We start from the raw sequence: 113,707 nt of genomic DNA on the forward strand, positions 1-113,707 counted from the left end.
AACTGCTGCTGAATGCGCTGCTATTGTGAGGATCTGTTGCAATCCCCTTGCCGCTTCGCGGCCTTCGGAAAGTGCTCCGCTTCTCGGGACCCCCTTCCCGGGGATTCCTGGATGGCTCTTCGCCGATTCCGAGAGGGTCACCGCCGCGCGGGAATCGGGTGCCGCCCCTGCCACCACCACCACCACCACCACCACCACCACCACCACCACCACCACCACCACCACCACCACCACCACCACCACCACCACCACCACCACCACCACCACCACCACCACCACCACCACCACCACCACCACCACCACCACCACCACCACCACCACCACCACCACCACCACCACCACCACCACCACCACCACCACCACCACCACCACCACCACCACCACCACCACCACCACCACCACCACCACCACCACCACCACCACCACCACCACCACCACCACCACCACCACCACCACCACCACCACCACCACCACCACCACCACCACCACCACCACCACCACCACCACCACCACCACCACCACCACCACCACCACCACCACCACCACCACCACAAAAAAAAAAAAAAAAAAAAAAAAAAAAAAAAAAAAAAAAAAAAAAAAAAAAAAAAAAAAAAAAAAAAAAAAAAAAAAAAAAAAAAAAAAAAAAAAAAAAAAAAAAAAAGGATTTCAGGCGCGCGCGCGCGCGCGCGCGCGCCCAGCCGAGAGAGAGAGAGAGCGCGCGCGCGCGCGCGCGCGCGCGCGCGCGCGCGCGCGCGCGCGCGCGCGCGCGCGCCCGGGAGGGCGCGCGCTGCCCGCCACCGGCTGCGCCGGGCGGCAGCGGTGGGGGGTGGCCGGGGTTTCCCTTTACCACCCCAGGAAGGGGGTGCGGGAGCAGGGGAAGCGAGGAGCCCGACGGCGGCCATCCGGCCCGCACCCCGGCGGGGACCAGGACGAAGGCCGACCCCGCCCGAGAAGGAACCGAACACTACCCGGGAAACGGGCCGGAGAATGCATCGCGAGCGTGCCTGTGTAGCGCCTGGGAAACCCTTCCAGTACCGGGGCGGGCCATCCGGTCAGGCGGTACGGGAATGCTTCAAAAAGCGGGGGTGGCTGAACTCTGGAACCAGCCTGCATCACCCCTGCATCAAACTGATGCAGCATGTAGCAGTGGCGGAAATGGGTGAGTCCCGCTCCTGCACACTGGACGGACCACGCGGCACCGGTCCGGAACGGGTGTTGCCCTGGTGCCGGACCGACCGCCACCAGGTCAGAACCACCACACGACACGGAGCCGGACAACCCGTCAGGAACCCCCGGGGAACGCCCCGGAGACGCCCGGAAACGGGCTCAGGAGCGGCCGTGCAAATGCTGCGCCCCGTACTCCGAGGCGGAAGCGGGGAGAGGGTTGCGCGTGCGGTCCGGGTGCCCGCGTGCGGGCGGCCCGGCGGGCGCTGGAGCCGAGGGGTCAGGTCTCGGCGGGGACGTGCAGGCCGAGCTGGACGGCCGCCAGGGCGACCGCGTCACAGGCGCTCAACGCCGCCCTGTCGCGGCCGGCCTCCGCACACAGGAGTTCGGCGCGCACCGCCAGGACCGGACCGCGCTACATGGGCGCCATCCGGCTTACCCGGGAAACGACACCGCCCTTCACCACTTGCGCGACACCGGCTCCGAAGAACACCCAGACCAGACGACACCACACCAGTGAAAACAGGTGACGCCCAGCAGTGAAGAACGCACGGCGCCCACCACCAGGACGGCGGAGGCGGGGCGGGGTTGCGCATACATGCGTGGCTCGGGCCGCCCGCGTGAGAGCGGCCCGGTGGGCGGGCGTGCGGGCGCTGGAGCCGGGGTCAGGCCTCGGCCGGGGCGTGCAGGCCGAGCTGGACCGCGGCCAGGGCGATCGCATCGCGGATGCCCAGGTACTCGCCGTCCCGGCCGGCCTCGGCACGCAGGAGTTCGGCACGCACCGTCAGCCGGTCGGCCAGCTCACGCTGAACGTCGGTCAGGTTCCGGCAACCCCGCCGCCGGCCCGCATAGTGATCCACACCCGCACCGTAAAGCCCTGTACGGCCCCGGCAGAGGCGAATACGCCCAGATGGGCGCCACCGACCCGCGAGATCATGTAATGTCCATCGTTCTCTTGGAAGGAATCCACTGGTGATGCGTAAATCTCCGGCCCCCAGACTGGCGCCGGGCCCTGAGCGTGACCGGGTCGCGGCAGAGCTGAAGGCGAGATACGAGGCGGGCGCCACGATCCGGGCACTGGCGAAGGAAACCGACCGGTCCTACGCCGGAGTACACCGCCTCCTAGGGCCTGTTGTGAAAGTGCTGGTCACAGCCATTCGTTGATGGCTGCGATCAGCACTGTCGCTTCGTAACGGACGGCGAGTTTGTCGTACCGGGTGGCGACGGCCCGGTGGCGCTTGAGCCGGTTGATCCCGCACTCGACCGCGTGCCGCTGCTTGTAGTCGTCCTTGTCGAACTTTGGCGGGCGCCCGCCGCGCGATCCGCGCTTGAGGCGATTGCGGACCCGGTCCGCCGGAACCGGGATGGTGGCTTTGATTCCGCGTCTGCGCAGGTAGGAGCGGTTGCTGCGGGAGTCGTAGGCCTTGTCTGCCCGGACCCGGTCTGGCCGCTTGCGCGGCCTGCCGAGCCCGAGCCGGGGCACCCGGATCGCCTCCAGGACCGGCTCGAACTGCGGGGAATCACCCCGCTGCCCAGCCGTGATCACCACCGACAGAGGCTTCTGCCCCTGCTCGACCGCGAGGTGGATCTTGCTGGTCAGTCCGCCACGGGAGCGTCCGAGACCGTGGTCGGCCGGCTCGACGAACACTCCGCCGGGCGGCTCCTTCTGGAGGTCCCCCTTTCTGCCGCCCCGGCGGCGTGCTGATGGGCCCGGCAGACGGTGGAGTCGACATTCACGTCCCAGGTGATCAGGCCCTTCGCATCAGCCTCGGCCTGGAGCCGCGTGAGGATCCGGGCCCACGTGCCGTCCCGCTGCCAGCGCCGGAACAGGTCATAGACCCGGTCCCACGGCCCATAGCGTTCGGGCACGTCCCGCCAGGGAGCGCCGGTTCGGGTCCGCCACCGTATGCCGTCTATCAGCTGCCGCCGTGTCCATACCTGCGGACGGCCCGGCTTGATGCCCGTCGGCAGCAACGGCTCAAGCCGGGCCCACTGGCCGTTCGTCAGATCTCCACGTCCCACGACAGGTGATCATCAACGAACAAGATCCACTTTCGCAACAGGCCCTAGCCGACGCCGGAACGCACTTCCGCCCACGCGGCGGCGTAATGCGCAGAGGACCGTTAACGGCTTCGCCGGACTCCGGGAAGGGAACCCCGGCAGCGCGGGAGCACTGACCTGGTGAAGTGACGGCTGATGGGCCGGTGCCGGGCACCGCGCTCGCACTACCCTCTGCCAGTGCTGGCCCTTGCGAACACGGGTTCGCAAGGCAGCCAGCGCGACGGACAGGCCCGCACCTCCGCCCCGGTCACGCAGGCAGCCCGACTCCACTACTGACTCCCCGTGCTTCACAGCACCGGCCCCTGTGACCGGCCCTGCCGGGCTTACCACCGGGCACGGGACAAAGGGGGTGCGCGGCGCGGTCCGGTTCGGTCTGCAGGGCGGGCCGGGGGCCTGGGATATACCCGGCCGGGATTGCAGGTGGAGTAGTGATCACTCGCCCGGAAGCCGGGATTCCATGATCACCTTGGGTCAACACAACAGGTTCCCCCTGCGGTGTCACGCGGGCCTGTCCCGGCTTCCTCGCTGGGGCCGCGACAGGCCCGCGCTCAACGGCAGCGCAAACCGGCCCCGGAACGGTTCACCGGCCACGAGTCTCATGAGCCGTCCCAGTGAGCACAGTGCTGTGGGTCTGTATACGCAGCCGGGCGCGCACCCTGCCCCTCAAGCCTGTTGTCCGTTTTCTTCATTTTTGGGTATTGCTTGCTCGGGGTTTTTGTGCTGCGGGGGCGTGTGATGGAAGCAGCAGACAAAGACGCAAGACTTCCGGCCCCACTGGACAGGCAGTGATCCCGATGACGACCACCACTATCTCCTCCACCAGCCCCCAGCCTCCCGTGCCGCGGGCCGCCGGGACCGGTGAGCGTGTCTTCGGCCTGCCGCTCGAGCACAGCCCGCTGGCCCCGGCCACCGCCCGCCACGCCGCCCAGGCCATCCTGGAATCCTGGGGCTTGGATGAGGAGCAGGTCTACGATCTGCTGCTGGTCATCTCCGAACTGGTCACCAACGCCGTCATCCACGCCCTGCCCCCCGTCGTCCTGCACCTGTACGCCGCCGCCGACACCACCGGCCACGTACAGGTCCACGTCAGCGACGGCGGACCCCAACCCACCACCACCGCAGCCGACTGCTGGGCCGCCGACCGGCCCGACGACGAACACGGCCGCGGTGGGAGCATCGTCACCACGCTCGCCGACTGCACCGGTGTAGAGACCGGCTGTGACACCGACGGCCTGATCGACCACTGGGCCACCCTCGACGCCGCATAACACCCACCTGCCATCCTGGACACACACCCCACCCCTGAACCACCCGGACTACCGGAAACACAGGGAAAACAGGGGCAAAAAGATCCGGGCCCGGTCATACGGGGAAAGCGGAGGCGGCCATGCGAGCAGAAGACCTGCTCCAAACCCACACCCTCTGGCACCGCGACACCGTCCACCTACGCCTGGCCGGCGAACTCGACCTCGCCACCGTCCCCCTCCTTGAAGCGGCCGCCGCCACCGCGATGAGCACCCACCCCCGGCGTCTCCACCTCGACCTCACCGACCTCACCTTCTGCGACACCACCGGTCTACGCGCGTTACACCAGCTCACCCACCAAGCCCACACCGCCCACATCCACCTCCACCTCACCGGCACCCACCCACGCCTGCACCGCACCCTCACCCAGCAGCACACACCCCCCACCCCACACACCCCCACCACCCAGCGCTACTGACACACCACACCAACACCAGCCGCCGCCCGTTATGTTTTTCGCGGTCCTGCAATGGGGCCGCTGGCCTCCGGGCCCGGTATGACTGTGTCCCTAAGAATGTTGGGCGGTCCGGGAGGACCGGGTGTGGCTGATGACTGTGTGCCGTTGATGGCTCGAGGGGAATGGCCGCCCGGTCCTCCGGGATGCTCCGACCACTGATTGAGAACTGCGGTCATCGCTGGTTAGGGACCTGTCGGCGGAGTGTTCTTCGGACCACGAATGTGCTGGTCACGGCGGAACGGAGCTTCGAGGGTGAGCGCGCGGCAGGCACGGATATGGGTCGGCATCGACGCCGGCAAGGGGCACCACTGGGCGGTCGCCATCGACGCCGACGGCGAGACGGTGTTCTCGACGAAGGTGATCAACGACGAGGCCCAGATCCTCACGCTGATCGAGACCGCCAGAGAACAGGCTGATGAGGTGCGGTGGGCGGTGGACATCTCGGGCCGAGCCTCGACCCTGCTGCTGGCGCTGCTCATTGCGCATGATCAGCGGGTGGTCTACGTACCGGGCACGCACGGTCAACCGGATGTCCGGCGTCTACCGGGGCGAGGGCAAGACCGATGCACGCGACGCCCGGGTCATCGCCGATCAGGCCCGCATGCGCCCCAAAGACTTCGCCCAGCTGGACATTCCGCAGGAGACCGTCTCCACGCTCCGGCTCCTGACGCACTACCGGGCCGATCTCATCGCCGACCGCGTGCGGCTGATCAACCGTCTCCGTGACCTGCTCGTCGGCATCTGCCCGTCCCTGGAACGGGCCTTCGACTACTCTGCGGCCAAGGGCCCTGTAATCATGCTGACCGAGTACCAGACCCCGGCTGCCCTGCGCCGGATCGGTGTGAAGCGGCTGACGATGTGGCTCGAACGCCGAAAGGTCCGTGGAGCCAACACCACTGTGGCCAAGGCCGTCGAGGCCGCGCAGTCCCAGCAGATCGCGCTGCCCGCTGAGAAGCAGGCCGCTAGGTTTGTCTGCGACCTCGCCCACCAGCTGGTGGCCCTGGACGAGAGGATCAAAGACAACGACGGGAGATCCGTGAGACCTTCCGTTCGGACGAGCGGGCCGAGATCATCGAGTCCATGCCCGGCATGGCCCGATCCTCGGGGCCGAGTTCGTCGCCATCGTCGGTGACCTGTCCGGCTACAAAGACGCCGGACGCCTGGCATCCCATGCCGGCCTGGCGCCGGTCGCCCGGGACTCCGGGCGCCGCACCGGCAACTACCACCGCCCCAGGCACTACAACCGGCGTCTGCGCTGGCTGTTCTACATGTCCGCCCAGGCCTCGATGATGCGGCCCGGCCTCTCCAGGGACTACTACCTCAGAAAACGGGCCGAAGGATTGCTGCACACCCAGGCTCTGCTGTCCCTCGCCCGGCGCCGGGTCGATGTCCTGTGGGCGATGCTCCGTGACGGAAGGCTGTTCACCTCCGCCCCACCCGTCACGCAGGCGGCTTGACTTCATCATTGAGATTCCCCTCTGTCGAACGGATGACCTGGGGGGTGGTGTCGCCGGGTCCGTGGGGTGCCGTCGGAGAAGCTGATGAGAGACCCGGCCACCGCCCGGCCCGGCGCAATGCCAGGCAGCTTGCGGGCGGCAGGTCTGCATAACGTGGATGCGCGAGCACGGTGCCACTGCCGAGGCCGGCACGGTCAACACCTGCGGAAGGGTGCGATGTTAGACACCGAAGGCATAGGCGTCTTCCTCGGGATAGACGTCGGCAAGACCGCTCACCACGGCCACGGGCTGACCCCGGCCGGGAAGAAGGTCTTCGACAAGCCGATGCCCAACAGCGAACCGAAACTGCGGGCCGTCTTCGACAAGCTCAAGGCCAAGTTCGGCACCCTCCTGGTCATCGTGGACCAGCCCGCATCCATCGGGGCCCTGCCGCTGACAGTCGCCCGCGATGCCGGCTGCGAGGTCGCCTACCTGCCCGGACTCGCAATGCGGCGGATCGCCGACCTCTACCCCGGCGAGGCAAAAACCGACGCGAAGGACGCGGCAGTGATCGCGGACGCCGCCCGGACGATGCCCCACACGCTGCGCTCGCTAGAACTGACCGACGAGATCACCGCCGAGCTCACGGTGATGACCGGCTTCGACCAGGACCTCGCGGCCGAGGCCACCCGCACCAGCAACCGGATACGCGGCCTCCTCACCCAGTTCCACCCGTCGCTGGAACGCGTACTCGGTCCGCGACTGGACCACCCGGCCGTCCCCTGGCTTCTGGAACGCTACGGATCCCCGGCCGCACTGCGCAAGGCCGGCCGCCGCAGGCTCGTCGAGCTGGTCCGCCCCAAGGCCCCGCGCATGGCCGCCCGGCTGATCGACGAGGTCTTCGACGCCCTCGACGAACAGACCGTCGTGGTCCCGGGCACCGGCACCCTCGACGTGGTCATCCCGTCGCTGGCCCGTTCCCTCGCCGCGGTCCACGACCAGCGCCGGGCCCTGGAAGCCCAGATCAGCACCCTTTTGGAGGCCCACCCTCTTCACCCGGTCCTGACCTCGATGCCGGGAGTCGGGGTCAGGACCGCAGCCGTCCTGTTGGTCACCGTCGGCGACGGGAGCGGCTTTCCCAGTGCCGCCCACCTCGCCTCTTACGCCGGCCTCGCCCCGACGACGAAGTCGTCGGGGACCTCGATCCACGGCGAACACGCACCACAAGGCGGAAACCGCCAGCTCAAACGCGCGATGTTCCTCTCCGCCTTCGCCTGCATGAACGCCGACCCGGCCTCCCGCACCTACTACGACCGGCAACGAGCCCGCGGCAAGACGCACACCCAGGCCCTCCTACGACTCGCTCGCCAGCGCATCAGCGTCCTGTTCGCCATGCTCCGAGACGGCACCTTCTACGAGTCCAGAACCCCCACCGTCACCCTCGCCGCATGACCACCCCAAAAACCCGCACACCAGGCACCACGCCCTTGACGAAGGACATAGAGACACCCCCCCCCAGACAGGCCCCGGAGCGCAGCAGACAACCGGCCCTGCACGGACACGCAGCGCGAACAATCCCGCGCGGGCGGCCGGGCTGGTAAGCGGGCGTGCGGACGCCGAGCCGGGTCACGCACCGGCCGGGACCTGCAGGCCGGGCCGAACAGCAACCAGGGCGACCGCATCACGGACGCTCAAGGCCTCACCGCCCCGGCCAGCCCCGGCGTCCAGGAGCCCGGCGCGCACGGCCAGACAGTCAGCCAGCTCGCGCCGAAGGCCGGTCAGGTCCGGCAGCCACGCCAGCCGACCCGCGCAATGCTCCACACCGGCACCGTAAAGCCGCGTGCGACACCGCACGGCCCTGACGGAGGCGGATACGCCCGGGATCTGGGCGCCAGCGAGGCGGGAGGGCGCCACAAAGGCGCGCAGGCGGCCTCTCGGGGAGGTGTCCGAAGGCTCACGTATACGCCCGGCGTCCCAAGCGCGCCGGGGCGCTGGTCAGTCTTCCGGTTGGGCGTGGTGCGTGGTGCGGAGGGGTCGACGGTGCAGCCGGGGCCGGGGAAGACTTCGGTTTCGTGTCCGTCGTCGTAGCGCACCCGGTACGGCGGCTCACCGGCCGGCCCGAGAACCTCCACCACCCTTACCCGGTGCCCGGCCGAGCCAACTTTCCGGCCCGGAAACCGCAGCACATCACCCTCGCTCACCCGCATCCCGGCACCCCTTCTTCCCTGCTGTCCCGGGCAGCGGGACAGGACGTGTCCGATGCCCTCAAGTGTGCGCCCGGTGCCCCAGGCCCGCACCAGGGAAAGACCGCCGCCGGAATCCGGTCTGCCGGCCTGGCCGGCTTCCTCGCTTCCGGCTCCCCGTTCGAACGAAACACCGGAGCCACAGTTCCCCGGGCCGGGCTGCCCGCTGTCACCACCTGCCCGGCATACGGTCCTGCCTTACCTCTCTTGACCGTGAATCCCAGGAGTCTCAATGAACCACCCCCTGCTCGACCTGACAGCTCTCTCTCCGGCCTGGGATCTGGAGGTTCTCCAGGCGGTCCGGTCCTGCGCGGCACCCTTGTACGCGGTGGCCTACCCCACCGGGCGAGACGGCTGGCAGGTGTCCCTGCTGGAACGACCCGACGCCGCCGTACGGGACCGCTTCCAGGCAGGCGGCACCTGGCCCCGCGCGATCGACCAGCAGCTCACCGACCGCGGCTACGTCGCCCTCGCCTCCCTGCTCTGCATGACCTGGACCCCCCTGCCCCGGGGCGGGCGGGGCTCCGAAGTCTTCCGCGATCACTACGACGGCCACACGGAAAGCTGGTAAACCCCGCCTCCTTCCCCACACAGAACCTTCGCGGCCGGATACCAGCGGCCTTTCGCCTTTCACACTCCTGCGCAGCTTCCCGGCCAGATCTTCCTCTTTCCTGGCTCTGCGCTGTCTGGAATCACGAGCCCGCGACGGGGCAGCATGACGTTACCGTCAGTGAGCGAATGTAAACATACGCATGCCAGGAGGAAGAGAAGATGGCACGAAGGCTGGAACGGGACGAGGCGCGCGGTGAGCGGGAGCGGGTGGTCGGCGCGTGGGCACGGCGGCTGGATGTGTGGGTGCTGCACTGCCGGGAGCTGCAGCACGCCTGGCAGCCCGCGCACGCGCAGCTGTGTGTGGACGGGGGCTGGGAGCGGGTGCTGGCCTGCTCCCGGTGCGGGAGCCGGAAGCGGCAGATGCTGGATGCGGCAGGCCGGCTGGTGGGCTCGCCCCGCTACGAGTACGCCGAAGGCTACCTGCCCGACCGCGAAGAAGCCCTCGGCCGCCTCGACTCCGAGGACCGCGCCGCCCTGCGCCTGGCCGTCATCCAGCGCCAAAACGCCCGCGTGTCAGCCGCCCCGGCACTCTGACCCCGGGCACTATCGTCAGGTGTGCCGCCTCAACGGCAGCCGGGCCGCGAACCGGACTCTTCCTCCCCTGTTCGCGGCCCGCCTGCCGCCATTTCCCGCTCCGCGAAGCGCACAGGCCCTGCGGCCAAGCAGCAGCCGGTGAGCGCCGGCACGGCCCACTGGGCCCAGGTCAGCCGCCTGCCGGCCTTGCCGAGATTAATGGGGTGCTTGCCGGTGTCCTCGGCGTCCTGCAGGTCGGTGGAAGAGGACAGCTTGGCCTTCCTGCCCAGGAGACGGGCGTAGACGGTGACGGCCGGGGCCACGGCGGTGACGATCGTCTTGGCCATGGCGGGAAGCAGCCATGCCCTGAAGTACTGGCTACTCATCCCCTCAGCCCCCTGAGCAGGGTCTCCTTGCCAGGAGAGCTGCCCAGCAGGGGCAGGGCCTGGGGAGATCCAACTCCTGCGAAGCAGCCGATGAGGACAGTCGCATTCCCCCTTGCGGCCCCACGTGTTACCTGACCACGTGCCTCATCCTCGGTGCGCCGGCACGGACAGCAGCCTCCTGGCCGCTGGCGCACCGAGCCTCCTTTTGGCCAGTTCGGCGGACACTCCAGCCCGCAGCACAACAGCTGCCAAACGGTGCTCCCGGCAGGACTCGAACCTGCGGCCAGACGCTTAGAAGGCGTCCGCTCTATCCACCTGAGCTACGAGAGCCAACCAGCAATGACCCGTGCTCCTGCGCTGCCCTCAACCCGCCGGCCAGCAGCACACGACATGCCCACTCCTCCAGGGTCCGGCAAATCTGCGCTACAAGACAACCGGACCACACACAGAGCTCACCCCGAAGAGCACGTGCCGACAGACCACGCACCCCTCAGCAGGTCTTGCCCAAAGACGCGGGCTGCCCCTCCGAGGGGCAGGGGCAGCCCACAGCGGCACCTCAGGGGTGTTCAGTGCCGCCTTCTCACCTTCATATTCATACGATCATGGAACCCCGACCGGTTCACGAGTGATCACTACTCACCCGCAGGGCCCAGCCATTCAGACGTCATGTGCAGACCGTCACGCCACTGGCTCACTGCTCTTGCAGCCAAACCGTTCTACGCGCGTTGTAGCAGGACACCAGCAAGGCCAGCGGCAGCGGCTTTCTCCACGCTGAACAGCACGGTCCGAGGCGCACGCGCAGGAATACGAGCAGACCCCACAGAGGCAGCCCGAGACGGAAGCGTGAAGGTATCGAAAAACGATGCAGACACCGAGATCAATGGAGCCGCCAGGACGAGAGGAATATGTGCAGCTCATGCGATGCAGCATGATCACGCATATGGTCTGATCGGGAGCAAAAAAAAGGGGGGGCGGTAGCTCAGTTGGTCAGAGCTGCGGACTTTTAATCCGTAGGTCGTGGGTTCGAGCCCCACCCGCCCCACAAAGCCTCTTCATCCCGGCTCCCAAGGGTGAAGCCTGAGCAGATCAGCGCAGGCCGCAGCCGCATGAAGGATCAGGCAGAGCCGGGGACAGAAGAGGCTTACTGGCCTGGAACCGGCAGAGCGCACCAAGGGCCCGGGACGGACAGCGGTCCCGGGTTTGGGGTCAGGCGTCACGTCACATTGCGGCTGCCGTCATCGCGCGACACATCTGCGCGCAGTGGCGACATGCCTCGGCGCAGCGCATCATCACCGGATCGTCCGGCATGGCCATACAGGCCTGTGCGCACATGTCGCAGATCTTGGCGCAGAGTTCGGCGATGCCGGCGGTCATGGGTGAGCGGCGGGTCATCATGTCCGCGCACATTCGGGTCATCTCCGAGCAGTCCATCACCGCCCGCATCACCTGCATCGACGGCGCGCTGGCCATCTGCATGCAGGCACTCATCGTCTCCTCACACACGCCGTGGCAGGCCATGCACGCCTCGATGCACTCCTGCATCTCCCGGCTCATCTCAGGCACCGCCCCAGCAGCAGACCGCTCCATGACTCCTCCTCGCACCACAGCACCCGAAATGGGCCCTTTGCCCTCTTATTCCACTTCTTCGCTCGCTTCCCCGCCACAGCAGACACAGGCACCCGGTACTCAAAGGGCGCATGAAGGCATCCAGTCGCCTGGCCGGTGAGCAGGGGGCCGTCTAGGGTCGCGGCATGCTGCGGTGGCGATGGCGGCGGAAGGGGGAACGGGAGGCTGCCCGCAGGGGAGCCGAACACGACCGCCGGTGCGTGCTGGTCGCGGCCGACCAGGTAATCACCCGTGCAGCCCGCGCAGCGGGGCAGGGCCCCGTCCTGCCGGCCGCGGAGGAGGTGCGGGCATGGGCGGCGGAGAACTTCCTCCTGGACGTCCCCCTCGGCATCGCGGCGCAGGCACTGAAAAAACGCCTGCGTCAACGCGGATACCAGTGAGTCGATGGCGCCTGTAGCCCGGAGATGACCAGGGTTGCGAGGACTGTGGGGGCGGCGGGAAGAAGCGGGAAGCCATGGGGGTGCGGCCCCGGTGCCGAGCGCGGGACCGGGGCCGCACAGTGGTGCGAGTCCGGTCGTGGGGCGGCCGGGCCGGTGCACGCGTCACACGGAACAACGCCCGGTGGTACGGAAAGGGCACGTACTGCATCCGCATGAAAGCCGCTCTCCGCGCGGCCGGAGAAGGGGGCCGGAGGCGGTTACTGCCGACTTGCAGCGCGCCGGGCCGGTGGCGGGCAGAGAAGACGGCGAAGAGTTGCTAGGGTTTTCTTGATCGCCTCATCAGTCAGGGGGCCATGTGCCGGGCTCTTCCGTCTCTGTCGTCTTGCACATGGCCCCCTGGGCGTCCACACCACGCACACCGGCCCGGGCCGCTCCGCGCAGGCAGGCAGGCAGGCAGGCAGGCAGGCAGGCAGGCAGGCAGGCAGGACAGACGAGACCGGGCCCGCGCAGTACGCCACCCTGCGGTTCCTGCTTTACCTGCCCCGCTACGACACCGAATCCTTCCCGGGCTTCCCGGCCGACAGTTTCCCTCCGTGCCCTGGACGGCAAGGCTCAAGGACTGCGTCCGACCCCGAGCCCAGGCCGCACCGGCCGGGAATAAAAACCATGGCCGATTTGTTTGCTTTGGCGTGATTCGCATACCCGCGCAGCGCTCTGGTCGGCCACCGGTCTACCAGGTGTTCCGCTGTACGCGCTGCCGCGACTGGGGCACCCTCGTCGCTCCCGACGGCCACGGCCTCATCCCCTGCCCCCGCTGCCGACCCGCCTCTCCTCCCGCGCCCGGAAACGGCCCCCGCCCGACCAGTCCCCGGGACTAAAGCGCACGCCGTACCGCTACTGGGATAGACAGCGCGCCGGGCAAAAGGGGTGGGACGGCCCGGCGGTACTGCGTCCCAGAGCACCTCGAGCCGCCGGGCCTAGCCTGCGCACGCCCTGCCGGCACAGGCTGAACGGACTCTAACCCGGTCCTTCACTTCCGGCCGCAGACGGGGTGCCGGACCGGGAGTGCCCAAACTGGTGTGCCAGAGCGTCCGCGGCATCATCCGCCCGGCTCTTCACCGTCGCGGCCTCCGCTCGCAGGACCAGACGCGCCGGTGCGGGACTCCCCAGCACTCCCCTGGCCCGAAGGTCCGCGAGACCGGGAAGACGCAGATTCGGCAGGACGTCGATCAGGTCGGCCTGGGCGGCACGGACGGCATACATAGCGCGCGGACCAGTACCAAGAGAGCGGCGGGCTGTCACCCCGGCATCGTAGAAGGTGTCCTCGCGGCCACGAGAAAAGCCTGCTGTGCGGCGGCGTGATCCGTGGCTGCCGGCCCGGGGTTCATCGCCAAGATTGTCATCACTCTGGCCTTCTGGAAGAAAAGGCTGATGAAGCCTCGTGGACAGGCTTCCTGCGGCCGCAGCGACAGAGTTGTTCATGCAGCACGGCCGGCGAGGACGGCCCGGTGCTCATCGCGGTGAGCGTTCTGTGCGGCCTCAGCGAGCGAACGCCGGCTCTGGGCATCATTCACGGCACCGTGCTCGCTGCACCTGACCTGGTAGCGGACACGGCCGGTACAGCCCGTCGCGGGATCACGAGGCTTACCGGAAGCAGTGATGGCATGCGAGCAGATACTGCCATCGCGGTGCTGCGGCTCAACCCAGATACGGATACAGGCCACGGAAGACCCCCTGCTCAGCCGAAAGAAAGCCATACCTCAAGAAAACTGACCATAAAGGAGACCATCGAACAGATCAAGACAGAGACTGCTGGCCAGAAACTCCTGGGCAGCACCGGCTGGACAGCACCTCCGTTCATAGTTCCGGAGAGCTCATACTGGCTCTGTCGATGACGAAGAGCAGCGCTTCTCGGGCGGTGCGGGAGGCGCTGCCCGCGCCGGATATCGATGGCTTCGGACAGCAGCCCGGTGCCGACTGGCAAGACGCCATGTACCGCTCGTCCGGGGCCCGGCACAAAAGCGCTGGCTACAGGCGTAGGTGACGACCCTCGTCCCGCCCTTGCCGAGTGTCGGCGGGTGCCTCCCGCTGTCGTCAGCATCGAGATCCAGGCGCGGGTGAGTGCCTCCCGAGGGTGTCGACAACCGCTGTCGTGTGGCGTCGACAAAGCCAGGCCCCGGACAAAAACCTGCTGGACGGCTGTACGAACATGGCTGCCGAACAGGACCTTCCGTACGGTCCGTGTCCGCGCATCGCGGCCCGGACACGGACCGCGTCTACCGCGACCGGCCGGTATCCCGCCGTGGCGTAGCGGGGGGAGGGACGGCCAGGGTATTGAGGATCATGGTCGGATGCAGGCCGGTCCGCTGGGCAATGTCCCGGACCGGCTCCCCGCACCGGCGAGCCTCGCGGATCGCCGCCGACAGCTCCCGGCGGGCCGCCTCCAGCGCCCGCCGCGCCGCGGCGACAGCAGCCGCAGCCGTCTCCAGATCGGATACGGCCTCTGCGAAGGAGCGGGAGGAAGGCGGTATGCCGGGCATCAGAACGGCGGTCCCTGCGCCGGGGCCTCTGGCCCGCCGTCCGGCGCGGCAGGCGGGGTGGGTCGGGTGGGGATGGCGGTGGCCCAGGGATCATCCGGCGCCGTCTCCCGCGACGGGGCGGGGCGGGTGGTACGGGTGATGGTGACCGTAGCGAACGTCAAAGCGGCACCGACCTCATCGGCCTCCAAAACGATCCGGGAGCGCTTCTCCCCCTCGGGGGTCTCCCACCGGTCGGTGCGCAGCCGGCCCGCCACCACCACCCGCGACCCTTTCGCCAACGACTCGGCCGTGTTCTCCGCCAGCTGCCGCCAGCAGCTGCAGTCCAGAAACGTCGGCTCACCATCCCGCCACGCGTTCGTCTCCCGGTCGAAGACCCGGGGGGGGGTGGAGGCCACCGTGAACCGGGCCACCGGCACCCCAGTAGAGGTGAACCGCAACTCCGGGTCATCCACCAGATTCCCCACCACCGTCAAAGGAAGCCCATTCCGCATACCGGTAAGCCTCCCACGGCCCACTGACACCCCGGCAGCCCGCCCGCAGCACCTGTCTTGTACTGCCGAGAAAACCAGCCGCCCCCTTCCCGCCAGGCCACACAGCCAGCAGGACCGGCACCAGCCAGCCACACCCGAGAACCACCCCTTTCACACTGCTGATGCGCAGGAAGCGGAGTGCGGGGGTCTTCAGGAGGCGGCGGGCTGAAGCGGGTCAGCTGCTGCGCGGTGCGCGCCGTTCAAGGAGGCGCTGCCGCTGGTGGGGGCCTAACCCCCGCACGCGGCGGCTGGGGGCTATCTGCAGCTCCTCCAGGAGTTGTCGGGCCCGGATCTTGCCGATGCCGGGGAGTGCTTCCAGCAGGAGGCGGACCGGCATCTTGCCGACCGCTTCGGAGTTACTGTCCAGCACCTCACGCAGCGAGATCCGGCCCTGCTTGAGAGCCTGCCTGACCTCAGCGCGTTCCTTGCGTCCGGCAACAGCCTTGGCCCAAGCGGCCCGGCGCTGCTCATTGTCCACCTGCGGCACAGCACCCATAAAGGACACCCCATTCTTTATCCAGCGGAAAGGGAAACGGGCCCATCATGACTCCTCCGCCACCGCTTTGACCAGCACGTTCACCAGCCCCCACAATGCCAGCGGCCAGAAGAAGCCCGTGCGGCCATGACGCCGCCCCGTTCCTGCCGCCCGGCTTACGCCAACGATCCGCCCACTCCCCCCGGACCACGGCGGACCAGGCTGCCCGCTGCCCGGTATGCGGCGCTACCACGCGCAGGCCGACAGGGCACGCAAGAGTGGCCCGCCGACCATCCGACGCCGGCCGGTATCACGAGCGAGAGCGCAGCAGGCGCGGTGAGCCGGTAGACAGATGCCCATCTGAGGCGACCGTGAACGCGGCCAGGGCGCCGGCCACATCGTCGGACAACTCCATTTACAGGTCACCGCCCTGGCAACGACACTGAGCCTTCGCGTCGGCCCACAGGGTTAGAACGCCTGGGAAAACCACCCTTGCGCAGATACGCGGGGTGCTTGTGATGGCCTGTCTGCGGGTATGAAGAACGCCCGGCTTCCGAGGGGCGATTGGGGTGGGGCGAAAGGCTCGCAGGCCAGGCAGAGGGCACACGCGATGCAGAGCGGGAGAGTGAGAGTTGGGGCGGCCCGGCGGTACTGCGTCCCAGAACAGCGTCCGGGCGCCGGGCCTGGCCCGTGCACGCCATATCGGCACGGGCTGGTACAGACCTTATCCGCCCCCGGCCTGGACCATGGCGCCGGGGCTCGCGGTAAGTCCCTCACAGCCATACAGATGCGCGTTCACCTGGGAAAACGACTTGTGAGCCTCATAGGTGGTACTCACCAAGGGTCCTGGTGGTATTGAGGCGGAACTCTAGGGTTGCCTGTCTCGTTGGTGGGGTGTGGCTGAGTCTGGGGATCTACGGCGGGTGGCGCCGGCGGGGCGGGAAGTGGTGCGGTTGCGGGTTGTGGCCGCGCTGGAGTCGGGGCAGGTGAAGGGGTACCGGCAGGCGGCAGAGGTGTTCCGGGTCGCCGAGCGGTCGGTGGGCACCTGGTGGCGTGCGTACCGGGCAGGTGGCCGGGAGGCCCTGGCCGTGCGGCGGACGGGGCGCCCTGGGCCGGACGAGCGGATCAGCATGGAGGAACGGGCCGTGCTGTTCCAGGCGATGGCCGACTACACCCCTGAGGAACTTCTGATCGGCGGCCCGCTGTGGACCCGTCCGCTGGTTGCCGAGCTGGTCCGGATGGTCACCGGGAAGGCGATGACCGAGCGCGGGGTCGGCAAGTGGCTGCGCCGGCACGGTTTCTCCCCTCAACGCCCGGACCGGCGCTCGTACCGGCAGGACCAGACGAAGGTGACCGCCTGGCTGACGGAGGAGTACCCGGCGATCGCCGCCCAGGTGAAGGAGGAGGACGCGGTCGTGGCCTGGGTCGACCAGTGCGGGCTGCGTTCGGACACCGCTCCGCCCGGGACCTCCTGGGCTCCGAAGGGACAGACCCCGGTCGTGAAGGTCTCCGGTCGGCGGTTCAGGGTCAACATCATGTCCGCGATCACCGCGCGCGGCACCGTGTACTTCACCGTGTTCACCGAGAGGTTCACCGCGAAGGTGTTCACCGGCTTCCTGGACCGCCTCGCCCGCCAGGCCGGGCGCAAGGTCCACGTGATCGCCGACCGCCACCCCGTCCACCGCTCCAAGGCCGTGACCGCGTGGCTGGAGACCAACCGCGACCGCGCCGAACTGCACCTGATGCCCGGATACAGCCCCGAACTCAACCCCGACGAACTGCTGAACGCGGACATCAAACGCCACGTCCACGCCGCCCGCGCCCGCTCAGCTGACGACCTCGCCCACGAGACCCGCCGCTTCCTCCACCGCCGACAGCAACAGCCCCACCACATCCGCGGCTACTTCCACGCCCGCCACGTCCGCTACACCACCGAATAGGCAACTGAACAGTTCCGCCTCAATAAGTCAGGTCGACTCCGGTTCACCACAGGGGCAGAGCCGGTTCAGGTGCGGCGGCGTCCGAACAGGCCGCCGCGGACCGGCTGCTGTTCGGGGACGGTTTCGGCGGCGGCGCGGCGGCGGTCGTTGAGGCAGGGTCGGCACTCGCCGCCGGGCGTCAGGCCGTCGTCCAGGTACACCGAGCGCTCGCAAGTCGGGCAGGTCCACTTCGCGGCCTCCAGGGCGCGGCGCCTGGCCTCGTACTCACGGTTCTTGCGGTCCTGTTCGGCCTGGCGGGCCTGGCGGCGCGCCTGGTCGCGGACCGAGTAGGCGCGGTAGTCGTCGGGGTTGTCCAGGGCGTCGGTGAGGGACTGCAAGACGGGGTGGCCGTAGCGCCACCACACCGGTCCGTGCGGGCCGTGGATGACGAGCTGGCGCAGGGTGGTGGCCAGGAGCGGGATGGTGCCGGTGTAGTCGCGGTAGCCGTCCGGCTTCTCGCCCTCGGGGGTGTAGCCGTCGGCTATCCACTCGCCGCGCCAGTGTTCGCGGGCGAGGGAGCCGATCTCGCGCATCCTCGCCCGCATGGCTTCCTTGCCCATGTCCTTGGTGAAGACCAGGGCGACGGGCGGATAACCGTCGCGGGGGCTGTCGGGCCACACGGTCCGCCACAGCGGCACCTCGAGGCCGGTGCCGGTGCTGGCGGGGACGCGGCGGGCGAAGAACCGGCGGTAGCGGGCGACCTTGTCCGCGACGATTCCCGGCCCTTCGGTGCCGTTGTCGACCTCCACGAACAGCAGCGGCACGTCGTGGCCGGGGGGCGAAGACCATGTCGGCGCACAGGCTGCCCCGGGCCGGGGAGAGGAACGTGCCGCCGACCGGCAGCGCTATCTCCGCGGACCAGGCGACCAGCGGTCCCAGTCCTTCCGGCCGGGCGGTCGGCTGATCGGCCGGCTATTCGGCGGGCGGTGCGGGGGCGAACTGGTTCTTGCGGACGGGCGGCTGTGTCGGCTCGGGCGGCGTCTGGAGGAAGGCGGCCAGGACGTCGGTGACGGCGCGGACGTGTTTGGCGCCGGAGGCCGCCGCGGCTTTCGCCGTGCCGCCCATCTCGCGGGCCGGGCGGTCCAGGATCACGGCTGCCGCGTCCAGTCCGGCCTGGGTGAGCGTCCAGAGCTTCTCCGTGGCCCGGACGCCCGCCTCGTTGACGCGTACGGCGCTGCCCGGGGAGATGACGAGCTTCTCGGCCTCGAGGTCTTTCAGGCCGCCGCGCACGGTCGCTGCGTCCTTCGTTCCCGGACACATCAGCCGCCGGATCTGATCGGGTGTGGCGACCTTCACCGCGCCGAGTGCTTCCAGGCACATCGTGCGCGTGCGGCCCGTCGACCCGTACCGGCGCACTTTCGAACCGCCCACCCCGATCGCCTCCCCGTTCCCGGCCCCCGCGTCCATACGGGCGGCCCCTCTGTCCTGACTGATCATGCAATACAGAGGGGTGTCGAGGCGCACCCGGGTGGGGAGAACGGGCGCTGAACTGGGCAAACGTGTGCCGGGCAAGCCACAGGCACCGCAGGGGGAACGCAGGGAAGACCACAGGGGAGCAGGAGGCTTGCCCAAGACCCCTTGACCGCCCCGGCCCGGCAACGCCGGAGGAGTGGACCGACGCCCGAACAAAGCCGGGCCGGGGCGATCGGCATGCACAACGCCGCCAGCGCCGAATGGTCACCGCCCCCGGGCCGGACCGGTGTCGCGCCGGCTGTCCGGGCCGGGCCGCAGCAGGCAGCATCCGGGCAGCACCGGAGGTGACATCGAGGCAGCACCCGTCAGCACCGGACCGTCATCGAATGCTGAGCGGTGCTACCCCTGTGCTACCCGTGATGCGGGTCCTGATCAGGGAAAACACCGAGAACCGGGAGGCGGAGAAATCCCTCGGTAGCCAGGCCGGACAAGGGGGCCCTCGCCTTCGATCCCAAGGGCCGGGCAGTCACACCAGCGCGGTAACACAAGGCGCAGGCGGGGGTTGTGGGGATCGGCGCACGTCAGCCGTGTGACTAGCAGGTGGTGTGAACCGCTGTGTGACAACCGGCGGGGCGTTTCAGCCGGTGCCCGGGTCGGCCGGGCCGGGACCGAGACGGCGCCGGACGGGCCGGAGTTCCAGGAGCCCGCCGACCTCGAGGACGGGGCCCGGGGCCGGGGTCGGGTGCGGCGGTCCACTTCCCGGCGGCGGCCCGCTCCGTCGCGCTCCTCGCCCTCGGATCACGGGCGGGCAGGACGGGCGGGTCGGCGCGGCCGGTGCCGAGAGGCCGGCGGGGTGCGGTACTCACCGCACCAGTCTCCCGCCACCATGACCGCAGCGGTGACGAGCGGCTGTGACGGTGGGAGCCGGGGCGCCCCGTACGGGCATGCGCAGGCACGCTCGTACGCGTACGTACGCGTGTAGGACGGCTCTTCGTTCACCCGGCCCGGGGCGGGTGAACGAGTGAACGGATGACGCCCACCGGGGCGCGGACCGGGGCCGGGGTGCCGGCCGACGAGGTCGCGTCCTGGATCGCGCCCTCGGTCGCATCCTGGGTGCCGCCCCGGGTCGCGCCTTGGATGCCGCCTCGGGTCCCGTCGCCTTCAGGGCGGCGTGGCGCCGGAAGGCGCGGTGACCTGCTGTGCAACCGGCGATCCGGGCGGCACGCCGCGCCGACTACTTGTCCCTGGGGCTCTTGACGACGCCCCGGCCCGCAATCCAGGCGACGGGCGGCGGGCCGCTGGGACCCGTCGTGGTGTCCGTCGTGCAGTCCGTCAGCGGCCCATCGTGGCGTGGATCCACGATGAGCCCACGACGGATCTTTGACAGACGCCTATGACGGACCTGACCGGGCACTACACCGAAAACCCGGGCGAGAGGGAAAACGGCCCGCTCCCGAGCGGGGGCGGGCCGGTGGTCAGAGCTTCAGCGCGGCGGCCACCGCGGCGACGAACAGGGCGCCGAAGGCCACGGAGAGGCCCGGCGGGGCGGCGAGGCGGGGGTGGAGCCAGACCAGGTAGACCGGCGCCGACAGCACCGCGAAGCCGGTGATGAATAGGAGCAGCAGGACCAAGGCGGTGGTCGTGGACATGAAAGGTCCCCCTCGAAGTGGGTGTGGGATGCCGGCCGGTTCAACGCGGCGGTCCGCACCCTGACCCGGCGGGAAGCTAGCCACGCAACCCCGGCAGACTCACCGACCCCGGGCGCCCATTCAATAGATGACGGAAGACCCGAGAACATGGCGAACGGCTCGCACCACCACCCAGTTGGTGCAAGCCGTTCGCGAACCCGAGAGCCGGCCGGAGCGGGGGGAACCGGCCGGCTCTTCCTTCACAGGGGGTCCTGTGGACTCCACACCCGCACACCCCCGAACCCCGCACCCATCCCCCCCAACTTTCCGGGGAAGGGCCGACCGGGGCGCCCCGGGGCGCAGAGCATCGGCGTGCTCCCGGCCGGGCGCGGCGGAGGAAAGGGCAAGAGGGTGGGGCGGCCCGGCGGTACTGCCCCCTGAGAGCAAGCCCCCTGGGCGCCGGGCCTCACCCTCGCACGCCATATTGGCACGGGCTGCACCGGACCCTAGCGGCCGGGCCCGCTGCGGTCACATCCTGGGTCCCGCCCTGAGTCGCATCCTGGGTGCTGCCCCGGGTCACACCCTGGGTTGCGTCCTGGGTCGTGCCGCTTTTTCCGCGGTGGAGCCCGGATTGGCGGTCTGACCTGGTGTGCAGTCGTGGTTTCCGGTCAGGCGGCACGCTGACTACTTGTTCCTGCCGCCCTCCGGCACGGACAGCTCGTCGGCAGCAGGGCAGGTCGGGCTGGGACCGAGACGTCGCCGCGCGGGCCGCTCCCCGAACGTCGGCTCGCCACCGGGCGCGGGATCGGGCTCAGCGGTCCACTCCCCGGCAGCGCGTTCGGCGGCGCTCCTCGCCCTCGGATCGCGGGCGTTCAGGGCGGGCGGGTCGGCGCGGCCGGGGCCGAGAGGCCGTCGTGGTGCGGTACTCACCACCCCGGTCTCCCGCCCCGCTGCCGGGCGCCTGGCAGCGGGGCGAACGGACGCTCAGGCGGTGCCCGGGGTGAGGGCGGGAGTCACTGGACACAGTCGCGGCCGCAGCCGGGCGGGCACGTCTCGCCGGTGCCGTACCGGTCCAGTGCGCGTTCGGCGTTCACCCGCACACGGCCCTCCTCGGTGAGGACGCTGACGAACCTCTCGTACAGCTTCGCGCGCCGCAGGGGTCTGTGCCGAAAGGCGGGGTTACGAGGGAAGGACGTGCGGCATGAGTACGAGTCGTCCGCTACTGACCCAGCGCGAGGCCGCGTCGGCGTGCGGGTCGGATCCACTACATACCGGGTCCCGCAGGCCGCTGATGCCGGTCGCCCAGGGTCTCCGCGCAGGTCTTGTGGGAGGGCAATCCTTGTTCGTCGCGCAGGTTCGTGGTCACCGAGCAGTACCGGCACGGCCGTGACTTGGGCGACCAGTGGATGCTTGAGCGCCAGTCCAGGAGGCGTTCTTCGGGCCGGTCGTCCGGTCCCGGCTGCCGGGGGACAGCAGGAGAGACGGCCACTGGTACGGGCGCCGGCGGTGCTGGCCGGGGCGGCAGAGACGGCCAGGCGCCGATGGGGCGGGCCGGTACCGAGGGCTGGGCGGGGATCGACGGCATGACGACGTCGGCCCCGGCGAGAGGGGTGGTCGGGGCGGGGGGCCGGCATGTCGGTGCACGGTGGCTGGCGCCCGTGGGCAGGTCCCGTTCCTCTTCAGGGTCGGCCGAAGGCGGGACCGGCAGACCGCTGTGATGGTCGGCAAGCCGCTGGTGGTCCTCGTCCGTCACCCAGAACCGGTGTGTCCTCGAGCCGGTGCGGTGCTCGATGGGGACGATCAGCCCGGCTGCTGTCTTGCGTACCAGGTCGTCGAAGAACACGTCCCGGGGCTTGGGGGTGACGTGCGTGTGTCCGCAGCGGCGCTGGGTGTGCGGGCACCGGTACAGGGCGCGGTCGTCGCAGCGCCAGAACTCCAGCGCCCGGTATCCCGAGACCACGCGCAGGTCGCCCGACTTCGCGATCACTTCCGCGGGCAGGCGGTCGCTGCGGGTCCAGTGGGTGTCGGTGCGGGTGGCGTAGTCCGAGCGGTCGGTGTGCCAGGCCGGGGTGATCCCGTGCTTGGCGGCCTTCGCCGCGCGTGCTTTCACGCTCCGCGGTCCCTCGGCGCCGGCGGAGGAGAGCTGGACCTCCCAGCCGATGCGGATCCCGCCCTCGCCCTGGACCAGGGTGTCGGTCTGGATCCACGAACGCGGGCCGATGCTGGTGCGGACCTCGCTGTCGGCGCGGAATCCCTCGCTCTGGGCGGTGCGCACGATCCGGTCCTGGTAGGCCTTGTGCTCGTCCGACAGCGGTGCGCGGTGGCGTTCTTCGTCCTCGGACCGTTCGTGCACCGCCTCCCGGCGACCGCCCCGCTCGCGCAGATACATCCACGCCTGCACACCTGCCTTGCGGCACACCCCGCCGCACAACAGGCCCCGCCTGGCTACCGGCACGCCTCTGAGCGCGTCGATCCGGTCGCTCTGATACAGCAGGTCCCACAGTCCCGGCAGACTCTCGTGCCCTAGATCGTCCCGGGTCAGGTCCAGCTCGATTCCCCACTTCTCGTGCCAGACGATGTTCGCCAACTCGACCCGCCTTCCGTCCTTGGAGAGACCGTTTCCGTGAAGGTAGAACCAGGCACTGACAATCCCGCAGATATGGGATCGTTCATACGAATCTGGATAAAACGTTCGCATCGACTGGAACGCCAGCGAAGAACAGCGGCGAACGCCGCAGGGCCTCCCCTCAGCACCGGCAGAAGCCAGGCCTGCAAAGCCGGCGCCGGCCTTCAGGCGGCGCGAGCGGTCGGCGCGTTGAAGACATCGTCGAAGGCGTGGGCCTGATGGGTGGAGACCATGAGCCAGGCTCCGCTCGCGTGCTGGCGCGCGCGGGCGGTGTAGTGCTGGACTTCGGAAGGGGTGAGGACTTTGAGGTCGCCGAAGACGTAGTACAGCGGAGTGGGGGCGTGGACCGCGGTGAAGAGCAGGCCGGCTTTCAAGGTGGCGTTGCTGATGGCGTAGCGGTCGGTGTGGGTGCTGGGCATGCGGTCTTTGGCGTCGATGGTGACGAGCCGGCCGTCGCGGGCGGCGATCAGGTCGGGAAAGTAACGCAGAGCGGAGTCGGTACGGGCCAGGGCCTCACGGATGGCGGGCGCGTAGGTACCCTGCCCGCAGCGCTGGACCGTCCAGCCCAGGTTCTGCAGGGCGAGCATGACGCGCCGTTCGTGCATGTCGCCCACGTGCTTGCGGTCCTGCCACCTCGTCACCATGCCCACCCTTCCTACAGTGATACGAACCAGCTCCTTTTCGTGCTACTGCCGTATGGCTATGATGCCCCGCATGGCTGCATACGTAGACCCACGGTTTCGTCCCACGCTCTGGCCCGGAACCCCGGTGCCCGCACCGGAGTTGAGGTCGCTGCGCGGTGCGCGGGCCGAGGGCGAGTGGATCGTGTGGGCGCCCCAGTTGGGTAGTGAGGGCGAGCCCGTCGCGCTGCCGGAGGACTTCTACCTGCGCGAGCTCATGGACCTCGATCCCGCCGACCTCGACGCGATCGCGGACATGATGCGCACCTACGGACACTTCGGCGGCAGCATCGCTTCCGGAAGCTGGGAGAACGACGAATACGACCGGCTCACGGAGCTCGCAGACAGCCTCCATCCCGTACACGGACCGTTCGCCGTGCACGGTGAGCTCATCGGTGTCTTCATCACCCAGGCCCAGGAAGCCATCACCACCTGGACGGCACTGCACCGGGAAGGGGGACTAGACGCACTCGTCGAGCCGGAAGTCACACGCGATGCACTGGCCCAGATCCACAAGGACAACGACCACCAGGACGAACCCTGGCCCAAGGATCTGGAAGAGCTGCGCCAGGTACTGCTGGGCCTGCGCATCACCAACCTCACCGGGATGCTGAACTCCTCACTCAAGCCCTTCAGCATCGGCGTCGGCAGTCTGTCCGACCGCCACCCCACCATCCTGTCGGTCGCCTTCCTCCAGCTCTACAACCACCTCGCCGAGAACGCCACCATCCGCACCTGCGCCAACGAAACCTGCGGGCGGGACTTCGTCCGCCAGCGCGGCCGCGCCGAATACGGCCAGAACCGCACCAGCGGCATCAAGTACTGCACCCGCGAATGCGCCCGCGCCCAGGCCCAACGCGAACACCGACGCCGCAAGGCCGCCACGGTCCGGCAGGCCTCCGCCACCGCGAAAGCCTCACCGGCCCAGCACGGAGAGGAGCGGCTCGGATGATCCACCTTCGCGAGCACCAGGTCACCGCAGTCGCCGCGATCCGCGCCTGGGCCGGCCGCCCCGAGCGCACCCCCATTTCTCCCCGGGGCGCCCGCGGCACCCTCGTCTCGGCAACCGGGTCGGGCAAGACCATCACCGTCGCCTGGGCAGCGCGCGACTGCTTCCCCGGCAGCCGGATCCTCGTCACGGCCCCGACCCTGGACCTGCTGGTGCAGACCGCCCAGGCGTGGCGCGCGGTGGGTCACCAGGTCCCGATGGTCGCGGTGTGCTCGCTGGAGAACGACCCCGTGCTGAACTCGCTGGGAGTGCGCACCACCACGAACCCGATCCAGCTCGCCCTGTGGGCCGGGCACGGGCCGGTCGTCGTGTTCGCCACGTACGCCTCTCTCGTGGACCGTGAGGACGTGGACGCTCCCGAGGGGCAGCGGAAGGTTCGCGGGCCGCTGGAGGCCGCGCTGGCGGGCGGGGAGCGGCTCTACGGCCAGCGCATGGACGGCTTCGACCTCGCGATCGTGGACGAGGCCCACGGAACCGCTGGTGATCTTGGCCGTCCGTGGGCGGCGATCCACGACAACGCCCGAATCCCGGCGGACTTCCGGCTCTACCTCACCGCAACCCCGCGCATCCTCGCCGCCCCCCGGCCGCAGAAGGGCGCGGACGGCCAGGAGGGGGAGCTGGCGACCATGGCCGACGACCCCGGGGGCACGTACGGTGCGTGGATCGCGGAGCTCGGGCTCTCGGAGGCGATCGAGCGCGAAATCCTTGCGGGCTTTGAGATCGACGTGCTGGAGATCCGCGACCCCTCCCCCGTTCTCGGGGAGTCGGAGGAGGCGCGGCGGGGCCGGCGCCTGGCGCTCTTGCAGACGGCGCTCCTGGAGCACGCGGCGGCGTACAACCTGCGTACGGTCATGACGTTCCACCAGAAGGTGGAGGAGGCCGCCGCGTTCGCGGAGAAGCTGCCCGAGACGGCGGCCGAGCTCTACATGACCGACGCCTCCGACGAGGATCTGGCCGCCGCAGGCCGGCTGCCCGCGTCGTCGATCGACGCGGAGTTCTACGAGCTGGAGGCCGGCCGCCACGTCCCGCCGGACCGCGTGTGGTCGGCGTGGCTGTGCGGCGACCACCTCGTCTCCGAGCGGCGCGAAGTGCTGCGGCAGTTCGCCAACGGCATCGACGCGGCCGGGCGCCGGGTGCACCGCGCCTTCCTCGCCAGCGTGCGCGTGCTCGGCGAGGGCGTGGACATTACCGGCGAGCGGGGAGTCGACTCGATCTGCTTCGCGGACACCCGCGGCTCCCAGGTCGAGATCGTCCAGAACATCGGCCGGGCGCTCCGCCTCAACCGCGATGGCTCCACCAAGGTGGCCAGGATCATCGTGCCGGTGTTCCTGGAGCCGAACGAGGACCCGACCGACATGGTCGCCAGCGCCAGCTTCAAGCCGCTCGTAGCCGTGCTCCAGGGCCTGCGCTCGCATGACGAGCGCCTGGTCGAGCAGCTCGCTTCCCGGGCGCTCACGAGCGGCAAGCGCAAGGTCCACGTGCAGCGGGACGAGGAGGGGCGGATCATCGGCGCCGGCGGCACCGGCGACGGCGAGGACCAGGAGCACGACGAGGACACCGACGCCGCTGCCGAGTCGGCCCTGCTGCACTTCTCCAGTCCGCGCGACGCCGCGACGATCGCGGCGTTCCTGCGGACGCGGGTGTATCGGCCGGAGTCCCTGGTGTGGCTGGAGGGCTACCAGGCCCTGCTGCGGTGGCGGGCGGAGAACGAGATCACCGGCGTCTACGCCGTCCCGTACGACGTCGAGATCGAGGTCGGGGCGACGAAGTCGTTTCCGCTTGGGCGGTGGGTGCATCAGCAGAGGAAGGCGCTGCGGGCCGGGGAGCTGGAGGACCGGCGCAAGACCCTCCTCGACGCCCCGGAGGCCGGGATGGTGTGGGAACCGGGCGAGGAGGCGTGGGAGAACAAGCTCGCCGCGCTCCGCTCCTACCGGCGGGCCATGGGGCACCTCGCGCCCCGGCAGGACGCGGTGTGGGGCGAAGGCGAGGCGATGGTGCCCATCGGGCAGTACATGGCGAACCTGCGCCGCAAGGGTGGTCTGGGTAAGGACGCGGAGCGGGCCGCCGTACGCGCGCAGCAGCTGTCCGCAGTCGATGAGGACTGGGACTGCCTGTGGCCGCTGGACTGGCAGCGCCACTACCGCGTCCTGGCGGACCTGGTCGACGCCGACGGCATCCTGCCGGCCATCGAACCGGGAGTGCTGTTCGAGGGCGATGACATCGGACGGTGGCTGCAACGGCAGAAGAACCCGGGCACCTGGGCACAGCTCCTCCCCGAGCAGCAGGAACGGCTGTCGAAGCTGGGCGTGCAGCCCGACCAGGCCCCGGCACCCGCCCCGGCAGCCACGCGCGCGACGAAGGGCCCGAACAAGGCACAGGCCGCGTTCCAGCGGGGCCTGGCGGCACTCACACAGTGGGTGGAGCGGGAAGGCGCGGACCGGCCGGTACCACGCGGCCACAGCGAAAAGATCACGGTCGACGGCGAGACAGAGCCGGTGACCGTCAAGCTCGGCGTATGGGTCTCCAACACCAAGGCCCGGCGGAACAAGCTCGCCCAGGAACAGCTGGACGCACTGGGGAAGCTGGGCATTGAGTGGGCATAACAGTCCGGCGCTGAGCCGGAGTGTGCGAGACCCCGGGGCCGCGATGGCCCCGGGCTGCCGTCGCGCCCGGGGCCGGTGCTGTCGGCAGGGTCAGGCCGTGAGCTTCTTGAAGACCGACTCGAAGCGGTCGAGAGTGTCGTCGTCGACCTGTGCGAAGAAGGCCTCCTTGTCCCGGGTGAGCTGGTGCGCGGGGCCGACGTGGTCGAAGTCCCGGGGCTTGCGCTGCTTCTCCCGGGCAATCCCGATGCGCTGGAGGATCGGGAGGGGCTTGTCGGGGTTGATCAGGTCTTCCTCGTTGACGGTGACCTCGGTGGCCCGGTTGTGGAGCCAGAGGTAGTCCTTAGTGGAGAACAGGTCCTCGATGTCGGCCGTCTCCGGGAGGCCATCGAGCTGACCGATGACGGTGATGTGGGACGTGTCGACGTCAGCGGCCTCGGCGGCGCTGAGGACCTTAGCAGTCACCTTGGTGGTCTCGGCTCCGTCGATGAGCGCACGGACGGACAGCCGGCGTCCCATGACGGCGATGAAGGCCGGCATGTTGCCGATGCCACCGACCGGAATGATGGCCAGCCGGGGGTCGAGGCCGGTGCGACCCTGGCTGACCAGGTAGTCGGACATGCGCATGAGGAAGACGAAGTCGCTGCTGCCCTCCACGGCCAGGAGCGGGCCGGCTCCGAGGAACAGGTGCTGCGCCACGGAGTATCCGAGCGCCGCTTCCACCGGCAGGATCGTCTTGGGGTCTGCGGACAGGCTGACCGAGGTAATGACCACGCCCAGGTTCGGGTCGGTGCGGATCGCCTGGTCCTGGATGGCGCGCATCGTCTCGTACCGCGTGGGGTCGATCATGTGCTGGGAATGGGTGGTGTAGAGGACCTGCTGTCTGGGTCCGAGCTCGCCGTAGACGTAGCGGAGGAAGTCGCCCTGGGCCTCGCCGTGCAGGCTGGTGCCCGGTTCGTTGAGCAGGACGACGACGCGCTCGTCGGTGTCGCGGTAGGCACTGAATGCGGCGAGGAAGGAGAAGAACCACTGGAATCCGGTGGAGCGGGTGGAGAAGTTGGTCTCCACGCCGCCGTGCCGGTCGTCGCGCAGCTCGATCTTGAGCAGTCGGTGGTGGGGCTGCGGCTGGCCGTTGGCGTCCGGGGGCGTGGGGATCAGGTCGGTGTCGAAGACGACGGTGAGGTCCTCGTTCTGCTTCCAGTACTCGAAGACCTGGGCGCTCAGGTCCAGGCTGGCGGCCTGGAGCTCGGCCTTGCGGCTGGCGTAGTCCTCGTCCAGGAAGTCCTCTGGCCCTTCGCCGGCGAGACGGAGCAGGGACATCATGGTCTCGTCGCCGCGCTCCCACTGCTTGGTCTTCGCGCGGTCGGCGAGCGCGTGGAGGTCGCAGTCGCCCGGGAGCATCTCGTAGGTGGAGAAGTAGAAGAACTTCGGGAGCAGCTCGATCAGCTGCTCCTGCTCCTCCTCGTCAAGGCCCTCTTCGACGTACTTCTTGTACCGGTCCAGTTCGGCCGGGATCTTCTCGATCACCTTGACCCGGGCCGTCTTCCTGCCGTCACCGACTTCCCGGGCTCGGGCCTTCGCCGCGGCGCTCACAGCCTCGATGGTCGTGTGGTCTCCGGTGATCGCCTTCCGGTCCCCCTCGTCGTCGACGCCCGCCTCTTCGAAAACGTCCGCCAGGACGTCCTCGAGGGCGCAGTACACATCGGCTTGGAGGCTGCCGTCGTAGAGACGGGACGCCGTGACGTACGCCTTCGCCGGCGGCCGCACGCCGATCAGTTCCTCGATCGCGTCGAAATCGGCGTCCTCCAGCTCGAAGACGGCCGTCACGGGGGCGGCCGTGTCGAGGTCCTTCGTGCGCCGGTCCCTGGCCAGGTTCCGCCGCGGGTAGTCGGTGGTGACGTGGAAGTCGTCGGCGTTGTTGGCCGGGTTCAGCCGGTGCAGGGCCTTCAGGACCGTCGTCTTGCCCGACTCGTTCTTGCCGATCAGGCACGTGACCTCAGGGTCGACCACCATGGTCTGCTTGTTCGTGATGTTGCGGAACGTCTCGATCTCCACGGACGTCACCAGCATGGCACTCCCCTCCAAGGGCCACGTTGCCCTTGTGTGATCCGCGCAGCGTGGGGCCTGTGCCAGACGGGACAGGTGTGACCGCGCGGTGTGGCTAATCAGCCAGTATGAATCCCGCCTCCGACAATCACGGCCGGTTTCTGCCCGCCGGGCCTGTGCTGCCCACGGGATAGCGATGGATGTGCTGGGCTCAGGCCCCGTCCCGGGACCGGGACGGGGCCTGACGCAGTGCGCCGGGCCGGATCTTCAAGAAGGACCGTGCCGAAGGCACCGGAACGAAGCCGCTCCACCCGGGCAGGAGTAGGTCTCGCCCGGCTCGACGTCGCTGAGCAGGTGGGCGGTTGTGCTACGCGACTGCCGCGGCGAACTTCACCGACGGGATGCCGGAGCCCTCGGGGATCTCGGCGAGGGGACGGCGGGGGAGGCCGGAGACGATCCACAGCCGCATGATGTCGTGGGTGACCAGCTGGCCGGAGCCCGTCCCGTCCTCGTTGAGGATGTCCACCTTCAGCAGCACCCGTTCCCCGGACTCCCCCAGCATCCAGAGGTCCAGGAAGTACGGGCGTCGGCACGTACGGAGGTTGCGGCGCTGGTTCTTCCACCGGAAGCTCACGATGCCGTCGGCGAAGGCGGTCAGCGAGAGGGCTCCGGAGGCATAGGCGGCACGGCCGTCCCAGATCCACACCATGTGGCCGTGGTCCAGTTCGCGTCCCATGATCTTCGTCGGGGACATGCTCGCGTGCTGGATCTCCACCACACATCCGTCGGCCGCGATCAGGTCGGCGATGTGGTTTCCGCGCCGCTGTTCGCGTTGGGACGCCGGCACCATGAGCTTCCAGTAGTCGTGCCACTGGGTCGAGGAGTAGATGAGGGGGAGGCTCATACCGCTCCCGCCAGGGTCTGAACCGTTCTGACTTCTCTGCCGCTCCGTTGTGAGCCATCAGAGAGGATGGGACACGTGCCCAAGAAGATTGACCCCGCGCTTCGGAGCCAGGCTGTGCGTCTGGTGACGCAGCACCGCTCGGAGTACTCCACCGAGCGTGCTGTCCATGTCCAGGTCGCCGAATCGCTCGGCGTCTCCCGGGAGTCCGTACGGCGCTGGGTGGCCCAGCACGAGATCGACACCGGTGTCGCCGCAGGTGTGACCAGTGACGAACGTGAGGAATTGCGGAGGCTGCGGGCGGAGAACAAGCGGCTGCGTGAGGTCAACGAGGTGCTGAAATCGGCGACGATTTTCTTCGCGGGGGAACTCGACCCCCGAAACCGCTGATCGTGGCCTTCGTCGACCAGATGAAGGCGGTCGGTCACGCCGTCGAGTCGATCCTCATCGCCCTGAACACCGCGGGACTGAAGATCGCGGCACGAACCTTGCGAGCCTGGTGCGCCCCAGCAGGGCCGGCGAACGGGCACGCGGCCCGGACCATCAGTGACGCGCTGGTCGAGGACACCATCCGCCAGCTGGCCTTCACCACCAACGCCGCTGGGAAGCGTGTGCTGGCTCCCGAAGGTCTCTATGGCCGGCGCAAGATGCTGGCTCTCATCCGCCGCACCCGTTTTCCCGAGGCCGGGTTCGGGGCTGTGGACCGGGCCATGCGCTCACTCGGCCTGGCCGGCGTCGTGCGGGGGAAAAGACCCAGAACGACCGTCCCCAACCCGGCCGACAGCCGGGCGGCGGACCTGCTGAACAGGGACTTCACCGCTCCGGCTCCCGATGAGAAGTGGATCACCGACTTCACGTATGTCCGCACGTACCAGTCGTTCACCTACGTGGCGTTCATCGTGGACTGCTTCTCCCAGAAGATCGTGGGCTGGCACGCGTCGGTGAAGCGGGATGTGGAGCTGGTCGATGTGCCCCTGCGGATGGCCCTGTGGCGCCGCGGCCAGGAAGGAACCCCGGTCGGGCGGGACCAGCTCATATGCCACTCGGACGCCGGGTCGCAATATACGAGTGTGCGCTTCACCGAACATCTCCGGCTCGAGGGCATCCGTCCCTCGGTCGGGAGCGTCGGTGACGCCTACGACAACGCCCTGATGGAGACCATCAACGGTCTCTACAAGTCCGAGTGCATCCGCACCAGCGTCTTCCACGACGGTCCCTGGAAGACGATCGCTGAGGTCGAGTACGCCACCGCCTGCTGGGTGGAGTGGTACAACAACCGGCGCCTGCACTCAAGTCTGGGCATGATCAGCCCCACCGAGTTCGAGGCAGCCCACTACGCTGACACCCAAGCTGTGGCCGACTGATCACTGGCCAGCAAAACACCGGCAGGAAAGTCGGAACGGTTCAAAGAGCCACGTCAGCATGTACAAATCGGCAGCCGAGACTGCCTCCCAGGCGGAGCTTGGGCCCGCGGCAGCCGTACTGCGGGGTGGCGCTGCTGCCACCGTTTTGTCGCAGCAGCGCCACCAAACAGCCCCGTAGGTCAGCATGTTCTGACGTCGGCGCTGTATGCAGCAGCCGTGCATAGATCTCGTCCGAACATCGCAGATCTGCGATGTTATGCAGCCGCGTGACGGGCCGTGGTGCCGCTGCTCGTCCCTGGAGCAGCAGGTGCCGGCGGGTAGCAGCACGGCCCGATCCGCGGGTAGCAGCTGGCCGTGCTGCTACCCGCCGGGCCAGCCTGCTACCCGAGCAGCACCCTTGTCCCGCCTGGCCCAGGCAAATGCTGCGCTGCACCCCCGACACCACCGTGCTGCACCTCGACCACCACCGCCAGGACCGCGAGCAGCCCCCCCACCGAGGGCGGGCTACGAGCCGCCGCTGCTCATCGAGCAGCAGCCTGCTGCACCACGGCGGGCAGCACGGCCAGGAGCAGCAGCTACCCCGTTGCCGCGGGACCTCGTCTCACATCTCACACGCTCACAGCAGGCTCGTTCACCTGGGGATACGGACTGTGTGCCACACAGGGGCAGCCGGGAGCGGCGGGTTACAGCACGATCCCGTGGAGGGCGCGGCGGTCGCCGGTCAGGGCGTAGCGGCGGGCGGCGAGACCGTGTTCGAGGGGTTCGCCGATCTGGTCGCACAGCAGCGCCAGGACGTCGGCGGCCTCGGTGTCGGAGAGGTAGGCCGGCGCGACTTCGAGCATCAGTTCCCCGATCGCGTGGGTGCTGGCGGCGAGCTCGTCGACGACGCGGCGCAGCGCGGCGACGGCCGGATCCGCCGGCGGTTCGGCGGTCTGCGGGGGCGGTGCGGTGCGGATGTCGCGGACTGCCTGGCGGACCACGGCGCGCACCGTGGGCTCATCGAGGGCCTGGAGGCCGCTGTGGGCGAGCGTGGCGAGGCGGCGGATGATCAGCTCCGCGACGTCGCCGCTGCGGCTGGAGACGTTGATCAGGGCGCGCTGGGAGAGGCCGTAGTCGAGCGCGGCGGCCGGGCCGGTGTCTCGCGTGCGAGACGTCTCGGTGCCGGCCGCGACGGCGCCGTGGATCGCGGTCAGGGCGCGGGCGACATCGAGGAGCCGGTACGCCTGGGCGCGGCTGATGCCGAACTCCGCGGCGCAGTACGACTCCCAGCTGCCGTGCCCGAGCGGCACCCAGACACGGGCGGCGTGGGCGTCGCGGACCCGGGAGGCGAGGACGGCGACGGAGCGCCGGACGTCGTCCATCGCTTCGCGCAGCCCGGCCGTCATCTCCCGGGCGCGGGCCGCGGTGAGCGGCGGCCGGGCCGGTTCGACGCCGTGCTCCTGGTCCTCGTCGTGCTCGCCCATGGCTCCATCGTCCTCCGGGCCGGCGGGCGGCACCAGGGCGTGCGGAAGCGCGCTGCGGGAGCTCCCGCCTCACAGCCTCACACCGCCCGGTGTGCCTTGTCTACCTGGGGAAACGGGCTGTGAGGCTCATAGCCGACGCGTCTCAGGGGAGGTCTGGGCGCGGTGGGCGGGGCCCTGGGATCAGGGGGCGTGGGCCGCCAGGCATTAGTCCGCGGTTGCGTAGGACTTGGGCTCGTTCGCGGCATCGGGTGGTGCAGAACTTCCGGGGGTGGCGGGTGGCCTCGGGCAGGGGCTGGAGGCAGGTCGGGCAGCAGCCGGGAGCGGCGACTGGGGCCAGACGTTTGAGCAGCCGGCGGACGTGGTCGACCTCTTCTTGGGTGGTGAAGTAGGGGGCATCGGCGTGGCCGTGGCAGCCGGTGAGGAGCTCGCGGAAGACGGCGCGCAGTTCGGTGAGGTCGCGGCGGCAGGCGCCGAGCAGGTCGAGGAAGTCTTCGACGGGCCAGGAGGTGAGGACGCCGGTGCGGGTGAGGTAGAGGCCGACGGTGTCGATCCGGTAGGCGTCGGCGGCGTCGAGGAGGAGGTAGCCGGTGAGCTGCCAGGCGGTGCGCTGGGACATCTCCTTGAGCGGGTGGCGGGTGCTTTTGAAGTCGAGGAGCAGGCCGTCGGCGGTGAGGTCGGCATCGGCCGTGATGCGGGCGCCGGCGAACGTGGGGCCGCCGTGGCAGTCCTCGGGCCGGGTGCGGGCACGGAGGTCCTGCAGGGGGCTGTGGGCGGCCTTGTGGAGCTGGTCGACGACGTCGTCGACCATGTCGGGGTGCGGGAGGTCCAGCAGGCGCGTGAGGCGACGTTGCTGGCCTCGGTGCCGACGCCGGGCGGCGGGAGAAGGACGTGGTCGGTGCGGTGCTGGGCGCGGTAGTTCTGCCGCAGCGGTCCGGGGCCGGCGGACAGTTCGCGGTCCAGGAACCGGCGCAGGGGGGGAGTGGGGGCTACGCAGCCCGTCGGTCAGGGACAAGGGAGGGATCACCGCCGTTCGTCGGGCGCCATCAGGGGCACGCGGGGGAACGGTTCGGACGGTAGGGACCGGGGAGTGACACGGTGTCACCCGCATGACGTAGAAACGGGGTGCCACGGGTGCGAGATTCACCCGGGAGAGGGACGGTGTGGCGTCTTCGGGTAGGGGCGGCCGGACCATGTCGCGCAGTCCCTCACAGCCTCACAGGCTCACAGCTCGCCGCGTCTACCTGGGGAAACAGGCTGTGAGCCTTATAGACCTCACGGTGTGACGCCGTGGGCGAGCCCGGTCTGCCACGCTGATCCGCGACGGCGGGCGCGGGCTCGCCGCACGACGTGAGGGGGATGGGTGGCGGGGATCGAGCGGGAGCCGGCGGAGGTACGGATACCCAAGGCGGCACTGGACGCCTTCGCCGCGGCGCTGAGCGTGCGCACGGTGGCGATGCGGACCTGGCCGAACGACGGCCTGGAGTGGATGTACCCGTTGGGCACGTGGGACGAGGCGCACCTGGAGGTGGCGCTCATGCCCGGCGGCGAGGAGGTGTGGCTGCGGATGTCCACCGACCGCTCCAGCGTCGCCGTGTGGACCATCGAGCAGTGGTGGGAGTTCGCCGGGGAGCTGCCCGGCGCGACGCCGCCGCCGGCCTGAGGCGCGAGGCTCACGGCGGGTCGGTCGGCACCCGGACAGCGGGGGTCGGCGTGGCTCCGGCGGGCCCGGGTCGTTGTGTGGGGCGCTGGTTGCCGTAGCGACGTGAACGAGGACCTATGCCGAAGAAGCCCGCCCACGACCCGACGTACGGCTACGACCCGGAGACGAAGACGGTCCGGGTGGATCAGCACGACCTGGCGCGGCTGCTGTTGATGTTCCGCAAGGTGATGCGCGAGCAGAAGCAGGGCACGTGGGATCACATGAGGGACTACGACCGGTCCTTCGAGCGCCTCGCCGACGCGGTCGATGCCAGCTCGCAGCTCCGGTACGGCCAGCGCTGGACGGGTCCCGATCTGCGGATGCGCTGCACCACGACCGAGCCGGCCTACGCTTGGCCGAATGGCGCCCCGTACGACGGCGAGGCGACCTTCACCTGGATGGTGCCGGGCTACGGCTCACACGCCACCAAGGACGAGTCCTTCCGGGGCGTCACGCACACGGCGCTGTGCGGGTTCAGCTGGGCGAAGGGCGACTGGCCGCGCCGCGTGGAGGGGCTGCCGGACTGCCCGGAGTGCCGGCGCGAGGTCCAGCTCGGTGCCGACCGGCCCCGCGACCGGTGGTGAGCCTGAGGGCCAGTCTGACTGAGTGACGATCGATGTCATCGGTGGGTCGCACAATAGGGCGATGAACAGACGTGAGCGCACGCTGCTTGCCCAGATCGAGCAGGACGTGCTCGACGACTCCAAGCCGCTTGCCGGAACCTTGCGCAAGTGCGTGATCCTCGGTGGCCACGCCAACTCCGCGGCTCTTCGCGATTGGGCGCAGCGTGAACTGCGCGGCTATAACGGCGTGGATCTGGCGGACCTCCCGCCCTATCGCATTGTGGTAGCGCCCTTGCGGATCGACGCGATGCTGGTGAACGGGATCATCACCGGTCAGCAGATCAGTCCCGGCGCGTTGCCTGACTTCGCCCGGGACTCCATCACCAATGAGCTCCCCTTGCGCATGGGAGTCGGAGAGTTGGAGGCGGCAGCGCGTCGCATCGTGGAGTCGGACACGGCTCTGAAGCTCAGCTTGCCGGGAGCCGCAGACCTGGTGCGGTACATGAACCATGACATCGGTAACCCTGGCCAGCAGATTACCGAGCTGTACTGGGCTGTGGCCGCACCAGCACTAATAGGCGTCATCGACCAGGTCCGAACGGCACTGGCCGACCTCATGGGCGAGCTGCGCGCCACGATGGCCCCCGACGACGGCAACCTGCCCACCCCCGAGCAGATCGGCCAGGCGTTGAACGTAGCCATCCACGGGAACCGGTCTCGTGTGACGGTAACCAGCGCGCACGCCTCCGGGGAAGGCAATGCCACGGTCGCGCCAAGCGCCGACGACGAGCCCGGCCTGTTCGGCACGACGGGCCGCCGGGTCGGCGCCGTCCTCGTGGGCCTGGCAACTGTGGCGGGCACTGCTGCTGCTCTGTGGCCGCTCTTCAAGTGACCCGCCAGTAGGACGCGCCTAGTATCGGCGTGTTCACTGCGGTACACACGCACTCTTCTGCTGCTTTAGCCACACGGATCGCGGCCAAACGAAATGATCAGCTCATGACCTTCAGCGATCCCTCAGCAGGCCACTCCGCGGCCACCTTTTCCCAGCTCCGTGACTGGGGTTTGATCTGGGACACGTACGACCTGGCTGTCCACGGAACCCACCGGATGCCGTCTTTCTACACCGTGGCACGGCACGAGAACTGGTGGGGAAGCGCAGTGCCGATGGACGTGCTGCTGGACTTGGCCAAGAAGCACGGCATACCGGTCGCGTGGGTCACCCCTGCCAAGACATTGAGCAGGCTGGCCGCAGCGGGCGCCAATCACGACGACAAGCTCGCCGTCTTGGTTGATGACGAGGACGAGATCCAGACCCTGTGCCGCCTCAAGCTCGACGAGTGCACCGATGAATGGATCACGGGTGAAGTCGCGGCAGGAGAGAAGGCCATGGCGGCATGGTCCGGCGGCCACCGCGAAGCCGCCGCGTGCCTCGCCGTCGCCGGGGTCGAACAGATGCTCCACAACCTGACTAACGTCCCCCGCGGGCCAGGTGCTCACAAGAGGCTGCAGAAGGCCGGCAAGAAGGAGCCGAACGACTTCCTGCCCAAGCGCCAGTACGCCTTGGCGCCGCTGAATTCCTTCCACACCCCCTACGACCCGGGCAAGAGTGCTGTAATTCCGACGACCCTCTCCCGGCACGCTGTCGTACACCATCTGCCACTGTCCCACCTGAGCTCAGGGCACTGCAGCATCGCCGTCATGCTCCTCGTCTCGATCATCCGCGAGACTCAGGAAAGCTATGACGACATCCGGGATGATTTGCTCACGCAGGCCAGCGACTAGGGGTGGCGTACGCAGGGGGTGGCGGCGTGGCCAGCGAAAGGGGAGCAGTCTGCTGATCAGCTAGCGCCGCCTGGCCCAGCCAGCGACCAGGGCTGGCTAAAATGCGCAACGGCTCGGCCCCGGCAGCTGCAATGCCGGGGCCGAGCCGTTGTCTGGGGCTATCCGAGCCAGGTGATGGTGAGGACGGAGAGGCCGCGCAAGGGCCTGTTCACCCAGTAGGTGAGGGACAGCTGGCCGACGGACGCGTGGCGCACGTCCTTGCCCTCGGGGTCGTCGGCGTTGAACTGTCGGAAGCCCCACGGGTTCGCCGAGGCGGCGTCCAGGAGCTCCCACACGGTGTCTTCTGCGTGCTCGGGCAGGGCGTCGAGGGTCTTGGCGGCCGGGGCGGAGAAGCGGACCGCGTACGGCTGTGCGGTCACCGGCGCCTGCCGCGGAGCTCCGCCATGTCGATGAACTCGCTGTCGTCGTAGCCGGAGGCGACGAAAGCGTCGACGACCGGGGCGGAGAGAATGATGCCCTGCCACTCCTGGACGACCTCGTAGAGCCCGGCCAGGGAGAACGTGCGGCGGGATTCCTCGAGCGCGGCCGCCCACTGCCGCTCGAAGGCCGGCACCCAGGTGTCGGCGCGTCGGTCGGCGCGCAGCTGGGCGAGGAGTTCGGCCGGCGCCCCGGGTGCGGGGGCGTACGGCGCGACGGGGGCGTGGTCGGGCTGCGCGCTCATCTGGTCCTCCAGGCGGGTCGTCACCTCACGGTACGCGCGCCGGGTGGCCGTGGATGCGGACATGGACGGATCCCCTCCTACCGGGTGCGCAGGGTGCGGGCGACGGCCTGGGCGTGCTGGCGCAGCGGCAGGTCCTGCTTGTCCCAGGTGGCTGCGATGTAGTTGAGGAGTTCGGCCGTCGCGCGTTCCGTGTCGCTCGGGTCGCTGACGATGAGCCGGTCAGCGGCGTTGGCGACGTCGGCGGCCGGGGTGGAGGGCTGCCGGTCGTGGTCGGGGCCGTTGCGGTCGACACCGAGGACTAGGAGGTGGCGCACCCCGCTGCGGGTCTGGACGGTGATGGTGTCCTCGTGCGGCGAGTCCGGGGTGGCGCTGACGAAGTGCGGGGCGTTGAGGATCGCCACTGCGAGGGCCTCGGTGAGCACCGGCTCGGGCAGAAGGTCGTCGTCGGTGGGCTCCGCGTCCTGGAGGGTGAGGGTGTAGTTGATGCCGGCCGCGCTGGTGAACCGTACGGTGTCGTCGCCCGGTTCGGCGTCGGCGGCCAGGATGTGCGGGCTGCCCAGCAGGGCATCGGCGATACGGACGACGTCGTGGTCGGCGGCGAGCAACGGGCTCTTGTCGCGGTCGATGGCCGGGAATTCAGTGGTCATGAGTTCGCTCCCATTTCAGAATTCGAGATCGAGATAGTCGATGTCGTTGATAGCGACGTCCGACAGTCCCATGGCGCGACCGCCATTGTCCTGGAAATACACTTCCTTAAACCCTTCGGCGATGATTGCGCGCATGTCCTGGTCGCTCTGCCCCGCGTCGCGGGCGTCGAACAGGCGCTGCGCGTACGTCGCGGGGAGCTTGACGGTGAGGCGGCGGAAGCGGCCGTCGTCGGTCGATCCGGCGGACGACTCGTAGCCGAAGCGGGCCCGGGTCTCCACGGTGACTCCGGTCGCGGCGGCCTGCTTGCGCCGGCGCTTGCGTACCTGGGGCTGCCAGCGGGACCGTACGGCGTTGTCGATCTTCGAAGCGACGTCCTTGGGCGGGTGCTTGCGGGCGCCGCGCCGGTAGCGATTGACGGAGTCGGCGGTGACGCCGAGCTCCGCCGCGACGGCCTTGGCGCTGCCGAGCTGCTTGAGCAGGTAGTTGATGCGGCCCTTGAGTGTCTTGGGCGGCTCCCGGGTGAAGCCCTCGCGGTCGGCCCGCTCGATCGCGTCCTCGATCTCTCCCACGGCCCTACTCCCCTTCGTCCAGGACGGCGTCGCCGCCCTTGATGTGGCGGGCCGGGTTCAGGCCCTTCTCCATCAGGTCGACCGCCCACGCCATTTCCTGGACGCCCTCCAGCTTGGCCAGGCCCGGGGTTGACCCGAGGCGGAAGGCGCCGGGCTGCGGCTTGCCGGAGGCGGCGTAGGGGAGGAATTCCAGCGGGCTGGCACCGGGGCTGGGGTAGACGACGCAGTCGGAGAGCACGGCGAGCGGGTACAGGCCGGTCATCTTCGCCATGTTGTTGAGCTTGCGGTGCATGTTGACCCGGGCCTTGGAGATGACGGCGGCGCGGATGTCGGGGCGCCAGGTCGGGCGCTCCAGGGCCGGCCACCGGTCGCCGTCGGTGTACTTGCGGCCCTGCGGGCGCTCGCGGAGCTTGCCGACGCCGCCCTTGACGGTGGCCTTGATGGCGGCCAGGACGGCGGCCAGGGCCGGGTCGGTCTGCTTGTGCCGTTCCATCGCGGCGAGGAACTGGCTGTCGTCCAGGTCCTTGGTGACACCGAGGTCGGCGAGGGTGTCGACGTAGGCGTTCTTGAGCCGGTCGTGCCACGGGTCCAGGTACGCGCCGGTCTCACGCCGCAGGTACGCCTCGAGGGGGTGGACGTCGTAGCCGAGCTCCTGGGCGTAGGCGACGGTGTGGGTCTGGTACCAGGCCGGGCCCGTCGGCCGGCTCCCGTCGGGGGTGAAGGGCGACGGCAGGCGCGGGTCCAGCTCGATGCCGCTCAGGTCGACCAGCCAGGAGCCGGGGATCTTCGGGTTGAACTTCACGTCGCGGAAGTGGTCGGGGGCGGACAGGCCGACGACCAGGCGGGCCGCGGCCGCGAGGAACGCGGTGTTCAGGTCGAGGCCGACCGCGTACGGCAGCAGGCACTCCTGGTCGGTGAGCAGGTCCACCGGCCGCACCCACTGGTACGCCTCCTCGTTCAGGAACCCGCCGGTCCAGCCGCCGTGGACGACGACCGGGTGCTCCTCGGTGGCCTCCGGCGGCGCCGGGTCCATCGGTTCCGTCCCCAGCGAGCCCGGGTTGTAGGCGGAGACCCAGTTCCCGGTCGTCTCGTCCCGTACGGCACGGGTGGGCGGGCGCAGCGCCGTCATGAGTTCAAGGCCGGAGACGGCGGTGGAGCCGCGCGGGGTGATGACGCGCTGGGCGTAGGTGCCGAGGACGCGGGCGATGTCGGCCGGCTCCAGCTCGGCAACGCCGGGCCAGGACCGGGAGTCGAGGGCGTCCCAGGACAGAACGGCGAGCTGCACGCACTGACGCTGGTTGCCCTGGGCCTTGCGGTAGATCCGGGCCCAGGGGCCGAAGCCGCGCTGGGTGAGCTGCCACTTCGCCTTCGCCACCTGCTTGACGACCGGGTGGTCCTCCGCGAGGCGCAGGGAGCGGCGCTCCTCGTGGCCCTCCAGGCGCTCGGGCAGACCGAGCTTCACGGCGGCCGCGGCGGTAAGCGCGATCAGCGGGTCGGAGTCCTTGCCGTGGCGGTTGAGCTTCGCGGCACCGAGACCGGACTCGCGCAGCGTCCACTCCACCAGCTCCACCACCGTGGTCGCCGGGCAGTCGAGCACGATGCCGTCCACGCCGTACGCGGAGCCGTCACCGTCCAGCACGGCGAGCGGGCCGTGCGGGAAGCGCGTGTCCAGGGCGGGCGCTGCCGCCTTCTTCGCCGCCGGGCGACGCGACGTCGCCGGCCGGGCGGGACGCTCGGGAGCCGCGGCCGGGACAGCCGGGGCCGGAACGAAGGTCTGCGCCTTGGGGACGTCGTCCGCGGCCGGTCCGGTGAAGGTCTCCGGTACCGCCGGCTGCGGCGCAGTCACCGGGGCCGGGGAGGCGGGAGCTCCGTGCGCGGGGTACTTCGCAGCCCAGCCCTTCAGTAGCCGCTGGTATGCCTCCAGGCGTGGAGGCTTCGGCTCCGACCTGCCGTTTTCCCAGTTCTTCACTGTCTGAGTCGTCGACTTCAGGGCCGTCGCGAGGCGGGCCTGGGTGATGCCGGCGGCCTCACGAAGGCGGGCGCGCTCCGCGGGCGGCGGGAGCTGAGGCTCCTCCGCTAGCAGTGCGTCGACGCTCGCGAACAGCTCTTCCTCAGATGCCATGTCTGTCTACCTCCACCCCAGACACTAGCACGCTTTAACCCAATCGCGAGATCTGATTTAGCCTGCGCATTTAACCCTTTCGGGTTCTGTACGCTGCGTGGTGCGCCAGGCACGGCGGTGGGGAACCGAGCTGCAGGGGAGTTGTGTTGAGAGGCGAGGATGTCGTTCCGGTCACCCTGGACGAGGGCCAGCACCAGGAGATCCTGACGACGGAAATTCTTCCGGCCTGGACGAAGGACGCCGTTCCCCAGGCCCATCCGGTCGTGGTGGTCGTCGGCGGTCAGCCGGGAGCTGGAAAGACCAAGGTTGCCGACCTCATCCAGGCAGCTCTCGACCAGCGGGGCGGGGCCGTGCGAATCGGCCGTGACCTCTACAAGCAGGCCCACCGTCACTACGCGGCAGCGTTGGCGGCCGACGTCCGTACAGCCGGGGGAAAGGTCAGGGCGGACACCAGCCACTGGCAGGGCGCCGTCGAGAAGTACGTCCGCGACCACGGCCTGGATGCGGTCGTGGAATCCGCGGTCGCCGACCCCGGCGACTTCCGGCTCTCGTCGGCGGCCTACCGCCGTTCCGGGCACCGGATCGAGGTGGTCGCGCTCGCGACAGCGGAGGCGTGGAGCCAGCTCGGGATCCTCGACCGGTTCCTCACCGAGGCCGTCGGCGGCGCGGGCGGCCGTTTCGTGTCCTGGGCCAACCACGACGTCTGCGCGAAGAACATGCTCACGACGCTCGCGGCCATCGAGGCCGAGCAGCTGGCCGACCGCATCACCGTGGTGACCCGCGACGGCACCGTGCTCTACGACAACGAGCTCGCCGACGGTGCGTGGCGTCGCCGGCCCGCCGCCGACAAGGCTGTCGCCCGCGGGCGCTCGCGCGCGTGGACGGCCAGGGAGACGGCAGCCTTCCACCAGGAGCTCGCGCGCGCCGAGGTGCGCGTGCACCGCGATGTTCCGGGTGAGGACGAGCGTCTGGCCGTCGTGCGGGACGCGCGGCGGGCCGCGGCGCTGGCCGAGCCGGTCCGCCGCATCGCCCAGCCGCGGCGGCGCGCGCCGGGCGTCGACTACCACCGGCTCTCGGCCGGCGAGCACCAGTGGATTTTCGACGAGCTGATCGTTCGTCCTACCTGGGCGGCATCGTCACCCGGGACGACCCGCGTGCCGTCTACGTCCTGGGGCAGCCCGGGGCGGGCAAGCTGCTGGCCGCCCGGATGGTACGCCGTGCCATGCGGCCCGGCACGACCCGGCTGGTCGGCGACGACCTCAAAGCCCAGCACCCCGACTACTTCCAGCTGCTGCGCGACGACCCCCGCGGCGCGGGCGCGGCGATCCGCGCCGACTACCGGGCCTGGTTCACCTGGGCCGAGCAGTACGTCCGCGACCGGCGCGGCGATGTACTGATCGAGGCCGCGCCCGGCAGCGTGGAGGAGTTTCTCGCCAGCGCGCTGCCGTTCGCGGCCGGCGGCTACCCGGTCGAGCTGGTCGTCCTGGCCGTACGGGAGGCCGACAGCCGGCTCGCGACCGCGCTGCGCTACGCCCGAGCCCTGCAGCTCGGCATCAACGGGCGCTTCACCTCCCGCGCCGGGCACGACCAGTGTTTCCACGCACTCACCGACATCGCCGACCTCACTGCCCGGCATCCGGCGATCACGGCCGTGACCCTGGTCCGCCGTGACGGCCAGGCCCTGCTGCGCTCCGAGCGCGGCAGCACCCAGCTGGCCCAAGCGCTCGCCGCGGAGCGCGCCCGCCCCTACACCGAGGCAGAGGCGGCCGCGTTCCTGGCCCTGCACCGGGCTCTGCGCCAGGCACTGCCGCGGCACCGGCGGGAGCTGGACGAGATCGCGGGGCTGGCACGGCCGTTGATGCCGGCCCAGATGCAGCCGCCGCGGCTCGGTCGCCCCCGGCCGGAGGCACGGCCACTGGCCCTGCCCGCGAGCCGCTACGACTGGTCGGTGAGCCCCTGGAGGCGGGCCGCGTAGTCGGCCGCGATACGGGCGGCATCACCGGGGCCCGCGGTGTCCAGGCGTGTCTGGTCCTCGATCGCGGCCTGCCGTGCGGCCTTCAGTTGCTCGATGCGCTCGTCGTCGGGGACAGGCGCCCGGCGCTCGGCGGCGATGCGGGCGTTGTAGAAGGCGATGACCTCGCGCACGGCGTCACGCGCGAGCTGGTCCTCGTCGCCGTCCAGGGGCTCAAAGGAGGTGGTGTTCGGGTCCGGCATGGGACCACCCTTTCCAAAAATGATCTTGGCGGGAAAGGGATCATTCTCCTCCACTTCACCCCCGTGCCGTGCTCAGCCGCCGGCTGCTGGAGCCCCCTTGCGGTAGCCGGCAGGAAGCCGCATGGCCTGCAGATCCAGCCCCTGGGCCCGCAGGTGCATGCCGAAGTCGTCGCTGAGCACCCGGGTGCCCGCCTCCGGCTTGAGCTGGTTCAGGTCCGCGGCACACAGCAGGATCTCCATGTCCGGGTCACCGCGCCGGTGGCCCAGGGCGTCCAGTCTGACCTCCAGGGTGACGCCCTCTCGAACCGTCACCGGCTGGCCAGGACCATCGACCAGCGTCTTCTCCAGATACCTGATGGCTTTCGCCGCCCGGTCTCCCAGCTGTCCGGCACCGTACTTGTGCCGGTCCAGCTCATCAATGACCACCAGCGGCACGACCAGACGGACCTCTTGGGTGCGCACCCCCTCATCGCGCAGCACCTCGGTCCACTTCACCTCGTCCGGCGGCCGCCAGTGCACCAGCATGTTCGTGTCGTAGACGATCGGAGTACCTGGCCGCTCAGCGTAGGAACGAAGCCGGCCCAGCTCCTCCTCAGCGTTTTCCAGCGCCGCGATCTGCTGCTGGAGCTCGCGAACGAGCGTGCCATAGAAGACCGGCGACGACTTGGCACTCGTGGCCAGCTGCCAGTAGTGCCCCTGATACAGACCGGCTCCGAGATCCGGCTCGGCAAAGCACTGGGACAGCTGTCCCTGAGTGCCGGACACAGCACGGTTGTACCGGTCCCAGGTCTGGTTGCTGTACGCGTTCTGCCACTCCAGCAACACCTGGGTGAGGACGTTCTGGGCCACCTGTATGGACACGCCCGGCTTCAGTCTCATCCCCGAATCCTCCCAGCGCTGGGCCTTCTTCGGCGAGAGGTTTCGGGCGGCCTGCCAGCGCTCTGTGGCCTGGCCGGATTCCAGGCGCGCTTCCCCCACGGCCCAAAGCGACGGCGTAACTTGGGCGCGGTTGATCAATGACTTCGGGGGTTGACGTGGCAGGCAGGGATCTCAGGGCACTGTTCGGCACGAATGACCGCACAGTGGCTGCGGCGGAGGCGTTCACGAACCGTCAGACGCAGTGGAACCTGGTCGCGGCCGCGCTGGCCGACCACCTGCGGCATGTCGCAGACCCTGCCTTCGACGTCGAGGACCTGGAGCGGCCCCGGAACAACGTCATCGTGTTCCACGGTGTCGGCGGCATCGGCAAGACGACCTTGTCGAGGAAGCTCGAGGCCGCGCTCGCCGGCGCCGACCAGCGCCCGACGCAGTGGGGAGAGCCGGCCTGGTCCGGGGAACGCATCCTGCCCGTCCGCATCGACCTCTCCCGCTCCGCCGGCACCACCTTCGAGGACCTGGTCCTCACCCTCCGCGCCGCGCTCACCGAACTGGGCCAGCCGCTGCCCGCCTTCGACATCGCACTGCGCCGCTACTGGGAGCAGCAGCACCCCGGCGAGAACCTGGAGGAATATCTGAGCCGCAGGGGCCTGGCGGCGCGGTTCGGCAAGGCGATGCCGCAGCAGATGCAGTCGGCGCTCTCCGACGTCGCCCAGGCGCTGCTCCTGCCCGGCACCGTCGGTACCGCCGTCGGCGCCCTCACCGGCTCCCTGGTCAGGGCGCTGCGCGAACGCCGCCAGACCGTCCGGGCGCTGGCCGGCTGTGCCCGACTGGAGGCCCTGCTGGAGGCCGAGCCGGACCTGGACGCCCTGTCCTTCTACCCCCATCTGCTGGCCTGGGAGCTCGCCCAGCTGCCCGCGAACAAGAAGACGGTGCCCGTCGTCCTCCTCGACACCTTCGAGGACGTCGGGGACCGGACACACCGGGACCTGGAACGCCTGATCCAGCGCACGGTGTGGCTCATGCCGAACGTGTTCTTCGTCGTCACCGGCCGCTCACGCCTGCAGTGGGCCGACCCGGGTCTCCAGGGGCAGCTCGACTACACCGGCCCGACAGCATGGCCGTCTCTTGCCTCCCCCGCCGGCGGCGTTCCCGCCGCCCGATCCGTCCGGCCGCCTGCAGGAAGCGGACGGCAGGTTCTCGTCGGCGACTTCTCCCCCGAGGACTGCGACGACCACCTCGCCCGCCGCCTCACCCGCGATGGGCAGCCGCTCATCAGCGCAGACATCCGCCAGATCATCACCGACCGCTCCCACGGCCTGCCCCTGTACCTGGACCTGTCGGTCATGCGGTTCCTGGAGATCCGACGTGGCGGCCGCACCCCGCAGCCGGCCGACTTCGACCACGACTTCCCCGCCCTGATCGCCCGCACCCTCTCCGACCTCACCCCGGACGAACGCCACGTCCTGCGCTCCGTGTCCCTGCTGGACTCCTTCGACCTACCCCTGGCCGCCGCGGCCGCCGGACTGCGCCACGAAGCGCCGGCCCTGCGGCTCATCGAGCGGCCCTTCGTCCGCGAGAACGTCTTCGGACTGTGGCCCTACCACCTGCACGGCCTCATCCGCTCCACCGTCCGCAGCGCCGACGACCCAAGCGACGACCGATGGTCCGCCCGCGACTGGGAGCAGGCAGCCCGGCGGGCGCTGGCCGCCCTCGGAGAGCAGTTCAGCGCCCGCACCGGCCGGGACCGGATGCTGCTGGTCGGCAGCCTGCGCCAGGGCCTAGGGCCTGTTGCGAAAGTGGATCTTGTTCGTTGATGATCACCTGTCGTGGGACGTGGAGATCTGACGAACGGCCAGTGGGCCCGGCTTGAGCCGTTGCTGCCGACGGGCATCAAGCCGGGCCGTCCGCAGGTATGGACACGGCGGCAGCTGATAGACGGCATACGGTGGCGGACCCGAACCGGCGCTCCCTGGCGGGACGTGCCCGAACGCTATGGGCCGTGGGACCGGGTCTATGACCTGTTCCGGCGCTGGCAGCGGGACGGCACGTGGGCCCGGATCCTCACGCGGCTCCAGGCCGAGGCTGATGCGAAGGGCCTGATCACCTGGGACGTGAATGTCGACTCCACCGTCTGCCGGGCCCATCAGCACGCCGCCGGGGCGGCAGAAAGGGGGACCTCCAGAAGGAGCCGCCCGGCGGAGTGTTCGTCGAGCCGGCCGACCACGGTCTCGGACGCTCCCGTGGCGGACTGACCAGCAAGATCCACCTCGCGGTCGAGCAGGGGCAGAAGCCTCTGTCGGTGGTGATCACGGCTGGGCAGCGGGGTGATTCCCCGCAGTTCGAGCCGGTCCTGGAGGCGATCCGGGTGCCCCGGCTCGGGCTCGGCAGGCCGCGCAAGCGGCCAGACCGGGTCCGGGCAGACAAGGCCTACGACTCCCGCAGCAACCGCTCCTACCTGCGCAGACGCGGAATCAAAGCCACCATCCCGGTTCCGGCGGACCGGGTCCGCAATCGCCTCAAGCGCGGATCGCGCGGCGGGCGCCCGCCAAAGTTCGACAAGGACGACTACAAGCAGCGGCACGCGGTCGAGTGCGGGATCAACCGGCTCAAGCGCCACCGGGCCGTCGCCACCCGGTACGACAAACTCGCCGTCCGTTACGAAGCGACAGTGCTGATCGCAGCCATCAACGAATGGCTGTGACCAGCACTTTCACAACAGGCCCTAACGGGTCAAGGTGTCCGTCAGAGACACCGGCCTACGGGCGCCGGACGCTTCATGATCAGGTTGAGGTGTCATGCATGAAGGCGTACGTCCTGAGCGGGTCGAGGTGCAGCTCGTGCGGGCCCATACAGTCCGCAGTAAGGGTGGCCACGCGTGCCCCGCACCTACACGCCATGTTGCGGCCTCCGGTTCCAAGCGGCCCGCAGCATCCGCGGTGCACGCCCAGCCGGCTGGTCAGCTGCAGACTCGGCACGTCTTGTGGATGCACAATCACGGAGTTTCTGGGGCCGGCAGACACCATGCCGGTCATGTCAGGTGGCATGAGAAGCGCTCGGCTTCTCTGCACGTCCGTGATCTGGGCATCCGGGATTTCGAAAGGGGCGCCCCAGGGTTCGGGATCGATGGCATAGCTGCCTCGGGGGACTGTCGATGGCGCGAGCCGTGTCGTGCGGTGGCGGTCCGTGTCGTGCATGGAGACGTCCGGGATGCCCGGAAGCTTTCGCAGGTCCGGGGTGAGTTCGGCGCCGCACTTCGCGCAGTAGAAGACCGTCATACTAACCGTTGTATCCCACCGACAGCGTCGGTTACGACTGCGTTTTTCCTGGTCCCACCGCCTGTATGGCGCAGGCGGTGGGAGAGGCGATGGATTCGTCGAAGGCGAACCGGTTCTGGAGACAGTGGTGGAGCTGGCCGAGCATGCGGTTGAACAGGTGTGGTAGGGCTTGGGCGTGCCAGTCTCCTGCTTAGCGTCGGCGCATGTAGTCGAGGAAGTCCCGGAAGTCCACTGCCCGGTGCTGCGCGGACAGTTTCGTGATCACTTTGCCCGTCGCGGTGTTCAGGGCGGCGAACAGGTCGACGGCGCCGTGCCGGACGTAGTCGAAACTGCGCCGCTCGGGCACCCCCGGGATCATGGGCAGCACCGGCGCGGTCCGCTGAAGGGCCTGGATCTGCGGTTTCTCGTCCACCGCGAAGACCACCGCGTTCGCCGGCGGAGCGAGATACAGGCCGACGACGTCGCGGATCTTCTCGATCAGGAACGGGTCCGGGGAGATCTTGAAGGTCTCGGTCCGCCACGGCTGGAGGCCGAAGGCATGCCAGATCCGCAGCACACTGGCTGGCGAGATGCCCACGGCCTTGGCCAGTTCCCGCTTGGACCAGTGCGTCCCGCCAGGAGAGGTTTCCTCCAGGGTGCGGACCACCACCTCTTCCACCTGGGCGTCGGTGATGGTCCGCGGGACCCCGGGCCGCGGTTCGTCCGCGAGTCCATCGAGCCGGTCTCGCAGGAACCGGGCCCGCCACTTCGCGACGGTGCCCCGGTCCACTCCCAGCCGGGCGGCCACCGCCAGGTTCGGCCCACCCACCGCGCACGCCAGCACGATCCTCGCCCGCAGAGCCAGACCCTGCGCGGTCGCCCGACGCCTGACCCAGTTGCTCAACACCTGCCACCCGGCCCCACTGAGGACCAGCGCCTCCAGCCTGCTGCCACCCACAACCCACAGCACACCGAAGCCAGCCAGCGCCCGTCAGCCAAACCCGCGAATTGGTACGCAAAGCAACTCACGTGCTGCCGAATCAACTCACAACCAAATCACTAAACCCTTAAGACGGGCGATCTGGCGGTGCTCAGTCCTTACCGGCGTGATAGCTGCCGAGCGACTACCGGTCGGAGGGGGAAGTGCGCTTCTCCGGAACCTTGGCCTCGGCGAGCTGTTTGACGGTCTACCAGGTCATGGCGAGCTGCCGCTGGACCGCGCGACGGCTGTGCCCGGCTTCCAGCAGTGAGCGTTTTCAGCGCTGCCGCTCCAGGGTGAGGATGTCGGCTGCGATTGACGAGAGGCTGCTCGGGCTGCACCGGGCCCGGCGGAAGATCCGCCGGGATTTCAGTCGCGCGATGCTTTGGTCGACCGGTGCCCGTGCTGCCGACAGGCTCGGTTGATCGTCCGCTGGGTGGGGGTGAGCTCCGACTACTCGGCCAGGTACCGCCGGCACGGCGTGACCGTGCAGGCCGTGGCAGATCCAGCGGGCAAGCTGCTTTGGATCTCGCCCGCACTGCAGGATCTCAACGTGGTGTAGGCGTGGAACCAAGCGAACGCGCTGATCTACTACGGCACGAGCAGAGAGGTCTCCACTAACCAGCGTGAAGGGTCGAGATGGCCGCGCTCTGCCTGCGGATCGTCCAGGCATCCCTGGTCCACGTCAACACCCTCATGCCAGGCCGTCCGCGCCGAACCCGAGTGGTCCGGCCTGCTGGGCCCGGCCGACCGCCGTAGTCTCGCGCCGCTGTTCTGGGGCCACGTCCGCCCCTACGGCGAGGTGAGACTCAATCTCGGCTCCCGCCAGGACCTCAGCGGCACAGACTCCCCGATGGGCTGACGTCTCGCAAACGGGCCGCAGAGGAGATCCGAATAGGTCATCGCTGTACTGGCTTGGGGTGATGGATCGCGAGGTGGACAAACATAAGCGCGTCCCCGCCTTCTCGGCGTAGAAGCCGAGGAGTTCGCCCCAGCCGTGGCTGTAGCCGGCAGGCAGGCCTGGCCCTGCGGACGGGACGCGGTCCCAGCCGCCGTGCTCGACGGTCACCCGGGGGGCCCACGCGGTGTCCGGACTCTCCGACTAGCACCCGGCCGATCTCGAATCCCTCGCCGCTGTCCGGATCGTGGACCTCGATGAGGCGGCCGCCGGCCTTCGGTTCGAACCTCAGCTCATAGCCGCGTTCGGCATCGTTCCAGTAGGGGGTGCCGCGCTTCCACCAGGCACCGATGTCGGCGGTGAAGACGGTGAAGGCAGTGTCAGGGTCCACGGCCACCTCGATGGAGGGGGTGGCGGTTACGGTGGTGCTCACTCAAGTCTTTCTTTGCTCAGGCGCTCGGCGTGCTCCTTGAAGGCGCCGAGCTGGTCGTTCCAGAACGCCTGGACCTGGTCCAACCAGGCCTGCAGGGCGAGGAAGCGCTCGTGCCGGAGTTGGTGGACGCGGATGCGGGCATCCTCGTCCACGCCGTGTTCCTGCACGAGCCCGTTGCAGCGGAGGATCCGCAGGTGTCGGCTAACGGCGGGTGCGGGTCATATCGAAGGAGTCGACGATTTCGCCGACCCGGCGTGGCCGTTCCTGCAGCAGCTCGACGATGCTGCGCCTGGTGGGGTCGGCCAGAGCCGTCAGCGTCGCATCGATATCGGGTGCCCCCCAAGCAGGCCAAACTCGCCCAACGGCCTGCTCTTCGCGCACTGGTGGAGGCCAAGCTGGCTCTGTGCTGGTCACCCGAAGAGATCGCTGGGTGGCTACGACGGCAGTCAGTACCTGCCCAAGCGTGCGGATCTCGGCACGTTCAGCCAGGACGACCTGGACGCTAACGCCCACGAGCTCAACCACCGGCCTTGCAAGACCCACGGGTACCGGACGCCAGCAGAGGTCTACGCTGACCTTCTGAACAGCAGTGATGCGCTGACCGCTTGAGTTCGCCATCGTTTTTCGACACTGACTACCTGGCCAGCACTTGATCGGGTCAGCGGTCCAGCGTCCCGAAACCCCTCCTTGGGCCCACCAGGGCAAGATCATCTCCATCTGGGGTTGATAACACGATCGTTAACGGCACCCCGTCTTCGGCAGCGACTGAGAGAGGTTCGTCGTCATGCTTTCATCACTTGGAAGAAGCTGCAGCTCAGAGCCTTGTTGGATAACACTCAGCGACCGAAGCGACCGAACTGCAGACATTGGTCCCGGATTCGCAGGGGTCAGATATCGGCTCCCTGTATGGGGCGTTCCGACCGTTCTGTCTTCCTGCCTTTGCTCCCGGCTGTCAGCGTGGTGGGATCCACAGCCTCTGCCGGAGCTCCAGAGGCGTAGAGACCGTCCGGGACTGTGTCGCGGTCGTGGGGCAGGAGCCAGAAGACACGGCGGCGGAAGGTTCCGCTGGAGCGGGAAGGCTTCGCCTGTGGTCCCAATTGTGCGTAGCCCACCAGGCGTCCGTCGCGGTGGTAGGCCGGTTTGCCCCGGCGAGTAGGGAGCCGGTCGAGGGACTGGCGTACGTAGTCGAGTCCTGAGACGTCTTCGAGCCAGATGAGGTCGACTTCGTGGTGGATCTCGTCGTCGGAGATGAGCGAGCTCATGCGTTCTCCTCCTCTGCGAGCAGCCCGATGCCGGGGTAGTACTTTTTGGAGTTGGACAAAATCATTTCTTTGGGCGAGGCGAGGCCTACAAGCTCGCGTGCCCGGGCCGCGAAGGCTCGGGAGGAGATGGTGGGCGCTCCTTCATTCTGGCACCAGGTGCGGTAGACGTTGTAGAGGCGGGCTTGCTCGGCACGGTGGTCGGTATGAAAGGTGCAGCATTCCTCGAAGAAGCGGCCTGTGTGGTCTTCAGTCTCCGCGTAGGCGGTGGTGGCGATGCGGACGGGAGCTGGTCCGGTGAGGTCCTTCTCACCGGCCAGGTAGCGGCGTGCGCCATCGATGAGCCAGGCAAGGATGCCGGGACCTTCTTCGGTGACGAGGATGTCAGCGAGATTGTCGATCTTTCGATCGTCGGAGACGGTCTTCTCGAAGGGAACGAGCCGCATTCGGCGCCAGAAGGCGAAGCCGCCGGTTCCGACCTCTGGGCGGTGGTTGCCGATAAGCCAGAGCTTGTGGGTGGGTGCGAAGGAGAAGAAGTCCTGGCGCATCCGGCGGGCCTTGATCCGGTCGCCGCCGGTAAGGAGCTTGACGCGGGCTTCGTCAAATTTGTCGCCCGGTTTGACTTCCGAGCAGACGATAACCCGTCGACCGTGCAGTTCTGCGAGTTCGGTGGGGTGGCCGTCGAATGTGCGGGCCATCAGAAATCCTGGCGGAGCAGCGTCGGCGTAGTCGCCAAGGAGCTTCATGAGGACGTCGAGGAGGACGGACTTACCGTTCTTGCCTAGGCCGAACAGGAAAGGCATGACTTGGGCACCGACATCTCCGGTGATGGAGTAGCCGAGAAGGAGATGGAGGAAGTCGATCATCTCTCGGCCTTCGGCGTCAGCTCCGAAAGTGTCGGTGAGGAAGCGTTCCCAGCGGGGGGTGGGTTGCTGCTTGGGTCCGGTGGACGTGGAGCGGGAGTGGAAGTCCTTGTCGGGTTCGGGCGACCTGATGAGTCCGGTGTGAAGGTCGACGATGCCGGCGGGTGTGGACAGGGCGTAGGGGTCGGCATCGAGGAGTTCGGCACGCAGCACCATGCCCGGGGCTGATTTGGCCTGCGACAGCATTGCGCTCATGCCTGAGGTGCTCAGTGCCCTACGGCGGTGTTTCTGCAGTGCTTGGTTGCTGTGGATACCTCGGGGGTCGGTTGTGGCGAGAGCTTCTGCAAGGTCACCGGCAGCCCAGATGACGGTGTCATCCTCGTCAGCCTGCCATCGGGTGGTGTCCCACCTGTACCAACCCAGTCCGGGGACGTGCCGGTAGTCACCCGCGTAAAGGCGCACGAATAACTTGGCGTTACCACGGTCGCTGAGGGTGTCAGGGAGAAGCCCGGCGGGAGTCGCATGGTCCAGGTGCGCCTGCTCGCCGGCCTGGCTGGGGAGCGGCGGCGGCGCTTGAGCGAGGATCTGCGCAGCAACCGCTTCAGGGTCGAAGTCGAAAAGGAAACCGTCGGTTCCGGGGGCGGGGCTCACCGGCGGCCTCCAAGATGCAGGGGGCGCTGTGCGCCGGCGGCCATGCCGCTACGGATGATCTGAGCCGAGCGGTACTCCTGACCGGGGCGGGCTGCCGCGGCGGCCTCCTGGAGAGCCTCGAGAACTTCTGAGTCCGTGAGGTGACCAGCGGTAACGAGCCCTCCCAGCGTGTAGGCAGCTTTGTTGAGCTTTTCTGTGAAACCGGCGCCTTCGGCGAGCTGAGCGCAGGCTGCAACGTCGGTAAGGAGAGCGGTCAGAAGTTGGGCAGCCTTGTCCCGGCCGCCGCCGGCTGCGAGGACTGCCTGGCGCGCACGTGGTGGCACGGGTCGTGGGGCGGGAATGTGTGGGGCTGGCAGATGACCGGTCCGCTGCAGTTCTTGAGCAAGCCATGCGGGCAGCGGCGCGGGCTGGCGTGTCTTGCCCAGAGGTTTGTAGGTGCCTGCAGGAGTCGTGATTCCAGGGGCGACGATATACCCGCCGTGCGCACGGACGTCAACCTGCCAGGCCAACGCCCTGTTCCTTCCAGTTCCCACAGAGCACTGCCACTGTCGTCCGTCGGTCGCCCGGTACCAGACGTGCAGGCCTCCCGAGGGGGTACGCACACGAAGTGTCGTGTCATCGTCGGCCGGGGACGTCTCACCGCGGAGAGCGGCCAGTACAGCAAGTGAGTGGAAGCCGGTACGGAGACCTCTTAGGTCGACGGTTTCCCCGACGTCGATCCCTGGAAGCAAACGGCCTCTTGCGGGGAGTTCGTGTTCATGTGCGTCAATATCGATGACAACCAAGTCTGCGGGACCGCAGGCCACCCCCACACCGAGGTGGGGGGTGTGGGTCCACCACTGATCGATGCGCGCGTAGTCCAGAGTGGCGGCATGGAAGCTGTGACACCAGCGGCTAGCGGCAAGGCACGGGCAGTTGGTGTGGGTGTGGCCGGGGCGGGTGCAGTCCTGGCAGTTGGCGGCGGGGGTCTTCCTGCCAGGCGCGAGCGGGTGAACGGGCCAGCCATTGCTCGCACACCATCGCGCGATCCGCAGACCAGCGGCTAAGCGGTCAGGGGCGGACTGCCCTGAGTCGCTGCGAGAAAACCGCAGCTCAGAAGGCATGTACTTCCCCTTACAGCGACCGAAGCGACTCAACAACGAACACAGCCTAGCGAAGTCGACCGGGAACCGTGCGCAGTGTATCGGGGCAGTTTGCCCTGCGTGTCGGCTTGGCATATGAGGAACGGCCATCAGCGACCAGAGCAGAGGGAGCAGGGACCAAAGCGCTTCAGCCGCTGTTGAGTCGCTGCTACAAAACCGCAGCTCACAGCCCTAAAGAAACACAATCAGCGACTGAAGCGACTGAAGCGTCCTATATATGACGCAGACGCGCACATGCGGGATGTCCTCATATATAGAAAGTTCAGTCGCTTCAGTCGCTCCCTAAGGGCCTGACACGCCATTTGACCTGCATGTTTCCCAAGCGACTCAAGCCAGCGACTCAAACTCTACTCGGTCGCTCCGCTCCGAAGGGCGGATGGACCTGCGGCAGGCCAGCACCCGAGAACCGCTATGCGGCCGAGCCCCGCCGGAGGCCCGACCAGAAACCCAGCTGGTACACGTCGTAAAGGTCCTTACAAACGTGAATCGCTAGAGTCACTGTCCCCAAGGCTGACCTGCGCCTCTTCGCGAGCGACCGAAGCGAAACGCGGGACGACTGTTTAGACAGAGTGAGGCGATGATTGAAGCGTTCGCGTCCGTATGCTGCCGTGACCGGCGTCGGGTCCTGCTGCCCCCGGCCATTGCTTGGCTCATGTCGAACCTGATGACCTGGATTATCGCCAAGGCGTCCGTCGCTGCTGATGGCTCCAGGGTGGACTACTGGTCCACGGCCGGGCGCCGGCGCTGGGACTCCGAGCACTATCTGTCGATCGCCAGAACTGGCTACGAGATGTTCTGGTGCCGGGAGCGTTACACGGACTTCCCCAACGTAATGTGCGGGAACGTCGCCTGGTTCCCCGGCTACCCGATGATCGTCCGCACTGCCTCCACAACCGGACTGTTGTACGAGACGGCCGCCGTCGTCGTCACCGAGGTGGCCCTGTTCAGCATGTTTGCCGCGCTGTGGTGGCTGCTCGGCGGCAGGCTCACCTGGGCCACCGGCCTCACACTCGCCATTGGGATTGTTTTCCCCGGCGGGATCTACTTCCACGCCATCTTCCCCATCGCCACCGGCACCCTGGCCCTGCTTGTCTGCGTGGTCGGCGTCAGACGCGGGTCCTGGTCCGTCGCCTCTGCCAGCGGGTTCGTGGCCACCGCCTGCCATCTCGTCGGCGCGGTCACCGTCGGCATGCTGCTAGCCAGCGTGCTCTTCGCCTGGCGGAAAGACCCCTGGCCGGTACGATGCGCCAAAGGTGTGGGAGCCGCGGTCATCGCCAGCTGCGGCGCGTTGTGGGCCAAATGGCTGATGTGGCAGGCCACCGGCAGGTGGGACGCGTACGAGATCATCCAAGAGTCCAGCTACAAGCAGGGCGGCCTGCACGAGCCCTTCTCCGCGATCGCCAAGGCCTACGACGTCCCGTTCAGCGCGTGGTACCGGCCCAAGGGTGTCCTGCCCTGGCTGGTGGAGCAGGCCCAGGCCGCGCACCATACCCAGCTCTGGCTGAACATTCTCTACGTCCTGCTCGTCGTGGCAGCGGCTGTCGCCCAGCTCGTCCAGAACCGCCGTCTGGAGGCCGAGCAATGGGCCGCTCTGGTCCTGCCGGTCGGCGTCTTCCTCATCCCGTTCGTCGCCGGCGCGCAGATGTCCTGGTATCGCAACCACGCCCAAATGTTCGTCGGGCTTGTCCTGATCGCGCGCACGCCCCGCTGGGTCCAGGCGGTGCTGTTGGCCCTGTGCGTCGCCCAGTACGCCCTGCTGGGGGCGATGTTCTTCTCCGGCATGCTGGTCTGAACTCGCACGACCTGCCTACAACGTGCCGCGGTCCGGTGGCTCCCGCATGCTGGCTGCTGTGCACGACTACCCACACCGCGAACCGCTCACGTTGTCGATCATCGTCCCTATGTTCAATGAGGAGGAGGCCCTGCCCGCGTTGACCGCGCGGCTCCGGAGGACCCTGGACGGGTGTGGTGAACCGTACGAGGTCGTGGCCGTCGACGACGGCTCGACCGACGCGACCGCCCGAATGCTGGTGGACCTGCGGGCCCGCTGGCCCCAGCTGCGCGTCGTGACCCTGAGGCGCAACAGCGGCCACCAGGCGGCGCTCACCGCCGGGCTGCACCGGGCTTGCGGCGGCTATGTGGTCAGCATAGACGCCGACCTCCAGGACCCGCCGGAGGTCATCCCCAAGATGCTGGCCCTCGCCCGGTCGGACGCCCTGGACATCGTCTATGGAGTCCGGGTCGACCGCTCCACTGACAGCGTGTTCAAGCGCCGGACCGCCGCCGCATACTACTGGCTCGTACGCCACCTGGTCGGGGCCCACGTCCCCGCCCAGGCCGGCGACTTCCGTCTGCTGACCCGGCCGGTCGTCGAAAGCCTCAAGGCCCTGCCCAACCAGCGGCAGGTCTACCGGTTGCTCATCCCCTGGTTGGGCTTTCCAAGTGGACAGGTCAGCTACCGGCGCGAGGAACGAGTCGCCGGCACCACCAAGTACCCCGTACGCAGGATGGTCTTGCTAGCTCTGGACGGCATCACCAGCTTCTCCGCCGCCCCGCTGCGCCTGGCCACCGCCGTCGGCGCCATCAGCCTCGCCGCCTGCTTCGCGTTCCTCGTGTGGACCATCACCGTCTACGCCCTGGGCCGGACCCTGCCCGGCTGGACTTCCCTGATCATCGCGGTGCTGTTCTTCGGCGCCGTACAGCTCTTTTGCCTGGGTCTGCTCGGCGAGTACATTGCCCGTATCTACACGGCCGTCCAGGACCGGCCCACCTACGCCGTCGCCCGCGACACAGATGAGGAACCGCGCCCATAAGGGTTTTGGGCTATGGAGGACATCGGGGCGGCAGATCGCTCACCCCTGGTCCGGGTCTGATCCGATTAGCCGTAGCCGTCGGTGGTGTGCGCACGATGCGCACAACCGATATTGGGTGGTGCGCGCTACACGATGGTTAAGCACACCGGGTGCGCACCGGCCGGCGCCGGGGTGGGCTTCCATCGCCTGGCCCGAGGGCGACGGCATTGAGTTGGCTCAGGATGTCGGCCACGCCCTCGGTGGCTCTCGGTGAGGACTTGCATGGCGAAACGGCTGGCGAGCGATGCCCGCGGCCTCGTCGGTGCCGGCCTGCTCGTACCGGGACCGCAGGGTGGCCAGAAAGCAGAGCCCCGGCTTGAAGAGCGTGAACGAGTCATCGCACGGCACGTCCTCCCGTTCGTGGTTCGCCAGGGTTGTGACCGGAATGACGATGCGTTCCGCGACCTGCATGAGCTCTGCGGCTCGGCATCGGCGAACTCCCCGGCGGCCTGAGTGCCGTCGGCTTCGATCGCCCGGAGGTAGTTGAAGGCGCTCACCACCGCGTGCGGGGTCATCGGAGCGAGCGCAGTGGTGTCGGTGTTCTCAGGCATGACAGCTCCTCCACAACAACGGGCCGCCCCGCTGATCGCGACGGCCTCAAGAGGAGCCTTCAATAGGGGACCTGTGGACAGAGTCCAGCCGCTGAGGGGGAAAACTCCTGCGGTTGATCACGATGCGGTCACAGCGGAGAAGTTCTTGAAGACCGTCGTCACATCTGTAGAAGGTGAATGGCGGGATAGGCCCGCCCCACCCCTTCAAAAGCGCCCTGTGGCGAGCACCGCAGACGAGCCCGCGCAGCCCTTGACCAGGCCATAAAGGCCCCCTCCGTGGACCGCTCCATCACCCCCTCCGCGCCCCGACGCCAAGATCCGGGCTTTTCCACAGGTCAGATCCCACGCAAGGGGGTCGTCGCAGGTCTGACAACCCTCTTGCACAACGGAGTCCTGAGCACCGGAGGACTTCGACTGGGCCTCGACGCCGGGAACTGCTGCAAGCGCTGGCGCTGGGCATCTCCAGAGAGCTACGCCCGATCAGCTGTGGAAGCTGACCCGCCCCGGCAACCGGTACGACAAGCTCGTACGGGACAACCTGCTGGATTTGGAGGACCACCAGCTGGTGAGGATCGAAACGGTCCGGGGCGACCAGCGGTAGGTGTGGGTGTAGACCAAGCGAGGCCACGGCGAGGCGAAGCAGCTGCTGGAGCCGAAGGGCATACGGGTCTCGTCACTGCGCGAGAAGAAGTACGACCCAGTCACCGGGAAGCTCCTCGGTGCCAGCTACGACGACCACGCCGCGGCAGTCACCTCGACGGCCGCCGAACTCTACCAGGCCGGGATCGGCCGCCAGCTCGGCTTCCAGACTAGGATCGGCCATCACCTCGGCGACGGTTACGTGCAGCAGGCTGGCCTGGTGGTGCGGGCGCCGGTGGCCGGGGTGCGTGCCGGTGATGCTCCTGGAGATCGACCGCCGAAGCAAGGACGCCCACGACCTGGTCGAGAAGCTGCGCCGGTACTGGGAGTGGGGGTCGGCTGACAGCGAAGGACGCGGAAAAGCACACTGTGGACCTGGTCCGCTCCCGCCCGGACGCGATCGAGACGGTCCACCATGAGAGGCGGCTGTGGCGTCGGGTCTATCCGCCGACGGCCGGGAGGGCCTGGTTCCGGTGGCGTTCGGGTTCGCGGACACCACCGAGGCGAAGGTCGACAACACGGTCGCCCTGCGCAAGGAGGCCGGCCGCCGCTGGCGACGGCTGGGGCGCAAGGACGAGCAGACAGCGGCCCGATGTGCATGCGGTGTAGAGGGAAGTTTACCGACGAACGCTGGGAGGAGTGCACCGGGACCGCCGTGCGGGCCCGGGGACAAGTCCGAGTGCGGCACCTGCCACGCCGGTGACGTCGCCCGCACGGAGGCCGCCGCCGAAGCCTCCCCTCTCCATGCCGCCGCACTGCCGGACCCGGAGGACGACCCCGAGCCAGACCGGGGCCATAGCTGGTTCCGCCGCCGGACCTGAACTTGGGCAAGCCGCCTCCGCCGGGGCCGGGGCATGACCGCCCCGCCCCGGCGGGACAGGCCGTGAAGTCATGGCGCTGCCGTACGGGAAGACGCAGCCGACCCCGGCTGTTCGCCGGTGTCCTGGCCTAGACAAAGACCATGAGATGCAGCAGCGAAGAGACCCCGCCCCAGAATCTGCCGGGCGGCCTGTGGCACGCACTGGCCCCAGCCCCAGCACACTCACCCCGAACTGGTGGCCGGCTATGGGAGCCGTTCGTTGGGCAAGCCTGAGCGGCTGAGCAAGCCCAAGGGGAGGGGAGCCTGGGCAAGCTGTCCCGAACGGCGGCTTGCCCAGGTCCCGAGGGGCTTGCCCAGCACCCGGTGTCGCGGTCTGCGGCGGTCAGGGGCCATACCCGTTCTGGTGCCGGGCGGGTCCCGCGCGGGTGGGCGTCGCGCTGGCTGGGCGCATGACCGCCAAGCTGATCGTCTACCCGCCGGACGCGCAGGGGTGGCGTCGGGTGCGCTACGACGGTGTCGCCATCGGGGTCGGGCATCGCCCGGCTGACATTCGGGCCTTCCTCGCCAAACAAGCCTGAGTCTCATCGTCGGTCGCACGCCGGGTTCAACGCCTCCCCGACCGCAGTTACCCGTGGTGGCTGACGTCGCGCAGGGCGGCGCGTGCTTGGTCTGCGTCGAGGAGCAGGGCGAACTCCTCGAACGCGACCGTCATCACTTCGTCGGGGGTGGCCTGCCGGCTTTCGGGTACGCGGCGGGCGGCGAGCTGGGCGGCGCCGCGCGCGACAATCTGCTCACGTGTGGCGTCATCGAGGGCAGGGTCGTTGAGCGCGGTCAGGACCTGCCGCCACAGCGTCACCGCTCGCTCCCGTCTCTGGGGGCGGGCACCGCGGCGAGGGGCTCCTCGGTGTCCGCGTCGGTGTCGTCGTCCTCGCCGGGTGCAGGCCGACGTCCGAAGTGGCCGTCCTGCCCGGGGAGGGCGCCCAGGACGGGGGTGCCCTTGGTTTGATGAAAGGTGTAGATCATGCGCTTATTTTCCCCACAGCCTGCCCGGGGATGCACCCGCCGCACCGCAACTCTGCCAGCTCGGCGCGTTCGTCACGCTCGAGGGTCTTGTGCTGATGGCTTTCGTCGGCCTGGGCAAGCCACAACCGCACGGCGGTCTCGGTCAGGTCGAAGTCCTTGACCACCTCGGGCACCAACCGGTCACCCCGCAGACACAACTCCACGATCTCGGCCTTGAAATCGGCCGTGAACTGCCGCCTGGGCCGCGGCTCCTTCTTCGGCATGTTCTCCATCATGGACACCCCTCCCCGGGCGCGAGCCCAGATCTCGGATGTCCGTCAAACCGAACCAACCCCAATCCGGTACTTCTGCCGGGCCGAGGGCGGTGTCAGCGGTGTCATAGGTCCGGCAGGACAGCGACGGGCCGGCGCTGACGGACGTGGCGAACCAGTCGTAGCCATCGATCCGAATCATCGGAGATCCGGTGAACCCGATGTCCTCGGCCTGCGCTTCGTCGACGATCACGCGGGGGATGACGCCGGTGGAATCGAGCCCGGCCTCCTCCAGCACCCGACACAACCGTGTCTCGGCCAGCTGTCGGTGCGGGCAACCGGAAATGACCAGGATTTTAACCTTCGTGCCATCGCTCGCCAGGGGGCTTCGCGTCTCGCGGCTGCCTACAGCGGGGGCAGGCGGGCGGCGCGGTCCAGGACTCCCCAGGCTCCATCCGGCGCGCGGGGTGGCGTAACCCATGCCTTTCAACCAGGTCAGCAACCTCTTCCTGTAGGGACCGTCGGCGTTGTGCATGTTGGCGCGTAGATGAACTCCGTTCCCTGCGGATACGCATGTGCATCGGTGCAGCAGCGCGGGGCAGGGCCTCACGGCGTTCCGACCGCCGCCTCTGCTCTTGATCGGCAACAGGAGGGTGCGGGGTGTGCGTCAGGTGCGAAACGGCCGGACGCCGCCCGGACGCCGGGGCCGGCGCGCGGTCAGCCTGTGGGGATCGACAAGTTGATCGAGTTGGCCAGCACGCTCGTCTCGGGGGCCTTCATCGCCGTCCGCGCGGCGTGGCTGACCAATCGCTCCCGCAAGAGCCAGGATCAGCAGGCTGAGATTGGCGCCCTGGGGGTGCAGGCGGATGCGACTACGGTGGCGGTGATGGAACTACAGAGCGCGGCGACCACCGATCGGCTGCTGGGGGAGGGGTCGGCCGAGCGCGGCCGGTCGTTCCTGCTGGCCATGCTCGCCTTCGCTGGTGGTGTCGCCCGCGCCCGGGTCGCCGGGGCATCGACCTCTTGAGCGGGCTTGTGGGCTTTGGGCGCGCGGCCGACTGCTGCTCTTCACCCCGTCTCACTTTTGCGCATCAAGCGGCCGCCATTCGAAGCCATCCCTTGAAAGCTTTTTTCGCCTGAGGTCGAAATAATAAACCTCCCCCGCCCCGATCGCAGTAAGGACATCCCCTTCAGAGTCGAGAGTGACATCAACCCAATCCCCAGGGCACTCAAAGGAGAATTCCAATCCCCAGTCGCTATCGTTTTGCGGGTTCGGCCATATCCACTTATCCTTGGGGCGGGGCCCGGCTAGCACCTGCACCCGCAGCAAATCCTCCACCACCCATGCCGTGACCCCTCGCTCATGCCAGGCCACTGACATGGGGATAAATTCTTCTTTATGCTCTCGATATTCACACTCGAGAGATACTAGTTCCCAAGTGCGCGGCTCTTCTGTTGAAAGCTGCAGAACTTGAATTCCTCCGAGCCGGCTCCCGTAGGATCCGTACTCGCCCCAGGGCTGACCTGTCTCGAACCCGAGAGCTATGACGCCATCACTCAAGAATCTCGCAAACGTCCACCGCTCAAAGAAATCAAGATCGACAGGCCAGTCCAATTCAGTTCGCGATCGCATAACCCCTTCCTCGAATTTCCACTCACCATTTGGCGACGTGGCGACGCCGCAAGTATATGTCATGTATGGATCACCGCGCACAAATCAAAAACTGCTCCGAAAACCAACTCCTGGCAGAGCCGGTGTGGACCTGTCGTTTACCCGATCCGTATCTCAAGTTACCAAACCCGCCTTCGGAAACGACCTCTGAGATGGTGTTTAGCTCACTATCGCAGCTTTTTGTGCTGATATGAGCTTGTGGGCGGTTGGGGCTGCCGGGGTTGGTGTGATTCCTGATGCGGGAGTGGCTGTCAGGCGGGCGTCTTGGTCTGCCTGCTCCTGTTTCATCCCAAGGCGCCGGGCTTTGCGCCCTGTGCTTCGGGCGCCGGCCCGAGCGGCGGGGGCCGGCTGGGTAGCTCGGAATCATGCCTGAACGCCGCCGATACCCGAGCGATCTGTCCGATGCCCGATGGGAGCCGGTCGAGCCGGTGCTCACCGCCTGGCGGTCCGAGCGCCGCGGCGGGGGCCTGGACATCGGCCGGCCACCGGACCACGACCTGCGGAGCCTGCTGGACGCGGGCCTTTAGTGACCCGGACCGGCATCCCATGGCGCTACCTGCCCCACGACCACTAGAACACCGTCTACGCCTACTTCGCCCGCCGGCAGGAAGAAGGCGTCTTCGACCAGCTCAACAGCCTCCTGCGACGTCAAGTCCGCAGGCAGGAAAAGGCTGGGAGGAAAACCGACCGCCTGCGTCATCGACTCCCAGAGCATCAAGACGTCCACCAAACGTCCCCGCCTGCGAGCAAGGCATCGATGGAGGGAAGAAGATCGTGGGCCGCAAACGGAGCATCGTCACCGAGGCCGTCGGCCTCCTCCTCGGAGTCCTGGTGACCGCCGCGAGCGTGCAGGGCTCGATCGCCGGCCAGACCCTCATCGAACGAGTCGCCGCCGAGCATCCCACCGTCCGCAAGACCTGGGTCGACGGCGGCTACCGCCAACACCTCGTCGACCACGCCGCAACCCTCGGAATCGACATGCGCATCGTTCGCCGTGACCCCGCCACCAGGGGATTTTCAGTCCTCCCACGACGCTGGACCGTCGAGAGAACACCCGGCTGGCTCATGAACCACCGACGCCTCGCCCGCGACTACGAAGCCCACTCACACCGCTCCGAAGCCATGATCAACCTCGCAATGATCAACCTCGTGACCCGCAGACTCACCGCCGAATCCACCCAGACCTGGCGCGGCCCATGAACCACAATCAACCCAGCAATCCGGGATCAAACAACAGGATGAAACGCCCTCTAACGGCTGTGCCTCCGACTCCTGCCCCAGATGTAGAGCATCCCGTTTCGCTGAACTGCCAGCGTGCGCGGCGCACCCCGCCTGCGCTCGCAGCCCGACATATGCCCACCCCGTAAACCCGGTGCCCGATTTCTTCGCCTTTGGGTATTGCTTACTCGGGGTTTTTGTGCTGCAGAGGCGTGTGATGGAAACAGCAGACGAGGACGCAAGGCTCCCGGCCCCACCCCACTGGATAGGCAGTGATCCTGATGACGACCACCACCATCTCCTCCACTAACCCGCAGACCCTGCCGCGGGCCGCCGAGACGGGTGAGTATGTTTTCGGCCTGCCGCTCGAGCACAGCCCGCTGGCCCCGGCCACCGCCCGCCACGCCGCCCAGCCCGTGCTGGAATCCTGGGGATTGGACGAGGAGCAGGTCTACGACGCGCTGCTGATCATCTCCGAACTGGTCACCAACGCAATCGTCTACGCCCTGCCCCCCGTCATCCTCCAGCTGCACGCCGCCGCGGACGAGTTCATGCAGGTGCGGGTGCACGTCAGTGACGGCGGCCCCCAGCCCGCCACCGCCGCGGTCGGCTGGCCCGCCAAGCGTCCCGAGGGCGAGCACGGACGGGGCGGGAACATCATCACTACTCTCGCCGACCAAGTCGGCACCGGCTGCGACGCCGATGGCCTCATCGACTACTGGGCCACCCTCGACGCCGCATAACACCCACCACCTGCCACCCTGGACACATCCGATCACCTCGCGGTCCAGATGTAAATGGCCGCGAGGGTGACGGCTGCTTCATATGACTCGGCGGTTTTGATGCCCCTATGGATGTCAAGCCGCTAGGTGTCGGCGTACACGTGAACGTGCCCAGTCACGTACGGATGAACGTGCCCACTTGCTGACGTACCGAGGGTTGATCGTGGGCAGTCTGCTGCCGGCCTGTGAAGGGTGGCGGAGGGCGGCTGACCGTGGTCTTGGACCCGCAACGATGGGTGGAGCTTCGACGCTTCCGCGGGCTGTTCGAGTCCGGGGCGATGAGCCTGTCGGAGATCGCGAAGGAGACCGGACTCAACCGCCGCACGGTCCGCAAGTACCTGTCCTCCCAAGGCCCGGTTGCCCCGCCTCGTCGGGCTGCGCCCGGACATGGCCGTCGACGGAAGGTGGACGAGGTCGCGCCCCTGATCGACGCGATGCTGCGGTCCGAGATTCTGATCAAAGGTGCCGTGGTTCACGAGCGGCTGGTCGCCGAGTACGGCTTCACCGGCACCTACCAGCGGGTCAAGCTCTACATGCAGGAGGCCCGGCCGCGGATCGCAGAGGAACTGGGCATCAGCCCGGGCGAGCTGGCCCGCCTGCACCGCAGGTTCGAGGTCGTGCCTGGAGCGCAGGCCCAAGTCGACTGGGGCGACGAAGGGCAGATCCTCGCCCACGTCGGGATCCCGAAGGTCTACTCGTTCCACATGACCTTGTCCTACTCGCGAGATCCGTTCTGCTGCTTCACCACCAGCCAAGACCTGGCCACCTTCTTCGACTACCACCGACAAGCGTTCGCCCACTTCGGCGGGGTGCCGATGTCGATCGTCTACGACCGCACCAAGACCGTCGTCCGACGCCACGTCGCACCAGGTGAGGCCGTTCCCCTGCACCCGGAAGCGGTCGGGTTCGCCGGGCACTACGACTTCGACATCGACGTGCTGGCCGCCTACCGCCCCACCGGGAAAGGCCGCGTCGAGCGGCAGGTCCTGATCGTCCGCGACCACGTGCTGGCCGGACGGTCCTTCTCTTCCATCGAGGAGCTGGACTCCGCCTTCAACGCCTGGGTGCCGTTGCGTCGGGCGAAGTCCCACGGCACCCACGGCGAAGTCATCGGGCACCGCGCGATCCGCGACCACATGGGCCTCAGGCCCCCTGCCGGCGACACCCTACGTGGTCACCCAGAGACACCTTCGCTACGTCGGCAAGGACTGCCTGGTCGCCTTCGACGCGAACCTCTACTCGGTGCCGGCCCGCAAGGTCCGCCCGCGTCAGCTGGTGGAAGTCAGGGCAACAAAGTCCCAGATCACTCTGCATTCCACCGTTCCCGACGCCAACGGCGAGACGCTGCTGGCCATTCACCGCAGGGCTGTCGGCCGCGGAGCCTGCGTCGTCGACGAGAAGCACTGGGACGGTCTTCCCGACGGCCGGAATCGGCGGACCACTACTGGTGAAGTTCCTCCGCGGCCCCGTCATCAGGACGCACTCGGCGCGGAGACGGCCGGCTCGCTGATGGCTCTCCTGAACCGGGCCGCGGCGGTCCGCGTCGAGGTCGGCCGCAGACCTCTGTCGGTCTATGACGAACTGACCGGGACCCGTCCCTTCACCACCCACCCCAAGCCGGAGGAGCCCAGTTGAGCGAGCTGGTCAGCACCCGAATCCGCACCACGGCCGCCAAGCTCGGCCTGCCCCACCTGGCCGAGAGCCTGAACCAGTACGCCGGCCGGGCGGACGAGGCCAAGATGGGCTACCTCGACTTCCTCGACCTGGTCCTGGCCGAGGAACTCGCCATTCGTGACGACCGGCGCTTCCGCCAGGGCCTGCGGTTGTCCAAGCTGCCGCACCACAAAACGCTCGACGAGTACGAGCCCGAGCTCGATCCCCGCAAGATCAAGGACCTGGCGACCCTCGCCTTCGTCGAGGCCAAGGGCAACGCGGCCCTGCTGGGACCGCCCGGGGTGGGCAAGACACACATCGCGGTCGCTCTCTCGGTCGCCGCCTGCCGGGCCGGGTTCTCCGTCTACTTCACGACCCTCGACGACATGGTCCGCCAGCTCAAGGTCGCAGAGGCCGCCGGACGCCTCAACAGCAAGCTCCGCACCTACCTCCGTCCAGGCGTCCTGGTCGTCGATGAAGTGGGCTACCAGCCGCTGGAACGGGCTGAGGCGAACCTGGTGTTCCAGGTGATCTCCAAGCGCTACGAAAAGGGCTCGATCATCCTGACCTCGAACAAGAGCTTCAGCGAATGGGGGGGTGTTCGGTGATGAAGTCCTCGCCACCGCCATCCTCGACCGGCTCCTGCACCACTGCGACGTCGTGTCTATCAACGGTCCGAGCTACCGGCTGAAGAACCGGCTCGCTGCCATCGAACGTGACACCAACGTCGCTTGATCAATTGCCCAGCCCGGGCGCTCAGGCCGCTGCCCACGGCTCAGCACGCCAGCCCGGCAGTTCCTTGTGCAGCCATTCCTCGACGGTCCGCCGCCAAGGGTCGGTGGGGTCACTGCCGACGACATCGGCCCAGGTGTCTTCAGCGATGTCCGGATCGACGACGAGGCTGTCGAGGTAGGTGTCGAAGTCGTGAGCGACTTTGGTGAAGACCCCCTTCGACAGGTATCCCGGGTGAGGGATGCCATGAACGAAGGCATGGAGCTGGTCATGCGTCGCCGGGTTCAGGTCCAGGAACAGGGTGTCGCTCCCGCCGTTGCGGGCGATCGGAAGAAGGCCGGACAGTGGGAACTCATGGGCGAGCCACCCCTCACGGCTGCGGCGGTACTCGCCCAGAAGGGTGCCCCAGCCGTATTCGCCAGCGTCGTCACGGCCGAGCTGATAGAGGTCGTCGAAACTCTGGAACGGCTCCGGGGCACAAGCCGGCAATCGGACCGAGTACGTGAGGCTCTCCCCGCCCGCCGCCTCCAGGAACGAGCGATAGGAAAGCGGCAGTGGCAGCCCGATCTCCCGTTCGAGACATTCCACTTCACCGACCTCGAACGGCCTGAACGGCCCCACGACCAGGCGGCCTCGATACCAGCGCGACAACTCCTCAGACACGGCCAGATTCTCGCACTCCGTGGCATCCCGACATCCTCCAGGCCCCCGCGTTGCCGAACGTCGAGCTGAGCACGTTCATCCGTACCTGCCTGAGCACTCCGACGAGTACGCGGACAGCTCTGGAGAAGGCCGCCCTCGAGGCGGAGGCGGCCCGGCAAAAAAAGGGGCGACACGGCGGAACAAGACGGACACGGCAACGCCGGGGATCCCGGCCGGGCCGAGCGACGGCGCGTCCGGCGACGGCGCAAGCTCCGTCTGAAAGCAGCTCTGCTCGGGCGATCGCGAGGCGGGCAGACCAGCAAAATCCACCTGGCTGCCGACCGCCGCTGCCGGCCTCTGGCCCTGACCTGACCGCGGGGCAGGCCGCGGACAGCCCCCAGTTCATCCCCGTGCTCAAGAAGGTGCGGGTCCGCGGGCCCGCCGGACGTCCGCGCACCCGGCCCGGCGCGGTCGCCGGGGACAAGGCCTACTCGTCCCGCGACAACCGCTCCTACCTGCGCAAACGCGGGATCAAGGCAGTCATCCCGGAGAAGAAGGACCAGGCCGCCAACCGGAAGAACAAAGGCCGCAGGGGCGGCCGGCCAGTCACCCACGACACCGACCTCTACAAGGAACGCAACACCGTCGAGCGCCTGATCAACAAGCTGAAGGCCTGGCGAGGCATCGCCACACGCTACGACAAGAACCCCGCCAGCTACCTCGCAGGCCTCCGCCTCCGTGCCGCCATGATCTGGATCAAAGACCTCACCCGGACCGACCTTTGATCACGACCCAATACGCGCCCTAGGGCCTGTTGCGAAAGTGGATCTTGTTCGTTGATGATCACCTGTCGTGGGACGTGGAGATCTGACGAACGGCCAGTGGGCCCGGCTTGAGCCGTTGCTGCCGACGGGCATCAAGCCGGGCCGTCCGCAGGTATGGACACGGCGGCAGCTGATAGACGGCATACGGTGGCGGACCCGAACCGGCGCTCCCTGGCGGGACGTGCCCGAACGCTATGGGCCGTGGGACCGGGTCTATGACCTGTTCCGGCGCTGGCAGCGGGACGGCACGTGGGCCCGGATCCTCACGCGGCTCCAGGCCGAGGCTGATGCGAAGGGCCTGATCACCTGGGACGTGAATGTCGACTCCACCGTCTGCCGGGCCCATCAGCACGCCGCCGGGGCGGCAAAAAGGGGGACCTCCAGAAGGAGCCGCCCGGCGGAGTGTTCGTCGAGCCGGCCGACCACGGTCTCGGACGCTCCCGTGGCGGACTGACCAGCAAGATCCACCTCGCGGTCGAGCAGGGGCAGAAGCCTCTGTCGGTGGTGATCACGGCTGGGCAGCGGGGTGATTCCCCGCAGTTCGAGCCGGTCCTGGAGGCGATCCGGGTGCCCCGGCTCGGGCTCGGCAGGCCGCGCAAGCGGCCAGACCGGGTCCGGGCAGACAAGGCCTACGACTCCCGCAGCAACCGCTCCTACCTGCGCAGACGCGGAATCAAAGCCACCATCCCGGTTCCGGCGGACCGGGTCCGCAATCGCCTCAAGCGCGGATCGCGCGGCGGGCGCCCGCCAAAGTTCGACAAGGACGACTACAAGCAGCGGCACGCGGTCGAGTGCGGGATCAACCGGCTCAAGCGCCACCGGGCCGTCGCCACCCGGTACGACAAACTCGCCGTCCGTTACGAAGCGACAGTGCTGATCGCAGCCATCAACGAATGGCTGTGACCAGCACTTTCACAACAGGCCCTAGTGACCTGCGTCGGAGATTCGGTTGTAGTAGGCGGCGACCTTGTCGAGGATCTCGTCGGCGGTCTTCGTCCAGACGAAGGGTCGTGGGTGGTCGTTCCAGTCGGTGAGCCAGGCCCGGATGTCCCGTTCGAGGGCCTGGACCGAGCGGTGGGCGCCGTGCTTGAGTTTCTTCTGCGTGAGCTCGGCGAACCACCGTTCGACCAGGTTCAGCCACGGCGAACTGGTGGGTGTGAAGTGCAGGTGGAACCGCGGATGCGCCAGCAGCCACCTCTTGATCTCCGGTGTCTTGTGTGTGGCGTAGTTGTCGAGGATCAGGTGGACCTGCAGGTCGGCGGGCACCTCCTTGTCGACCTTGGCCAGGAACTTCTTGAACTCCGCTGCCCGGTGGCGGCGGTGGAGGGATTCGATGACCTTGCCGGTCGCGACTTCGAGGGCCGCGAAGAGGGTGGTGGTGCCGGCTCGGATGTAGTCGTGACTGCGGCGTTCGGGAACGCCGGGCATCATCGGCAGGACCGGCTGGGACCGGTCGGGGGCCTGGATCTGCGACTTCTCGTCCACGCAGAGGACCAAGGCCTTCTCCGGCGGGTCGAGATAGAGGCCGACGACATCGCGGACCTTGTCGATGAACAGCGGATCCGTGGACAGCTTGCAGGTCTGGGACCGGTGGGGGGCCAGGGCGAAGGCCCGCCAGATCCTCGAAATCGCCGACTGCGACATCCCTGTCGCCGCGGCCATCGACCTGGTCGACCAGTGTGTGGCGTTCTTTGGTGTCTCTTCGAGAGTTTTGACGATCACACGCTCGATGTCCGCGTCGGTGATCTTCCGAGGGACGCCGGGTCGCGGCTGGTCATGCAGGCCTTCCACGCCTCTGTCGAGGAACCGGCGCCGCCAGGTGCGGACCGTCTCGGGAGCGATCCCAAGACGGCGCGACACCTCCGCAATCGAATGTCCCCCGGCAGACTCGAGCACGATCCGGGACCGTAACGCCAACACCTGGGCTGTTGAACGGCGACGCACCCACCCCTCGAGCACTGCCCGCTGGACATCGGTCACAGACAACGGCGCGACCTTGGGTCCAGGACGACTCACGCCCAACCAACGACGAATCTCCGACTCAGGTCACTAGAGGGTGTCCGGCGGATCATCTGATCGTTGGTTGATGTGTGTCGTTGACTGACGCGTAGTGGGCGCGGATCGAGTTGTTGCTGCCGGACCGGACGCCGAAGCGGGGTGGGCGGTGGCGTGATCACCGGCAGGTGATCGATGCGATCGCGTTCAAGTACCGCACCGGCACGCCGTGGATGGATTTGCCCGAGCGGTTCGGCTCGTGGAAGGGCGCCTACAGCAGGCTGCGGAGGTGGGCGATCGACGGTACGTGGGACCGCGTCTTCGCCGGGCTGCTCGCCCAGGCCGACGCCGACGGCGACCTGGAGTGGGTCGTTGCGGTCGATTCCACGATCGTCCGTGCCCATCAGCACGCCGCCGGGGCCCGTCAAAAGGGGGCCCCGGCCGGCGAGCCGCACGACCATGTCCTCGGACGGTCCCGCGGCGGACTGACCACGAAAATCCACCTCGCCGCCGACGGCCTCTGCCGCCCGCTGGCCTTCGTCGTCACACCCGGCCAGGCCGGCGACGCACCAGCGTTACGCTCGGCAGCCCGCCATAGCGGCCAGCCGTCGTCCACGACACAACGCGCCAGACGCAGTCGTCCGGTCTCGGTCAGCGGGGCATTACGGTGGACCACGAGGGCCTCCTGAACTCGGTGCAGATGTCGCAATCCACACCGAACCCGGAAGCCCTCACCCATTTCAAGAACCCAGCACGCGTGTCACCAACGTCCCGGGACAACACATCTAGGCGGTCGGCAGGGTCATTGACCTGCGCTCTCAATTGCGGCGCATTGGAATGACGTCCGGGTTCGCCACCGGGATGGTAGGTCGTGCGACCTCGGGGGTGGCCAGCAGCGCGACGATGGTGAGGGGCTTGTCGCAGTGCGGGCAGTCCCAGAACGCCGTGGGCGCGAGTGATGCCGGATCTGGCGACGCTGCCGTCATCGTTTTGCTTTCAGCATTACAACGTAGGCCTGCCTCTGCTTTGCAGCGGGGTGCAGTAGGTGTGCCGAACCCCCGCACTGGGGTTGACCTGAAATGACGTCCAGCAGATGGCGCAATCCCGGAATTCAACCAGCACGTCCGGTCACTCCTTTGCGGAGGTTTTCGAAGTGCGACTGGTGCGAGCGAAGCCGGTAGGACGGTCCATCGATACCGACCACGGCCGCGCGGTGCAGTAGCCGATCGAGCATCGCGGCGGCAACGGTCGTGTCGCCGAAAGTATATGCCCAATCTGCAATACCGACATCTGTCGTGAGGATCGTGCTCGACTTCAAATAGCTCTGGACGATCACCTGGAAGAGGGCCGAAGCCCCGTCGCCCGGCAGCGGGAGATAGCCGAGTTCGTCGCTCACGAGCAGGCGGGGGCTGGCGAAGAACCGCATGATGCTTGACCAGCGGCCTTGGAGCGCGGCCTTGTGGCACTTGGCGGTGAGTAAACGCGGTGGCCGGCATCGACGGCGGAGCGGGCGAGTGCGACGGCCAGCATCGTCTTGCCGACACCAGGCGGGCCGACCAACAGGATGTTGGAGGCGTCGTCGAGGAACCTCAAGGTGGCCAGGCCGCGGATGAGTTTCTCGTCGACGCCGGGCTGGGCGGCGAAGCCGATGTCGTTCAAGGTAGTCGCAGCTCCGTCGAGCTTGCGTTTACGCAGGTCCATTTTGCGCGGCCAGTTTGTCGGTGCCGTTCTGGCCTGCCTTGATGCTGATGCCGTCCGGGACGGTCCGCCACCAGAGCTAAGCCGCGGAGTGGTTGGTCTTCTTGACGACGGCCCTTGCGGTTGCCTCGTCGGGAAGGCTCTGCCTCCGCGAACACGGCCCGAATGCGCCAGGGCACCGACCCAGGAGATGCGCGTTGGCACCGACCCGCGAAACTGCAGTTCAAGCCTGCTTTGAAATACTTTCTCTCACCGAGAGCCCTATTAACCCATCATCCCCAATGTCCCTTAAATCTCCTCATTCGGCTCAGGTTTTTCTGTGCTGCGTGGCGTGTACTGGGAGTATCAGAAAAAGCATCCCGGCCCCACTGGACAGGCAGTGATTGCGATGACGACCACCATGATCTCCCCGGCCCGGCAGCCGCGCCCCGCGCCATATGCCGTGCCGACCGGTGAGCACATCTTCCGCCTGCCACTCGAATACGGCCCGCTCGCGCCGGCCACCGCCCGCCCGGTGCTGGAGACCTGGGGGCTTACCGAGAAACAGATTTACGACGCCCGGCTGGTCATCTCCGAACTGGTCACCAATGCCGTCACTCACGCCCTGCCGCCCGTCGCCCTCCACCTGCACGCCACCGCCGACCAACGCGGCCGCGTCCGGGTCCACGTCAGCGACGGCGGCCCCCAGATCGCCCCGGAGAACTGGGCGGCCCACCGCCCGGCCGATGAGCACGGCCGCAGCGACACGATCACCACCGCCCTGGCCGACCAGGCCGGAGCCGGCCTCGAGACCGACGGGCTCGTCGACCACTGGGCCGACCTCGACGCCGACTGCTGCATCCTGACCTGATGCCCAAAAGCCCCACCACCGGCACACTGGTCAAAAGGGGAGCAAACCGTTCGCCCCCCTCGGACCCGGAGGCGGCCGTGCGAGCCGACGAACTACTGCAAGCTCACAGCCTGCGGTACGACAATATGGTGCTGCTCTGCCTGACCGGAGAGCTCGACATGGCCACCGCGCCACTCATAGACCAGGCGGTCAGCACAGCACTGTCCGGCCACCCCCGCCATCTGTATCTGGACCTCACCGGCCTCGCCTTCTGCGACATGAACGGCCTGCACGTACTCGGGCGCCTCATTGGCACGGTCCACGCCGCCGGCACGGACCTCCACCTCACCGGTCTCCACCCCCATTTCCAGCGCACCCTCCACCTACTCAAAACTGTGTCTTCGTGGGGCGTAATGCCGTGAGATGATCTGTGTGTTCTCACCAGGAGCAAGGGGCGGTAGCTCAGTTGGTCAGAGCTGCGGACTTTTAATCCGTAGGTCGTGGGTTCGAGCCCCACCCGCCCCACAGAGTCTCTTTCACCCCGACCTCCCGGAGGCGAAGACAGAATAGATCACTACAGCCGATAGCGGCCTCAAGGATCAAGCAGCGCCGGGACGGAAGAGGCTTACCTGTGTGAGACCGGCAGACCCTACCATGAGTCCGGGGCGTATGGCGGTCCCGGGCTTGCTTTAGGTCAGGCGTCCCATTACCTAGCGGCTCGGCTGCCGTCATCCGGCACATCTGCCCTCAGCGACGACACTCCTCAGCGCACAGGATCATCATCGGATCTCCTGCATGGCCATACACGCCTGTGCGAACATATCACACGCCTTGGCGTAGATATCGGCGATGTCGGCGGCCATCGGGGAGCGGCGGGTCATCATGTCTGCGCGCATCTGGGTCATCTCCGAACAGTTCATGACCGCCCGCCCGCCCGCATCGACGGCGCACTGCGCATCTGCATGGAGGCGCTCATCGTCTTCCCGCACACACTGTGGCACGCCGTGCACGCCTCAGTGCACTCCTGCATCTCACGGCTCATCGCAGACACCGACCCCGCAGACTGGCTCACAGCAACAGCACTCCCATATGGGAATTCCACTTCTCTTCCGCTTACTATCCGCCACAGCAGAAATAGGTACCCCATATTTTCTGAGGACGTTGGCTTGGGCATAGACGGCACAAGCAGCGAGAGGGCTTGCCCGCCAGCCACAACGGCCTATATGCAGCATATGTACATACATACGCCTATCGGCGGCATTGCGCCTGGCGTGGATAGCTGCTGTCATCACTGCCAGCGGTAGCAGAGAAGGAAGAAGCCTGCCCGGAGTACCGGAGAAGGGAGCCGTAACTCTCGGGGGGATTAGTCACGGCTCCCCGACCCGGGGCAGCTGGCACGGCATATCAACCTGCCGACCCGTGCCCTTATATGTACCGCTACCGCGCGATCCGGGCGACCGGCACAGGGCCGAACAGGGGTTCAGCCTTCATCCGGCGCCGCTCATATGTCCTGACCTGCTGGACAGGTGGATGGCGTCGCAGGTGCTCAGGGGCTGGGGGGCCTTGGGATCAAAGAGGTGGGGGGTGTCGAGGCCGCGAACCACGCGGATCCGGCCGTGGGGCGCATGGGACCTATTCACTCATCTCCAATCTCGACGACCTTCCGGCCTCCGGGGACACTCAGCACGTCAACAGGGAAGTTCCGCCTTCACCCGAAAGGGATAAAGCCTGACTGGGCCCTCAGCCCACCCCCGGAGGCTGCTGCGCATCCGGGGCAGCTTCCCACCATCGGCGGTACGGGCACGGATGGCGTCTCGCTGCGTGGTGTAGGGGATCTTCGCCGTTGAGTGCGCGCGTACTGCTCCCCCGAGTGCGCCGTCTGTCGGTAAGTGCTACCTGCTCAACTGGCGGGGCACCGTGCAACTGTCCGGGACGAACGGGCAGTTCGATCCCAGGGGGTACACGGTGACCTTACTCAGCATGATCTACTTCGCGTGCTTGAGCCACTACATTCGGCCCATGGCCTTGAATTCGTCCGCAAGATCGCCGAAAGGCTGCTGCAGGAACTGATCGAGGCCAAGGCCACCTTGCAGATCGGCGCACAGTGCGGCGACATACCACCTCTCACACCACCTAGCGCAACGGCCGACGTGTGAAGACGCTGACCGCACAGACCAGTGACATCGAGCTCGCGATCCCGAAACTGCGGGTCAGGAGCTTGGTCCCCAGCCTGCTCGTGTGCCGCCGGCGCGACCAGGCTCTCTACGTGGTCATCATGGAGGCCGACGTCCATGGCGTCTCCACCCGCTCGGTCGACGGCCTCGTGAAAGTGCTCGGCTCGGGAACCGAGATATCCACGACGCACCGTCGTCTTGCATGACCTACCTGCTCGAAGTCGAACTCACCTACGACGTTCTCGAAGCGGGGTCATCCTGGCGGGACGGAGCCCGGTCGACGCCTCGGAGAGGTGCCGGGCGGTCATCACTATGCCGAGCACGATGCATACCTGGACGTACAACACTGAGCACCGCCACTGGTGTTTCATAAGCTTCGGTGCGGCCCGAACGCCCGTTTAGTGCCGGAAAAACGACCAGAAGTGCATACTGCGCTCGCGAGGATGGCTCCCGGAGGTGGGGTCGTGCCAACCTGACTGGCTTGTGGGACTATCTAAGGCCGCTTTAAAGAAGGGCCGACAATTCACGACGGTCAGTGACGCCCAGTTTCGTATACGCGTGCTGAAGGTGGTTATCCACTGTTCTAACCGAGAGGTTTAGAAGTTCCGCTATGCTCTTGCTCGAATTTCCCGCAGCGGCGAGATGTGCGATTTCACTTTCGCGACCTGTGAGGCGTGATGCCACCATCGGAGCCGTAAGGAGGGGCGTGCGAACTCCTGGGCACCGGGATATATATTTTGCCGAGAGGTTTGCTGCTGCGTTGGCTTTCCGGGTTAGCCCTAGGCGGTAGTAGATTGTCGCTGCGCGGCTAAAGGATTCGGCGGCCAACAAGTCCGCACCCAGGTCCGCAAACTCGTCGGCGCATAGCTGGAGTTCGACGGGGTCTGCGGCAATCAAGGCATGCGCAAAGTTACCCCGGGCTGAGGCAAGGGAACCCTGGAACTGTTGAGCAAGTTCGATTAGCCGATCGGCAGAATTTGAATCGGTTTCGATGCGAAGAGCTTCAGTCAAAAGCAGCATCTCAGAGTTCAGCCAGCCTGAACTGCGAGCTTGCGCCGCAGCGGCCCGTAAGACGGAGCAGGCTTCGGCAAGGTTCCCTTGTGCCGCCAGGATCCAAGCCTCGCCAAGTCGCTCCTCGCCGACCAGATAACCCGTTGGTGACAGCGCAGATGCTGATTTTACAGCCTGCTCTGCTGTGTCCAGATCTCCCAGCTGAGCTGCAGTGGCAGCCAAACCGCTTAGCGTCAGTTGATGGAGAATTACATGATTATAATCGGGGCCAATCTTCGCACCTTCGGCGTACCAAAGGCGCGCCTCTTTAAGGTGCCCGGTGAAGTATTCGCACCGAGCAAACGAGAACGGCATATACGCCATGGTAAAAGGATCGCGAGCATCAATGACCTGCGTGTAGACCCTCTCGGCAATCGCATTGGCCTCAGTCAGATGCCCGGCCTCAGCAAGTGCGAGCAGCATGGGATTGTAGTGCATGGAAGGATGCGGTATGAGTGGCTCGCTGGCTCGGTTAAGGTGCACAGAATACGCGTGTTTCGACCAATCGACAGCTTCATTCGAACGTCCGACTGCTATGAGCGCTAGAGGTCTGACGCCTGCCGCCCAAAGCCATGATGTGAAATCTTGTGCATCTGTTGGTGTATCCTCTAGGGCTGCAAGAATTTCCAAACCGGCGTAGGGTTCCCAAGAGATCGCGCGAATCCAGCCCTCTGAAATATTTAGTGAATGCCGGCTAGCGGGACTGGAAAAGTCGTATTTGGACTCTGCGAGAAGGCTAAGCGCCTCACCTCTCCTTTCCGAGTAGAATCTCTGTACGCAGCGAGTAACTAGCACTGAGAGCCTATCTGGCTCTGTTCTGGCCTCTCTATCTGCAGTCACGAGAATCCGGTCGGCTTCTTGACGCATCCCTTGAATCCAAAGCGCCTCCGCAAGCATGAGGCGAGTCATAGTAGTGTGATCCTCCTCCGACAGCGCCTGCAATAGCTTTACCACCAGGCCCATGTCATGGGCATGTCGAGCAAGGGTGGCTGCTTTGATTGCCAGTTTAGGTTCAGTAGTACCTAGCGCGGCTAGCTGCCAGGTTGCAAGATGTAGGGGATCTTCTCGTCGGCGAGCACCTGATTTACGTATTCGATTTATTTGATGGAGCAGAAAATCGCGCTTGCGCAAAGCCAAAATTTTCTCACTCACCGTTTCACCGTAGATGGGGTGCGCGAAAGCGACAAGGGTTCGCCGCTCGTTTACGCTGAAATTTATAATTCCGCTTTGTTTTAGGTGGTGAATAGTAGCTGGGCTGGCCACGGCTTCGGCATCGCGCATCGAAATTGGTTCGCATAGCGATATAAGCTGAAGAAGTTTTTGCGCCTCGGTCCCGGCGGAATCAAGGCGAGCTTGAATTAGTTCTGACAGCTTAGGGGTGGTGGGCACAGGTCCTGGGGCTAGGTCCCATATCTCTCCAGTGTATGTCAATAGTCCTTCTTCCAACGCGCCACGTACAAGTTCTTGTAGGTAGAGAGCGTTGCCTCCCGAAACGTTGAACATTTCATGCAAGGTTCGTCTGCCGATAGGTCCACCGAGGACTTCTTCAAGGGCAGTTGCGCATTCTTGGCGGCTGAAAGGCTGCAACTCGAATCTTCGCGAATCCTCGCCCGAAGTGAGGGCGGCTGCAGCGTCGATGAGATGATCAGATGAACGAATCGTCCCTATAATTTGGGTCGCGCCAGCCCCCAATAGGTGCTCGAGAAGTAGAGCTGAGGAGGTATCTAGATATTGGATGTCGTCCACCAGTAGGACCAGTCCGCGATCTGCATGCGCCGAACGAATTATCTGGGCGGCTGCCGCAAATCCCTTTATTGGATCTGCCATATCGACACCGGGTGGAATAAGATGTGCTACCGCTCCTAGCGGTACTCCAGAGGCTGATCGGGTCGCCGTAGCACGTGCGATTCTCAAACCAAGCTCGGCCGCTTGGCTCAGCGCAGCTTCAGCTAGTCGAGTTTTTCCGACTCCGGCAGGGCCGTATATGAACACAGAGCCCTTGCGGCTTTGCTCCCAGATGCGTTTTATCTCGGACAATTCCTTGGCGCGTCCGATCATGGGCCACCGGCTGGAAAGTGCGGTGTAGTTGCTCATCTCGGTTCCCTCGCATACACCCGAATTGTCGGTGATGTAGGAGATATAATCGTACTATGCTGGGAAGGGATGCGCATCGGATGGCCCTAGACACGATACTGGTGACTTTGGTGTGTTCTCGGGTCGTTGGGTGAGGTGTGGCAAGACCCGGCAGATGAAGGCGCAGGCAGGCGAGCGGTTGTCGGATCGGATTGCGCTCGGGGTGCTGACCCAGGCGTTTCCGCCGGAGTTGCTGGACGAGGTGATCGCGGAGTGTGGCCGGGCCGAACTGCGTTACCGGCTGCTGCCGGCCCGGGTGGTCGTCTATTTCGTGCTGGCGATGTGCCTGTTCTCCGGCCAGGGATATGTGAAGGTCGCACGGCTCCTCACCCATGGTCTGGGGCAGATGGGCCGGTGGAAGGGGATGTGGCGGGTGCCGACCACCGCAGCGATCGGTCGGGCCCGGTTGCGGCTGGGCCCGGAGCCGCTCAAGGCCATATTCACCAGGGTGTGCCGTCCGGTGGCGACCGAGGAGACGAGTGGATCGTGGTACCGGGGCTGGCGGCTGGTCGCGGTGGACGGCACCACCTTCGACCTGCCCGATACCGAGGCCAACGCCGCCTTCTTCGGGCGTCCTAGCATCAGCCGCGGGCAGGACAAGAGCGCGCATCCGCAGGCGAGGGCGGCCGTGCTGGCCGCGTGCGGCACCCACGCCATCTTCGACGCCGCCGGGCAGCTCCTTTTGGAGGTCCCCCCTTTTCACCGCGCCGGCGTCGTGCTGATGGGCCCGGCAGACCGCCGAGTCCACGTTGACCTCCCAGGTGATCAGGCCCTTCGCGTCCGCCTCGGCCCGGAGCCGAGTCAGGATCCGGACCAGGTGCCGACCCGCTGCCAGCAACGGAACAAGTCATAGACCCGATCCCGCGGGCCCATACCGCTCGGACACACCCCACCACCGACCACCAGTCCGGGACCACCACCCTACGCCGGTCTATCAATTGCCGCCGCGTTCACACCTGCGGCCGCCCCGGCTTGATGCCCCGCGGCAGCAACAGCTCAAGCCGGACCCACTGGCCACTCGTCAGGTCCACACGACCCACGACCCACGACCATGGCGAACAAAATCCACTTTCGCAACAGACCCTAACCTTGTTCTTTAGCCCCGATCCGGTCAGGTGAGCGTGTCCAGCCCGGCGAGGAGGTGGGTAACGCCGAGGCCGGTGTTGAGGTACTCCTCGAAGAGTCGGTTGTTCAGGGCCGAGGGGGATCGTTTCTGTCGGACGAGGTCGATGGTGCCGTCGAGTCGCGGCCGAGCTCGATGAGTGTCTGCGCGATGACAAGGCCGGAGCGGATGTAGCCGGCGTTGCAGCGGACCAGGACGGTCGCCCGTCCTAGACGGCTCGGGCGCGGTGTGGGCGAGCTGCTGGACGGTGCGGATCTGCGCGGCAACGAGGGGTCCGTCAGGAATCTCCGCGACCAGGTGGTCGATGTTCGCATCGGGTCCGTGACCGGGGCCGGTGTACAGGCCGATGACCAGGCCGAACTCCTTCCCAACAACCACTGGACGGCTTTCCCCCAGGGCGTCGGTCCACTGGTGACCGCCCATCCACAGACTTGGCACGACCTCGTTCCAGGGGGCATGTGGCTCTGGCACGCCGCGGCCCTTCTGACGTGTCTTCATTTGCCTTCCCCTCCGCCGAGACGGCGTAGTCTGTCCCCTCGGCCTGCCACACGGCTCGAACAGCCCGGCGAACTCGGTCCCCCACCTGGGGATCCTCCGGAGACGCGAGCGGCCTTCGTCCGATTCTGTGCTCCGACCAAGGATTACACCGAGCCGTGACGAAGGCCGTAAGGATGAGCGTGCCGCAACTTGATGCCCAACTGGAAGCGTTCGTGGAAGCGTCACGCTTCCGGAGCGACCTCTGTGGGTGTCTGACCGCGCACCGTGACGAACTGTTCGAGCTGACTAACGCGATGCTGTGCGCGGACGGGCCTGTGCGGACGCCGGTGAACTTGACGCTGCTGGCCGAGCACCGCCGCGGCCACGGCGCCCTGTTTGCGGCCCTTGAACCACGGCCACATCGATGTTGCCCGGCTGCGGCGGACTCTCGCCGCGGTGCCGCAGCCGAAGGTGGCCGACAACCGGCTCGTCCTGGCTGTGGATGTGAGCAACTGGCTGCGCTTGGACGCTGAGTGCAGCGCGGACAGACTGTTCTGTCATACCTTCGGCCGGGGCCGGGACCAGCACCTGATGATCCCGGGCTGGCCATACCCGTTCGTCGCTGCGCTGGAGAGCGGCCGCACGTCCTGGTGCCAGCTGCTGGACGTGGTGAGGCTCGGTCCGGCAGACGACGTCGCCAAGGTCACTGCGGTCCAGGTCCGCCGTGTCGTCGGGGAACTGATCGCCGGTGGACGGTGGCGCGAGGGTGATCTGGACATCCTGGTTGTATTCGACGCCGGCTACGACGCCCCGCGCATGGCATACCTGCTCGACGGGCTGCCCGTCGAGGTCCTGGGGCGGATGCGCTCGGACCGCGTCGTGCGCCGGGCAACGCCCACGCAGCTGGAGTACTCCCAGGCCTACCCCCGGGGCGGGGGGCCTCCCAAGCACGGCAAAGAGCTCCGCTTCGCCAAGCCCGAGACCTGGGGCGAGCCGGACACGGCGACCGTCCAGGTCACCGACCGCTACGGCACGGCCCGGGCGACGGCATGGGACCGCATCCACCCCCGACTCACCACCCGCTCCGCATGGATTGACCACGGAGACGAACTCCCCATCATCGAAAGGACCCTGATTCGTCTGCAGGTAGATCACCTACCCGGAGGCGGAGTCCCGCTGCCGTTGTGGCTGTGGTCCTCGGCCACCGGCATGGCCGGCGCCGACGTCGATCTGCGCCGGCAGGCGTTCCTGCGACGCTTCGACCTGGAGCACACGTTCCGCAAGCAGACCCTCGGCTGGACCCGGCCGAAGTTCCGCACCCCGGCAGCAGCAGACCGGTGGACGTGGCTGATCATCGTCGCGCACGCCCAGCTCCGGCTCGCCCGGCCGCTCGCCGAGGACGTCCGCCGCCCCTGGGAGCGGCCAATGGAGCCAAACAGGCTCACCCCGGCTCGGGTCCGTCGGGGGTTCAGAAACCGCCGCCCGGACTTGCCCTGTCCAGCCCGTGCGCCGAAACCGTCGCGCCCCGGCCCCGGCAGGCCGCTCGGCTCGAAGAACCAGCCGCCGGCCACTCGCTACGACGTGGGCAAAGCTGTCCGGCGCCCCGAGAGCATCATCGAACGCGACCGGGTCAGACCATAAAGCACAAGCTTAGACCGTGTCCTATTACTACGGCGGGCCCAGCCCCTCACGGTGGCGCCGGGCGTCGCCTACCACCGGCTGTCCGCCAGCGAGCACGCCTGGGTGTTCGACGAGCTGATCGTCCCCGGGTTCCTGAGCAACATCACGCCGCAGGACGACCCGGCCACCCTTTACGTGATGGGGGCGCAGGGATCCGGGAAGTCGCACACGGCGCGGGCCCTGCGCCGTGCGCTACGCGCCCGCCGGCCCTGCCCATTACCGCCGCCGACGGGCACATGGCGACTTCCGTGCGGCGGCTTTCCGGAACCTGTTCAACCGCATGCTCGGCCAGCACTTCCACTGCCTCCAGACCCGCACCATGTTCGAAGAACAGGTGGCGTTCCCGCACCTTCTCGCCACCGCCGCTTGACGAGCAGATGCCGTGAGAGGTCTGCAACCCCGGCAGCCCCTGGCAGCGCGGCTCGAACGAGACACCAACGGCCTGCTGCACCAGTATTTCCCCGTCCACCGATCTTTCCCGGCGTACCAGGCAGCGCCTGGACGAGGTGGCCGCGGAGCTGAACAACCGTCCGCGCAAGACGCTCGGCTGGGAAACCCCGGCCGAGCGTCTCTCCAAGTTGCTGGTACAAGCGTGAACCACGCGGGCTTGCTCCGAGCCATGGATTCCGGATCGGCGAACGGTCAGGATCCGTGGAGTGCTGAGTGGTTCGCTCTCAGGAACTCCGCTACCGAAGTGGGGTTGCGTCGTGCGACGAACCTAGTGATCTGGTTCGGAGATGCGTGAGCAGTGGCGGCAGATCTGGTTGAGGGTCTGGTCGGCGGTCTTGGTCCACTTGAAGGGCCGGCGTCGTCGTTCCAGACCTTGATCCAGCCTTCGAGTGCGGTTTTGAGGTCGTTGGGTGAGCAGAACACTCCGCGCTCCAGGCAGCGCTGTTCCAGCTTGGCGAACCACCGCTCGACCTGGTTGATCCACGACGAGTAGGTGGGGGTGAAGTGGAGCTGGAACCGGGGGTGCGCCAGAAGCCACCTGTGCACCACCGGCGCCTTGTGGGCGGAGAGACTGTCGCAGATCACGTGGACCGCCAGGCTCTTGTCGGTCTGGCGGTCGATCTCGTCGAGGAAGTCCCGGAAGTCCACTGCCCGGTGCTGCGCGGACAGTTTCGTGATCACTTTGCCCGTCGCGGTGTTCAGGGCGGCGAACAGGTCGACGGCGCCGTGCCGGACGTAGTCGAAACTGCGCCCCCGGGATCATGGGCAGCACCGGCGCGGTCCGCTGAAGGGCCTGGATCTGCGGTTTCTCGTCCACCGCGAAGACCACCGCGTTCGCCGGCGGAGCGAGATACAGGCCGACGACGTCGCGGATCTTCTCGATCAGGAACGGGTCCGGGGAGATCTTGAAGGTCTCGGTCCGCCACGGCTGGAGGCCGAAGGCATGCCAGATCCGCAGCACACTGGCTGGCGAGATGCCCACGGCCTTGGCCAGTTCCCGCTTGGACCAGTGCGTCCCGCCAGGAGAGGTTTCCTCCAGGGTGCGGACCACCACCTCTTCCACCTGGGCGTCGGTGATGGTCCGCGGGACCCCGGGCCGCGGTTCGTCCGCGAGTCCATCGAGCCGGTCTCGCAGGAACCGGGCCCGCCACTTCGCGACGGTGCCCCGGTCCACTCCCAGCCGGGCGGCCACCGCCAGGTTCGGCCCACCCACCGCGCACGCCAGCACGATCCTCGCCCGCAGAGCCAGACCCTGCGCGGTCGCCCGACGCCTGACCCAGTTGCTCAACACCTGCCACCCGGCCCCACTGAGGACCAGCGCCTCCAGCCTGCTGCCACCCACAACCCACAGCACACCGAAGCCAGCCAGCGCCCGTCAGCCAAACCCGCGAATTGGTACGCAAAGCAACTCACGTGCTGCCGAATCAACTCACAACCAAATCACCAGGGAAGTAACCGGCCCGCCGCGGAAGACGGCCAGGGATGCTGCGGGCCTACAGCAATGGGGCCGGCACGCAGCGCGATTATTTGGATGAGTGTACAATCGACCATGGGCCAAGTCTCCTCTTCCCAAAGAAGCTGCCTGGTGCGAACGTCTTCCTTTATATCTGTTTTTCGCTCTCTGATTCGGCCTGGGCCAGCGACGACGGCAATGATGTCCCAGGGGATGCGGTCGTTAACTGCCGGCATTTCAGGGCTGAGAGCCTGGGTAAACTTCAGTTCGTACCATGCATGCTCGAGCGCTCTCAAGACGTGAAGGTCGTAGTTACCTCCGACAGGAAGTCCGTTCCACGAGAAAGCAAAATCACATCCACCGAATTCCCATCCAGATCGGTTAAAAATTCCTTCAAGTAGTACCGCATTGCCCTCCGAATTCGCTACCGTGAGGTCTGTTGCGACGCGCGGCTCGACTGATGAGAGAATCTTTTGCCATGTAGATTTCGCTTCCTGTTCAAGCACATTCCAGGACTCCTGCTGTTCTTCTAGAATGGCGGAATATTCTGCCTTGAAGCGGTCATCGAGTGCGCGAGCCCTCCTCCTCACCGCGTCAAGATGAAGCGTGTCGCGCAAATCTCTCTCAACAGCAGCCGTGAATTTTTCGGGGCGAAGCCGGTCTTCAAGTCTTATTGGAGTGGGAAGCTTTTCAAGGTTTTCCAAAATTTGATGATATATGTTTGCTATTTTATTTGTGGCATCTTTATGGGCACTGTTAAGATCGCAAAGAATTCTTGCAACCTCTGGGTCGTCCGCGGTCTCATGGACAATCTCCTGCATTTCAGGATCCTGAACCAAAATCCGTGGATCTGTTGCCGCTCGATAGGTGCGTATAAGCTCAAGGTGCGGTGTTAGGTAGGGATAGTCCGATGTGTAAGAGAAGGTCTCATCCTGCCAGCCAGCGATACGGTTTCTTGCTTCAATTAGCAGAGATAAAATCTTAGCTCTGCGGACGGATGCCCCCCATGCCGCGGATTCTTGAGATATTCTTTGATCTATTGCTGAGAGCCGAGCTTCAATCGAAGCCAGATCTGGATCGCATTGAACCGCATCTACGTCTTCTGTATACGTTCGGAGCAGGCCGATTACCCGAAGTCGGAGATTCTGCAAATCTCTCATGACACGGTAGGCTCCATACTCGTCTAGACTCTCTAAAAAAGGATTGGCTTCCGCACGCGCTTCCAGGTCTTTAAGAACCGGTAGGGCCCCCTCAAGCGCGCAAGTCTTGATTGCCGCTGCGCGGTTCGTCCTCGCGGTAACAAGACGTGCCATGAAGTTATCCAGCGTTTCCGGAGGCAGACTAGCCTGCACGTCGCCATCAGTAAGCCGTTGGGAAACTCTGGTCAGAGCCTCTCTCGTATAACGCGGAGAAAACCCGTCTCCGATCTCTTCCCCTGTACGAAGATGCCGGTTGAGTTCACTCTCCACAGTTCTCCTGCGTTCAGTCGCGACCGTTCGTTTGAGGTCTGTGCGGACTGTGCGGATATGCTCTACAAGCTGCCTTCGATGTGCCGGGGAAATGGCAATGAGGAGATCGGTCGCTTCCTTTAGTGTCTGCTCTACACTCATACGCTCATATTCACCGAAATTGGGGCGCTCCAACGTACTTACGGCATAAGCAATCAGATTTTTCGCCGCGTTGAGCCCGGCCTGATCGTTCCGAGAGATCTCACCTGATGCGATGCTGGAATGTTCAGTCAGGGGAGAATTCGAGGGAGCCGCATAATCGACACTCAAGCATGTCCGAATCTCGGAAATTCTAGCGGTAAGCTGTACTTTATGTATGGGAGAAACGCCGGTTAGTAAAGTCTCCGTACTGCGGAGAGTCTCTTCGATTGCGTCAAGCGGATAGTCTTGCTCAAGCTGTAGTTCAACTCTCCGCAGATGCAGACCAGCTGCCCGGACGATCCTCTGCACCTCTTCATCAGACAGGACGGAAGTCTCCATGGCGGGCTCCGGTTCCTCAATGCCACCGGAATCAGAATTGCAGGGATTGCAATCCAACCGCATACGAAGCGCAGAAATTTTCTTTTCGGATTCTTCACTGTGAGTTACAGGCACCTGAGAGAAGAGCATCTCGGCTTCTTGTAGGGTGTTCTCAATGTGTTCATGAGCATAAGCTGATTCGAATTCTGAATGCGCCCTCGCAACTATTCCCTTCGCCCGTCTCACGATTCGCTCCACTTCCTCGGCGGCGCGATTTTTCTCAATTTCGTATCGTAGGGAAGCGATTTCCCTAAGTAACTCCTCGGGGCACTTTTGAGGATCATCAGAGAATGAGATCTCGACCTCATCTAAGGCCGAGGATGCGTCGTCAAAGCGGCGCGTTTCTATGCTGGACCGAGCATTGCCTATATGCATTCTAATGATATTAATTTGCATCTCAGTATCCTCTATTGATTTCGAGAAACGAGCTGAGCGCATCTGCCTCCGAGAATTTTTGAAGAGTGGACGGCAGAGGCACTGTTGCACCCTTAAAGCCTAGTGGGCAATTTTATCATCCCTCACGGACGCCGAAGATGAGCACCAATATGATCCAGCAGGAACCGGCAGCGGTCAGGATTTGTAGCAGGGTACCCCAATTTTCATGTTGTTCCCGCTGTGGCTCGGCAGACCAGCGGATAAGTACGTAATCCGCAGACGCGCTTAGCCCCTGTCGCTTGGCATCCGCGATGGCTGCACGAGCGGCGCGTTCGTGTTGTGAATCCGGCTTGCGTAGCCGAACACCTCCACGCAGAGGCTGGTTCCAGCCAGATGGCGGAGTACTGCCTTTTCCTACTGCCCAAATCCGCACTGGATCAGCCGATGTCCAGCCCTGCGGCACAACGGGAGCGACAATGGCTGCTGTGAAATGTTCTCCCCGCTGCCGTGAATAACTGACAGACAGATGCTGTTGCGAAAAGTCGGGAAGTAATTCCCCATCGGTGAAGCGGTAACCGCACAGCCACCACGCCGTAGACGCGTGAGCTACGGGACCCGTGGTGATCGCGCCGAACAGCGGAGAGTCGATGGCCCCCAGGCCAACGAACGGCGGCAGCACCATCACCACTAGACCAACTATCGACGTCCATTTTTTTCTTCCCAGCCTTACACCTATCATTATAAGAAAAAGTGCCGCTGCTGTGATCAATAGTCCCACTATGATCACGCCTGCGCCGAAGAAGAGTGAGACCTGTACAAGCGCCGTTAGGACCGTAGTGGCTCCCAACCCGCCGACCGCCCAGGTCAGTCGTGATCGGAAACTCTGTAAAACGCGTCCACGGTGATGCATCTGCCTCACCCACCCTTCCATTAGAACGTGGCGTTCGATGTTTTCCATCATAAATGCGATGCCGGATTTGAGGATTCGGACCTGATCACGCTGCGAAGTGGTGCTGGAAGCCAAATTCTATGCGGGCAGCAGGAACCTTAGATGTCGTGCATGTGCACGCGAGAGAATGTTGCGCGTTTTCCGTAGGCGAAGGCCGACGTGAGAATAGAGGCGGGCGGCGGTCGGGCGATTCCGCAATCGACATCGCATTAGCAGAACCTCGGCGGCATGACTCCGAATCTGAATGTCACAAATACCAATGGAAAAGGTGTGTCGATCAGAGATTCCAAGGGTTGGCGATGCCCCTCGCGCACTCCGATGATCGAACGATCAAAAATCGTGCCGACTTGGCCGGCTTCGCTTTCCGATGGCGTAGAACCGAACCCCTTCCCTTTTGAACTGCGGCCCGGTTTGGCCGGCCTGTGTACACGCGCTAAGGTCGCACTTTCTTAAATAGGTCCCGACACGGCGATGCTGAAGGTCTGAGATCCGCCGTCGCTGATGCGAACCTTTACATATGCGCCTCAACTGCTGCGTCGTGCAGGTGGAGGACAAGGACGGCGAGCGGTAGGGCTGTGGTGGTGATGTGGCAGACCTACAGGCCGTATGCCTGCCCCTCGCACGGATCCCAGGCCATAAGACCGCCTCAGGGGCCCGTCGGGCTGTGGCCGAGAATAGTGGCCGGGGCGCCAGGGGCAAGTACGGACGGCGCGGACCCACGGAAAGGGATACCCACTGCGGGGTGGCGCGTGAGGGCGCTAGGGTTGTCATCAGGATCACTACCTGTCCGGTCGGGCCGGTGCCGTACGTCTGCTGCTCTCATCACACGCACGTTAGGCACCCAAATCTTGAGCAGGAAATACCTAACAACGGGAAGGAGATCGTTGCGAGCACGTCAGGTGGCGCCCATCTGTCCGATACCGCGAGCACCATACTGAAAGCACGGTTGCACCCCCCAAGGTCGGGCAAATACAGCATGTCGGGCGAGTTGAGCAACGACGAGAATCCGCTTCAATCGCTATCGATCTGATCGTTCCACTGGTGCGCGCAGAACACGGTGACTCGACAGTCTTATCCTCGAGTAGCTAGTTTTCTGCGTTGGAAATTTTGTTCTTATAGTTGGTGAGATGGTCGAGGATGTCGTCTGCTGTCTCGGCCCAGGCGTAGGGTTTGGGGTCGGTGTTCCAGGCGGTGATCCAGTTGCGGATGTGCTGCTCGAGGGTTTGGACGGTTTTCTGGTTGCCTCGCTGTGTCTGCTTGTTGGTCAGCTCGGTGAGGCATCGCTCGCAGGAGTCCCCGCACCCCGAGGAGTCACCAGCCATGGCGGCATCCAGGACCACAGACAGCACCCCGGCCACGACAACAGCGAGCAAAAGCACACGTTCCGCCCCGGCCAGGACCCGGTCCTTCGCGAACCGGCCCCCACAGCACCGAACCGGAACACGAACACCGCGAAGAAGACCTCCGCGACGGGGATCAACACGACGAAGCCTTCTGAACCACAGCGCCACCCACGCACTCAGAGCTCGGCCGAGTCCATCGTCCCCGGCCGGGGCTCTGTCACCTGCACCGGCCACAGAACTCCTCACCGGACGACGTGCTTCGAGACACCTCATGCTCACCCGAGCAGTTGCACCGCTTTCCCGCATGAAACACGGGCACGGGACGGCGGCGGCGTATCCGTCACTGTAGCGCGCGGGAGTAATTGTCGATAATCGTGAGTGTGTCCCTTTTTCTGGACCAATACCGAAGTAAGTATGAAATCCGATCCCGGCGGGCTCTGCTGATGCGTGGCGATGGAGGAGTTTTTGTGCACGGGAGGTGCGTGGGCCCGCACCGAAACGGTGCAGGCCCACGCGAGGCAGAAGGAGGAGGGAGTCGAACCCTCACGCCTGCCCTCCGGAAGGCGCCTCGTCGGCGCGTCTGCCAGTTCCGCCACACCTCCGGCCTCGTTCCGAGACTATAGAACATGCTGGCTTCGAGAGAGTCTTCGGGGCCTGGTGTCTCTCAGGCTGCGGTGAACTCGGAGGGTTCAATGAGGTGGCCGTTTTCGAAGCGGGCGCCCTGGCGGACGAGGGCGATTCGGTGACCGCGATCCAGCGGACCTGAGCGGATTCGACGAGTTTGAAGACCATGGCGAGGGCGGCGATGGGGCTGGAGGCGCCGCTGGTGACCTGGGTCCGAAGCTTGACCGTGGAGAACGTCGACTCGATGGGGTTCGTGGTCCGCAGGTAGATCCAGTGCTCGGCAGGGAAATTGTAGAACGCCAGCAGCTCGTCGACCTTGCCGGTGATCTTCGCGGTGGCTTTGGGCATGTTAGCCCCGTATGCCCTCTCGAATGTGGCGATCGCCTTCTTGGTATGGGCGCGGTCCTCGGTATTTTGGATCTCTTGGAGTGCCTTCTTCGCCTCGGGCTGCGCGGACTTCGGCAGCGCGTTCATGACATCGCGGGTCTTAGGAACCCAGCACCGCTAATGCCTTGCCTGCAGAAACACCTCTGCCAGGGCCCGCCACAAACCCATCGCACCGTCGCCGAAGACGAGCGCCAGGTCGCGCATCCCGCACCGGCTGCAATCCCGCAGCACATCCGCCCAGGACTCGGTCGACTCCCGTAAGCCCTCGGCGATCGCGATCAGCTCCTTGCTGCCGTCCACGCGCACGCCCATAAGGATTAGCAGGCAGGAGGGTGTCTGGGACAGGCGGATTTTGGGGCGGATGCCGTCGTCCCACACTCAGACGTAGTTGGATCCGGCCAGGTCAAGGCGCTGGAACGCCTCGTGATCAGCGGCCTACTGCCTCGTCGGCCGGGTCGCCGTCGCCGACGACAGACCGGCCGCGCTGCCCAGCAAATGCTCGAGCGCGGGCACGAAGTCGTCGGAGGACAGGCCCTGGAGGTAGAGCGGCGGCAGGACCCCACTGACTTTCGGGTACTTGCGGCACCGCGGCGCCAGGATCTTCGAAGAGAATCGCTGACGCTCACTGGTCATCTCGTCGACCTTGCTTGTCGTTCACGCGCGGGGCTGTCACTTCAACAGGCCCGGCGGCTGGTCGTCACCGTCCTTGGACGGTGACGACCATTGCGGACCACCAGGCGGCGGCCCGCCTCGTCACGCTGGCCGGCGAGTTCGGCTATGTACTGCTCCACCTCCGCCTCCAGGGCCGCGGCGAACATCTGACTCGCCCCTTCCTGAACGGTCTCGTCGGTCAAAGAGGCACCGGTCCCGGTGGTGCCGTCTTCGGTGACTACACTGAGCATCGGTGTGTCTTCCCAGCCCGTGCGCCAACGCGGGCCTACTCGGTGACCATGAGTCGATCACCCGGGAAGGTACGCCCTCCGCATCCCACGAGGCGCCCGCCTCCGGGCCGATCCACAGGTTCCGAGCATTGCTCTGCGCGCGGCGGTAGGCCCGCGTTTGGTTAGGGTGCTGTCCGGTTGAGAGGGGGACGGGTGTCTGGGAGCGTAGCTCGGGTGATCGTTGTCCTGCCTGATGGGCAGGAGCTGAGGGCCCCTCTGTATGAACGGCGGCGTGCTGCCTGGGGCTGGCAGTACCGGGTGGGCATCGCGGGCTGGGCGTCTGGCAGCAGTAGCCGTGCGGAGTCCGTTGAGCAGGTGGTCTGGCTGGATGCGCGTCTTGTCCGGCCTCTTGTCGGCGGCGACTACAGCCAGGTCCCCACCCGTACCACTCCGGCCGACGGCCGGCAGGTGTGGACGGTGCAGGATCTTCCCCACCGTCCAGGTCATCCCGGAGCGCGCCTGATCCACGTCATCGGCTGCCAGCCCCACGCCACCCCCATCACTCTCGATCAGGCACTCGACATCCTCCGCCAACCCCGCACGGTCACCTGCCTCGAATGCCAGGCAGCCACCTCCCTGCCCACCGCAAACAATCCCCAGCCCCCCGAACCGCCGGACCGCCCTGCGCTGTAGAGCGTGTCCCGGGGTGTTTGGGCAGGCAAGATGGGCGTATGAGCGAGGACGCGTTGGAAGCAGCACACCAGGCCTACCAGGCGGCGCAGGAAGCGCTGCACACCGCCCGGCGAAAACTGGCCGAGGCCGTGCTGGACGCCTATGCAAACGGTGAACCGGTCGCCCGGATCGCCGAACGCACCGGCCAGAGCACCATCACCGTCTGGAACTCCCTCGCCGCCCACGGCATCACCCACCACACCCGCGTCAACGGCTCCACCTGAATCCCACAGCCAACATTGCGAAGCATCAAAGCCGGGTCTGTCCCGGGAAGGTTTCCTCTGTCCCGGCCGAAAAGACACCGTCGGGCTTTCGGCCGAAGCAGAGGACCTGCAAGCCGGCACCATGACGGCCTCCCTTGCCGACTGCACTGTGCCGGACATCCGCCGCCCCGCCCCCTGTAGTTGAACGCCTGGTGCAGCCATTTGTCACCGTTGTGATGAGGCTGAGTGCCCCTGGTGTGCAGGCGATGCGGAGCGTTTGGTGTTCGGTCAGAACAGGGACATGTCTGCGCCGCTGGTGTCGGCGATGACGGGCCTGGATTGGGCGGGGAGGCCGTCCAGTCGGTCCGGGCCGGCTGCCGCGGCCAGTTCGGGGGCGGTGGCGGCCAGCCAGACACCGAACCGCCCGACCGCCTCCCGGTAGGGCACCTGTGCCAGGACTCGGTGCTCTCCGGTGGGGCAGAAGTCGACGGAGACGGTGAGCAGGCAGGAGCGGGGTGTGTTCTGGTTGCCGGTCCAGGAGACGCGCAGTACGCCGCAGGGTTTGCGGGTGCGGCCTTGTGAGTGGGTGGGGCGCAGGGTGCGGCAGGAGGTGTGGGCGGTCCATGCGGCGAGGTGGGGCAAGGGCAGGGTGGTGCGGGCGCGGCAGCCGGGGCAGCGGTGCCAGTGCTGCAGCCAGACAGCATGGTCGGTGTCGAAGAGACGCTGGTAGCGGCCGGCGACGCGGATGTCGTTGTCATACAGGTGATCAGGGCGTTCCGCTGTGTTGCAGGAGGAGCAGACCGGTGCGCGGACGTAGCCGTGTTCATGGCAGTGATCCAGAACCACAGCCGGCGCAGTGCCGCAGACCGTGCACGCCCACCCGGCGACCTGGTGGGACATACCGGGCTTCCTGGCCAGGACCGTATACAACTGGCCTGTCAGTTCCCCCGCGTACGGGCGCAGCGGACGGGTGGGGCTGTCCGTACCTGTCGTAGGCAGGCTGTGGGTGGCTTGCTGCCCAGGGCGGGAGGGCTGTGCGGTGGCAGGTGTACTCGGGTGGGTTTGTGTGGTGTGGAGCCATTGGGTTTCGGTGTGCTCGGCAGCGTCCAGCAGCCTGACCACGGCGCGGGGCAGCCACCACGACCGCTCTCCCCCGTCACGGGACCGTTCCACCAGCAGCGGCCACCAGTTAACCCCGGCGAGGTGAGGCTGCACTGGAGGATCACCTGCAGCTTGCAGTTCGTGGCTGATGCGCTGGCGCCATCGCCGCAGCGTTCCACCGGTTCGGCTCTGCTCCGGAACATGAGGGAAGGGGCCGATGCGGACCAGATCCATGGCGTCCATCTCCACCGTGTTCCATGATCCAGCAGCCCGACGCACCTCCGTCTCCGGCACCCCCCACCGGCCGTCTCCCGCTTGCACCAATCCCACCACGCAGGTGCCGAGCACCACATACCCACCCGCCGGGACGTCTGGAGGGAGCGGGGTGAACACCGCTGAAGCGGACGGAACTGCGCTGCCGACTGTCAACCGGGCCCACAGACCGTCCGCAGCAGCCAGACTGAGCAGGCCATTGGCACCGCCCGGGGCGACATGCTCCGACATACCCCAAAGACTAACGACCGGCACCAGCACAGCGACAACCAGTGCTCCGCGCCGGGATCGAGAGCATGCAGCCCGCGATGGCGGGCGAGAGAAAAACGCGGGAACGAAAGAAGCCCGTCCTTAAGACCGTGTCCTATGTGGTGAGGTGGACGTGGCGCTTGTAGCAGCAGAGGGCTGCGGCGAGGCCGAGGAATGGCAGGTAGTTGCGGGGGTGGCGTTTGTAGCGGTGGTTGAGTCGGCGGTAGCCGGTGAGCCAGGACATGGTCGGCTCGATCACCCACCGGGCGTCTTCGAGCCGTTCCGATGGCTCGATGCCCTTGCGTGCGATACGGACTCCGATCGCTTCCCGCGTAACCGTTTCCGCAGCTCGGGTACGTCGTAGGCCTTGCCGGCGTGCAGACGCCGGGGTTTGAAGTGGCGGCCGCGGTGGGGGTCGTGTCTCGTTTGGTTGCCCGTGATCATGGGTTTCAGCGCGAGGCTGTCGTGGGTGTTGGCCGCGGTGACGCCGACGAGGAGGGGCAGTCCGGCCGCGTCCGACAGGACGTGCATCTTGGAGCCCGGCTTGCCTCGGTCCACGGGACTCGGACCTGTGAGTTCGCCCCTTTTAGCGCGAGCATGAGCAGAGTCCAGGACCACGCGGGACAAGACGAGGAGGCCGGCGTCGTCGAGGCGGTGCAGGATCCCCTCGTGCAGCCGACCCCACACGCCGGCCCTCGACCAGATCAAGAACCGGCGGTGAGCCGTCGACTTCGATATCCCGAAGCACGGCGGCAGTGACCGCCAGGCACACCCGCTGACCAGCACGTAGATGATCACCGCGAACAACGTCTCATCAGGCGTATCCGGTGTCCCACCACCCTGAGACCGCACCTTCGACGGTGGGATCAGCGGCTCCGCGATCTCCCACAGCCCATCCGGAACAATTCAACTCCACCTACCCCGCCCCATACCGACAACAACAACGCCTCACCACATAGGACACAGTCTAAGGGGCCGGGCGCGCCGTCGCGGGCATAGGGCCCCTCGCACCCGGCACCCTGTATACCCCACTCTGCCATCCCGGCCACGCTTCGCCGGGCTCAGCTGGTGGGGGTGCGAGGAGGCGGCACGGGGGGCTGGGTGCGCTGGTGGGCTGCTGTGGTGGCCCTGCAGCTGCGGTGGGCCGCTATCCCGTACTCGGCAGGGGTGCTCTGAACCAGATGTCGGTGCAAGTGCTGGATCGCCTGATCGAGGGTGAGGCTGAGGCGGGGGCGTTTGCCGTTGCGGACGGCGGCGATGGTCTGGGTGGACGTGCCCAGACGGGCCGCCAGGAAACTCGTCGGCCAGCCCCGCTCCGCAAGCTCCTGCAGACACCCCGCACTGGCGGCAGAGGGCGTCAGCCCTGCACGGTGACGCCTGCCCGGCATGCCGGCCAGAGAAACGCCCAGGACCGCCTCAGCCGTGGTGCGGTGAACGAGCGGCTGCCCGTCCGGGGGAAGGCGCAGCAGACGGCGCACGAGAGTGACCGACACCCCCGCGACCGCCGCGATATCACCTGCCGACCAACCGGCCTCACGCAACCTCACAGCATACGCCGCCGCATCGACAGCAGGAACCCTGGCAGGACGCCCCGCCCGAAGATCCCGATTGCGCCGGACACGGTCCCGGTATGCCGCAGCCCTGCACTCCGGCCGCCTGCACCCGTAACTCGCACACGACGGACTCCCATGCCGTACACGCGACCGCACCGGCCGCACACCCCCGCTTCCCCGTCCGGAGGCCTCTCCCGTGCCAGACACCGGCACAACCCGCCCAGAATCTCCCACCACCACAGTCCTTCCTCCCACACCCAAGTTTCGCGCCAGGACGACACATCCCAACACCCGGCCGCCCTCGCGCAACACACCCGCCCCATTGCGGGCTTCTCGGACAAGGCAACGCAGCCCGTCCTGGGAGCCCGCACCCGGCACGATGAACCCGGAGAAAACCGACAAGAGCGGGAGAAGACCGGTGCGCACGAAGGACGGCCCGGGAGAGACGAAGACTAGGGCGCGTATTGGGTCGTGATCAAAGGTCGGTCCGGGTGAGGTCTTTGATCCAGATCATGGCGGCACGGAGGTGGAGGCCTGCGAGGTAGCTGCGGGGTTCTTGTCGTAGCGTGTGGCGATGCCTCGCCAGGCCTTCAGCTTGTTGATCAGGCGCTCGACGGTGTTGCGTTCCTTGTAGAGGTCGGTGTCGTGGGTGACTGGCCGGCCGCCCCTGCGGCCTTTGTTCTTCCGGTTGGCGGCCTGGTCCTTCTTCTCCGGGATGACTGCCTTGATCCCGCGTTTGCGCAGGTAGGAGCGGTTGTCGCGGGACGAGTAGGCCTTGTCCCCGGCGACCGCGCCGGGCCGGGTGCGCGGACGTCCGGCGGGCCCGCGGACCCGCACCTTCTTGAGCACGGGGATGAACTGGGGGCTGTCCGCGGCCTGCCCCGCGGTCAGGTCAGGGCCAGAGGCCGGCAGCGGCGGTCGGCAGCCAGGTGGATTTTGCTGGTCTGCCCGCCTCGCGATCGCCCGAGCAGAGCTGCTTTCAGACGGAGCTTGCGCCGTCGCCGGACGCGCCGTCGCTCGGCCCGGCCGGGATCCCCGGCGTTGCCGTGTCCGTCTTGTTCCGCCGTGTCGCCCCTTTTTTTGCCGGGCCGCCTCCGCCTCGAGGGCGGCCTTCTCCAGAGCGTCCAGAACCTCCTTCTCTAAGCGCATCCCGGCCGCGTCGTGATGGGCGCGGACCGTCGTGGAGTCCACGCTGACCAGCGACATGTCAGCCCTGCCCCGCCCAGCCGCCTCGGCGATCACGCCTTCCAGCAGTCCCTCAAAGACCCCGCCGTCCCGCCACTGCCTGAACCTGTTGTGCACCGTGGACCAGGCACCGAACCGCTCCGCCATCTCCCGCCACTGCGCTCCCGAACGAAACTTCCAGATCACGCCCTCGAACTGCTCCCGCAGCCGCTCGGGATACGGGCCGTACTCACCAATCGGCAGATACGGCTCGATGAATCCCCACTCATCGTCCGTCAGTTGCGCACGCGTCACACGCACCGGACTACCGGATCCACCCCCGCAGCGAGGGCAGATCCGACAAACCGATCACGACCCAATACAGGCCCTAGGACTTTGTCCGGCCGATCAAAAGGTGACAGCGCCCGTGGCCGCGCTCTTGTACCTGAACCGGACCGAGTTTCAGAGGCGCGACCGCACGAATTCTGACCTGGAACTACGGGCAAGCAGCGTCTCACCTTCGAGCATCAACTGCTCACACAATGGAGTACCAAATACTCGCCACTTGAGAAGATATTGTATGTCTAATGATCTAGGTCGTTTTCTCAATTAGGAGAAATTATGTCGAAGATCATGTCTCGAAAGTTGATGACAGTGGTGGCCGCGGGGGCTGCGCTGCTCGCTGGTGTGCTTACTGCATCTCCTGCGCAGGCCTCATACGGACAGTGGTATGGCGGAGGCTATTCCTCGCTGGGTTACGCGAACCAAAGTGGATGGAATCAAGGAGGTTCCCAGCCTGGCTACTGCCATGAGATTCACTGGAGGGCAGATATTAAGCAGCAGGGCGCCGGATCGTTGAGCATCGAGATGTTCCAAATGATTGGCGCAGGTGTTTCCCGCACTGTCGATAACGGCTATCAGTATTCTACTCACAGCCGATACCTGACGCCCGGCTGGACCACGGACCGGATCGACAGAAACCCGAATTGCTGACGCCTTCTAGTTAGCGAATCCTAATGATGGCGCAGCAGTGCGCGCTCAGCGCGTACTGCTGCGCCACTCGCAAAGCAGTGCACACGGACCGCGCAATAGAACTAAATTTGACATCAAGCGTGTGAGGTGCAGGTGAATTTTGAAGTGAACTTGCTGTCTGAAGCGGTGCGCCCCCGAGCAAGGGCACTTCGGGCGTTAGCTGCAGTCGTGGCGTTTATGTGCGCATCGACGGGATGCTCGGACCGCGGTTCTTCACCAACTACTCAAAGCGTTCCACCCACGTCCGGTAAAAGCTATCCGCGAGTGAGGCATGCCGAGAATTTACACGAGCTCGTGGAAATCTGCACACGCGCCGTACCCTTCGCAGGAAACGCCCCGTATGACGGGTTGCCTGGCAAAAAACATCCGGCAGTGCTGCTGATCAAAAAGACATCCGACCTATATAGCATGAACGCCGATCCGGAGCTTTATCGGGACAACCTGCTACTTGATTCTCTTCCCGAGAATGCCCGGAAGGCTGAACTCATTTTCTGTGCAGAGCGATTCGAAGGAGCAGCTACCGAGACGCGCTGCGACGCCATAAATGAGAAGAATAAAAAAACCAAACTCACCGTTCACGACGCTCAATATCGCGTCCGTTTACTGGAAGTTGCCACGGCGAAGGTAATTGCAACGCGAGAGATAGTAGGCCAGTTCAAAGATTGCCCCTCGCGCGTTTATAGCAGGGATGGAAATGCACATTACAGTGAAATGTCAAAAGCTGGCTTGCGTGAATTTTTGACTGCTTTCGTCGCTCCCTGAGTAGGCCATAATAGGGCCTGTCCAGTAAACGGTGTAACCGGTTTGGTTGTTGAGGTCAGATTCGGTTGTGGGTGAGGCGTCCGTCGAAGGCGATGTCGAAGGCTTGGAGGGCTCGCTTCCAGCGGGTGGTCCAGCGTTTGCGGCCGGCGCCGGTCGGGTCCAGGGACATCACCGCGAGGTAGACGCACTTCATGGCGGCGTTCTCGGAGGGGAAGTGGCCGCGGGCTCGCACGGCCCGGCGGATGCGGGCGTTGACGGACTCGATCGTGTTGGTGGTGCAGTGGATCCGGCGGATCTCGGCGTCGAACTGCAGGAAGGGGATGAACTCGGCCCAGGCGTTCTCCCAGAGCCGGACGATCGCTGGATACTTGGTGGCCCATTCCTCGCAGAACTCCAGGAACCGGCTGGTGGCGGCATCCTCGGTCGGCGCGGTATAGATCGGCTTCAGTGCTTTCGCGATCTTGTCCCAGTCCTGGCGGGCGGCGTAGCGGAACGAGGCCCGCAGCGGGTGGACGACACAGATCTGCACGACGGTCTGGGGCCAGACCTCGCCGACCGCGTCGGGCAGGCCCTTCAAGCCATCACAGATGAGCATCAGGACGTCTTCGACGCCGCGGTTTTTCAGCTCGGTCTGCGCTCTTCCTGCCGGCGTGCCCAGGGCCGGCTGGCTGCGTAGGTGGCAGCGGAGAACGTTTGTCGTCGGGTACGGAGAACAGTTGCTTGGCCGAGAGCGGCGGGATGTTGTCGAGTTTCGGGAGCGCTGGGGCGACACGGCGATGGTGGCAGGCGTCGATCGTGTGCCAGCCGTCATGCATCTGCGGGCCGGTTGTCGTACCTGGGTTCTAGAGTCCGGCACATGTCCCGCCACACTCCCAACCGTCCGGTGGATGTGGAGAGCCTCTTTCCTGAGCTGCTCCCCTCCCGCCGCGAGTCCGTCCGCCTGCACCCACGTCCCGGTTCTCCGACCTGCAAGGACAGTTCCGTCGGAGGTCCATTGCTCTGGCCTGCCGCGGAACCATGGCCGGTGTGCCGGGAAGAGCACCACGCCACGGTCGCCGGGGGCGATCCGGAACCCGCTGTACCCCTCGTTCCCATCGTGCAGGTCCATCGTGTCGATGCGCCGGGCGTGCCCTTTCCCAAGGGGACGGACCTGCTCCAGGCCTTGTGGTGCCCCTACGCGCACGGCGACTTCTGCTACCCCTTGCCCCAGGTCCACTGGCGGGACTCTGGCGCCATCGGCGGCGTACTGCCCACCCCGGAACCGGCGGCCGGGCTTCCCGAGAACTGGTACCCGGCTGCCTGCGTGGTTCACCCCGAGAAGGTGACCGAGTACCCGAGCTGGGATCTTCCTGATGCCGTCTACGACGCGCTGAGAGACCGCTTCGACACGCTGCTGGCAGAAACCGGCATGCGGTACTCCTACCACCTCGCGGAGGCCCCAGGGATCAAACTAGGCCCCGCACTACGCCGCACCGGACGCCGGCCGACATCGAGGCGAGGGTCTGTGAACTGCGTCGGGCACGCAAACTGGGCCCCGCAAGGATCGGCCCGGTCCTGGGATTGCCGGCCTCGACCGTCCACCGGATCCTGACCCGGCACGGTCTCAGCCGGCTGGCCTGGTTCGACCGTCCCACCGGCACAGTGATCCGCCGCTACGAACGCGAGCGGCCCGGCGAACTCGTCCACGTGGACGTGAAGAAACTCGGCCGGATCCCCGAGGGCGGCGGCCACCGTGCCCTGGGCCGCGAGGCCGGCCGCAGAACCAAGTCCGGCGTGGGCTTCGACTACGTCCACTCCGCCATCGACGACCACACCCGGCTCGCCTACAGCGAGATCCACGGCGACGAGAACGTCGCGACCTGCGCGGGCTTCCTCGCCCGCGCGGCCGCGTTCTTCCACAGTCAGGGCATCACCCGCATCGAACGGGTCCTGACGGACAATGCCTGGGCCTACCGCAAGGGCCTGGCCTGGAAGGCCGTGCTTGCCGACCTCGGCGCGGCCGGCAAGCTCACCCGCGCCTACCGGCCACAGACCAACAGCAAGATCGAACGCTTCAACCGCACCCTGCCCGACGAACGGGCCTACCAAAAGCCCTACCAGTCGAATAACGCGCGGACCCAGGCACTGACAGACTTCCTCCACACCTACAACCACCACCACAGCCACACCACACTCGGCGGACACCCACCCACCAACCGAATCAACAACGCTGCGGATCAATACACCTAGATCTTGCGGAGCAGCGTCGACTTCCCGGCGCCGCCCATTCCGTGAAACATGATCACGTTGGTGCAGGGGCTTCGAGGTCTTCGACGTTGATGCCGGGGCCGGCCACCTTCTGGAGGTGCTCGCCGAGGGCGGCCGCGACCACCGTCCACTGCTGCTGGCGGTTGGTGAAGGCTCCCCCCCTCGAACCCGGCTGGATCGTTGGAGCTAAACAGCGCACGCAGGTCGGCCCCGGTCGGTCCCACCACCAGACTGAAAAAGGCTCACTGCATAATTTTGTTACGCGCACTCATTCAATAGCCCCATCTATCCGCACTTGCATAATCATATACGACATTTCGGAAAATTCCCTATCGGGTATTTTTTAAGCTATCCGCAGAGGTGAGGCGATACAATGGTGCTTGCGTGTCCAGCGACTCTAGTTTCGCGATCGCGGCCCCTTCGTTTACGATGAGGGTTCGCTCTGCCTATTTTTATCTGGAAATTAGACTGCGAGGATGATTTCAAGTGGGTACTTCAAATGTGCTGCGCGCTAGGGCTGTTCGCGCAGCCAGCACGGCCTCCCTCGGGGCGGCTATGATCCTAGGACTTTCCGCCCCATCGGCTTCCGCTATTGATGGTATGCATACTAGCCTTCGGGTCGAAGAGGCGTGTAATTATTGGACTCAGGCCTGCAGTAATACCCTTTATTATCACGTGGAACTGGCCACAGATGCCGGTTTAGGCTACTTAATCAACGGCGGTAAGATCCAGGTTAGCTTCTACGGGAGCGATCCACTGTCGGACGATCACCTTTTCACTAAGACCTACTATCCTTCTCCGAATAACACTCCTGCCCCTAATTCACTTTGGGCGGATAGTGCCGGTATTTACCTAAATGGAATTTTTAGCGCCCCTGATGGCGGGGCGCTAAACGAAGACACTCCCGATGGCGATGAAGTCTTTCTCGTAATCAAGTGGATTGATGGGGACGGTCGCGTGACTTCTCAGAAGACTGATAAAGTCTCAGGCAACTTCTAGTTACTCTGAAACGCCCCCTATTTTAGGTAGGGGTTCCTGAGTCTCAATTTTGGGTTCGTTCGCGTATGTGGCGGACGAACCTGAAGTTGAGCACGACTGCGGGTCGCGTCCGTCGGGGCGCCGTGTCGTGATGCGTCGAAGTTTCAGCGTATCGCCGTTATGGACGCCGGATCTCCTGTCGACCATCAGCGCAGGTAACCGACGCCCGTCTGCATAGGTGGGTGATCCCTTGTGGGCGCTCTTCGCCGTGATGCTTCGGGCGTGCATTTCACTATTTGGTACTTGTTGCCATGGCGGTGCAGTCGGCGTGGATTATAAGGTGTGCGGTTGTGCCGTCACTGTATGCGCGGGATTTTCAGTGCGGGTTCGGTGATCAGGTGGCGAGGAGTGCCGAAGCTTCGTTCAAAAGATCTGGGGCGTCGCGGAACAGGTCGCTGGGATCGGTCACGGTTCACTCCTGGCAATTGGTTACGTAGTCAGCCTGAGTAGTCGCGCGTTAAGGCATCCGGCCGGCTACTGATCATCGGCCAGGCCGGCACATTGTGGGCATCGATATCGATGCCAATGTGTGGCGCCGTGCATGGAATTATACAGGATGATCATAAAGTACTCCGACTTTCCGTCAATGCATCAGTGTCCAGTTCGTATTCTTTGCGACGGCCACTTTTTCAAATTTTGCACCTCAACGATTGCCCTGTCCGTGGCAGCCAGGCAACCGTTGACTGCGGTCTGGTGTTGGAAACGTCTCGAGCCCCTCCGGAGACCATGGACAAGATCCTCAAGGTTTCGCCCTGCTGACACTCACCTCGACCATCGCGGCGTCGGCGCTATCCCGGGCAACTTGCCGATCCACAGGTTTTGACGATTACTCTCGGTCGGACGCGCTCGACGGTGATGCCGTGGGCGGTGAAGAAGCCGTTTGCCCGCTGTCAGAAGCCGATTGGAATGTGCTGGCGCTCGTCGGACAGTACTTCGCTCTAGTAGTGCTTTGTTAGGTTCTGGTTCTGCTGGTCGGCAGGGTTCGGCCGCAGGTGGTGCAGGTGCCGGCCCAGCACCGAAGCAGGTCCTGAAGGGCATCGAGGACCTGGTAGAGGCTCAGGCTGGCATCCGGACTTTTGGGTCGAGCCGTCGCAGGGTGAGGAAGGCCTGGGCGGCGGTGACGAGGGTGACGTGGTGATGCCAGCCGCGCCAGGTGCGGCCTTCGAAGTGGTCCAGGCCCAGGCCGTGCTTGAGCTCGCGGTAGTCGTGCTCGATCCTCCAGCGCGTCTTCGCCCACCGCACCAGATCAGCGACCGGAGTAGTCGGGGGCAGGTTCGTCATCCAGTAGCCGGTCGGTTCGGCTGCTTCTGCGGGCTGCTCGACGAGCATGGTCCGCAAGGGCAGCAGCCCGTCCCAACGACTGCGTCCGCCGGCCTGCTCCTGAGCCGTGCGGGTGGCTTCCTTCCCCGAGGGCCGTACTTCGATCACGGCGAAGTACGAGGTCATCGCGCCTTTGCTGCCCTGCCGCCAGGTGACCTCCTCGAACCGGGTGCCGGTCTCGACAAGGCAGGGCAGGGGCCGGGCCGCCTCGCGGTAGCGGGGCAGCGTGGGCGGCCCCAGCCCGCCATAGACGGGCTGATGAGGCTCAGCCGCCGCGGGCCGGGCGACCTCCTTGGGGTCAACGGCCACGACATAGGACCAGCCGCGCTCCTCCAGAGCGAGCCGGAAGGAGACGCTGCGGCCGTAGCCGGCATCCGCCACGATCATCGGCACTTCCAGCCCCTGCTCGGCCAGCCGCTCCAGCAACCCCAAAGCCAGACGGGTCTTGGAGGCGTGCCCGACGTCGTCAGGGACCCCGGCCCGCCGGCGCCGCCGGTCATCGCGCGCCCACTCCTCGGGCAGGAACAACTCCCACTCCAAAGGGCATGAAGCGGTGTCGGTGGCAGCGTGCACGCTGACCGCGACCTGGCAGTTCGCCCGCTTGCCCAGTGCTCCGCAGTACTGTCGGGCCACCCCCGCCGACTCGGTGCCGCACTTGGGGAACGACACGTCGTCGACGACCCACACCTCGGGCTGGATCACCTCGCACAGACGCTCGGCGATCCGCTGCCGCACCGGCAGCGGATCCCACGGCGACTGGTTCACAAACTGCTGCAGAGCCTGCATGTTGCCGTCCGGCAGGCGATCGGCCATCGGCTGGATCGACTTGCGCCGGCCGTCGAGCATCAGTCCCCGCAGATAACACTCGCCCCACCGGCGTTGATCCCGCCGCGGCAAGGACCCAAAGACATCGGCAACGAACTCCGCCAACTCACTCCGGAGTCGTTCCACCTCCCCCAACCTCATGCGCACAAACTACCCACGAGCAGGCAAGATCACCCGACGTAACGAAGCACTACTAGCTCATGCTCCACCGCCGCCTCGCCCGCGACTACGAAACCCTCCCCACCCGCTCCGGAGCGCTGGTCAACCTCGCCATGACCGACCTCATGGCCCGCCGCCTCACAGAAGAAGGCCGCCAAACATCCCATCCCGGGATGAACGGCGGCCGACCACCGGCGGTGGTGTTCGTACACGTTCTGCCAGGGTCCGTAGTGTTCCGGCAGGTCACGCCAGGGGCCCTGTTCGTATCCCATTGAGCACACCGTTGATGGTTCGGTGGGTCGGTCCCACCGACCGCCCGGGTTTCCGGTCTCCGGCAGGAGTGGAGCCATCCGCTTCCGCTGAGCCTTCGTCAGTTCATGCCGCCGCACTATGACGACTTCCTGCCCCACATAGCGTTCGATCCACCGCCCCCGGGCAAAAGCCAACAAAACTGGCTAGGGGAACTATTGTATCCTTGGCCAGATGAAGATCTCCTCGCTTGGATTCCACACGGATTTGATGTTGCTGAAGATGGGCGGCTCGGTGCTTACCAGCCACAGAACGCATCTGGTGGTCCGCACTCCAGCGAACCCCGGTTTCCACTTCGGGAACTTCGTTTTGTTCGATGCTCCGCCTCGGCGAGGCGACGCGTCCCGATGGTCGGCAGTGTTCGAAGCGGAGTTCCCGGAGGCCAACTACCGGGCCTTGGGCATAGATGGTGTCGCCGGGATGGCGGGGGACACGGCGGAGCACCGAGTGCTCGGAGTGACGGTCGAGGTGAGCACGGTCTTGACGGCGGAGCGGCTCGTTTCGCCGGTCGCGGTTCCTAAGACCGAGGTCCGTATGCTGTCCGGCGACGACGATTGGCGTCAAGCTCTGGACCTACACCTCGCCTGCTACGGCCTGCCATCGAGCAGCAGCGATCAGCATTTCGTCGAGCAGCAAATTACTGTCCACCGCCGTATGTGCGAGGCTGGTCACGGAAGCTGGAGTGGTGCTTTCGTCGACGGCCGTTTATGTGCCGGGGCCGGGTTGTTCGCCGACGGCTCGGGATTGGCGCGGTTCCAGAATGTCGAGACTCGTCCCGAGTTTCGTCGCCGAGGTCTAGCCTATTCCGTCATTCAACATGCGGCCCAGTGTGCGTTGCTCAAGCCGGGCATCCGCAGGTTCGTAATCGTTGCGGACCCGGACGACAATGCTATCCGCCTTTATCGGGCGCTCGGCTTCGTGGATACGGAGCGACAGGTCCAACTCTACAAGGCAGGGTGACCCGTCCCGTGGTCACCGCCCTGGGCGCGTAGGTAGGTGGTCGCATGTCGGGTCTGGGAGGAGGTTTTTCTGCGTGGGCTGGAAGCGTTGGGACTCAGTCTCGGTCTGGATCGATGGATACTCGTGACGACTCGCCTGCTCACGATCCCGAAGCCCTTAGCTTGGCGGGCGTTGCCCTGGGCCTGTTAGGCGTGTCCGTCGGCGGTCATCCGCTCATTGCCGGGCATGCGGCCTATGGACTCCTTGGCCGTGCCGTTGGCCCATCTCGATGTGGGCGACCAGCCCGCGCTCTGACGTGCTTTTAGAACCCGTAACAGAATGGGGCTGGTCCAACCTGGTGGTGCGCCCGAAGATCTGGTTGGCCACCATGAGCCCTGACAGATTTCGGGGGGCGGAGCAGAGGGTACGCAGTGGATTTGATCAGTCTCTCGGGGAAGGAGTTCCTCACCAAGCTGGACAAGGAAGTACCAGCTGATCTGCAGGTTCATCTGGATCCTGGACAACTACGCGACCCACAAGACGCCCGACATCAAGAAGTGACTGCTGGCCCACCCCCGTTTCCACCTGCACTTCACGCCGACTAGGTGTGTTGTCCCGGGACGTTGGTGACACGCGTGCTGGGTTCTTGAAATGGGTGAGGGCCTCCGGGTTCGGTGTGGATTGCGACATCTGCACCGGAGACAGGAGGCCCTCGTGGTCCACCGTAATGCCCCGCTGACCGAGACCGGACGACTGCGTCTGGCGCGTTGTGTCGTGGACGACGGCTGGCCCCTGCGGCGGGCCGCGGAACGCTTCCAGGTCAGCCACACCACCGCGGCCCGCTGGGCCGGCCGCTACCGGCAGCTCGGCATCGCCGGAATGAGTGACCGCTCCAGCCGCCCCCACCACCAGCCACGAAGGACCTCTGCCGAGATCGAGACGGAAGTGCTCCGCCTCCGCCGGGAACACCGCATCGGCCCGCTGCGGCTGGCCATCCGCTGCCGCATCGCGGCCTCCACCGCCCACCGCATCCTCACCCGGCACGGCCAGCCGCCCCTGGCCACCCTGGACCGGGCCACCGGCGAGCCCGTCCGCCGCTACGAACGCGCCCGCCCCGGCGAACTGATCCACATCGACGTCAAGAAACTCGGCCGGATCCCCGACGGCGGCGGTCACAAAGCTCTCGGTCGGGCCGCCGGCAGCCCGAACAAGGACCGCCGCAACGGCGCCGGATACGCCTACCTCCACACCGCGCTCGACGACCACAGCCGGATCGCCTACACCGAGGACCTGCCCGACGAGACCGCCCCGACCTGCGCCGGCTTCCTGGCCCGGGCCACCGCGCACTTCGCGTCCCTGGGCATCCGCGTCGAGCGGGTCCTGACCGACAACGCCTGGGCCTACAGCCGGAACACCTGGCGCCAGACCTGCCGTGACCTGGGCATCCAGCCCCGCTGGACCAGGCCCTGGCGGCCACAGACCAACTGCGAGGATCTGACGGCGTTCTTCCGGCCGGTCTGACCCACAGACCAACCGGCCATTCGTGCCTTGTTGCCGATGTGTCGCCCGGCCGGGAGAACGTGTGCGGCTGCACCGGCGGACCGCCGGATGTGACCTGATAAGAGCCTGGCTCACGCGCCTCATCGCAGTTGTGTCCCCAGTGCTCCATCGGTGCGGCTCCATCCACATGGACCGCCAGGAGGACAGGTGCCCAGCAGCTCCACCACGAGCGTGACCCTCGGAGTCGACACCCACGCAGACATCCATGTCGCGGCCGCCCTCGACCAGCTCGGCCGGCGACTGGGCACGCTCACCGTTCCCTCGACACCACAGGGCTACGCCTCCCTCGAGTCCTGGGCGGCAAGCATGGGCACCATCGAACAGATCGGTCTGGAGGGCACCGGTTGTTACGGCGCCGGCCTGTCCAGGTGGATGCGGCAGCGGGGTCATCGAGTCTTCGAGGTCAACCGACCTGACCGCCAGACACGACGGCGCCGCGGGAAGTCTGACGCAGTCGACGCCGAGGCCGCGGCACGAGCGGTGCAGGCCGGCGTCGCTACGGCCATACCGAAGACCGGCGATGGTGCCGTCGAGATGATCCGCACCCTCAGGGTCGCCCGCCGCAGCGCGATGAAGGCCCGCACCCAAGCCGTCAACCAGCTCAGATCCCTGATCGTGACGGCTCCCGACACTCTTCGCGAGCGCATCCGCGGCCTCCACCGGTCGGAGCTGATCCGCACCGTCACTCGCTGGCGGACGGGAGCTGAACCGGACACGCTGACCGCAGTCACCAAGCTGGCGATGAGGTCCATCGCCCTCCGGTATCAACAGCTCAGTGACGAGATCGCAGGACTAGACCGTCACCTGCACAGGCTCGTTAGCCAGGCAGCAGCCGAGCTCATGGCCGTCAAGGGGCTTGGCGCCGAGACGGTCGCAGCCCTGCTCATCGCCGTCGGCGACAACCCCGAACGGCTCCGGTCCGAGTCGGCCTTCGCCCACCTCTGCGGCGTCGCCCCCATCCCCGCTTCTTCAGGCAAGACCAGCCGCCACCGCCTCAACCGCGGCGGCGACCGCCAGGCCAACCACGCCCTCTACATGATCACGGTCACCCGCATGGCCTGGGAACCACGCACACGCGCCTACGTCGCCCGCAGGACAGCCGAAGGCAAGACGAAGACCGAGATCATCCGCTGTCTGAAACGGCACATCGCACGCGAGATCTACCGGCTGCCCGTCCCCCGCATCCCAGCCCAGCCGCCGTCCCAACAGGACCTGGCAACCGCAGCCTGACCGTCCTTGACAGCTATAAGAGCATCGGCAAGGTCGAACGCTTCCACCGCACCCTGCTCGAGGAATGGGCCTACCAGCGGCCCTACACCTCAGACCGTGAGCGGATGGAAGCCTTCACCGACTGGCTGCACTGGTACAACTACCACCGACCCCACACCGGGATCGCAGGCCAAACACCAGCCAGCCGCGTCACCAACCTCCCCGGACAACACAACTAGGCCGTTTCTTGGCGATCACCTCGCGGTCCAGATGTGGATGGCCGCGAGGTGCAGGGCCGCCCGGTAGACCGTTGCGGTCTTGTCGTAGCGGGTGGCCAGGCCGCGCCACTGCTTGAGCTTGTTGATGCACCGCTCGACGGTGTTCCGCTGCTTGTAGGCGGTCTTGTCGAACGCCGGAGGCCTGCCGCCCTTGCTACCAAGGCGTTTGCGGTTGGCGATCTGGTCGGCAGGCTGCGAGATCACCGCCCGGATCTTGCGCTTGCGCAGGTGCTCACGGATCGCGCGGGACGAATAGGCCTTGTCAGCCAGCACGACCGTGGGCCGGGTTCTGGGTCTGCCTGTGGGTCTGGCCACTCGGATGGCGGTCATGACCTGTGTGAACGCTGGTGCGTCGCCGGCCTGGCCGGGTGTGACGACGAAGGCCAGCGGGCGGCAGAGGCCGTCGGCGGCGAGGTGGATTTTTGTGGTCAGTCCGCCGCGGGACCGTCCGAGGGCATGGTCGTGCGGCTCGCCGGCCGGGGCCCCCTTTTGACGGGCCCCGGCGGCGTGCTGATGGGCACGGACGATCGTGGAATCGACCGCGACGACCCAGTCCAGGTCGCCGTCGGCGTCGGCCTGGGCGAGCAGCGCGGCGAAGACGCGGTCCCACGTACCGTCGATCGCCCACCTCCGCAGCCTGCTGTAGGCGCCTTTCCACGAGCCGAACAGGTCGGGCAAATCCATCCACGGCGTGCCGGTGCGGTACTTGAACGCGATCGCATCGATCACCTGCCGGTGATCACGCCACCGCCCAGCAACAACTCGATCCGCGCCCACTGCGCGTCAGTCAACGACACACATCAACCAACGATCAGATGATCCGAGAGAAACGGCCTAGGTGTATTGACCGGCAGCGTTGTTGATTCGGTTGATGGGTGGGTGTCCGCCGAGTGCGGTGTGGCTGTGGTGGTGGTTGTAGGTGTGGAGGAAGTCTGTCAGTGCCTGGGTCCGCGCGTTATTCGACTGGTAGGGCTTTTGGTAGGCCCGTTCGTCGGGCAGGGTGCGGTGGAAGCGTTCGACTTTGCTGATGCTCTTATAGCTGTCAAGGACGGTCAGGCTGCGGTTGCCAGGTCCTGTTGGGACGGCGGCTGGGCTGGGATGCGGGGGACGGGCAGCCGGTAGATCTCGCGTGCGATGTGCCGTTTCAGACAGCGGATGATCTCGGTCTTCGTCTTGCCTTCGGCTGTCCTGCGGGCGACGTAGGCGCGTGTGCGTGGTTCCCAGGCCATGCGGGTGACCGTGATCATGTAGAGGGCGTGGTTGGCCTGGCGGTCGCCGCCGCGGTTGAGGCGGTGGCGGCTGGTCTTGCCTGAAGAAGCGGGGATGGGGGCGACGCCGCAGAGGTGGGCGAAGGCCGACTCGGACCGGAGCCGTTCGGGGTTGTCGCCGACGGCGATGAGCAGGGCTGCGACCGTCTCGGCGCCGAGCCCCTTGACGGCCATGAGCTCGGCTGCTGCCTGGCTAACGAGCCTGTGCAGGTGACGGTCTAGTCCTGCGATCTCGTCACTGAGCTGTTGATACCGGAGGGCGATGGACCTCATCGCCAGCTTGGTGACTGCGGTCAGCGTGTCCGGTTCAGCTCCCGTCCGCCAGCGAGTGACGGTGCGGATCAGCTCCGACCGGTGGAGGCCGCGGATGCGCTCGCGAAGAGTGTCGGGAGCCGTCACGATCAGGGATCTGAGCTGGTTGACGGCTTGGGTGCGGGCCTTCATCGCGCTGCGGCGGGCGACCCTGAGGGTGCGGATCATCTCGACGGCACCATCGCCGGTCTTCGGTATGGCCGTAGCGACGCCGGCCTGCACCGCTCGTGCCGCGGCCTCGGCGTCGACTGCGTCAGACTTCCCGCGGCGCCGTCGTGTCTGGCGGTCAGGTCGGTTGACCTCGAAGACTCGATGACCCCGCTGCCGCATCCACCTGGACAGGCCGGCGCCGTAACAACCGGTGCCCTCCAGACCGATCTGTTCGATGGTGCCCATGCTTGCCGCCCAGGACTCGAGGGAGGCGTAGCCCTGTGGTGTCGAGGGAACGGTGAGCGTGCCCAGTCGCCGGCCGAGCTGGTCGAGGGCGGCCGCGACATGGATGTCTGCGTGGGTGTCGACTCCGAGGGTCACGCTCGTGGTGGAGCTGCTGGGCACCTGTCCTCCTGGCGGTCCATGTGGATGGAGCCGCACCGATGGAGCACAGGGGACACAACTGCGATGAGGCGCGTGAGCCAGGCTCTTATCAGGTCACATCTGAGCTTCCCCCGTTGTGCGGGAGGTGCTGATTACTTGGTCAGTGCGGGTGCGGTTGGGTTGGATTCCACCGGTTCGGCCGTCAGCTGTTTGGCGTGATACTTCGCCTCGTACTCGTCAGGGCTGAGCCAGCCGAGACGCTTTTGAATGCGGCGAGTGTTGTACCAGCCGTCGATGTAGGCGAACAGGGCGAGGTCGGCGTCGGTGCGGGTCGCGAACGTCGTGCGGCGCACGCACTCGGTCTTCAGCACGCTCCAGAAGTTCTCCGCCAGAGCGTTGTCGAATGAGTCGCCGACGCTGCCCATGCTCGGCTCGATACCAGCCTTGAGCAGGCGGGTTGTGAGCTTGATCGAGGTGTACTGACAGCCGTGGTCGCTGTGGTGGACCAGCAGTCCGGGCTCGACGGGCCGGCCGTGCAGGGCGTATTCCAGGGCGGTCAGGACCAGGTCGGCGTCCGCCCGTTCCGAGGTGTGCCAGCCCACGATCCGGCGGGAGAACGCGTCACGGATCGTGGCGAGCCACCAGGCGCCCTCGCCGGTGGGGACCAGGGTGATGTCGGCGACCCACAGCCGGTTCGGGGCTGCCGCGGTGAAGTCGCGTCGGACCAGGTCCGCAGCCGTTTTGGCAGCGGGGTCGCGGCGGGTGAAGCCGCGGGGCCGGCGGGGGCTGACGCCCTGGAGACCGGCCTGCCGCATCAGGCGCTCGATGCGCTTGCGGCCGACGTTGACGCCCTCGCGCCGCAGCATCGCGTGGACGCGCGGAGATCCGTAGGTGCCGTCCGATTCGGTGTGGACGTGGCGGATCTGTTCGGTCAGTGCGGCGTCCTGCCGGACCCGGTCGCACGGCTGGTGGGCGGTCCGCCGCCAGCGGTAATAGGTGGAGGCGGGGATGTGTAGTTCCCGGAGGACGGGCTCGGCCCCGAAGCGGTCTTGGTGCTCGTCGATGAGCTTCAGTACCGTCGCCGGGTCGGGTCGAGCTCCTGGGCGAAAAAAGCCGAGGCGGCCTTGAGGATCTCGCACGAGCGCCGCAGTTCGGCGTTCTCTTTCCGCAGCGCGGCCAGCTCCTGCTTCTCCGTCGTGGTCAGCCGGTCATCGCGTTCACCGTGATCGGCCTCGTCCTGGCGGATCCAGTTCCGCAAGGCCTCCGGGTGGACCCCGCTTCCCCGGCCATCCGCCGGATCACCGGCTTCGGGTCCGCTTCGCGGTACATCTGGACCGCCCGCCGACGCAACTCGGGCGGGTACTTCATCGGTGCAGCCATCACACAAGGCTCCCTTCTCACGGCCCATCAGGCCATGAACGGCAACCTTCCGCATGTCGGGGGAACCTCACATCCGGCGGTCCGCCGGTGCAGCCGCACACGTTCTCCCGGCCGGGCGACACATCGGCAACAAGGCACGAATGGCCGGTTGGTCTGTGGGTCAGACCAACCGGAAGAACGCCGTCAGATCCTCGCAGTTGGTCTGCGGCCGGTAGGCGCGGGTGAGCTTGCCGGCCGCGCCGAGGTCGGCAAGCACGGCCTTCCAGGCCAGGCCCTTGCGGTAGGCCCAGGCATTGTCCGTCAGGACCCGTTCGATGCGGGTGATGCCCTGACTGTGGAAGAACGCGGCCGCGCGGGCGAGGAAGCCCGCGCAGGTCGCGACCTTCTCGTCGCCGTGGATCTCGCTGTAGGCGAGCCGGGAGTGGTCGTCGACGGCGGAGTGAACGTAATCGAAGCCCACGCCGCGGACGGGCCGGCCTGCTTCGCGGCCCAGGACGCGGTGGCCGCCGCCCTCGGGGATCCGGCCGAGTTTCTTCACGTCCACATGGACGAGCTCGCCCGGACGCTCGCGTTCATAGCGTCGGATCACCGCTCCGGTCGGGCGATCCAGCCAGGACAGGCGGTTCAGGCGGTGCCGGGTCAGGATGCGGTGGACGGTCGATGTGGGCAGGCCCAGGACCGGGCCGATCCGGGCCGGGCCGAGTTTGCGGGCCTGGCGCAGATCGCAGACCCGTTCTTCCACCGCGGTCGGGGTCCGGTGCGGTGTCCTGTGAGGCCGGCTGGAACGGTCGTGGAGTCCGGCCTCGCCCTCGGTCCGCCAGCGGCGGACCCACTTATGGGCAGTGGGGCGGGATATCCCCATCTCCGCCGCGACGTGCGCGACCGGTCGGCCGGAACGGACACGTTCGATGAGGATCCGCCTGCCGTGAACGGTCAGCCGGGCATTACGGTGGGACACGAAGACCTCCGTGTGGTGCAGTCCTAGACAGCTCCACCACACCGGAGGTCTTCGCCATGTTCAAGACCTGCCAAGTGTCAACAACGCTCGTGATCAATACACCTAGTGCGTCCTGGCTGAACCTGGTCGAGCGGTGGTTCGCCGAGCTCACCCAGAAGAAGCTCAAGCGCGGCGTCCACCACTCCGTCCAGGCCCTCGAACGCGACATCCGAGCCCGGCTCACCGACTGGAACGAATACCCCAGACCGTTCGTCTGGACGAAAACCGCAGACGAGATCCTCGACAAAGTCGCCGCCTACTGCCGACGAATCTCTGACTCAGATCATTAGCGCGTCACCGCCAACCATGCACGAGCTCGTTGAAGATTGTTGCATAAGGCTGGGCTTCGGCAGGTCGAGGTGGGTTGTGACCTGTTGTTTCACCGGGCCATGGCGAGGTTGTGCATGGTGGCGAACCGGTAGTTCCTCGAGGAGGCGCCCACTTTCCTGTCGCGGACCGGGACGAGGGTGCCGTCCATGATTCACAGCCGGTCCACGTCGGCGACGGGCCGCAGTGCGGGCTCGAGCGCCAGGAGCGGCCGCAGGCGGTGGATGACCCGGCAGACGGTGGCCGGGGAGATCCCGAAGACTGAGGCGAGCTACCTCATCGTCAGGGTGGTGCGGAGTACACGGCGACTAAAGAGGACCCGGTCCGCCAGCGGCTGGCACCACGGACGGCCCCCACCGGGACCGTTCCCGCCCCGCTCCTTCACCACTTTCACCAGCTTCGCGAACCGCTCGATCCGCAAGCCCGTGAACGTCTCCACTCACACCGGCTCAGCCCGCAACACCCCACCCATACGGGAGAAATGCCCACAACTCAGCCTTCTGCAACACCCTTTAACGAGCTCGTGCAGGATAAGGGCAGTCTGTGTTTCTGTGCATGGTCGGGAGCTGACTGCGGCGATGCTTATCGTGCACGAGGTCGTTGGAGGCTGGGAACTTGTCAGAGCAGAGCCGATACGGAACTAGCCTCGGGGTGAGACGGTTGGCTCGGTCGAAAACCCATCTACTACGGGCTTCACCCACCTGTCACGCAGACTAGTCTGCCCAGGAATTAAAGTTGTACGGTTGAGTTCCTGTCATGCCGCTTACCAGCCCGTCGACTAATGGCATAATTCCTCGAATCGGGGACCCAAGACCATATTGCCGAGAGAAGTGCCGCGAGAGCAGAAGTAGAAGCCAGTAGCTTGGTAGTCGACGGAACTTCGTCGCTTACCTCTACCGCAGTCATGCCGAGAACTGCAAAAAAGATCAGCCCGGCCGAAACAGCTATAAAGCGGCTTCCGTTCCTGCCGCCCATCAATATGAGAAGCATTCCAATTCCGAGGGAAATCCAGACATAGGAGCGCATCTCCAGGGTTTTATATCCCTCCTCTATTGCTGCATTGAGTAGGGAATCCGGAATACCGGCACCCAAAGTTTCAATGACCTTCGACCTCAGCCATGCCTTACCGGTCGAAAGAACCGTGAAAGCCAGGGTCAGCGACGCAATAAGTGAAACGAGCGCAGCCAGACCGGCTAACCGAAGGGTGCGTGGGCGCGGGGTGCCTGAGGTCATATCGGATCCAACCGACTCCGACACGACGGGCCGCCCAAAATAACTCACGATAACTCCAGTCAAATACACGCGGGAATATACCGACCGGAAAATAGCCGACTCGGCGTTGATTTTTCTGACATCTAGGAGGTGTCAATAACTTTTTTTACAATACGCGGTGAACGTCGTGGTACCAGAGCAATCCCTACTTGCGCCAAAGTCCGACGTTCTTAGACCGTGTCCTATGTGGTGAGGTGGACGTGGCGCTTGTAGCAGCAGAGGGCTGCGGCGAGGCCGAGGAATGGCAGGTAGTTGCGGGGGTGGCGTTTGTAGCGGTGGTTGAGTCGGCGGTAGCCGGTGAGCCAGGACATGGTCGGCTCGATCACCCACCGGGCGTCTTCGAGCCGTTCCGATGGCTCGATGCCCTTGCGTGCGATACGGACTCCGATCGCTTCCCGCGTAACCGTTTCCGCAGCTCGGGTACGTCGTAGGCCTTGCCGGCGTGCAGACGCCGGGGTTTGAAGTGGCGGCCGCGGTGGGGGTCGTGTCTCGTTTGGTTGCCCGTGATCATGGGTTTCAGCGCGAGGCTGTCGTGGGTGTTGGCCGCGGTGACGCGACGAGGAGGGGCAGTCCGGCCGCGTCCGACAGGACGTGCATCTTGGAGCCCGGCTTGCCTCGGTCCACGGGACTCGGACTTGTGAGTTCGCCCCTTTTAGCGCGAGCATGAGCAGAGTCCAGGACCACGCGGGACAAGACGAGGAGGCCGGCGTCGTCGAGGCGGTGCAGGATCCCCTCGTGCAGCCGACCCCACACGCCGGCCCTCGACCAGATCAAGAACCGGCGGTGAGCCGTCGACTTCGATATCCCGAAGCACGGCGGCAGTGACCGCCAGGCACACCCCCTGACCAGCACGTAGATGATCACCGCGAACAACGTCTCATCAGGCGTATCCGGTGTCCCACCACCCTGAAACCGCACCTTCGACGGTGGGATCAGCGGCTCCGCGATCTCCCACAGCCCATCCGGAACAATCCAACTCCACCTACCCCGCCCCATACCGACAACAACAACGCCTCACCACATAGGACACGATCTTAGGGCTGTGACCGAGAACGTCCACCGGGTTGGCGCCGGTGGGATCGCCGGGCTGGGCGCCGCTGAGCCAGGTGAGGACGTGACGTCGCCGGCGCCGAAGACAAGGTGTGCCGAGCGCGCCCGTCTCGCCGATATTCCGTTGGCGGGGCTCCGTCGGATCGGTACGGTCGCCGGCATGGCAATCCCGATCGTGTTCGATATGGAGACCG

At 66.5% G+C, this 113,707-nt stretch carries 93 protein-coding genes, 4 tRNA genes and 30 pseudogenes (1 of these 127 cut by a window edge); 59 read left to right on the top strand and 68 right to left on the bottom strand.

What is annotated here, in order from left to right; translation table 11 throughout:
- Positions 1–552 (bottom strand): hypothetical protein (locus AC2RP6_RS37115; RefSeq protein ID WP_486450595.1); only part of this gene is annotated, 552 nt, incomplete at its 3' end.
- A 1,277-nt stretch (positions 553–1,829) separates the two neighbouring features.
- On the bottom strand, positions 1,830–2,024 hold the full coding sequence (locus AC2RP6_RS37120) for a hypothetical protein (RefSeq protein WP_486450596.1): 195 nt from the start codon (positions 2,022–2,024) through the stop codon (positions 1,830–1,832).
- A 115-nt stretch (positions 2,025–2,139) separates the two neighbouring features.
- On the opposite strand from AC2RP6_RS37120, the gene AC2RP6_RS37125 reads away from it, so the two are divergent.
- Entirely contained in the window at positions 2,140–2,328 is a 189-nt protein-coding gene (locus tag AC2RP6_RS37125) for a helix-turn-helix domain-containing protein (protein ID WP_486450597.1), read from the top strand.
- Here the strand turns inward: AC2RP6_RS37125 and AC2RP6_RS37130 are convergent.
- Positions 2,312–3,186 (bottom strand): IS5 family transposase gene (locus tag AC2RP6_RS37130; protein ID WP_486444384.1). Its coding sequence is split into 2 segments (ribosomal slippage): positions 2,312–2,793 and positions 2,793–3,186, totalling 876 coding nucleotides; the frame shifts between segments, so codons are not numbered across the junction. The two genes, AC2RP6_RS37125 and AC2RP6_RS37130, sit on opposite strands and share 17 nt — an antisense overlap.
- 833 nt (positions 3,187–4,019) lie before the next feature.
- Here AC2RP6_RS37130 and AC2RP6_RS37135 point away from each other — a divergent pair.
- The 4 genes and pseudogenes from AC2RP6_RS37135 (at position 4,020) to AC2RP6_RS37150 (ending at position 7,875) form a co-directional block, all read left to right on the top strand.
- Positions 4,020–4,493, top strand: coding sequence for an ATP-binding protein (locus AC2RP6_RS37135; RefSeq protein WP_486450598.1), 474 nt, complete (start codon positions 4,020–4,022; stop codon positions 4,491–4,493).
- Between the two features lie 119 nt (positions 4,494–4,612).
- Entirely contained in the window at positions 4,613–4,948 is a 336-nt protein-coding gene (locus AC2RP6_RS37140) for an STAS domain-containing protein (RefSeq protein ID WP_486450599.1), read from the top strand.
- A 258-nt stretch (positions 4,949–5,206) separates the two neighbouring features.
- A pseudogene (locus AC2RP6_RS37145) lies at positions 5,207–6,444 on the top strand (IS110 family RNA-guided transposase).
- A gap of 216 nt (positions 6,445–6,660) precedes the next feature.
- Positions 6,661–7,875 (top strand): IS110 family RNA-guided transposase, encoded by a 1,215-nt coding sequence (locus AC2RP6_RS37150; RefSeq protein ID WP_486450600.1) that lies wholly within the window; start codon positions 6,661–6,663, stop codon positions 7,873–7,875.
- Between the two features lie 581 nt (positions 7,876–8,456).
- On the opposite strand, the pseudogene AC2RP6_RS37155 reads toward AC2RP6_RS37150, so the two are convergent.
- Positions 8,457–8,630 (bottom strand): annotated as a pseudogene (locus tag AC2RP6_RS37155) (DUF1918 domain-containing protein); the annotation flags it as partial.
- Positions 8,631–8,898: 268 nt separating this feature from the next.
- On the opposite strand from AC2RP6_RS37155, the gene AC2RP6_RS37160 reads away from it, so the two are divergent.
- Complete coding sequence (locus AC2RP6_RS37160) at positions 8,899–9,237, top strand: hypothetical protein (RefSeq protein WP_486450601.1); 339 nt, start codon at positions 8,899–8,901, stop codon at positions 9,235–9,237.
- A 200-nt stretch (positions 9,238–9,437) separates the two neighbouring features.
- Complete coding sequence (locus AC2RP6_RS37165; protein ID WP_486450602.1) at positions 9,438–9,812, top strand: hypothetical protein; 375 nt, start codon at positions 9,438–9,440, stop codon at positions 9,810–9,812.
- 29 nt (positions 9,813–9,841) lie between these two features.
- Here AC2RP6_RS37165 and AC2RP6_RS37170 read toward each other — a convergent pair whose 3' ends face one another.
- Together AC2RP6_RS37170 and AC2RP6_RS37175 are read right to left on the bottom strand one after the other, a co-directional pair.
- Positions 9,842–10,177 (bottom strand): hypothetical protein, encoded by a 336-nt coding sequence (locus AC2RP6_RS37170; RefSeq protein ID WP_486450603.1) that lies wholly within the window; start codon positions 10,175–10,177, stop codon positions 9,842–9,844.
- A gap of 256 nt (positions 10,178–10,433) precedes the next feature.
- Positions 10,434–10,507 (bottom strand) — tRNA-Arg (locus tag AC2RP6_RS37175).
- A 638-nt stretch (positions 10,508–11,145) separates the two neighbouring features.
- Here AC2RP6_RS37175 and AC2RP6_RS37180 point away from each other — a divergent pair.
- Positions 11,146–11,219: transfer RNA gene (locus AC2RP6_RS37180), tRNA-Lys, on the top strand.
- Between the two features lie 176 nt (positions 11,220–11,395).
- Here AC2RP6_RS37180 and AC2RP6_RS37185 read toward each other — a convergent pair.
- Positions 11,396–11,764, bottom strand: a complete 369-nt coding sequence (locus AC2RP6_RS37185) for a four-helix bundle copper-binding protein (protein WP_486450604.1) — start codon at positions 11,762–11,764, stop codon at positions 11,396–11,398.
- Between the two features lie 239 nt (positions 11,765–12,003).
- Between AC2RP6_RS37185 and AC2RP6_RS37190 the strand changes: the two genes are divergently transcribed.
- Both AC2RP6_RS37190 and AC2RP6_RS37195 read left to right on the top strand, forming a co-directional pair.
- Entirely contained in the window at positions 12,004–12,183 is a 180-nt protein-coding gene (locus AC2RP6_RS37190) for a hypothetical protein (RefSeq protein ID WP_486450605.1), read from the top strand.
- Between the two features lie 1,508 nt (positions 12,184–13,691).
- A complete protein-coding gene (locus tag AC2RP6_RS37195; RefSeq protein WP_486450606.1) occupies positions 13,692–14,078 on the top strand; it encodes a hypothetical protein in 387 nt (128 codons plus the stop codon).
- Between the two features lie 644 nt (positions 14,079–14,722).
- Here AC2RP6_RS37195 and ssb read toward each other — a convergent pair.
- Together ssb and mihF are read right to left on the bottom strand one after the other, a co-directional pair.
- On the bottom strand, positions 14,723–15,190 hold the full coding sequence (ssb, locus tag AC2RP6_RS37200) for a single-stranded DNA-binding protein (protein WP_486450607.1): 468 nt from the start codon (positions 15,188–15,190) through the stop codon (positions 14,723–14,725).
- Between the two features lie 238 nt (positions 15,191–15,428).
- Positions 15,429–15,749 carry an integration host factor, actinobacterial type gene (gene mihF / locus AC2RP6_RS37205; protein ID WP_486450608.1) on the bottom strand — a complete coding sequence of 107 codons (321 nt, stop codon included), beginning with the start codon at positions 15,747–15,749 and terminating at the stop codon, positions 15,429–15,431.
- A gap of 926 nt (positions 15,750–16,675) precedes the next feature.
- Here mihF and AC2RP6_RS37210 point away from each other — a divergent pair.
- Positions 16,676–17,668: an IS630 family transposase gene (locus AC2RP6_RS37210; RefSeq protein ID WP_486450609.1), complete on the top strand. Its 993-nt coding sequence runs from the start codon at positions 16,676–16,678 to the stop codon at positions 17,666–17,668.
- A gap of 65 nt (positions 17,669–17,733) precedes the next feature.
- Here the strand turns inward: AC2RP6_RS37210 and AC2RP6_RS37215 are convergent, their stop codons facing one another.
- The 5 genes from AC2RP6_RS37215 to AC2RP6_RS37235 all read right to left on the bottom strand — a co-directional run bounded on the left by AC2RP6_RS37215 (position 17,734) and on the right by AC2RP6_RS37235 (position 24,018).
- On the bottom strand, positions 17,734–18,471 hold the full coding sequence (locus AC2RP6_RS37215; protein ID WP_486450610.1) for a hypothetical protein: 738 nt from the start codon (positions 18,469–18,471) through the stop codon (positions 17,734–17,736).
- A gap of 148 nt (positions 18,472–18,619) precedes the next feature.
- Positions 18,620–19,144 carry a replication-relaxation family protein gene (locus AC2RP6_RS37220; RefSeq protein ID WP_486450611.1) on the bottom strand — a complete coding sequence of 175 codons (525 nt, stop codon included), beginning with the start codon at positions 19,142–19,144 and terminating at the stop codon, positions 18,620–18,622.
- Between the two features lie 1,451 nt (positions 19,145–20,595).
- On the bottom strand, positions 20,596–20,769 hold the full coding sequence (locus AC2RP6_RS37225) for a hypothetical protein (protein ID WP_486450612.1): 174 nt from the start codon (positions 20,767–20,769) through the stop codon (positions 20,596–20,598).
- A gap of 1,243 nt (positions 20,770–22,012) precedes the next feature.
- Entirely contained in the window at positions 22,013–23,335 is a 1,323-nt protein-coding gene (locus AC2RP6_RS37230) for a hypothetical protein (protein WP_486450613.1), read from the bottom strand.
- Between the two features lie 203 nt (positions 23,336–23,538).
- A complete protein-coding gene (locus AC2RP6_RS37235; RefSeq protein WP_486450614.1) occupies positions 23,539–24,018 on the bottom strand; it encodes a hypothetical protein in 480 nt (159 codons plus the stop codon).
- A 70-nt stretch (positions 24,019–24,088) separates the two neighbouring features.
- Between AC2RP6_RS37235 and AC2RP6_RS37240 the strand changes: the two genes are divergently transcribed.
- On the top strand, positions 24,089–25,006 hold the full coding sequence (locus AC2RP6_RS37240) for a hypothetical protein (protein ID WP_486450615.1): 918 nt from the start codon (positions 24,089–24,091) through the stop codon (positions 25,004–25,006).
- On the top strand, positions 25,003–27,666 hold the full coding sequence (locus tag AC2RP6_RS37245; protein ID WP_486450616.1) for a helicase associated domain-containing protein: 2,664 nt from the start codon (positions 25,003–25,005) through the stop codon (positions 27,664–27,666). Before AC2RP6_RS37240 ends, AC2RP6_RS37245 begins: the two co-directional genes overlap by 4 nt.
- 90 nt (positions 27,667–27,756) lie before the next feature.
- Here the strand turns inward: AC2RP6_RS37245 and AC2RP6_RS37250 are convergent, their stop codons facing one another.
- Positions 27,757–29,733 carry an AAA family ATPase gene (locus AC2RP6_RS37250; RefSeq protein WP_486450617.1) on the bottom strand — a complete coding sequence of 659 codons (1,977 nt, stop codon included), beginning with the start codon at positions 29,731–29,733 and terminating at the stop codon, positions 27,757–27,759.
- Positions 29,734–30,076: 343 nt separating this feature from the next.
- Positions 30,077–30,613, bottom strand: a complete 537-nt coding sequence (locus AC2RP6_RS37255) for a hypothetical protein (RefSeq protein WP_471995270.1) — start codon at positions 30,611–30,613, stop codon at positions 30,077–30,079.
- 75 nt (positions 30,614–30,688) lie between these two features.
- Between AC2RP6_RS37255 and AC2RP6_RS37260 the strand changes: the two genes are divergently transcribed.
- A protein-coding gene (locus tag AC2RP6_RS37260) for an IS3 family transposase (protein WP_486444360.1) occupies positions 30,689–31,974 on the top strand; the annotation gives its coding sequence in 2 pieces (ribosomal slippage) (positions 30,689–30,962 and positions 30,962–31,974; 1,287 coding nt in all).
- Between the two features lie 683 nt (positions 31,975–32,657).
- On the opposite strand, the gene AC2RP6_RS37265 is transcribed toward AC2RP6_RS37260, so the two are convergent.
- Positions 32,658–33,437 carry a hypothetical protein gene (locus AC2RP6_RS37265; RefSeq protein WP_486450618.1) on the bottom strand — a complete coding sequence of 260 codons (780 nt, stop codon included), beginning with the start codon at positions 33,435–33,437 and terminating at the stop codon, positions 32,658–32,660.
- Between the two features lie 142 nt (positions 33,438–33,579).
- Positions 33,580–34,245, bottom strand: a complete 666-nt coding sequence (locus AC2RP6_RS37270; protein ID WP_486450619.1) for a hypothetical protein — start codon at positions 34,243–34,245, stop codon at positions 33,580–33,582.
- 552 nt (positions 34,246–34,797) lie between these two features.
- Between AC2RP6_RS37270 and AC2RP6_RS37275 the strand changes: the two genes are divergently transcribed.
- The 4 genes from AC2RP6_RS37275 to AC2RP6_RS37290 all read left to right on the top strand — a co-directional run bounded on the left by AC2RP6_RS37275 (position 34,798) and on the right by AC2RP6_RS37290 (position 37,481).
- The gene (locus AC2RP6_RS37275) at positions 34,798–35,097 is read left to right on the top strand and encodes a hypothetical protein (protein ID WP_486450620.1); all 300 of its coding nucleotides are present in this window, start codon (positions 34,798–34,800) and stop codon (positions 35,095–35,097) included.
- A gap of 116 nt (positions 35,098–35,213) precedes the next feature.
- A complete protein-coding gene (locus tag AC2RP6_RS37280; protein WP_486450621.1) occupies positions 35,214–35,720 on the top strand; it encodes a hypothetical protein in 507 nt (168 codons plus the stop codon).
- A 61-nt stretch (positions 35,721–35,781) separates the two neighbouring features.
- On the top strand, positions 35,782–36,591 hold the full coding sequence (locus AC2RP6_RS37285; protein ID WP_486450622.1) for an AbiTii domain-containing protein: 810 nt from the start codon (positions 35,782–35,784) through the stop codon (positions 36,589–36,591).
- A gap of 104 nt (positions 36,592–36,695) precedes the next feature.
- Positions 36,696–37,481 carry a hypothetical protein gene (locus AC2RP6_RS37290; protein ID WP_486450623.1) on the top strand — a complete coding sequence of 262 codons (786 nt, stop codon included), beginning with the start codon at positions 36,696–36,698 and terminating at the stop codon, positions 37,479–37,481.
- Between the two features lie 158 nt (positions 37,482–37,639).
- On the opposite strand, the gene AC2RP6_RS37295 is transcribed toward AC2RP6_RS37290, so the two are convergent.
- From AC2RP6_RS37295 to tap, 5 genes are all read right to left on the bottom strand, one after another.
- Positions 37,640–37,900: a hypothetical protein gene (locus AC2RP6_RS37295; RefSeq protein WP_486450624.1), complete on the bottom strand. Its 261-nt coding sequence runs from the start codon at positions 37,898–37,900 to the stop codon at positions 37,640–37,642.
- The gene (locus AC2RP6_RS37300; RefSeq protein WP_486450704.1) at positions 37,897–38,202 is read right to left on the bottom strand and encodes a DUF6247 family protein; all 306 of its coding nucleotides are present in this window, start codon (positions 38,200–38,202) and stop codon (positions 37,897–37,899) included. Before AC2RP6_RS37300 ends, AC2RP6_RS37295 begins: the two co-directional genes overlap by 4 nt.
- 77 nt (positions 38,203–38,279) lie before the next feature.
- Complete coding sequence (locus AC2RP6_RS37305) at positions 38,280–38,849, bottom strand: hypothetical protein (RefSeq protein ID WP_486450625.1); 570 nt, start codon at positions 38,847–38,849, stop codon at positions 38,280–38,282.
- Between the two features lie 15 nt (positions 38,850–38,864).
- Complete coding sequence (gene tpg, locus AC2RP6_RS37310) at positions 38,865–39,419, bottom strand: telomere-protecting terminal protein Tpg (protein ID WP_486450626.1); 555 nt, start codon at positions 39,417–39,419, stop codon at positions 38,865–38,867.
- Between the two features lie 4 nt (positions 39,420–39,423).
- On the bottom strand, positions 39,424–41,541 hold the full coding sequence (gene tap, locus AC2RP6_RS37315; RefSeq protein ID WP_486450627.1) for a telomere-associated protein Tap: 2,118 nt from the start codon (positions 41,539–41,541) through the stop codon (positions 39,424–39,426).
- A 266-nt stretch (positions 41,542–41,807) separates the two neighbouring features.
- Here tap and AC2RP6_RS37320 point away from each other — a divergent pair.
- Positions 41,808–42,293: pseudogene (locus AC2RP6_RS37320) on the top strand (zeta toxin family protein); the annotation flags it as partial.
- Positions 42,294–42,631: 338 nt separating this feature from the next.
- Positions 42,632–43,516 (top strand): zeta toxin family protein, encoded by an 885-nt coding sequence (locus AC2RP6_RS37325; protein ID WP_486450628.1) that lies wholly within the window; start codon positions 42,632–42,634, stop codon positions 43,514–43,516.
- On the opposite strand, the gene AC2RP6_RS37330 is transcribed toward AC2RP6_RS37325, so the two are convergent.
- Both AC2RP6_RS37330 and AC2RP6_RS37335 read right to left on the bottom strand, forming a co-directional pair.
- Entirely contained in the window at positions 43,477–43,755 is a 279-nt protein-coding gene (locus AC2RP6_RS37330) for a hypothetical protein (RefSeq protein ID WP_486450629.1), read from the bottom strand. The genes AC2RP6_RS37325 and AC2RP6_RS37330 overlap by 40 nt on opposite strands.
- A gap of 72 nt (positions 43,756–43,827) precedes the next feature.
- Positions 43,828–44,733, bottom strand: a complete 906-nt coding sequence (locus AC2RP6_RS37335) for a PIN domain-containing protein (RefSeq protein ID WP_486450630.1) — start codon at positions 44,731–44,733, stop codon at positions 43,828–43,830.
- Between the two features lie 38 nt (positions 44,734–44,771).
- On the opposite strand from AC2RP6_RS37335, the gene AC2RP6_RS37340 reads away from it, so the two are divergent.
- Both AC2RP6_RS37340 and AC2RP6_RS37345 read left to right on the top strand, forming a co-directional pair.
- Positions 44,772–46,448, top strand: a complete 1,677-nt coding sequence (locus AC2RP6_RS37340; protein WP_486450631.1) for a hypothetical protein — start codon at positions 44,772–44,774, stop codon at positions 46,446–46,448.
- 12 nt (positions 46,449–46,460) lie between these two features.
- Positions 46,461–47,335, top strand: a protein-coding gene (locus AC2RP6_RS37345) for an IS5 family transposase (RefSeq protein ID WP_486444384.1) whose coding sequence is annotated in 2 segments (ribosomal slippage) — positions 46,461–46,854 and positions 46,854–47,335 — 876 coding nt in all. Because the reading frame shifts where the segments join, the coding sequence is not laid out codon by codon here.
- A gap of 79 nt (positions 47,336–47,414) precedes the next feature.
- On the opposite strand, the gene AC2RP6_RS37350 is transcribed toward AC2RP6_RS37345, so the two are convergent.
- The 3 genes and pseudogenes from AC2RP6_RS37350 to AC2RP6_RS37360 form a co-directional block, all read right to left on the bottom strand.
- Positions 47,415–47,909 carry a hypothetical protein gene (locus tag AC2RP6_RS37350; protein WP_486450632.1) on the bottom strand — a complete coding sequence of 165 codons (495 nt, stop codon included), beginning with the start codon at positions 47,907–47,909 and terminating at the stop codon, positions 47,415–47,417.
- Positions 47,910–48,099: 190 nt separating this feature from the next.
- Positions 48,100–48,846: an IS630 family transposase gene (locus AC2RP6_RS37355; protein WP_486450633.1), complete on the bottom strand. Its 747-nt coding sequence runs from the start codon at positions 48,844–48,846 to the stop codon at positions 48,100–48,102.
- Positions 48,847–49,144: 298 nt separating this feature from the next.
- Positions 49,145–49,317 (bottom strand): annotated as a pseudogene (locus tag AC2RP6_RS37360) (IS5/IS1182 family transposase); the annotation flags it as partial.
- On the opposite strand from AC2RP6_RS37360, the pseudogene AC2RP6_RS37365 reads away from it, so the two are divergent.
- Positions 49,316–49,408, top strand: a pseudogene (locus AC2RP6_RS37365) (IS5/IS1182 family transposase); the annotation flags it as partial. The pseudogenes AC2RP6_RS37360 and AC2RP6_RS37365 sit on opposite strands and share 2 nt — an antisense overlap.
- Positions 49,409–49,766: 358 nt before the next feature.
- Here AC2RP6_RS37365 and AC2RP6_RS37370 read toward each other — a convergent pair.
- Genes AC2RP6_RS37370 through AC2RP6_RS37380 form a run of 3 tightly spaced genes read right to left on the bottom strand, consistent with a single transcriptional unit; the run spans position 49,767 to position 50,579 of the window.
- Positions 49,767–50,198, bottom strand: a complete 432-nt coding sequence (locus AC2RP6_RS37370; RefSeq protein WP_486450634.1) for an SRPBCC family protein — start codon at positions 50,196–50,198, stop codon at positions 49,767–49,769.
- Positions 50,195–50,350 (bottom strand): hypothetical protein, encoded by a 156-nt coding sequence (locus AC2RP6_RS37375; protein ID WP_486450635.1) that lies wholly within the window; start codon positions 50,348–50,350, stop codon positions 50,195–50,197. Before AC2RP6_RS37375 ends, AC2RP6_RS37370 begins: the two co-directional genes overlap by 4 nt.
- 49 nt (positions 50,351–50,399) lie before the next feature.
- A complete protein-coding gene (locus tag AC2RP6_RS37380) occupies positions 50,400–50,579 on the bottom strand; it encodes an ArsR family transcriptional regulator (protein WP_486450636.1) in 180 nt (59 codons plus the stop codon).
- Positions 50,580–50,645: 66 nt separating this feature from the next.
- On the opposite strand from AC2RP6_RS37380, the pseudogene AC2RP6_RS37385 reads away from it, so the two are divergent.
- Positions 50,646–50,807: pseudogene (locus tag AC2RP6_RS37385) on the top strand (IS30 family transposase); the annotation flags it as partial.
- Between the two features lie 278 nt (positions 50,808–51,085).
- Here the strand turns inward: AC2RP6_RS37385 and AC2RP6_RS37390 are convergent.
- The 3 genes from AC2RP6_RS37390 to AC2RP6_RS37400 are packed head-to-tail and all read right to left on the bottom strand — an operon-like array spanning position 51,086 to position 54,074.
- Positions 51,086–51,460, bottom strand: coding sequence for a DUF6009 family protein (locus AC2RP6_RS37390; protein ID WP_486450637.1), 375 nt, complete (start codon positions 51,458–51,460; stop codon positions 51,086–51,088).
- Positions 51,457–52,971: a DNA primase family protein gene (locus AC2RP6_RS37395; protein WP_486450638.1), complete on the bottom strand. Its 1,515-nt coding sequence runs from the start codon at positions 52,969–52,971 to the stop codon at positions 51,457–51,459. The genes AC2RP6_RS37390 and AC2RP6_RS37395 overlap by 4 nt, the downstream gene beginning before the upstream one ends.
- Positions 52,968–54,074 (bottom strand): bifunctional DNA primase/polymerase, encoded by a 1,107-nt coding sequence (locus tag AC2RP6_RS37400; protein WP_486450639.1) that lies wholly within the window; start codon positions 54,072–54,074, stop codon positions 52,968–52,970. Before AC2RP6_RS37400 ends, AC2RP6_RS37395 begins: the two co-directional genes overlap by 4 nt.
- A 616-nt stretch (positions 54,075–54,690) precedes the next feature.
- Between AC2RP6_RS37400 and AC2RP6_RS37405 the strand changes: the two genes are divergently transcribed.
- The 3 genes from AC2RP6_RS37405 (at position 54,691) to AC2RP6_RS37415 (ending at position 57,418) form a co-directional block, all read left to right on the top strand.
- Positions 54,691–55,905, top strand: coding sequence for a hypothetical protein (locus AC2RP6_RS37405; protein WP_486450640.1), 1,215 nt, complete (start codon positions 54,691–54,693; stop codon positions 55,903–55,905).
- Between the two features lie 109 nt (positions 55,906–56,014).
- On the top strand, positions 56,015–56,926 hold the full coding sequence (locus AC2RP6_RS37410) for a glycosyltransferase family 2 protein (protein ID WP_486450641.1): 912 nt from the start codon (positions 56,015–56,017) through the stop codon (positions 56,924–56,926).
- Positions 56,927–57,187: 261 nt separating this feature from the next.
- Positions 57,188–57,418, top strand: a complete 231-nt coding sequence (locus tag AC2RP6_RS37415; RefSeq protein WP_486450642.1) for a hypothetical protein — start codon at positions 57,188–57,190, stop codon at positions 57,416–57,418.
- A 771-nt stretch (positions 57,419–58,189) separates the two neighbouring features.
- Here AC2RP6_RS37415 and AC2RP6_RS37420 read toward each other — a convergent pair.
- Complete coding sequence (locus AC2RP6_RS37420) at positions 58,190–58,441, bottom strand: hypothetical protein (protein ID WP_486450643.1); 252 nt, start codon at positions 58,439–58,441, stop codon at positions 58,190–58,192.
- Positions 58,442–58,583: 142 nt separating this feature from the next.
- Between AC2RP6_RS37420 and AC2RP6_RS37425 the strand changes: the two genes are divergently transcribed.
- Complete coding sequence (locus AC2RP6_RS37425) at positions 58,584–58,976, top strand: hypothetical protein (RefSeq protein ID WP_486450644.1); 393 nt, start codon at positions 58,584–58,586, stop codon at positions 58,974–58,976.
- Between the two features lie 448 nt (positions 58,977–59,424).
- The gene (locus AC2RP6_RS37430) at positions 59,425–59,553 is read left to right on the top strand and encodes a hypothetical protein (RefSeq protein ID WP_486450645.1); all 129 of its coding nucleotides are present in this window, start codon (positions 59,425–59,427) and stop codon (positions 59,551–59,553) included.
- A gap of 47 nt (positions 59,554–59,600) precedes the next feature.
- Here the strand turns inward: AC2RP6_RS37430 and AC2RP6_RS37435 are convergent, their stop codons facing one another.
- Genes AC2RP6_RS37435 through AC2RP6_RS37445 form a run of 3 tightly spaced genes read right to left on the bottom strand, consistent with a single transcriptional unit; the run spans position 59,601 to position 60,261 of the window.
- Positions 59,601–59,831 carry a hypothetical protein gene (locus tag AC2RP6_RS37435; protein WP_486450646.1) on the bottom strand — a complete coding sequence of 77 codons (231 nt, stop codon included), beginning with the start codon at positions 59,829–59,831 and terminating at the stop codon, positions 59,601–59,603.
- A complete protein-coding gene (locus AC2RP6_RS37440) occupies positions 59,828–59,998 on the bottom strand; it encodes a hypothetical protein (RefSeq protein WP_486450647.1) in 171 nt (56 codons plus the stop codon). Before AC2RP6_RS37440 ends, AC2RP6_RS37435 begins: the two co-directional genes overlap by 4 nt.
- Entirely contained in the window at positions 59,995–60,261 is a 267-nt protein-coding gene (locus tag AC2RP6_RS37445; RefSeq protein ID WP_486450648.1) for a transposase, read from the bottom strand. The genes AC2RP6_RS37440 and AC2RP6_RS37445 overlap by 4 nt, the downstream gene beginning before the upstream one ends.
- A gap of 712 nt (positions 60,262–60,973) precedes the next feature.
- On the opposite strand from AC2RP6_RS37445, the gene AC2RP6_RS37450 reads away from it, so the two are divergent.
- A complete protein-coding gene (locus tag AC2RP6_RS37450; RefSeq protein WP_486450649.1) occupies positions 60,974–61,276 on the top strand; it encodes a hypothetical protein in 303 nt (100 codons plus the stop codon).
- Positions 61,277–61,327: 51 nt separating this feature from the next.
- Here AC2RP6_RS37450 and AC2RP6_RS37455 read toward each other — a convergent pair whose 3' ends face one another.
- Entirely contained in the window at positions 61,328–61,882 is a 555-nt protein-coding gene (locus tag AC2RP6_RS37455; RefSeq protein WP_486450650.1) for a hypothetical protein, read from the bottom strand.
- Between the two features lie 404 nt (positions 61,883–62,286).
- Between AC2RP6_RS37455 and AC2RP6_RS37460 the strand changes: the two are divergent.
- From AC2RP6_RS37460 to istB, 6 genes and pseudogenes are all read left to right on the top strand, one after another.
- Positions 62,287–63,121 (top strand): annotated as a pseudogene (locus AC2RP6_RS37460) (IS5 family transposase).
- Between the two features lie 299 nt (positions 63,122–63,420).
- Positions 63,421–63,882, top strand: coding sequence for an ATP-binding protein (locus AC2RP6_RS37465; protein WP_486450651.1), 462 nt, complete (start codon positions 63,421–63,423; stop codon positions 63,880–63,882).
- 317 nt (positions 63,883–64,199) lie between these two features.
- A pseudogene (istA, locus tag AC2RP6_RS37470) lies at positions 64,200–65,012 on the top strand (IS21 family transposase); the annotation flags it as partial.
- Positions 65,013–65,091: 79 nt separating this feature from the next.
- Positions 65,092–65,256, top strand: a pseudogene (locus AC2RP6_RS37475) (Mu transposase domain-containing protein); the annotation flags it as partial.
- 174 nt (positions 65,257–65,430) lie between these two features.
- Positions 65,431–65,556 (top strand): hypothetical protein, encoded by a 126-nt coding sequence (locus AC2RP6_RS37480; RefSeq protein WP_486450712.1) that lies wholly within the window; start codon positions 65,431–65,433, stop codon positions 65,554–65,556.
- Positions 65,553–66,309, top strand: a pseudogene (gene istB, locus AC2RP6_RS37485) (IS21-like element helper ATPase IstB). The gene AC2RP6_RS37480 and the pseudogene istB overlap by 4 nt, the downstream one beginning before the upstream one ends.
- Before the next feature lie 21 nt (positions 66,310–66,330).
- On the opposite strand, the gene AC2RP6_RS37490 reads toward istB, so the two are convergent.
- The gene (locus tag AC2RP6_RS37490) at positions 66,331–66,969 is read right to left on the bottom strand and encodes an SMI1/KNR4 family protein (protein ID WP_486450652.1); all 639 of its coding nucleotides are present in this window, start codon (positions 66,967–66,969) and stop codon (positions 66,331–66,333) included.
- 116 nt (positions 66,970–67,085) lie between these two features.
- Between AC2RP6_RS37490 and AC2RP6_RS37495 the strand changes: the two are divergent.
- Positions 67,086–67,733 (top strand): annotated as a pseudogene (locus tag AC2RP6_RS37495) (IS5 family transposase); the annotation flags it as partial.
- Between the two features lie 67 nt (positions 67,734–67,800).
- Positions 67,801–68,675, top strand: a protein-coding gene (locus AC2RP6_RS37500; protein ID WP_486444433.1) for an IS5 family transposase whose coding sequence is annotated in 2 segments (ribosomal slippage) — positions 67,801–68,194 and positions 68,194–68,675 — 876 coding nt in all. Because the reading frame shifts where the segments join, the coding sequence is not laid out codon by codon here.
- Positions 68,676–68,696: 21 nt separating this feature from the next.
- Here the strand turns inward: AC2RP6_RS37500 and AC2RP6_RS37505 are convergent.
- Positions 68,697–69,788, bottom strand: a complete 1,092-nt coding sequence (locus AC2RP6_RS37505; protein WP_486444440.1) for an IS630 family transposase — start codon at positions 69,786–69,788, stop codon at positions 68,697–68,699.
- Positions 69,789–69,892: 104 nt separating this feature from the next.
- Between AC2RP6_RS37505 and AC2RP6_RS37510 the strand changes: the two are divergent.
- Positions 69,893–70,309, top strand: a pseudogene (locus AC2RP6_RS37510) (IS5 family transposase); the annotation flags it as partial.
- A gap of 35 nt (positions 70,310–70,344) precedes the next feature.
- Here the strand turns inward: AC2RP6_RS37510 and AC2RP6_RS37515 are convergent.
- From AC2RP6_RS37515 to AC2RP6_RS37530, 4 genes and pseudogenes are all read right to left on the bottom strand, one after another.
- Positions 70,345–70,443, bottom strand: a pseudogene (locus tag AC2RP6_RS37515) (IS481 family transposase); the annotation flags it as partial.
- A gap of 142 nt (positions 70,444–70,585) precedes the next feature.
- Entirely contained in the window at positions 70,586–70,753 is a 168-nt protein-coding gene (locus tag AC2RP6_RS37520) for a hypothetical protein (RefSeq protein ID WP_486450653.1), read from the bottom strand.
- Between the two features lie 125 nt (positions 70,754–70,878).
- Entirely contained in the window at positions 70,879–71,193 is a 315-nt protein-coding gene (locus tag AC2RP6_RS37525; RefSeq protein ID WP_486450654.1) for an ATP-binding protein, read from the bottom strand.
- Positions 71,160–71,426, bottom strand: coding sequence for an ATP-binding protein (locus AC2RP6_RS37530; RefSeq protein WP_486450655.1), 267 nt, complete (start codon positions 71,424–71,426; stop codon positions 71,160–71,162). The genes AC2RP6_RS37525 and AC2RP6_RS37530 overlap by 34 nt, the downstream gene beginning before the upstream one ends.
- Positions 71,427–71,853: 427 nt before the next feature.
- Here AC2RP6_RS37530 and AC2RP6_RS37535 point away from each other — a divergent pair, with 427 nt between their 5' ends.
- The 3 genes from AC2RP6_RS37535 to AC2RP6_RS37545 all read left to right on the top strand — a co-directional run bounded on the left by AC2RP6_RS37535 (position 71,854) and on the right by AC2RP6_RS37545 (position 72,819).
- Positions 71,854–72,315 (top strand): ATP-binding protein, encoded by a 462-nt coding sequence (locus AC2RP6_RS37535; RefSeq protein ID WP_486450656.1) that lies wholly within the window; start codon positions 71,854–71,856, stop codon positions 72,313–72,315.
- Positions 72,315–72,716, top strand: coding sequence for an STAS domain-containing protein (locus AC2RP6_RS37540; protein ID WP_486450657.1), 402 nt, complete (start codon positions 72,315–72,317; stop codon positions 72,714–72,716). The genes AC2RP6_RS37535 and AC2RP6_RS37540 overlap by 1 nt, the downstream gene beginning before the upstream one ends.
- A gap of 29 nt (positions 72,717–72,745) precedes the next feature.
- Positions 72,746–72,819 (top strand) — tRNA-Lys (locus tag AC2RP6_RS37545).
- A gap of 254 nt (positions 72,820–73,073) precedes the next feature.
- On the opposite strand, the gene AC2RP6_RS37550 is transcribed toward AC2RP6_RS37545, so the two are convergent.
- The gene (locus AC2RP6_RS37550) at positions 73,074–73,199 is read right to left on the bottom strand and encodes a hypothetical protein (protein ID WP_486450658.1); all 126 of its coding nucleotides are present in this window, start codon (positions 73,197–73,199) and stop codon (positions 73,074–73,076) included.
- 1,089 nt (positions 73,200–74,288) lie between these two features.
- Between AC2RP6_RS37550 and AC2RP6_RS37555 the strand changes: the two are divergent.
- Positions 74,289–74,650 (top strand): annotated as a pseudogene (locus AC2RP6_RS37555) (transposase); the annotation flags it as partial.
- A 322-nt stretch (positions 74,651–74,972) separates the two neighbouring features.
- On the opposite strand, the gene AC2RP6_RS37560 reads toward AC2RP6_RS37555, so the two are convergent.
- Complete coding sequence (locus AC2RP6_RS37560) at positions 74,973–77,612, bottom strand: LuxR C-terminal-related transcriptional regulator (protein ID WP_486450659.1); 2,640 nt, start codon at positions 77,610–77,612, stop codon at positions 74,973–74,975.
- 154 nt (positions 77,613–77,766) lie between these two features.
- On the opposite strand from AC2RP6_RS37560, the gene AC2RP6_RS37565 reads away from it, so the two are divergent.
- Positions 77,767–78,504 (top strand): transposase domain-containing protein, encoded by a 738-nt coding sequence (locus tag AC2RP6_RS37565; protein ID WP_486450660.1) that lies wholly within the window; start codon positions 77,767–77,769, stop codon positions 78,502–78,504.
- Between the two features lie 258 nt (positions 78,505–78,762).
- Here the strand turns inward: AC2RP6_RS37565 and AC2RP6_RS37570 are convergent, their stop codons facing one another.
- On the bottom strand, positions 78,763–79,272 hold the full coding sequence (locus AC2RP6_RS37570) for a protein phosphatase (protein ID WP_486450661.1): 510 nt from the start codon (positions 79,270–79,272) through the stop codon (positions 78,763–78,765).
- Between the two features lie 173 nt (positions 79,273–79,445).
- Here AC2RP6_RS37570 and AC2RP6_RS37575 point away from each other — a divergent pair.
- Both AC2RP6_RS37575 and AC2RP6_RS37580 read left to right on the top strand, forming a co-directional pair.
- Positions 79,446–80,892, top strand: a pseudogene (locus tag AC2RP6_RS37575) (NF041680 family putative transposase).
- A 431-nt stretch (positions 80,893–81,323) separates the two neighbouring features.
- A pseudogene (locus AC2RP6_RS37580) lies at positions 81,324–81,527 on the top strand (transposase); the annotation flags it as partial.
- A 46-nt stretch (positions 81,528–81,573) separates the two neighbouring features.
- On the opposite strand, the pseudogene AC2RP6_RS37585 reads toward AC2RP6_RS37580, so the two are convergent.
- From AC2RP6_RS37585 to AC2RP6_RS37610, 6 genes and pseudogenes are all read right to left on the bottom strand, one after another.
- A pseudogene (locus AC2RP6_RS37585) lies at positions 81,574–82,735 on the bottom strand (IS630 family transposase).
- A gap of 86 nt (positions 82,736–82,821) precedes the next feature.
- A complete protein-coding gene (locus AC2RP6_RS37590; RefSeq protein WP_486450662.1) occupies positions 82,822–85,236 on the bottom strand; it encodes a hypothetical protein in 2,415 nt (804 codons plus the stop codon).
- 136 nt (positions 85,237–85,372) lie between these two features.
- Entirely contained in the window at positions 85,373–86,260 is an 888-nt protein-coding gene (locus AC2RP6_RS37595; protein WP_486450663.1) for a hypothetical protein, read from the bottom strand.
- 1,010 nt (positions 86,261–87,270) lie between these two features.
- Positions 87,271–87,543: a hypothetical protein gene (locus tag AC2RP6_RS37600; RefSeq protein WP_486450664.1), complete on the bottom strand. Its 273-nt coding sequence runs from the start codon at positions 87,541–87,543 to the stop codon at positions 87,271–87,273.
- Between the two features lie 505 nt (positions 87,544–88,048).
- A tRNA-Arg gene (locus AC2RP6_RS37605) sits at positions 88,049–88,130 on the bottom strand.
- Between the two features lie 62 nt (positions 88,131–88,192).
- Positions 88,193–89,441, bottom strand: a pseudogene (locus AC2RP6_RS37610) (IS256 family transposase).
- Positions 89,442–89,654: 213 nt separating this feature from the next.
- Here AC2RP6_RS37610 and AC2RP6_RS37615 point away from each other — a divergent pair.
- Both AC2RP6_RS37615 and AC2RP6_RS37620 read left to right on the top strand, forming a co-directional pair.
- Entirely contained in the window at positions 89,655–90,113 is a 459-nt protein-coding gene (locus AC2RP6_RS37615) for a DUF6233 domain-containing protein (protein ID WP_486450665.1), read from the top strand.
- Between the two features lie 38 nt (positions 90,114–90,151).
- The gene (locus tag AC2RP6_RS37620) at positions 90,152–90,376 is read left to right on the top strand and encodes a hypothetical protein (protein ID WP_486450666.1); all 225 of its coding nucleotides are present in this window, start codon (positions 90,152–90,154) and stop codon (positions 90,374–90,376) included.
- A 267-nt stretch (positions 90,377–90,643) separates the two neighbouring features.
- Here the strand turns inward: AC2RP6_RS37620 and AC2RP6_RS37625 are convergent, their stop codons facing one another.
- The 3 genes and pseudogenes from AC2RP6_RS37625 to AC2RP6_RS37635 form a co-directional block, all read right to left on the bottom strand.
- Positions 90,644–91,255 carry an endonuclease domain-containing protein gene (locus AC2RP6_RS37625; RefSeq protein ID WP_486450667.1) on the bottom strand — a complete coding sequence of 204 codons (612 nt, stop codon included), beginning with the start codon at positions 91,253–91,255 and terminating at the stop codon, positions 90,644–90,646.
- 838 nt (positions 91,256–92,093) lie between these two features.
- Positions 92,094–92,884 (bottom strand): IS5 family transposase gene (locus AC2RP6_RS37630; protein ID WP_486450705.1). Its coding sequence is split into 2 segments (ribosomal slippage): positions 92,094–92,299 and positions 92,299–92,884, totalling 792 coding nucleotides; the frame shifts between segments, so codons are not numbered across the junction.
- 1,122 nt (positions 92,885–94,006) lie between these two features.
- Positions 94,007–95,010 (bottom strand): annotated as a pseudogene (locus tag AC2RP6_RS37635) (IS5 family transposase).
- 306 nt (positions 95,011–95,316) lie between these two features.
- On the opposite strand from AC2RP6_RS37635, the gene AC2RP6_RS37640 reads away from it, so the two are divergent.
- Together AC2RP6_RS37640 and AC2RP6_RS37645 are read left to right on the top strand one after the other, a co-directional pair.
- Positions 95,317–95,688, top strand: a complete 372-nt coding sequence (locus AC2RP6_RS37640; RefSeq protein ID WP_486450668.1) for a hypothetical protein — start codon at positions 95,317–95,319, stop codon at positions 95,686–95,688.
- Positions 95,689–96,099: 411 nt separating this feature from the next.
- Positions 96,100–96,489, top strand: coding sequence for a hypothetical protein (locus AC2RP6_RS37645; protein ID WP_486450669.1), 390 nt, complete (start codon positions 96,100–96,102; stop codon positions 96,487–96,489).
- Between the two features lie 55 nt (positions 96,490–96,544).
- On the opposite strand, the pseudogene AC2RP6_RS37650 reads toward AC2RP6_RS37645, so the two are convergent.
- Positions 96,545–97,120: pseudogene (locus AC2RP6_RS37650) on the bottom strand (IS256 family transposase); the annotation flags it as partial.
- 818 nt (positions 97,121–97,938) lie between these two features.
- On the opposite strand from AC2RP6_RS37650, the pseudogene AC2RP6_RS37655 reads away from it, so the two are divergent.
- Positions 97,939–98,718, top strand: a pseudogene (locus AC2RP6_RS37655) (IS481 family transposase); the annotation flags it as partial.
- 693 nt (positions 98,719–99,411) lie between these two features.
- Positions 99,412–99,735 (top strand): hypothetical protein, encoded by a 324-nt coding sequence (locus AC2RP6_RS37660; protein WP_486450670.1) that lies wholly within the window; start codon positions 99,412–99,414, stop codon positions 99,733–99,735.
- 1,095 nt (positions 99,736–100,830) lie between these two features.
- Here AC2RP6_RS37660 and AC2RP6_RS37665 read toward each other — a convergent pair.
- On the bottom strand, positions 100,831–102,060 hold the full coding sequence (locus tag AC2RP6_RS37665) for an IS701 family transposase (protein WP_486444353.1): 1,230 nt from the start codon (positions 102,058–102,060) through the stop codon (positions 100,831–100,833).
- 56 nt (positions 102,061–102,116) lie between these two features.
- Here AC2RP6_RS37665 and AC2RP6_RS37670 point away from each other — a divergent pair.
- Positions 102,117–102,227 (top strand): annotated as a pseudogene (locus AC2RP6_RS37670) (IS5 family transposase); the annotation flags it as partial.
- A 90-nt stretch (positions 102,228–102,317) separates the two neighbouring features.
- On the opposite strand, the pseudogene AC2RP6_RS37675 reads toward AC2RP6_RS37670, so the two are convergent.
- Positions 102,318–102,428 (bottom strand): annotated as a pseudogene (locus tag AC2RP6_RS37675) (hypothetical protein); the annotation flags it as partial.
- A gap of 133 nt (positions 102,429–102,561) precedes the next feature.
- Here AC2RP6_RS37675 and AC2RP6_RS37680 point away from each other — a divergent pair.
- The 4 genes and pseudogenes from AC2RP6_RS37680 to AC2RP6_RS37695 all read left to right on the top strand — a co-directional run.
- Positions 102,562–103,347 (top strand): GNAT family N-acetyltransferase, encoded by a 786-nt coding sequence (locus AC2RP6_RS37680; protein WP_486450671.1) that lies wholly within the window; start codon positions 102,562–102,564, stop codon positions 103,345–103,347.
- A gap of 693 nt (positions 103,348–104,040) precedes the next feature.
- Positions 104,041–104,811 (top strand): annotated as a pseudogene (locus tag AC2RP6_RS37685) (IS481 family transposase); the annotation flags it as partial.
- A 222-nt stretch (positions 104,812–105,033) separates the two neighbouring features.
- Complete coding sequence (locus tag AC2RP6_RS37690; protein WP_486444386.1) at positions 105,034–106,116, top strand: IS110 family RNA-guided transposase; 1,083 nt, start codon at positions 105,034–105,036, stop codon at positions 106,114–106,116.
- A gap of 26 nt (positions 106,117–106,142) precedes the next feature.
- A pseudogene (locus tag AC2RP6_RS37695) lies at positions 106,143–106,334 on the top strand (integrase core domain-containing protein); the annotation flags it as partial.
- Between the two features lie 15 nt (positions 106,335–106,349).
- Here AC2RP6_RS37695 and AC2RP6_RS37700 read toward each other — a convergent pair.
- The 6 genes and pseudogenes from AC2RP6_RS37700 to AC2RP6_RS37725 form a co-directional block, all read right to left on the bottom strand.
- Positions 106,350–107,150, bottom strand: a complete 801-nt coding sequence (locus tag AC2RP6_RS37700) for an IS5 family transposase (RefSeq protein WP_486450672.1) — start codon at positions 107,148–107,150, stop codon at positions 106,350–106,352.
- 57 nt (positions 107,151–107,207) lie between these two features.
- Positions 107,208–107,396: pseudogene (locus AC2RP6_RS37705) on the bottom strand (integrase core domain-containing protein); the annotation flags it as partial.
- Between the two features lie 29 nt (positions 107,397–107,425).
- Positions 107,426–108,508, bottom strand: a complete 1,083-nt coding sequence (locus AC2RP6_RS37710; protein ID WP_486444386.1) for an IS110 family RNA-guided transposase — start codon at positions 108,506–108,508, stop codon at positions 107,426–107,428.
- A gap of 131 nt (positions 108,509–108,639) precedes the next feature.
- The gene (locus tag AC2RP6_RS37715; RefSeq protein ID WP_486444501.1) at positions 108,640–109,626 is read right to left on the bottom strand and encodes an IS3 family transposase; all 987 of its coding nucleotides are present in this window, start codon (positions 109,624–109,626) and stop codon (positions 108,640–108,642) included.
- Positions 109,557–109,922, bottom strand: a complete 366-nt coding sequence (locus AC2RP6_RS37720; protein ID WP_486450673.1) for a transposase — start codon at positions 109,920–109,922, stop codon at positions 109,557–109,559. The genes AC2RP6_RS37715 and AC2RP6_RS37720 overlap by 70 nt, the downstream gene beginning before the upstream one ends.
- A gap of 141 nt (positions 109,923–110,063) precedes the next feature.
- Positions 110,064–110,825 (bottom strand): annotated as a pseudogene (locus AC2RP6_RS37725) (IS481 family transposase); the annotation flags it as partial.
- A 104-nt stretch (positions 110,826–110,929) separates the two neighbouring features.
- Here AC2RP6_RS37725 and AC2RP6_RS37730 point away from each other — a divergent pair.
- Positions 110,930–111,154, top strand: a pseudogene (locus AC2RP6_RS37730) (IS630 family transposase); the annotation flags it as partial.
- 119 nt (positions 111,155–111,273) lie between these two features.
- On the opposite strand, the pseudogene AC2RP6_RS37735 reads toward AC2RP6_RS37730, so the two are convergent.
- A pseudogene (locus tag AC2RP6_RS37735) lies at positions 111,274–111,630 on the bottom strand (transposase family protein); the annotation flags it as partial.
- A 1,015-nt stretch (positions 111,631–112,645) separates the two neighbouring features.
- Positions 112,646–113,459, bottom strand: a pseudogene (locus AC2RP6_RS37740) (IS5 family transposase).
- A gap of 46 nt (positions 113,460–113,505) precedes the next feature.
- Between AC2RP6_RS37740 and AC2RP6_RS37745 the strand changes: the two are divergent.
- On the top strand, positions 113,506–113,707 hold the 5' portion of the coding sequence (locus AC2RP6_RS37745; protein WP_486450674.1) for a nucleoside hydrolase. Its footprint extends 839 nt past the window's final position; 202 of the gene's 1,041 nt are visible here — the first part of the coding sequence; its start codon is at positions 113,506–113,508; the stop codon falls past the right edge of the window.

It is taken from the genome of Streptomyces sp. WAC03905 (assembly GCF_057371075.1).

Excerpts from the sequence above, each read along its gene's own strand:
- AC2RP6_RS37560 (WP_486450659.1), bottom strand. The coding sequence starts at position 77,612 with ATGAGCAACTACACCGCACTTTCCAGCCGGTGGCCCATGATCGGACGC.
- AC2RP6_RS37265 (WP_486450618.1), bottom strand. The coding sequence starts at position 33,437 with ATGGGCGAGCACGACGAGGACCAGGAGCACGGCGTCGAACCGGCCCGG.
- AC2RP6_RS37625 (WP_486450667.1), bottom strand. The coding sequence starts at position 91,255 with ATGTCCCACCAGGTCGCCGGGTGGGCGTGCACGGTCTGCGGCACTGCG.
- AC2RP6_RS37465 (WP_486450651.1), top strand. The coding sequence starts at position 63,421 with ATGACGACCACCACCATCTCCTCCACTAACCCGCAGACCCTGCCGCGG.
- AC2RP6_RS37290 (WP_486450623.1), top strand. The coding sequence starts at position 36,696 with ATGACCTTCAGCGATCCCTCAGCAGGCCACTCCGCGGCCACCTTTTCC.
- AC2RP6_RS37520 (WP_486450653.1), bottom strand. The coding sequence starts at position 70,753 with ATGACGGCAGCGTCGCCAGATCCGGCATCACTCGCGCCCACGGCGTTC.
- AC2RP6_RS37720 (WP_486450673.1), bottom strand. The coding sequence starts at position 109,922 with ATGCGGAAGGTTGCCGTTCATGGCCTGATGGGCCGTGAGAAGGGAGCC.
- AC2RP6_RS37480 (WP_486450712.1), top strand. The coding sequence starts at position 65,431 with ATGGCTCTCCTGAACCGGGCCGCGGCGGTCCGCGTCGAGGTCGGCCGC.
- AC2RP6_RS37285 (WP_486450622.1), top strand. The coding sequence starts at position 35,782 with ATGAACAGACGTGAGCGCACGCTGCTTGCCCAGATCGAGCAGGACGTG.
- AC2RP6_RS37440 (WP_486450647.1), bottom strand. The coding sequence starts at position 59,998 with ATGATCTACACCTTTCATCAAACCAAGGGCACCCCCGTCCTGGGCGCC.
- AC2RP6_RS37390 (WP_486450637.1), bottom strand. The coding sequence starts at position 51,460 with ATGAGCTCGCTCATCTCCGACGACGAGATCCACCACGAAGTCGACCTC.
- AC2RP6_RS37300 (WP_486450704.1), bottom strand. The coding sequence starts at position 38,202 with ATGAGCGCGCAGCCCGACCACGCCCCCGTCGCGCCGTACGCCCCCGCA.
- AC2RP6_RS37245 (WP_486450616.1), top strand. The coding sequence starts at position 25,003 with ATGATCCACCTTCGCGAGCACCAGGTCACCGCAGTCGCCGCGATCCGC.
- AC2RP6_RS37535 (WP_486450656.1), top strand. The coding sequence starts at position 71,854 with ATGACGACCACCATGATCTCCCCGGCCCGGCAGCCGCGCCCCGCGCCA.
- mihF (WP_486450608.1), bottom strand. The coding sequence starts at position 15,749 with ATGGGTGCTGTGCCGCAGGTGGACAATGAGCAGCGCCGGGCCGCTTGG.
- AC2RP6_RS37415 (WP_486450642.1), top strand. The coding sequence starts at position 57,188 with ATGGCGAAACGGCTGGCGAGCGATGCCCGCGGCCTCGTCGGTGCCGGC.
- AC2RP6_RS37400 (WP_486450639.1), bottom strand. The coding sequence starts at position 54,074 with ATGCCTTCTGAGCTGCGGTTTTCTCGCAGCGACTCAGGGCAGTCCGCC.
- AC2RP6_RS37570 (WP_486450661.1), bottom strand. The coding sequence starts at position 79,272 with ATGAAGACACGTCAGAAGGGCCGCGGCGTGCCAGAGCCACATGCCCCC.
- AC2RP6_RS37250 (WP_486450617.1), bottom strand. The coding sequence starts at position 29,733 with ATGCTGGTGACGTCCGTGGAGATCGAGACGTTCCGCAACATCACGAAC.
- AC2RP6_RS37350 (WP_486450632.1), bottom strand. The coding sequence starts at position 47,909 with ATGACGGTCTTCTACTGCGCGAAGTGCGGCGCCGAACTCACCCCGGAC.
- AC2RP6_RS37135 (WP_486450598.1), top strand. The coding sequence starts at position 4,020 with ATGACGACCACCACTATCTCCTCCACCAGCCCCCAGCCTCCCGTGCCG.
- AC2RP6_RS37455 (WP_486450650.1), bottom strand. The coding sequence starts at position 61,882 with ATGCGATCGCGAACTGAATTGGACTGGCCTGTCGATCTTGATTTCTTT.
- AC2RP6_RS37140 (WP_486450599.1), top strand. The coding sequence starts at position 4,613 with ATGCGAGCAGAAGACCTGCTCCAAACCCACACCCTCTGGCACCGCGAC.
- AC2RP6_RS37330 (WP_486450629.1), bottom strand. The coding sequence starts at position 43,755 with ATGCCGGACCCGAACACCACCTCCTTTGAGCCCCTGGACGGCGACGAG.
- tap (WP_486450627.1), bottom strand. The coding sequence starts at position 41,541 with ATGGCATCTGAGGAAGAGCTGTTCGCGAGCGTCGACGCACTGCTAGCG.
- AC2RP6_RS37255 (WP_471995270.1), bottom strand. The coding sequence starts at position 30,613 with ATGAGCCTCCCCCTCATCTACTCCTCGACCCAGTGGCACGACTACTGG.
- AC2RP6_RS37445 (WP_486450648.1), bottom strand. The coding sequence starts at position 60,261 with ATGCCGAAGAAGGAGCCGCGGCCCAGGCGGCAGTTCACGGCCGATTTC.
- AC2RP6_RS37170 (WP_486450603.1), bottom strand. The coding sequence starts at position 10,177 with ATGAGTAGCCAGTACTTCAGGGCATGGCTGCTTCCCGCCATGGCCAAG.
- AC2RP6_RS37220 (WP_486450611.1), bottom strand. The coding sequence starts at position 19,144 with ATGATCAGTCAGGACAGAGGGGCCGCCCGTATGGACGCGGGGGCCGGG.
- AC2RP6_RS37225 (WP_486450612.1), bottom strand. The coding sequence starts at position 20,769 with ATGTCCACGACCACCGCCTTGGTCCTGCTGCTCCTATTCATCACCGGC.
- AC2RP6_RS37410 (WP_486450641.1), top strand. The coding sequence starts at position 56,015 with ATGTTCAATGAGGAGGAGGCCCTGCCCGCGTTGACCGCGCGGCTCCGG.
- AC2RP6_RS37565 (WP_486450660.1), top strand. The coding sequence starts at position 77,767 with ATGAAGGCGCAGGCAGGCGAGCGGTTGTCGGATCGGATTGCGCTCGGG.
- AC2RP6_RS37240 (WP_486450615.1), top strand. The coding sequence starts at position 24,089 with ATGGCTGCATACGTAGACCCACGGTTTCGTCCCACGCTCTGGCCCGGA.
- AC2RP6_RS37640 (WP_486450668.1), top strand. The coding sequence starts at position 95,317 with ATGTCGAAGATCATGTCTCGAAAGTTGATGACAGTGGTGGCCGCGGGG.
- AC2RP6_RS37235 (WP_486450614.1), bottom strand. The coding sequence starts at position 24,018 with ATGGTGACGAGGTGGCAGGACCGCAAGCACGTGGGCGACATGCACGAA.
- AC2RP6_RS37160 (WP_486450601.1), top strand. The coding sequence starts at position 8,899 with ATGAACCACCCCCTGCTCGACCTGACAGCTCTCTCTCCGGCCTGGGAT.
- AC2RP6_RS37340 (WP_486450631.1), top strand. The coding sequence starts at position 44,772 with ATGACTTCGGGGGTTGACGTGGCAGGCAGGGATCTCAGGGCACTGTTC.
- AC2RP6_RS37125 (WP_486450597.1), top strand. The coding sequence starts at position 2,140 with ATGCGTAAATCTCCGGCCCCCAGACTGGCGCCGGGCCCTGAGCGTGAC.
- AC2RP6_RS37590 (WP_486450662.1), bottom strand. The coding sequence starts at position 85,236 with ATGCATATAGGCAATGCTCGGTCCAGCATAGAAACGCGCCGCTTTGAC.
- AC2RP6_RS37405 (WP_486450640.1), top strand. The coding sequence starts at position 54,691 with ATGATTGAAGCGTTCGCGTCCGTATGCTGCCGTGACCGGCGTCGGGTC.
- AC2RP6_RS37305 (WP_486450625.1), bottom strand. The coding sequence starts at position 38,849 with ATGACCACTGAATTCCCGGCCATCGACCGCGACAAGAGCCCGTTGCTC.
- AC2RP6_RS37185 (WP_486450604.1), bottom strand. The coding sequence starts at position 11,764 with ATGGAGCGGTCTGCTGCTGGGGCGGTGCCTGAGATGAGCCGGGAGATG.
- AC2RP6_RS37430 (WP_486450645.1), top strand. The coding sequence starts at position 59,425 with ATGACCGCCAAGCTGATCGTCTACCCGCCGGACGCGCAGGGGTGGCGT.
- AC2RP6_RS37680 (WP_486450671.1), top strand. The coding sequence starts at position 102,562 with ATGAAGATCTCCTCGCTTGGATTCCACACGGATTTGATGTTGCTGAAG.
- AC2RP6_RS37270 (WP_486450619.1), bottom strand. The coding sequence starts at position 34,245 with ATGGTCGACGACGTCGTCGACCAGCTCCACAAGGCCGCCCACAGCCCC.
- AC2RP6_RS37550 (WP_486450658.1), bottom strand. The coding sequence starts at position 73,199 with ATGACCCAGATGCGCGCAGACATGATGACCCGCCGCTCCCCGATGGCC.
- AC2RP6_RS37165 (WP_486450602.1), top strand. The coding sequence starts at position 9,438 with ATGGCACGAAGGCTGGAACGGGACGAGGCGCGCGGTGAGCGGGAGCGG.
- AC2RP6_RS37665 (WP_486444353.1), bottom strand. The coding sequence starts at position 102,060 with ATGAGGTTGGGGGAGGTGGAACGACTCCGGAGTGAGTTGGCGGAGTTC.
- AC2RP6_RS37280 (WP_486450621.1), top strand. The coding sequence starts at position 35,214 with ATGCCGAAGAAGCCCGCCCACGACCCGACGTACGGCTACGACCCGGAG.
- AC2RP6_RS37540 (WP_486450657.1), top strand. The coding sequence starts at position 72,315 with ATGCCCAAAAGCCCCACCACCGGCACACTGGTCAAAAGGGGAGCAAAC.
- AC2RP6_RS37525 (WP_486450654.1), bottom strand. The coding sequence starts at position 71,193 with ATGCGGTTCTTCGCCAGCCCCCGCCTGCTCGTGAGCGACGAACTCGGC.
- AC2RP6_RS37620 (WP_486450666.1), top strand. The coding sequence starts at position 90,152 with ATGAGCGAGGACGCGTTGGAAGCAGCACACCAGGCCTACCAGGCGGCG.
- AC2RP6_RS37150 (WP_486450600.1), top strand. The coding sequence starts at position 6,661 with ATGTTAGACACCGAAGGCATAGGCGTCTTCCTCGGGATAGACGTCGGC.